Raw genomic sequence first — 114,132 nt, forward strand, 5'->3', positions numbered from 1 at the left:
TTCGGTCCAAAAAGCAGAGTCAGCCGACCATTTGCCGTCATTTTTTTCAAATCTGATGCGCCGCCTTCACCATAATAGGCGATCACTTTAGGCGAATACAGCGTGAAGTCCGCTTGTTTCACCACCACATCGCCAGTGAAGATGGCTTGGCGCCGATCCTCGAAAACCTCAAACACGTCACCGGTGATGTTTACGGGGCCTTTGGATTGCGCCAAAGCCTGTCCGGTGATCGCGGCGCAAGCCAACATTGCCACCAGGGAAACGAGGCGCGCAAAAATTTTAAATCTAGTTTTCATCAGATAGCTCGCTTTGTGGCGGTATGGTTAAGTTGGCCCGTTCAAATTTCCAATATTGTTTGGCCCCGTCATAATGCATATTGATGGCACGCAAGATGGTGCCATTGGCAAAATCGAAGGCAACCCCGTCGTCTCCGTCGAAAATTTGGTCATTCAATTGCGCCACGCCGCTACCGATCGTGCCTAGATCGCCCTTGCTGGATTGCAAATCAATCTGAGTGGGCAAGGTTAAAATATCGGTTATCAGCGAGTAGGCGCCATTGGCGGACTGCCCAACGAGATTTTCCCCATCGGTAAATTCTATCCGGGCCGTCAAATCTATCAGGTCGATGATGTCCTGATTGACAATTTTGGTTGAGGCACTTTTGGCGGTAATTTCGTAGGTGCTGCCGTCGCTGAGTGTGCCGGTTGCACGAGGAGCGTCTACGACCAGATTGTCCTCCTCCAGCCGAATGCCTTCAAATTGGGCAGTGGGCAGAAAATTGCCAATAACAAGTGGCACCATTAAGGCGAGAAAGATCATTCCGCCAAATCCTGGGATCGCCAAGCGCAATAGCTTGACCACACGTCGCCGCCGTTGAACACGCGCAAATTGCTGTTCAAATGAAGGGGCGGCGGCAAGGTTGGTCATCGGCAGCCTCTAGCTATGGGCAAAAATGTCAGTTTCGGCCCAGCCTTTCAGGTCAAGTTCTGCCCGATGCGGTAAAAAGTCCAAGCAGGCCTGGGCCATCTCCATTCGACCTTCACGCTTGAGCATGCGGTCCAGATGGCGTTTCAAATCGTGTAGGTAAAGCACATCACTGGCCGCATATTCCAACTGCGCACTGCTCAAATCATCTGCTCCCCAGTCCGAGCTTTGCTGCTGCTTGGACAGGTCCACACCCAGCAATTCGCGGCACAGATCTTTCAAGCCGTGGCGGTCTGTGTATGTGCGCACCAGCTTGGAGGCGATTTTGCTGCAGTAAACCGGCTTGGTCACGGTGCCGAAAGCGTTTTGCAGGGCGGCAATGTCAAAGCGGGCAAAATGAAACAGCTTGGTCACGTTTTCGTCGCCCAAAAGCTTCTGCAGATTGGGCGCCTCGGTCTGTCCCTGCTCAATTTGCACCACGTCAGCGGTGCCATCACCAGGGGAAAGCTGCACCACACACAACCGGTCTCGCATGGGGTTCAGCCCCATGGTTTCGGTATCGATCGCAACAGATTTTCCATAATCTTTCAGGTGGGGCAGATCGCCCTTATGCAAACGGATGGTCATGCAAATAGCCTATTCTTTCGAGTATTTTATCCCTTTTGCCACAGCAGCGGCGCAAGGCAAAGGCTGTTTGAGCAATTCTTTGCGACTTTTCCGTGATCCCGGGCACGAGAGTCCGACGATTAATTCACTTGCCTTTGGTTAATCTTCTCTTAAACTAAACCATATGCCGGGTGGGTGGATCAATGAGAACCTCCAAGACCGGATATTCAAGAAAGTAAGGGGGAGAATATGCTCAAGGAATTTAAGGCCTTTGCGATCAAAGGCAATATGGTTGAATTGGCCATCGGTGTGATCATTGGCGCGGCATTTGGCGCCATCGTCTCATCTTTGGTGGATGATGTTTTTATGCCGGTCATCGGCCTGCTTCTTGGCGGGCTCGACTTTTCGAACTGGTTTATCGTGTTGTCAGACACAGGCGGGGAGACTGTTGCTTCAGTTGCTCAGGCGAAAGAGCTTGGCATTGCAACATTGAATATCGGTCTGTTTGTGAATGCGGTGGTCAAGTTCTTCATTATTGCTGTGGTGCTTTTCTTCGTGGTCAAGGGCATCAATTCCTTGCGCCGCAAAGAGGAAGCAAAGCCCACTGCACCACCATCACCGACAAAAGAAGAAACCCTGTTGACCGAAATTCGCGATTTGTTGGCCAAAAAGTAATTCTAGGCGAAAGGGAGCCGATTGGCTCCCTTTTCATTCAGTCAGTTGGCGAGAACCTCTTCAACAAATTGATCCGCCACCTTGTGCGGCGAGGCATTGAGTGCCTTCGCTTTGGTCAATATTTTGTCGGTTGTTTCGGCCAATTGTTCAATCTTACGATCCACCCACTTCTCGTCGGTAATTTTCAAAATTTCGGTGGAGACGCTTATGATGCCGCCGCCATTCACAACATAGTCGGGGGCGTAAACAATTCCGCGCTCCATCAAGGCGTCGCCAGCGGCATCATCAGCCAATTGGTTGTTGGCGGCGCCACACACCAGCTTGACCTTCAGCCGCTTGATCGTATCAGCATTCAGAATGGCCCCCATGGCGCAGGGGGCAAAAATGTCGGCCTCCACGTCATAAATATCGTCAGGTGCAACCGATCGGGCGCTAAATCGCTGCCGTGCCTCGGCAACGGCGTGGGCGTCGATATCACTCACCAACAACTGCGCACCGGCTGCGTGCAAATGTTCGGCAAAATACATGCCCACATGGCCCAGACCCTGCAGGGCCACCGTCTTGCCCTCAATCTGATCGCGACCGAAAGCATGCTTGAGCGCAGCCAAGCAGGAGAGAAATACACCGCGGGCGGTGACCGGGGAAGGATCGCCAGATGCAAACGCCCCTTTGTTCAATCCCGCTGCATGGCTTGTAAACTTGGCGGCTTCTTCAATATCCTCAACGCTGATGCCCACATCCTCTGCCGTCGTATACATCCCCCCAAAACTTTCGACAAAGCGCCCAAAGGCCTGCATCAGTTCGGGGGATTTGTCGGTATTTGGATCAGCCATAATCACCGATTTGCCGCCCCCCAAAGGCAGTGATGCGGCCGCATTTTTATAGGTCATGCCTTTTGAAAGCCGAAGCGCGTCAATCTTGGCAGTCTCAAGGTCCGGATAATTAAACATGCGACAGCCGCCAGCCGCCGGACCCAATTTTGTGCTGTGAACAGCAATAATGGATTTCAGGCCGCTCTCCGCGTCCTCCGCATAAACCACCTTTTCATAACCCGGTGCGTCCAAGGGTGTGAGTTTCATTGATCTATCCCAGAGATGATTATTGTTGTCGTTTTATTGTTTTTAGCTGTTTTGGCCCCTCTTTTGGCTAAAGGTCAATGCTTGTCCGACAATTAATCGAACTCATTTGGGAAATATCGTCCAGTCGCGAGGGCGGCGCCGGTCTAAAATTGCACAGGCGGCCACAGCGTTGGTGAAAGTTCACACCATGCATGCTGAGCTCAAACATAACCGCTACATGGATTACCGGATCAAGTCCGGTAATGACGTTGTGGGTTGTGAAAAGCCCTGTACAGCTTTAAAGCGGAACACCCATCGGCGGGGGTGCCGGGGTAGCGAATGTAGTGAGCGACGGCGGCGAGAAAAAGAGCCGGGGGTGCCGGGGTAGCGAACGTAGTGAGCGACGGCGGCGCAAAAAAGAGCCGGGGGTGCCGGGGTAGCGAACGTAGTGAGCGACGGCGGCGCAAAAAAGAGCCGGGTCCGGTGGCGGCAAATTAAGAGCGCTCACCCCTCCTGCGAAATAGGCTTTTGCCTTATGCGGGTCATGCTCGAGGACGTGTGTGCCCGCCAGATATGGGCCAGCGCGTCCAGGTCGCCCAGACACACCGCATCGCGATAGTCGCGTACCTCGTCGCGCAGGCTTTTGCATTCGCGTTTCACATCCTGATCGGTCAGTGATTTCAGCCAGATACGGGCGGTTTGGTAGAAAAGCCGCTCCATCGTCTCGCGCAGCGGAATATTGGTGGTGAAATCCACCAGGGCGTGAAAGGTGGCGATATTCACTTCCGAATAGCCGCGCGCACTCGGATTTTCAGTCAGCTCCTGGCTTTTCTTGTGCAGCCATTTGAAGCGTTTGATATCATGTTGATTGACCGCGCGAGGGGAAAGCCGAGCCAACAGCGGCGATAGCTCCATGCGCAATTGATAAACCTGATAAAGCGCGCCAATATCGATATCGGTCACCAGCGTGCCAACACCCTGAACGGATTTCAAAAGTCCCTCGGCTTGCAATTGAAACAACACCCGGCGCAAGGGCGTGCGGCTCACGCCAAACTCTTCTGCCAACTCGCCCTCACTCAGGCGCATACCCGGCGGGTAATCGAGCAAGGAGATGCGTGTACGGATTTCGTCATGCAATTCGCGAAACCGACGGCCAGCCGCGCTTTCATTGTCTTCCGGTTCTGATGTGGGCAGCAGGGGGAGATCCTGATCCATCTTTGTCTCTCTAGGCCCGCATGGAATGGGCCAGCTTGTCCAACATGGTCAAACATTGCTGCATCTGGCCAATGTCCAAAAATTCGTCCGGCTTGTGGGCCTGCTCAATCGAGCCGGGGCCACACACAATCGTAGCAACACCCAAATCCTGAAACAGCCCGGCCTCAGTGCCAAACGCTACATAATGACGGTCATTTTGCCCCGTCAGCGCCGCGACAATCTCTCGCGCCTCATTGGACTGCACTGGGGTGAGCCCGATCACTTCGCCAATGGTGCGGGTGGTGATATTGGAGTCGGGCCAGACCTTGCGCATATCGGGCAGCAATTCATCGCTACAAAATGTGTGCAAAATATCCTTCACCCAATCCGCGTCTGCGGGGTCGATCGGGCGCATTTCCCAATCCACCTCCGTGTGATTGCAAATCACATTGTGCGCAGAGCCCCCTTCAATGCGGCCCACATTGATGGTGGTCCAGGGTGGATCGAACGGGCTGTTTTTCGGGGCCCGCTGCTTCAGCGCTTCGCGCAGCTCGAGTAATTTGCTCACATAGCGTGTGGCATATTCCGCTGCGTTCACGCCTGCTTCTGGGCGAGAGCCATGCCCAGCGCGGCCAGTGAAAAAAACACTATATTCGCAGCAGCCCTTATGGCCCTCGACAATTTTCATCATGGTGGGTTCCCCCACAATTGCGGCAGCCGGCAGATGGGGGCGATGTCTTAAAATCTCCACCAGATCGCGTGCCCCCAAACAGCCCACTTCCTCATCATAGGTGAAGATAAAATGAACCGGGCGCTTCAACTCGTGGGCGGCAAATTTGGGCGCCAGCGCAAGGGCTGCAGCGATAAAGCCCTTCATGTCACAGGTGCCCCGCCCAAAATAGCGTCCATCTTTTTCAACCAATTCAAATGGATCTGTCTGCCAGGTCTGGTCCGCCACTGGCACCACATCGCTATGGCCGGACAAAACAATGCCGCCACCAATATCCGGGCCAATGGTGGCCACCAGATTGGCCTTTTTGTGCGTGGCGTCATGGTGCAGCTCAATTTTTGCGCCCACATCTTCAAGCAAATTGGCCACATAATGGATCATGTCCAAATTACTGTCCGCCGACACGGTGGGAAAGGCGATCAGTTGGCGTAAAATTTCTTCGGTACGATCCAGCATTAGTCCTTCACATAGAGTTTGCGGGGCCGGTTGCACAATGTTTCGGCCGGTCCCTTGTCTTTAATCAGAATACTTTCGGTGATCTCGAGGCCCCAATCGTCCTCCCAGATGCCGGGCATAAAGTGGAACGTCATACCTGGTTGCAAAATGGTGCGGTCTTCCAGTCGAATAGACACAGTGCGCTCGCCCCAGTCTGGCGGATAGGAAATACCGATCGGATAACCCGCGCGGGAGGCCCGGTAAATCCCAGCCCGCTCCAGCGGAATCGCCAAAGCCCGAGCGATGTCCTTGGCGCGGGCACCCGGCACCGCCGCTTCAAGGCCCGCTTCCAAGCCTTCCACCAGCGCCTTTTCCGCATCCAGCAGATATTGTGGCGGTTTGCCCAAATGTACCGTGCGGCACAAAGGCGCGTGGTAACGGCGAAAACAGCCGGAAATTTCAAAGAATGTGGGGGTGTCCGCATCGAAAATGCGTCCATCCCACGTTAGGTGCGGGGCCGCCGCATCAGACCCGCTGGGCAACATTGGCACAATCGCAGGGTAATCGCCCCAATCATCATCAATGCCGGAAATGGCATCAGCATAAATCTGGCCAACAATATCACTTTTGCGCACTCCGGGTTCAACTCGCTCAACAATACCGTCGATTATCTTTTCCGAAATCCGTGCCGCCTTGCGCATGTAAGCGATCTCGTCCTCGCTCTTCACCAGGCGCTGCCAGTTCACCAAGCCAGTGGCATCTACAAAAACGGCGTCGGGTAACTCGTGGGTCATGGTCAAATAGGCTTTGGCCGAGAAATAATAGTTCTCCAACTCAACCCCGATGCGCTTGTTGCCCAAACCGCGATCACGGATCATCGCCGAAAGCATTTCCATCGGGTGACAAAGGGTGGATTGCACATAATGGTCCGGATAATAGGTAATTCGACTTTCATCCATCCAAACGGTGCGCAGCGCACCATTTGTATCCTGATAACGCCCCCACCAAATTGGATCTTCGTCCATAAACACCAGAACCCCCTGATGCACGTAGAAGGACCAGCCGTCATAGCCGGTCAGCCAGCCCATATTGGACGGGTCTTCAATAAACAGCACATCAATCTCAAAGTTTTCCATAGACCGACGGACTTTTTCCAAGCGACGGTCATATTCCTGCTGAGAAAAGGGTAGATTATTGTTCGTCATGCACAGTGCCCCTCAAATCACGAAGATGTATACATCAAGCTAATTTGAGCTTTTCGTCAATGAAAAATTGTAAGATTTATCAAGCTGGTTGCGTTGACAAGCCTCAAATGTTTCGCATGATGTACACAACAATCTACTCTAGCGGTGAATGGGGCCGAGCATGCTCAACTTGTCGGATATCTTTGCAGCGCAAAAAATCATTAAGGGGCAGGCAGACCAAACACCGTTGGTGCCGTCACCCTTTCTCAGTGATAAGTTTGGCACCGATATATGGCTTAAACTGGAAAATATGCAGCCCGTAGGCGCCTTTAAGTTGCGCGGCGCCATTAATGCTGTGATGAATTTGCCCGAAGGCATCCAGGGCGTCACCTGTTGTTCCACCGGCAATCATGGGCGCGGTGTGGCCTATGCCGCCCGATTGCGTGGTTTGCGTGCGGTGATCTGCATGTCCGAACTGGTGCCCAAAGCCAAAGTGGAGGGCATTCAGCAAGTGGGTGGCGAAGTTTGGGTCAAAGGCCGCAGTCAGGATGACGCCATGGCGGAAAGTCAGCGGCTTTGTCAGGACGAAGGGTTGGTCGAAATCTCACCCTTTGATGATCCAAATGTGATTGCCGGGCAGGGCACAATCGGGCTGGAAATATTGGCCGCGCGACCCGACATTGAAACCTTGCTTGTGCCGCTTTCCGGCGGCGGCTTGGCCGCAGGCATTGCCGTGGCCGCAAAAGCGATTAAACCGAACATCAAATTGGTGGGCATCTCCATGGACAGGGGTGCCGCCATGGCCGAATCCATCAAGGCGGGGAAACCAATGGATGTGGTGGAAGTGCCCAGCTTGGCCGACAGTCTGGGCGGTGGCATTGGCATGGCCAATAAATATTCATTCCCCATCTGCCGCGATTTGCTGGATGAAGTCCTGTTGGTCAGTGAAGAGGAAATTTATCGCGCCATGCAATGTCTTTATTATGAAGACCGCATCGTGGCCGAAGGCGCCTGCGTGGTGGGCATTGCCGCCATGTTGGCCGGCAAATTTGTGCCCAAGGGTTCCGTGGCCACCGTGATCACCGGCCGCAATCTCGACATGGAAATGTTCACCCAAATCATCAGTGGCCATGATGTGCAATTGGGCGATTATCGTATTCAGGGAGAGCCCTATGTCAGACCATAAGGGCGTTGTGATCCTGCGCGGCAGCCCGCGCGCCGGCGGCAATAGCGATCAAATGGCCGACCGGTTTGCCAATATCGTCAAGGGCGCAGGACGCCCTTTGCATGACGATGCGCTGCGGGATTTGAATTTTGTGCCCTTCGGCGAGTTGCCGACCGATCATCGGGACGACTTGAGTTCTGCGTTGGCGGCGATCTATGATGCCAATGTCGTGGTGCTGAGCACCCCGATTTACTTTTGCAATATTTCCGGGCTGCTCAAGGGGGCCTTTGATCGTTTTTTTGGCTATTTGAAAAGTGATTATCTGACCAACCCGCAGCCCACAAAACTACCTGCTGGCAAGCACTTGGTGCTGTTGCAAGTTCAAGGCGAACCGGCCGAACGCTATGGTGACCTGCTGGCTCAATATGGTCCGGCGCTGGATAAATTGGGCTTTAAGGGCCGCCATCTCGTGCGTGCCTGCGGGGTGCGTGACAGTGAAGATATTCAATCCCACCCCGACGTCTTGCAGGCGGTGGAGAAATTGGCCACGCGGCTGATCACATCATAAGGAGGCTTTTATGTCCCATGAGATTTTGATCGTTACAGAAAGTGAACTCAAACGTGTGTTGAATCTGGGGCGATCCATGAACGATTTGATGGAGAAAGCCTTCGCTTCTTTGGCCGCGGGCGAGGTGATCATGCCGCCGATCCTTTCCATGGATTTACCAAAAGTGAATGCGGAGGTGGACGTTAAAACCGCCTATATCCCGGGCTTCGACCATTTTGCCATCAAGGTTTCGCCCGGCTTTTTCGACAATCCAAAGTTGGGCCTGCCCAGCCTCAATGGCCTGATGATGCTGCTCAGCGCCAAAACCGGGTTGGCCAGCGCGGTCTTTTTGGACAATGGCTATCTCACCGACCTGCGCACCGCCGCCGCGGGCGGTGTGGTTGCCCGCCACATGGCTCCAAAAAAGGTGGGCACTGCCGGCGTGATCGGCACCGGGGTGCAGGCGCGTTTGCAAATCATCGCTGCCCATATTGAGCGCCCGTTTAAAAAGGTTTTGGTCTGGGGACGTAATCGCGACCATGCTGAAGCTTGCGCCCGCGATATTGCCTACGAAATTGGCGTGGAGGCCAAAGTGGCCGATAGCGCCGAACAGTTGGTAAAGGAAAGCCAATTGGTGGTGACCACCACCCCATCGCGCGAGCCCTTGATCGATGCAGACTGGATGCATCCGGACCTGCACATCACCGCCATGGGGGCGGACCAGGAAGGCAAGAATGAGCTTGACCCGGAAATGGTAGCGCAGGCCGATATTTTCGTCTGTGACCGGGTCAGCCAGTGCGAGAAATTGGGCGAATTGCGGGCGGCAATGGAAAGTGGCAATTGGCCATCAGACCAAACCCCGGCCGAGTTGGGCGAGATCATTGCCGGCACAAAACCAAATCGCACCCATGATGCCTCCATCACAATTTGCGATTTGACCGGCACTGGGGCGCAGGATACGGCTATTGCCAATCATGCATTTGAGCTGGCGCACAGCCTTGACTTTGGCACGATAATAAAAACAGATTAACCGCTGATCTATAGGACATATTATGATCAAACTTGACGCGCGCGATATTGAGATTTTGCGATTATTGTCGCAAGAGGGGCGCATCTCCAAATCCGACCTGGCCGCGCGCATCAATTTGTCGCCGACACCTTGTTGGGAACGGCTCAAACGGTTGGAAAAGTCAGGCGTGATCGAGTCCTATCGGGCTGAGATTGCGCTGCACAAGATCGCTCCCTGCGTCACCATTTTTGTGGCCGTCGAGCTGGAAAACCACCGGGCCTCAAGCTTTCAGCTGTTTGAGCAATCCATGAAAAATTATGACGAGGTCATCGCCTGCTGGGCCATCGGTGGCGGGCTGGATTATTTTATGCAGGTGGTCACCAAGGATATTGACGCCTATCAGCGCCTGATCGATGAGATGCTGGAAGCCAAAATCGGGCTGGCGCGCTATTTCACCTATTTTGTCACCAAACCGGTGAAACAGGGTGGCGTGCCCCCAATCGCGGAGCTGTTGGACTAGCGCAGAAAATTTCACTTCTATCAGCTATAATTTCAACAAACTTCTCTTTCAATTTCGCTTTTTTCAGTCACAAATTCTGGTCGATTGCCCCCATTCTGTTAGCCAACGGAAAAGGAGGGTTGATCCATGCCGACAAATCTTTTGAAAACACACGACGATCTTAAGGGCATCACGCCCCATCTGAAAGATAGCCGTCTGCTGCGCCAATTTTCCTATATTGGTGGCAAATGGGTCGGTGCCGAAAATGGCGACACCATTGCCGTGACCAACCCGGCCAATGGCGAATGGCTGGGCGAAGTGGCTGCGCTGACCGCCTCGCAAAGCGCAGAGGCTGTGAATGTGGCGCAGACCGCGTTTGAAAGTTGGTCCATGAGTCTGCCCCAACACCGCGCCGCTTGCCTGCGCCGCTGGTTCGATCTGATTATTGAACATAAAGAAGACCTGGCCCGCATCATGGTGCTGGAGCAGGGCAAGCCCCTGTCCGAAGCCATGGGCGAAATCGATTATGCCGCGTCATTCGTGGAATTCTATGCTGAAGAAACCAAGCGTCCCAATATTGAAGGCGTGACCTCGCACCTGCACGATGCGGAAGTGGAATTGTGGCGCGAGCCGATTGGCGTTGCCGCCATGATCACCCCGTGGAACTTCCCCGCCGCCATGTTGACCCGCAAGGCTGCTGCGGCGATTGCGGCCGGGTGCACCGTGGTGGCGCACCCGTCCCACGAAACGCCCTATTCCGCTCTGGCATTGGCCGAACTGGCTGAGCGCGCCGGGCTGGAGCCAGGTGTGTTCAACATCATCACCGGCCGCGCTTCTGTGGTGGTGGAGCCATGGACCAAAGATAGCCGCGTGCGGGCGCTCTCGTTCACCGGTTCAACTGAAATCGGTCGCTTGCTCTATCGCCAAAGCGCCGACACGGTGAAAAAGCTGGTGCTGGAACTGGGCGGCCATGCCCCCTTCATCGCCTTTGACGATTGCGATGTCGACTATGTCGTCGACGAGGCGATTAAGGCAAAATTCGCAACGTCCGGTCAGGATTGTCTGGGCGCTAACCGGTTCTATGTGCACGAAAAAATCTACGATGAATTCTGCAAGAAATTTGCCGCCGCCACTGCCAAGTTGAGCGTGGGCCATGGCCTTGATGACCCGATGATCGGGCCATTGATGAACCAGAAAGCCATCGACAAGCAGGTCGAACACGTCAGCGACGCCGTGGAAAAAGGCGCGAAGGTGCTGACCGGTGGTGAAGGCCATGAGATGGGCGAACTGTTCTATCAGCCAACCGTTTTGGCCGACGTGCCGGACAGTGCCAAAATCATGCAGGAAGAGACATTTGGCCCAGTGGCGGCGATCCAGAAATTCAGCGATGAAGAGGCGGTCACCCGAAAAGCCAATGACACGGAATATGGTCTGATTGCCTATTTGCATACTGCAGATCCGAAACGCATCTACCGTATGAGCCGGGCCTTGCAATTTGGCATGGTGGCGGTCAACCGTACCAAGGTGACCGGCGCGCCGATTCCTTTTGGCGGTTACAAACAGTCAGGTTTGGCCCGTGAGGGTGCGCGCCAGGGCTTAGAAGCCTTTACGGAAATCAAATATGTATGCCGCGATTGGGCATAAATTGGAGTTTTTATGAATATCCTGTTTGTTCTGGCGCATCCGGAACCAACATCGTTCAATGGTCAACTGGTCGCCGCAGGCAAAGAATATTTTGAAGCGGCGGGCCACAATGTGGAGGTGAGCGACCTATATAGTCTGGGTTTTGACCCGGTGGAAAAGGCAGAAAACTATGCCAACCGGGTCAATGAAAGCGAGTTTGCACCGCTGGCCGAGCAGCGCCATGCCTATAAATCAGGACAATTGGCACCGGAGATCAAACAGCAGATCGAGATGCTCGAGCGGGCGGATCTGGTGGTCTTCCAGTTCCCGATCTGGTGGCATTCGGTGCCAGCGATCCTGAAAGGCTGGTGCGACCGCGTTTTTGTCAGCGGCGGGCTCTATACCAGCAAGATGCGCTATGATGCGGGTTATTTCCGCGGTAAACGCGCCATCTGCTCGGTGACCTCCGGCGCGCCCGCGGAAGCCTTCGTGGCTGGCGGTCGTGGTGGAGAACTGGATCAGATCCTGTGGTCGATGCAGTTCTCGCTTTACTATATGGGCTTTGATGTGCTGCCGCCCCACGCCTCCTATGGGGTCTCGGGCCATGGATATTCCTATGTCTCTGACGATGCGTTTGAAAAACAATTCGCGACACTGAAACAAAACTGGATTGAGCGTTTGAGCACAATCCAATCTGACACGCCGATGGCCTATCCCGGTTGGGACGACTGGGACGACCTCGGACAACCAAAAACGGCAAAAGCCTAAAAAGGGAGCTATAAAATGCTTAAGAATGATCAGCTCGACCAATGGGACCGGGAAAATCTTTTCCACCCCTCAACTCACTTGGCGCAACATCGGCGCGGCGAAAGTGCCAACCGGATCGTCACTGGTGGTTCAGGCGCCCATATTGAAGACCGCGACGGCAACAAATTGCTCGACGCTTTTGCCGGGCTTTATTGCGTGAATGTGGGCTATGGCCGCCCTGAAATTGCTGATGCGATTGCAGCGCAGGCCAAGGAACTGGCCTATTACCACGCCTATGTCGGCCACGGGACCGAAGCGTCTATCACGCTGGCCAAAATGATTTTGGACCGGGCGCCGAAAAACATGTCCAAGGTCTATTTTGGTTTGGGCGGTTCTGACGCCAACGAAACCAATGTGAAGCTGATCTGGTACTACAACAATATTCTGGGCCGTCCGGAAAAGAAAAAGATCATCTCGCGCTGGCGCGGCTATCACGGCTCCGGCCTCATGACTGGCTCCTTGACCGGTCTTGAGCTGTTCCACAAAAAGTTCGACCTGCCGCTGACCCAGGTGCTGCACACAGAAGCGCCCTATTACTATCGTCGGGAAAATCTGGACCAGACCGAAGAGCAGTTTGTTGAGCATTGTGTCGCCAAGCTGGAAGAGCTGATCGAGCGCGAAGGCGCAGACACCATCGCCGCCTTTATCGGTGAGCCGATCCTGGGCACGGGCGGCATTGTGCCCCCACCAAAAGGCTATTGGGAAGCGATCCAAAAGGTGCTGAAAAAGCACGACATCCTGTTGGTGGCGGACGAAGTGGTGACCGGTTTTGGCCGTATGGGCACCATGATGGGGTCTGACCATTATGGCATCGAGCCAGACCTGATCACCATCGCCAAGGGCCTCACCTCAGCCTATGCTCCATTGTCCGGCTCCATTGTGGGCGACAAAATGTGGGACGTGTTTGAAAAAGGCACGGATGAGTTCGGCCCGATCGGCCATGGCTGGACCTATTCGGCTCACCCGATCGGCGCGGCGGCTGGCATCGCCAACCTTAAGCTGATTGATGAGCTGAACCTGGTGCAAAATGCAGGCGAAGTCGGCACCTATCTGAACGAGCAAATGCACGCGGCGCTCGATGACCATCCGCATGTGGGCAATATCCGCGGTGAAGGCATGATGTGCGCGGTGGAATTTGTGAAAGACAAGGACAGCCGCACCTTCTTCGACCCGAGCCAAAAAATCGGACCGCAGATTGCTGGGGCGTTGATGGAGAAAAAGGTGATTGGTCGCGCCATGCCACAAGGCGACATTCTGGGCTTTGCCCCGCCATTCTGCCTCACCAAGGCGGAAGCGGACGAAGTGGTGTCCAAAACCGCCGATGTGGTGAAGGCCATGGACTTCTCATAAGTCGTCTAAATGAACACACAATGCTCATCGCTTACCCACCGATGAGCGAAAAAAAGGGCGCCATAATGGCGCCCTTTCCAGTCTAGGAGGAGTTAGGGAGTTTCTTGCCTTATCCGCCTTCACCTGCGCGGTCGGCATTCTTACGCCACTTTTGATAAAGCGGCATCAACATCGGCACCACAAGCGTGAGCACCGCGATGGTGAGAATCGTCAGTGTCAGTCCGCGCTCCCACAGGAACGACCAGCTGTCATTATTGATCAGCAAGGCTCGCCGCAGATTTTCTTCCATCATGCCGCCCAGAATGAAGCCCAAAATCATCGGGGCGAGGGGGAAATCCAACAATCTCAATGTCACCGCCGCCACAGCAAAGATGATCATCAATTGAATGTCGAACGTGTTGAAGCTGACGAAATAAACCCCGATCAGCGAGAAAAACAGGATCAACGGCAAAAGGAAACGGGCCGGGATCGCGAGAATTTTCGCAATATAGGGAATAAGCGGCAGGTTCAAAATCAGCAAAATGATGTTGCCGATCCACATAGAGACGATCACAGACCAGAACACATCGGGCTGATCGATATAGAGCCGCGGACCAGGCTGGATACCGTAGCCGATCAGGGCCCCCAGCATAATCGCGGTGGTGCCGGAACCGGGAATGCCGAGTGTCAATAGGGGCACAAAGGAGCCGGTGGCCGCCGCATTGTTGGCCGTTTCGGGTGCAGAGAGCCCACGAATAGACCCTTTGCCGAACAACTTGCCCTTTGTGGGCCCGGCCAAACGCTGTTCAGTGCCATAGGCCAAAAAGCTGCCAATGGTCGCCCCGGCGCCCGGCAAAACGCCGACCAGAAAACCGAGGATCGACGAGCGTCCCACCACGGGCACAAGCTCTTTCACTTCCTCTTTGCTCACCTTCATGGAGCCAAGGTTGGAATGTGCTTCCTGTTCTTTACGCCGCTCCTCGTCGGTCATGGCTTTGGGGCGCAAAATGGCCATCAAAGCTTCTGAAAGCGCAAAGGTGGCCATCACAAGCAGCAGGAAGGAAATGCCATCCAGCAAATCGATCATGCCCAGCGTGAAGCGCTGGATGCCCTGAGTTTGGTCGGTCCCAACAGTAGACAGCATCAGGCCCAGAACCGTCATCATCATGGCTTTGAGCACATTGCCCTGCCCGGAAAAGGCCGCGACCGCTGTCAAGCCCAACACCATCAAGGCGAAATAATCTGTAGAGTGGAAGGACAAAGAGACTCTGGCCAATGAAGGCGCAGCGATCAGCAGCAGGATAGCCCCAATCACACCGCCTGAAAAAGAAGAATAGGCTGCAATGGCTAGTGCCTTGCCAGCCTTGCCCTGTTTGGCCATAGGATAGCCATCAAACGAGGTGGCCACCGTGCTGGCCACGCCGGGCGCGTTGATCAGAATGGACGAGGTGGAGCCCCCAAAGATGGCACCATAGTAAACCGCCGCCATCAAAATAATGCCCGCAGACGGGTCAAGGCTGGCGGCAATCGGGATCATCAGCGCGATGGCGGACATGGGCCCAAGGCCGGGCAACATGCCGATAAAGGTGCCCACCAGACAGCCGCAGACCACAAAAACCAGATTCATTGGATTTAGGGCTGTTGTCAGCCCGATCATAATACCCTCAAGCATACAACTACCCTCTCAAAAACCAGGGCATGGGTTCGATAAACACCCCAAGCCCGATGGACATTAGCGCCCAGAATGCAACGGCGACCGGTATGGATGTAACCGCAAGCAACCAGATTTTGCGCTCACCCAGCAGCCAATAGCCCACGCCCAACAGCATGGTGGATGCCAGAACAAAGCCAAAGGGGCGGATGGTCAGCCCATAGATTGACATCAGCACCAGAAAGGCCAGGGCGGTGAACCAGCTTTTACCTTTGAGTTCGACATACTCGGCCGGTGACGGCAGAACGATCATTGCAAGGCAAAGCCCGATACCAAGGATCGACAAGATCTCAGGCATAGTGCGGGCGTGAAAGGCAGAATCTGCCTGAAAGGGAAGTAGCGGAATGCGCTGGGCCAACATCGCGTAAGCGATACAGAAAGCCAACAGCAACATGGCGCCAATTCTGCGTTTGGTGAAAAACATAATACCCCTCCCACCTCTCAATTGAGAGACTTCGTGAAATACGCCCGCCAGTGTAGCGGGCGCATTTGCAATAATAGATGGGAAAAAGAGCGCAGGCAAAACGGCGCTCTCCCTTACATCAGCTTAAAGGAAACCAAGCTCGCGCATCAGGCCAGCGATCTCTTCTTCCTGCTTTTCAAGGAAGGCCACGAAATCATCGCCAGGGTTGTAAATGTCGACCCAGCCATTGCGATCCCGCACGGTTGCCCACTCTTCGGTGTCGTACATGGCTTCAAGCGCGCCGATATATTTGGCCTTGGTTTCAGCATCGAGGCCTGGTGCCGCAAAGAAACCGCGCCAGTTGACGAACTCTGTGCCAGGCGAACCGGCTTCACTACAAGTTGGGGTATCTGGTGCTGTGTCCAAACGCGCGGGCGCTGTCACACAAAGAATATTCACCTCACCCTGACGGGCCAGTTCAATCGCTTCGCCAAAACCAGTGGTCAGAGCTGCGATCTCGCCGGAAAGCAAGCCAGCCATGGCCTTACCGCCCGCATCATATGGAATATATTTCACATCCATTGGGTTGGCACCGGCATTTTTCATCACCAAGGCGGCGATCAAATGGTCCATTGAACCAGCAACTGAGCCACCGCCGATGGCCATAGCAGAAGGATCATCCGCATAGGCAGCCAACAAGGCTTCCATGCTTTCATATTTTGAATCCTTATGCACCACCATCGCGCCATAGTCACCAATCGTGCCGGCAATTGGGGTCAGATCGCGGAACGACTGTGGGAACACCCCTTGCAAAGACCGGATCACGATTGGTGTGGAGTTGACCATCAATGTGCCCGGATCACCTGTTTCGATCAGGTGCGCAATAGCTTTACCGCCACCGCCGCCGGACATGTTTTCATAGGTTGCTTGACCCAGAATACCTGATTTGGTCAGGGCCTCACCGGTGCCACGTGCGGTGCCATCCCAGCCGCCACCAGCGCCACCGGGAATCAAGAAGTGGATATCCTCAACCATTTGGTGGCCGTCCGCTGCGGCCATGCCCGCGGCACCAAAGGTCAATGCTGTTGCTGCAAGTGCAGCCTTGAATTGTTTGAACATTAATTTCCTCCCGAAAAGTTCAAAATGAGAACCAATACATAAGAAGAATTAGCAAAGCGCGCTGACACGAACCTGACCTGCAGCCAATTTGGTGCAGGGATATCGATTATTCTCAAATTATTTGCCGCGCGTGCGTTGCGAACGGCGGATTGGCTGGCAATTTGAGGGACAAAACAGTTTCAAAAGTTACAATATATGAATTTGTTTATGCTTAATTTACTGAACAGAGTCATGACTGGATGGAAACAGTCAGTCTTCGGACACCCTAACGAGACTATTTGCTGCCTTGGAGACAAATATGAACAAACTAAAGATTTCGGCTCGCATTTATGTGTTGGTCGCGCTCTCCCTGCTCACAGCAGGGGTGCTGGCGTTTGTCGGCATTTCATCAATTATTGAAACCCGGACCACACTGCGTTCACAAGAGCTAAAATCGATCACCGCGTCAGCAGTGGGCATTTTGCAAGGTGCCTATGATCGCGTACAGGCGGGCGAAATCAGCCAGCAAGACGCCCAGGCACAAGCCCTGCGCGCCATTGAAGACATCCGGTACCGCGGCAATGAATATATGTTTGTCATCGACAATCAGGGCGTGATGGTGATGCACCCCTTTGCCAAGGCCCTAGTGGGCAATAATCAGCTGCAAATGGCCGATGCGAATGGCAAATTGATCTTCAAGGAAATTGTGCAAATTGCGACCCAGCAGGGCGAAGGCTATCTCCGCTATGTCTGGCCGCGCGGAGAGGATAAAGTGCCGGTCGATAAAAACAGCTTTGTGTCTTACTTCGAGCCCTGGGGGCTGATTGTGGGCACCGGCGTTTATATTGACGACCTGCGCGCCGCGAACCAGCAGACGATGTTCACACAATTGGGCATCACCGCCCTGATTGCCGGCATTCTGTTCCTGGTGGCGTTCTTTATTGCGCGCTCTATCACCAAACCACTGTCCCGCTTGACGGGCATTATGGGCACCATTGCGTCAGGACAGCACGATGTGGATGTTGATGGAACCGAACGTGGCGACGAAATTGGTGAAATGGCCAGAGCCGTTGAGGTTTTCCGTGAGAACGGCGCCCGCGTTGCCAATCTCAGCCATGAAGAGTTGGAGCGTCAGGAAAGAGCCCAGCAAGAGCGTGCGCGTATGATGCAGGAGCTTCAGTTAGCTTTTGGCGAAGTGGTGGACGCGGCCAGCAAAGGTGACTTCTCAAACCGGGTGGATTTGCAGTTCCCGGACAAAGAGCTGAATATGCTTGGCGAGAGCGTGAACGGCCTTGTGGAAACGGTCGAACGCGGACTGGAAGAGACGGGTTCCGTGCTTGCTTCCCTGGCGCGCACTGATCTGACGCATAGGGTAACCGGTCACTATGAAGGGGCGTTCGAAAAGCTCAAGAACGACACGAACCAAGTTGCGGACCGTCTTACAGATATCGTTTCACAATTGCGTAAAACCTCTGGGGGGCTGAAATCGGCAACTGGCGAAATTCTGGAAGGTGCCAACGATTTGAGTGAGCGCACAACCAGACAAGCCGCAACCATTGAAGAAACCTCAGCGGCAATGGAACAGCTTTCCGGTACCGTTTCTGACAATGCGAAAAAGGCACAGTCCGCGACCGAGCGGACCAACCACGCCTCCAAATTGGCAACCGAAGGTGGCGCGGCCATGACCCAGGCGAACGAGGCGATGGAACGGATTACATCTTCATCCGCGAAAATTTCCAACATTATTGGCATGATCGACGATATCGCTTTCCAAACCAATTTGCTTGCACTGAATGCCTCTGTGGAAGCGGCCCGCGCCGGCGAAGCAGGCAAAGGCTTCGCCGTGGTGGCGGTGGAAGTGCGTCGACTGGCCCAAAATGCTGCAGACGCCTCCGGCGAAGTGAAACAATTGATCGATCAGAGCGCACACGAAGTCTCTGACGGCAGTAAATTGGTTTCTGACGCCTCGGCCAAGCTTGAAGAAATGCTGGTTGCTGTACGAGACAATGCTACCTTGATGGCAGAAATTGCCGAGGCCTCAAACGAGCAGGCTGCCGCCATTGTTGAGGTAAGCACTGCGGTCCACCAGATGGATGAAATGACCCAGCATAATGCCGCGCTTGTTGAAGAAACAAACGCCGCAATTGAGCAGACCGAGACCCAAGCCTCAGAACTTGATCGCATCGTAGAGGTGTTCAAATTGGACGGCCAACCAGGCGTCGGACAAAGTCGTCCCGCCCCTCGGGCCGTGCCCAAACGGGCCGTGCAAGGCAACGCCGCCATTCAAGAAGAATGGGCTGAGTTCTAGATCATTTAAAACCGAAGGGGACTGGGGCGCACATAAAGCTCTGGTCCCCTTTCTGATAAGATGCGGGCTTCTTCTTCGCCTTTGCTCCATCATTCTACAAAGTAGCACTTTTGAGAATCTTTCGAGAAAAAGACTATCGGCTGTCGCCGCGTTTTTTATCATCAATTTGGACTGCAACAGGCGAAATCCACACGATGATCCTCCCCCATCAAAGCTGCGCTCAATAAGCTACTTGCCAATGAATGGGCTGACGCCAGCATAGGCCGACCTCAAAGTTTTGCCGTAGCCACACCGATGTTCGCGCCTCCGAGGCGAAGTTTCTATCTCCCCAGCATTGGCCGTTTTGCAATTCGCGTTTACTTTGCGTCCCCTAGGGGTTTCCATCTCATGCCTTGGTGCAGCAAGAAAGGCCCAACAAAGATTGATGGAACTTAGCCAGCCTTTTTCTCGCTTGTACCGAGGCGGGGCATTTCGCCCCATCCCTCGACCTTGCGCAGGAACTGCCACCAGCCCACAATCCGCCACCAGCTATTGAGTTGTCGATAGCCGAAGTTCTCAATCAGGGCGACCAAGCCAAGTTTTAAAAGATCGCGGGCACGTGGGGATCGCGCCAGTTCTAATTCTTCAAGGATGAGAGTACTGACGCTTATGAAGGTGCCAAATATGAAAAAGATAGCCAAAAAGGCAAGGAGAAAGGCCTGATCCAACACCCCGAGAAAAAAGAGGAAGGGGAAGGCCAGATAGCCGATGAATTCTGCAATGGGCCCAATCACATCTACCAAGAGATTGTTGGGCATGGCCACCATGCCGAACCGACCATATCTCGGGTTGAAAAACATGTCTTTGTTTTTCGCGGCGACTTCCAGTGCGCCCCGCTGCCATCTGGTGCGTTGTGTGCGCAGGACTTTTAGGGATTCAGGAGCCTCTGTCCAACAAACCGGCTCCGGCACATATCGCATTTTGTAGTCGATATTCTGCTCTGAGAGATAGCGGTGAAGCTTGACGATAAAATCGTAATCTTCGCCAATCGTGTCGCTCGACCAGCCGCCCACCTTCATACTGAGATCGCGGCGAAAAATACCAAAAGCGCCCGAAACGATCGAGAGCATGCCCCAGTGGCTCCAGGCCAACCGCGCCATTAAAAAGGCACGTATATATTCCATGGTTTGCACCAGCGGCAAAAACTTCTTCGGCAGATCAATCTTGGTGATGCGACCGTTTTTCACCGTGCAGCCATTCAAAACCCTGATGGTCCCCCCAACAGCGACCATTTGCTCAGGCTCCTCCATAAAGGGGCGTACACAGCGCAATAAGGATTCTGGCTCTAACAACGAGTCGGCGTCCACAACGCAATAGAGGGGATGGCGCGAGAAATTGAGCGCCGCATTCACGGCATCGGCCTTGCAGCCCCCATTTTCCTTGTCGATGACCAAAAGCTGTGGATAGGCAGGGGAACCATAAACGCCGCGAACTGGGGCATGGGGTACCGTCAACTCATGCGCTCGAGCCACCGGCCTGAGGTCGAAGGCCTCAATCAACACGTTGAGCGTATCGTCAGTTGATCCATCATTGGCCACCAGAATTTCGATATTGGGAAACTGCAAGAACAACATCGAGCGCAGGTTTGCGACAATGGTCTCAGCTTCATTATAAGCGGGGACCAGAATCGAAATGGGCATCACTTCTTCCGAAATCAGCAATTGCCAGGTCGTCTCACTGTCCTCGGCTTGCGTGTGCCGACGCATTTCCGAATAGGCTGCGGGCAATTGCAGGGCGCTGATCAGGTTTTGCAATATACCAATGGCAAAAATGATGCCGAGAAAGACGTAGACCCAAATGATATGGGCGAGAAAAAAGTCACCAAGCGGTGATGTGAACTGTTCAAGCACTTTGCAGCTCTCCTTGTTCCTGCATCACCAGTTGGGCCATGTGTGCGTTGGGGCCATTGGTGTTGATATAGGCTTGCAAAAGCGCTCGCCCGCGCGCGCCGGTTTTAACAAGGGTCTGTGCGGCATGAAACCGTACCCACCATTCCGGGTCGTCCAGCGTTTCAAGCAAGGTGGCATAGGCGCGGTCAACCTGCACCAAACCAAGCGAGGTGATGGCAGGCAGGCGTACGCTGGTAAACGCATCCTGCGCAAGCATCAAAAGGCTGTCGATGGCTTGCCCATCCTGCAGTTCGCCCAGCGCAATCGCCACCGCACGACGCACCTGGGGTGATGAGTGGTTCGCATAGCCGGCGATCATCCGCCCCAATTGCAAATCGCCGACATTGCCCAAAGCCATCAGTACGGCAGCCAGCCAGTTCTCATCGCCCTGCTTGGGCAAAAGCTCCAGCAGATAGGGCACGCTGCGCGTGCCGAACTGGGTCAAAACATCCGCCATAAACGCCGCATTTGTGCGGGCGATGGCATGGAGGTGGTTAAACACTCTTTCGAGCTCTTCGCCATGGACCCGCCGCGCCAGACCGCGGAGGGCGGCGAGCTGTACATATGGATCGGCGTGGGTCAAATGTTCAAACAAACAATCTTTGCTTTGGGCATCATCCAAATGGGCCATCAAGGTTAGAATTTGGATTTTGCGCCCCCGCCCCCCGTTCTGCAACATGGCGAGTAAGTCGGCGCGCCCAATCCAACGTTCGGCAATCTTGGCCATTTTTTCGGTTTCCGCTCCAGATACCGAGCGCACCATATCGAGCGCCGCTGCCAGCACCATGCCATGGTCACGATGGCTTATGTCTGGTTTGAGTGCATCGCTCAAATCTATTGGGCTGTTCACTGCCAAAACCAAAAGCTGTTCGAGTTGCCTGCGCTGCTCCCCAAACCGTTGATCTACTTTGGGCATAAGGCCGCGTCGCACAACTAGAAAGATCAAGATCAACATCGCGCCAATTGCCAACAGGGCAGAGAGTGACCAGATGGCGGTAAGAATGCTTTCGCGCAAAAGTACTCTCCTCTATTGCGGCGCGGATCAGGCCTGTCGGGCCGTGTCTTGCTGACGGTTGAGCAGGGTGGAACGTTCCAAAAGCCGTTGGCAGCGAAGCACCAGTTCATCCAGATTGAAGGGTTTGACCACATAGTCGGCCGCCCCAAATTGAAGTCCCATCATGATGTCTTTATTGTCGCGTTTGGCGCTGAGCATCACCACGGGCGTGTCTTTGAAATTTTCTTTTTCCAGCGTTTTATGCAGAACGGCCATGCCTTCAAGTCCCGGCAGAATACGATCAAGAATGATAAGGTCGGGGTTGACTTTATCCATCTCGTCGAGGGCCACCAAACCATCGTCGAATGTAACGCACTTTACCCCGAGCGTGCGAAACTTCGCTGTCAGCAAATTCTGCACAGCCGGGTCGTCATCCACTAGCATAATAGTCTGTTGCAGGTGATTTAGCCGTGTTTTCAGTTTTCTGGCGACCACCTCTGCATCAAAAGGCTTAATCACATAGTCAGCCGCCCCGGCAGTGAGAGATTCCAGCACGGCGTGCGGCTCTCCGCTGGCTGTGATCATCACCACATCCATATGCCTTAAGTCCGGCGACGCCTTTATCTGTTTCAACAGATCAAGTCCGCTCTTTTCACCTGGCATCTTATTGTCCAACAGCACCAGATCAAAGGCTTGTTCAGCCATATAGTGCTCCGCGTGCGCTGAATCTTCAGCCAACGTGCAACGGGCATATTCAGAGATGAATTGTTTGAGCAGGTCGCGTGTTTGCGGGTCATCATCAATAATCAACACTGACGGTAAGGTCGGCGCGTCGACAGCCTCAATGGCGTCGAACTGATCGTGTTCAGCGTCAGCATCGATTTCGACATCTTCCTGCTCAAATTGTTCACGGGCCTGAGCGCAGCATTCGAGCAAGTGCAACAGCGCCGGGTGGAGCAGGGCCTTGTCAAATGACTGCCCATCGCGCACCAAGTCCTCAACAACACGCGCGGCCTCGCTGATTTGTGGAAATTGATAGGTGCGTCCGGTGCCGACCAGCTTATGCGCAGCAACCTCCAATGCGCTAAGATGACTGCCGACAAGTTGATCCGCATCCAGTTTTGCCAACGCGTCCAGAACCACATCCTCGCGCTGCCAGAGGTCTTTGATGTAAGTCCGGCGCAAAACATGCAAAGCTGCTGCGAATTTATCCATCTCATTTTGCATGTTGGTGCACCTGATCTTTATTCCGCATGCGGTTGTTGTTGATCTAAAATTGTTTGTACTTGCTCGGACAGCATCATTGGATCGAACGGCTTGGATATGACCTGTGACGCCCCTAGCGCCAGATAGGCTTCAACTTCTTGCGGTTGCACGCGTGCGGTCATGAAAACCACGGGCAGGTCTTTGCAATTCGGCAATTTCTGAATTTGTTTCAGCGTGGAAGGTCCACCCATATTCGGCATCATCACATCCAGCAGCACCAAATCGGGACGCCCTTTTTGCAGCCATTCAAGGGCTTCAACCCCGCTGTTGCAACAGCTTACTTGAAACCCTCCAATTGCCTCGAGCGAAGTTTTGGCAATGCTTAAGATATCCTGCTCGTCATCGACACACAGAATATGGCCTGTTGCTATCTCAGTTTGTTGTGCTGCACCCATCTTTTTTCCTATCCAGCTTTTTGCAGTGCTTTTGCGCTGTCTGTGTCATGACGTTGAAGTTTGAATTCGACCCAGAAAACGGTTTCTACACCGGGCTCTGAGGCATAACCGATTTCACCACCCATTTGCTCAACCAATTGTTTGGAAATCATCAGTCCAAGGCCGGTGCCGCTCTTTTCCCGGGTCGTGGAGGAGTCAGCTTGAGCGAATTTGGTGAAAATTCGGTTCCGAAACTCATTGGAAATGCCAATGCCGTTATCGATGACGCTGATCCGAGCGGTGTCGCTATACTGTTTGGCACAGACACGCACCGTGCCACCGGCTTTGGAGAATTTTACCGCATTGGAAATGAAATTGGACAGGACCTGATTGAGCCGCCATTCATCGACGTTAATTGTCAAGTCGTCTGAAACGGGTTCAAGTACCAGATCTGCCTCAAAAGTGGACGCATAGGATTTATTGTCTTCCACAATGTGCTGCAGGCTGTTGGCCAAGTTGACGTCGACCATCTTGTAATGCATGCCGCCATTGCCAAGTTTTTCCATATCCAGAATGTCGTTGACCAGCCCGATCAAGCGCGAACTGTTGCGTTGGGCGATGGTTAAAAGGCCATGCACGCGCGGCGAAATCTCATCTTTAAACGCGCCGATGATGAGCGAGAGGGAGCCGGAAATAGAGGTGATCGGTGTACGCAATTCGTGACTAACTGTAGCAATGAACTCGTTCTTGATACGCTCCATTTCCTTGCGCTCAGTCATATTGATGATCTGCGCAATAAAATAGTCAGGTTCATCGCTGGCCTTCGTTACAACCGACATATTCACTTCGGTAAATACCACCCGGCCCGACTTGGCGATCAGGCGTGTTTCAATTGAAGCTGTTTCGTCCTTATGGGCCAACAGCTCAGACATTTGCGACTTGTTCTGAGCTTGGTCGTCGGGATGTGCCAGGTCGAATAAATTGAGCTCGAGCAGTTCCTGTTCATTATATCCCAAGAGTTCCTGCACTGCCTGATTGACGCGCAGAAGTTGCCCTTCGGGTGAAAATGTAAATGCGCCGATAGGTGCTTGTTCCATGGTCTGACGGAATGTCTTCTCGCTCAGCTCCAATGCTCTTTGCGCTACGACCTGATCAGTAATATCGCGCACGCTGGCAACATAGCGGCGGGAATCCCCGATTTTAACGGTACTGGCGGCCAGTTCCATTGGAAAAATAGTGCCATCGCTCCGACGACCAGAAATGGTAATGCCGCCGGCCATCACCTTTTCGTCAAACTGGAAATCGGAAGCGGCAATATAGGCTTCATATTTTGCACGGTCATGTTTGGCCAACAGCGTTGCGAAGGGCTTGCCCAGCACATCCTCGCTCTTGTGGCCGAATATCCGTTCAGCAGAAGGGTTGAAGGCCAAAATGCGTCCACCGGATGACAGTTCAACAATACCGTCGACCACCGTATCCAACACCGCCTGTAGTCCACCGCGCGCCTTGTTGATTTCCTCGGTCTTGCGATCAACCTCTGTCTGAATGCTGGCAGCGCGATGAGCAATGGATACCAGCATCAGGCCGAGCAAGCCGCCAATCACAATGCCGGTAATCAGAATAAGTTCGGCTTGGAAGTCGATCGTAGTGGTCTCAAAGCTTTTTGTGCTGACCCATTCAATCGTCCAATCCTGTTGCATAATATTGAACGTCGCGGATTTTTTATAGATCGGCTGATTGTCCGGCGTTGCATCCAAACGGCCATCTTCTGTAAAGATCAGCTTGGTCACGTCTGCCGTGGCTCCATCATAGATGTTGATGCCAATGCGCTCGCCTTGGCTGGCGGTGAGATCTCCGAGGAGATTCTTGCCGATAAAGGGAGCGTAGACCCAACCGAGTAGATCGGTTTCAGGGTCCGTGTCTTGGTCAAACACGCCGGTGGAATAGATGGGAAATAGCAGCAGAAAGCCTGGCGTCTGTTCCGCATCTTGCACGAGCAAAATGCGTTGGGTAATGGCAGATTTACCGGTTCTTGCCGCCAGTTCGGCAGCTGTTTTTCGGTTGGTTTCAAACGCAATATTCAAACCAAGCGCGGGACCGTTGATGGCCAACGGTTCAATATAATTGATGATATAATAAGTATCGTGCGTAACTTCTGGATGTGACTTGAAGTCAGGGACCCCACTTTTGCGCTGTGCCGCAATAAAGGCGTCAACTTCGCGTGCAGGTACCCGATCAATATAGCCGATACCGTTGATGCCCGGATAACGATTGACCACATCAAGTGCGTTCACATATTCCCGCCATTCCTGGCGCGACACCTCGGTTGAGGCATAAAAAAGGCCTGCCCCGCCCAAAATAGCGTCTTCGTAGGACAAAAGGCGATTTTTGAGGGCCTTTTCGCTTTCTTCAGCCAACGCATCAAAGCGCTCATTGTTTTTATCCATCAGGCTGGTGCTGGTCGTGTACCAAGCGAAAATAGTGGTGCCAAAAATTGCTAGGATCAGCACCAATATAGCCAAATATTCGCGTCGGTTTCGCGTCTTGTTGGTGTCCTGAAAATACTTCAGCTGCACTTTGCCCACAATCAGCGGGATGAAGGCGATGATGCCTAAACAATTTGCTCCAAAAAGTCTGACAGCTGTTAGGGCCAAGCTTTCATCACCTTTGGCCCCAAACTGCTGAATTGCCCATGCGGGCAGCACTGCGAGGGCGGCGCAAACAAGCGTTGTGAGAAATATCTGTTGTGATTTGCTTTGCCCAAGTCGTTTGCTCATCTTCGCCATCAGGGTTTTTCGGATCAGACGAGACGCCAATCCCGCCGTGATGAGTGCGTAAATTGAAATTGCCAGGATGGTGATATTTGCAAAAATTGCCCCGCCAAGTGCGCCCGCCATGCCGATGTAAAGCAAAAATCCTGCCGCAGTGCCAATACCGAAGGGAATGGCGCATTTTTTGGAACAGGAAAGAAACATCCATGTCGCGATGCCAGTGGGCAGCCAGAGCAGCGGTAGGGTCGAATAGGGCGTGTTTAACGCCAAGCTGACAATGGTGCCGAACCCGACTAGCCCAGAATAAAGAACAAACTTGCGAAGATCAAAACGGGCGCTCATTTGCGCAATCCTTAACAATATTAAGTTGCGGCAACATGCGAGACGCCACCTGATTAATTATTTCGAGTTAAAACGTTTTCTTTAGAGTTAATCTCGCGTTCTCTGGATTTTATTATAGTTAATAATTTGTAAATATTTAAAAATGTCATTTTTGCTTAGAAATAAAAGTAAAAGGTCGCAACCAATATAAGCGTTTTCACCTCTATTCATGAAGGTGTGCAACAGTAGGTATGTGATGGCTACAATTCTAATTATTGATGATGATCCGCAAATAATCGAATTCTTGAGTAAATTGTTGACCGGCGAGGGGTATCGTGTTTTGGCGAAGCAAAGCGGCCAAGGCGGGTTGGATATTCTAAAGACCATCATCCCCGACGCAATCATCGTGGATGTGATGATGCCGATGATCGACGGCTACCAATTCCTATGGCATTTGCGGTCATCAGAGGCCACGGCAAGCATTCCAACGATGATGCTTACCTCACGCGCGAGCAAAAACGATATTCAATATGGAAAGTCGTTGGGTGCAGACATGTATTTGGCCAAACCGCCGCAACCCGAAGAATTGATTGGAGCGGTTAAATCCATGACCATGATGCTGGCAGAAACCCGCCGCCAGGCGGGCTAGCGTTTCAGTTGCATGGGCTCCGCGCGTTTGATCAAACTCGATCCGCAATGCCCTTTGACGAGCGCAGCATGACGCCGGTTGCCATAGGTTAACTGCAGAATGGCATATAGCGACCGGTTATCTGCGCGTGGCCGTTAGCAACCGTCAGGTGTGAACTTTGGCTGTAGGGCCAATGGGGCAGGTAATGGAAAAAAGCGTCTCGACTATTTCTTAATGAAAGAAGGCCATGCCGCCAGAAATGCAGTAGGCGCTTCCCTTGGTTGGTTCATAGACGAGGTGGTGGTGAAAAGATGTGCCGTTGTGATCTGGCAGCGACAATACGCGATGTCTTTTTGCCAGTTTCTTCGGTCACGTTGATATTTTTGTGATAGTACCTTCGTCATTTCGGGCCAGCTTTGCTGATTAAATGTCCTGAAATCCTAACGGTCAAAAATCAAAATATAATCGTTTATATTTTTGTTGAGGTGTGCCATATAGAGGATCAGATTTTGATTCCTATAGCGCTCAATTTTGCGTTTAGAGGCTGTGAGGTGAGTATATGCTTGAGTTGGGTGTGTGTTATTATCCGGAACAATGGCCGGAAAAAATGTGGCAACGCGATGCTCAGCGGATGGTTGATCTTGGCCTCACTTGGGTGCGGATTGGTGAGTTTGCTTGGTCGCTGATCGAGGAAGAAGAAGGCGTTTTTAACTGGGATTGGCTGGATCGCGCCGTCGATATTTTGGGGAAAGCTGGATTGAAAGTGGTCATGTGCACCCCGTCAGCTGCGCCGCCAAAATGGTTGGTCGATAAACATCCAGAAATTCTGCCGGTTGATGCGCAGGGTCGTGTGCGCAAATTTGGCGCCCGTCGGCACTATTGTTTTTCAAGCAACATTTATCGCGAGCATGCTGTGCGCATTGCTGCGGCCTACGCCAAACGCTATGGCGCTAACCCCATTGTTAAAGCGTGGCAAATTGACAATGAATATGGTGATCACGACACCATTCATAGCTATTCAGAAAATGCAAAAAAAGCCTTCCAAAGCTGGCTTGCCAACCGCTACCAGAATATTGATGCGCTGAATCAGGCGTGGGGTACGGTATTTTGGAGCATGAAATATAATCGTTTTGATCAGATTGAATTGCCCAATAGTTTGGTGGAAGAACCCAGCCCGACCCACCTGCTAGACTATCAGCGTTTTGCCTCAGACGAGGTGATCAAATTCAACCGAGCGCAAGTCGATATCGTGCGCAAATATGCGCCGGGTCGTCCGGTGACCCACAATTTCATGGGGCACAACTCAGATTTTGATCATTATAAAGTGGGGCAAGACTTGGACTTTGCGTCCTGGGACAGTTACCCGATGGGCGCACTCATTCACGGGAAAATGGATGAGGCTGAAAAAGCGCAAATGCTCCGCACCGGCATCATCGACCAGCCAGCGTTTAACAACGATCTATACCGACAGGCCGGGCAGGGGCGTGCTTGGATTATGGAGCAGCAACCAGGCCCCGTAAACTGGGCGGCACACAACCAGTCGCCCCACGATGGGATGGTGCGACTTTGGACGTGGTTGGCCTTTGCGCATGGCATTGACGTGGTCGTCTACTTTCGTTGGCGGCAATCGAAGTTCGCGCAGGAACAATTCCATGCTGGCCTGCTCTTGCCCAATGATGAGCCGGATCAAGCCTTTTTTGAAGTCGCGCAGGTGGCCAAAGAAGTGGCGCGCTTGCCCAACAATATCGCGGACCGCACAACCGCGAAGGTCGCGCTGATGCTCGATTATGCGTCCCGTTGGGCATCTCTAAGTCTGCCGCAAGGTGCGGATTATTCTAGCGCCCGCAATATGATGAATTGGTATCAGGCCTTGTCCGCCAGAGGCGTGGATGTCGACATTGTGGGCCCGCACAACGATTTAACGGCCTATGCGCTCGTGATCCTGCCGGACATGATTTTGGAAGACACGGACGTTGCGCAAAAGCTGGCAGCGAGCAAGGCAAAGGTCTATCTCGGCGCGCGCTCGGGCAGCAAAACTCAAAATATGCATATACCTGACAATTTGCCGCCCGGGGCATTTGCGCAATTGATTGATGTGAAAGTGAAGCGGGTTGAGTCTTTGCCGGCATATAATCTGGATCGTGTCGAAATAGATGGTGAAGATTTCTCTCTCGGAAATTGGCGTGAATGTGTTGAAAGCGATGAACCGGTGTTGGCGCGCTTTAAGTCAAATCATAGAGATCAGTCTCCAGCCCTGCTCGGAAATGAAAAGTGCTGGTATGGCGCCGCAAACTTTTCTGGAGGCGCGCTGGACCGGGTGGTCGAGAAGCTGCTGGCGTGGGCGGATGTGCCTAGCTCGGTTTTGAATGCGAATGTGCGGATCACACAAAGAGGTCCGCTAAGCTTCGCCTTCAATTTCGGCGAGGACGCTGTCGATATCAAAGTGCCAGCAGATGCTAAGATATTGCTGGGCGAGGCAAAAGTCGGGCCGCGCGACCTGGTCATTTGGCGCGAATAGCGACCAGAGCAATTGGCGCTCCTACATAACCTATTGTAATAAAATCATAAAAATTTGTGGTTCACATCAATTCTAAATTAATTGAATTAATACTTTACAACTTAAGTTAAACGTTTATATTTTTGACAAATGCCGGGAGAAGGATGGGACATGGCAGGCGTACAGATCGACGGATTGGAAAAGAAATTCGGCAATCTTCGAGTCCTGAAGGGGATTGATTTAGATATCCGTGATGGTGAGTTTGTGAGTTTTCTCGGCCCATCGGGCTGCGGAAAGACCACATTGCTGCGCTCGATCGCAGGTCTGGAGGACATAAATGGTGGACAGGTGGTGTTGGGCGGTCAGCCCATCAGCAAATTGCCACCCGCTAAACGCGATATCGCGATGGTGTTTCAAAACTATGCGCTCTATCCGCATATGAATGTTTATAAAAATCTCTCATTCGGCCTGTCGCTCAATGGGGTGCCAAAGGCGGAAATTGAGGAGCGCGTGCTAAACGCAGCCCGCATTTTGCAGATTACCGAACTATTGAAACGGCGGCCAAAGCAATTGTCCGGCGGGCAGCGTCAACGTGTGGCCATTGGCCGGGCGATTGTGCGCGACCCGAAACTGTTTTTGCTTGATGAACCTTTGTCCAATTTGGATGCGGGCCTGCGCGTGACCATGCGGGTGGAGCTGGCCAACTTGCATAAACGGCTAGGCGTGACCATGATTTATGTGACCCATGACCAGGTTGAAGCCATGACCTTGTCCGACCGTGTGGTGGTGCTCGATCAAGGCAAAGTGGCGCAATTCGGTACGCCATTAGAGCTGTTCTACGCACCGCAAAATCTGTTTGTTGCCAGCTTTATCGGCTCGCCCAAAATGAACTTCCTTGATGTCGCAGCCCAAGCCGCGGGCGATAAACAACTCAAGGTGAGTGCCGACGATTTATTCCGTGACATCACAATTGCGCTCGAGACATCTCCCGCAAATGTCGCTGGCCCACACAAGCTGGGCATTCGACCCGATAACATTGAATTGGTGACGCAGGACGAAGCCCATATGAGCGGCCAAGTGATGCTTGTTGAGCGCTTGGGCACCGAAAGCCAGGTTCATATTCGTCTCGACAATGGCGAGGACTTTGTCGCGATTGCCCGCGGCACACATCCGGCAGCGACGGGCGACCACGTTTTTCTGAAATTTCCTGCTCAGCATTGCCACATTTTCAATGGGGAGGGGCAGGCATATCCGCGTGAACTGGACGCGGAAACACGATCACTGATTGATCGGCAAAAGTCGTTGCATGGTGCAGCGCAAAAAGGAGAGGAAAAATGAAGCATTTGAAAAAACTGGCCCTAGCGACGGCATTGTCCGTTGCTGCGTTGTCAGGTACGGCCCTTGGGGAGGAAACCATTCGCTTTGCCACGTGGGATAGCGACGAGAGCCTTGAAATTCAGAAAGAAATTGCACGTCGATTTGAGGCGGCCAATCCCGGTGTAAAAGTACAGGTCGAGCCTTATGCGGATGGGTATGACCAAAAACTGATCGCCTCTTTCGGCGCAGGCAACCCGCCAGACGTCATGTATATGTGGAACTACCCAAAATATTATACATCGCTGATGCCGCTTGACGAGTTTATGGCGCGCGACGCAGAGGCCATGAATTTGGACGACATTCCGCCCGGCCTGATCAACACAACGCGGATCGACGGCAAAGCCTATGGCATGCCAGCGGGGTTCACCACCCATGTGGTGTTCTACAATAAGGATATGTTCGAAGCAGCTGGGGTTGAGATGCCCAGCGAAGATTGGACATGGGCAGAGTTGCGCGAGAAAGCGGCTCAATTCCGGGACAAAGAGAACAAAGTGTATGGCTTTGCTGTTGAAGCGAAGCCCGATCCTTTCGACTATGAGCAGTTTTTCTGGTCCAACGGCACACGCTTCATCGCAAAGGACGGTTCCGCTGTTGATGGCTATATGAACAGCCCAGAAGCGGTGGAAGTGTTGACCATGTTTGCCGATATGGCGGCGAATGAAGAAGCAGTGGTGCTCGGCATTGGCGACAATAGCTCAGGTTCCGCGCTGTTTAAGGGCGAAAAACTGGCCATGTATCAGTCCGCCATGTGGTCCAAGGGAGGCTTTGACGAAGCGGGCATCAATTATGGTGTGGCGAAGCTGCCATCCTTTGGCGACAAGCCTGTGCATTCGTCCATTGGCGCGTCAGCCATGTCTATGGCCAAGGACACCAAAAACCCAGATCTGGCTTGGGAATTCATCAAATTCTTCTCCTCTGCTGAAGCGGTGAAATTGCGCACAAATGATTTGCCGATCCGTACCAGCGTTGCTGAAGAAATGGAGATGACAAGTGACCCGATCTTCAAACCATTCTTTGACATGCTGGCGGTTTCCGACAGCGAGTCAAACGCATTCCTGAAGCATGAAAATTGGGGCAAAATCCAAGCGAACCTTGAGCGCGCGATTGAAGCCACAATGATCGAAAAAGGCAATGCGAAAAAGCATTTGGATGACGCTGTAGCCCGTTCTAAGCGTCACCTAAACTAACCCACGATAGGGGAGATGGATATTATGTCTGGAGTTTATGATCGGCAGTATCAACGACAAAAATTCGTTGAGAAACTCACGCCATATTTGTTCATCTCCCCTTGGATATTGGGCTTCTTCTTCTTCACCCTCGGTCCGTTGGTGTTCTCCTTTGTGATGAGCTTTTACGATTGGCCCGTGGTTGGCGACCGTGAATTTATCGGCACCCAGAATTATGAAGTGATGCTGACCCAAGACCCGCTTTTCTGGGACAGCTTGTGGGTTACCATCAAATTTGGCTTGTTCTTTGTGCCGTTCAACATTGTGCTCGGCTTGCTGCTGGCCGTTTTGCTCAATCAAAAGGTGATCGGTAGCGGAATTTTCCGCACCATCTTTTACTTGCCGAGTGTGATCTCGGGTGTGGCCTTGGTGACGATCTGGGCGTGGATCTACAGTCACGAATATGGCATTTTGAATTTCCTGTTGGGGTTGGCCGGTATTCAAGGACCAAACTGGTTGGGCGATCCGAACTGGGCACTTCTGGCCATTGTTGTGGCGTCCTTGTGGGGGCTGGGTGGCACGATGCTGATTTTGTTGACCGGCCTGCAATCTATTCCAAAAGAATTATATGAAGCCGCAAAGATGTCCGGCGTGCCGGGCTGGGCGCGTCTGATCTTTATTACCATTCCAATGCTTTCGCCCATGCTGCTTTTTACATTCATCACTTCAATCATTGCAGCGTTTCAACAATTGACCATCGCCTTGTTGCTCACGGGCGGCGGGCCTCTCGAAAGCACCTATTTCTTCGCCATGTATATTTATGACAATGCCTTTAAGCATTTCGAAATGGGCTATGCCGCCGCCAACAGCTGGGTGATGTTTTTGATCATTCTGGCGCTCTCCATGATGGTGATGAAATCCTCATCCGCCTGGGTTTATTATGAAGGCGAAATGAAAAAGGGAGGCAATAAAGATGCTTAGAGCCTTTACATATGGCGCGTTGATCTTTTTATCCGCCATGTTCATCCTGCCCTTTTACTGGACCTTTATCACCGCCGTGAAAAGCGTTTCGGAGCTTTATCAATACCCGCCAGTATTCTGGCCATCTGATGTGCAGTGGGAAAATTTCATCACGGCTTGGTTCAAACAGCCTTTCGATGTCTATTTTAAAAACTCCGCCATCGTGGTGGTCATGTCGACCATCGGCCAGCTTTTTTCATCTTCACTCGTGGCGTACGGTTTTGCCCGCTTCCACTTTAAAGGCCGGGATGTGATCTTCATCATTTTGCTCGCCACCATGATGATCCCGTGGGATGTGAAAATGATCCCGCTTTATATGGAATTTAACATGCTTGGGTGGATCAATACGCTCAAGCCATTGATCGTGCCGGCCTATTTTGCCGAAGCGTTCTTCGTCTTCTTGTTGCGGCAATATATTATGACCGTGCCCATTGAAATCGACGAAGCAGCGCGCATGGACGGCGCAAACAGCTGGCAAATTTATTGGCGCATCCATTTGCCGTTGATGATGCCGGCCTTGGTGTTGGTGGGGACGTTCCACTTTATGAATGCGTGGAACGATTATCTCGGGCCGCTGATTTTCCTCAACGACCAGTCGAAATATACACTTACCCTCGGGCTTTCCATGTTTAAAGGCCTGCACGAAACAGACATCACCTCTATCGCGGCGATCACGGTCCTGTTGTGCATCCCGCCCCTGATCCTATTCTTCTTTGCCCAACGCTACATCATGGATGGCGCAATCGGGTCGTCGGTGAAGGGCTAGGCAATGCTGTTTGATTTCGACAAGGTGCCGTTCTCTCGGCATCAAAGATTTACAACATTGTCGATGATGGGTGAGGGCGCAGATCGCGCCCTTTATCTGCGTTATGTTGCGGGTGGCGACGAGCGCCGGAGCCTTGGAAGATTGTGCCGCATTCGCTTTGAGGATGAGGCGGGTCTTGAATTGTCACCAAAATACGATCTTACACCTGCCGCGCTGGAGATCAGCTTGTTCGACGGAGCAGAGCAGGTAGGCACCGCCGCTTTTGCCGTCGGTGAAGGCGAGACTTTGCATTTCGAAGCGGAAAAAGTCGCGGTGGTCTTCGCCCTTGAAGGATCACGCTACGATTATGCGTATCGAACAGCGCATGGCGCGGATTGTGTGGTGGCTGCAGGTGAAAATTTACGCCTGACACCTTTTGCGCATCAGGGCCAAATCAAGGTGTCCGGCCAATGGCGGCGCGATCACGCGGACAATGTTGAGATACGCTTTGCTGGAGCGGCCATTGATGCCGGCCTGCTGTTGCACGAACGTTTGGCGCCCGATCTGCCTTCAACTGATTTTGATCAGGTGCGAACGGAAAGCGCCGCGGCGTTCAACAAGTGGCGGCTGGCACTTAAAGGCGAGGCGCCGCGCCTGGCCAGTTACCTCCTGTGGGCCAATTGTGTGCCCAAAACTGGCCAATTGACCGCGCCGGCAATCTATATGTCCAAAAACCACATGATCAACATTTGGAGCTGGGACAATGCTTTTTCCGCCATCGGTGTGGCGGATAATGATCCTCAACTGGCCTTTGATCAATTCGCCGCCATTTTTGATCATCAGGATCAAAGCGGCATGTTGCCGGATTTTGTACACGATCAAGGCGCGTCGTTCAGCTTTACCAAACCACCGGTACATGGTTGGGCGATCGGCTTGATGCGGCAGCGCAACCCGGAGATTTTCACCCCAGCGCAACTGGATTATTTGCGGCAAAAACTTGTGCGCCAATATAGATATTGGATGATCCATACCCGCGCGGATGAAAACGCGCTGCCCAGCTATGCCCACGGCAATGATAGTGGCTGGGACAATGCCAGCTTTTTTGCTGAAGGTGGCCCGGTGATTGGCCCGGATTTGCCAACATTTCTGGCGCTCACGGCCCGAACCATAGCGCAATTGGCCGAACGCGCTGGTGATGGGGCGCAAGCACAGGAATATAAACAGCAAGAAGCACAGCTGATTTCGCTATTGATGGATCAATTGTGGGACGGCACGACCTTCCAGGTGCGCTTGGTGCATGACACCGAAAAACAATTGCCCGATCAGAGCCTCATTCAGTTTATGCCCCTCTTGCTGGGCGATAAGTTGCCCCATCAAGTCACCGCTAAATTGCTCCAGAGACTTGATAAATTGGGTATGGTCACCGCCTGGGGGCTGGCAACAGAATCGCCAAGGAGTTCGTTTTACGAAGCTGATGGCTATTGGCGCGGCCCGATTTGGGCACCTACCACACTGCTGATTGTGGAGGGGTTACTGGCGCAAAATGAACGCGAACGCGCCCGTGAGATCATGCAAAAATACCAGCATTTGTGCGCAACATCCGGCATGGCTGAAAATTTTGATGCGCTGAGTGGTGCAGGCCTTCGGGACAAAGCTTTTGCTTGGACATCAGCGGTTTATTTGCGTTTTGCCCAACTTTTGGCTAACGATTTTGGGGAAGAGAATTGAGTAGGTATATGTCACCGCGCCCCACGATCAAAACAATCGCTAAAGAAACGGGCCTGTCCACGGCAACCGTTTCCAAGGCGCTCAACGGCTCGCCGCAAGTGCGCCCGAACACCCGCGACAAGATTTTGGATGTTGCCAAAAAGCTTGGCTATGAGATGAATTTGAGCGGCGTGCAGTTGCGCACTGGCAAAACGCATCAGATTGCGATGATCACAGTGATCTCATCACCTCATGATGATGAATGGGGCGGGGTAGGCTATGCCCAATTGGTCTATGGCGTGTCAGATGTGCTCGCTGATACGCCCTACCGCGTGGTTCAATATCAGGCCAGTTCATATGATGAAAGCCTCGAGATCATTCAACGCATTGTCGCCAATCGCAAAGCCGATGGCATCATTCTGCCAGGCACCCGCGCCCGGGATGCGCGCGTTGAGTATATGCAGCAGCAAGACTTTCCATTTGTCACCTATGGCATGACCGAGCTTGAGCGCCCGCACGCTTATGTGGATACGCATAACCAGCGGATTGTCTCGATATGCGTTGAGCGTTTGATCGCGAAGGGACACCGTCGGATTGCGATGCTGAACGCCGATTCGGTTCTGATGTATTCGCACGACCGGGAGCGCGCCTATCGCCACTCGCTCGATGCAGCTGGCCTGCCGTTTGACCCTAGTTTGATCGCAAATGGTGAGCTCACGCCTGGTTTTGGCCGTGAGCAATTTTTCGAAATGTCGATGTTCGACGACCCGCCAACCGCCTATTTTTGTGCCAATGAAGCAACCGCGATGGGCGTTTTGTCCGGCTTCCATGTTCGGGGCTACGAACATGGCCGCGATGCGGTGGTGATTGCGACCGACGATTTGAACGTTTCGCAATATTTCTCACCACCCATCACCACTTGCTATTTGCCGATTTCCAAGCCCAGCCAGGCGCTCGGTGAGTTCATGTTGAACTTGCTTAACGGTGAAGCACCGGAAAAACTGCAAAAGCTCTTCGTACCTGACCTGATTGAACGCTCATCGGATGAGTTACACAGTTAGCAGTGGTCAATCAGCCAGGGCGCAAAACGAGAATCGTTGGCCATGCGTTGGGCAATCTGAGTGACTTTGTCACTCAACGCGCATAATGGAGCCCGTGTGGGGCCCGCGTTCAGACCACGTGCTTGCAAAATGGCCTTAATGCCGGGCAGCACGCCCATTTCTAATAGCTCACCAACAAATTGCTGAGAAACATCTTGAAGTTGCTGGGCTCCAGCAAGATCACCGGCCGAAATTGCCCTGTTCAGCTCGGCATATAATTTGCCCATAACATTATAAGTTGAGCCGATGCCACCATGTGCGCCCAGAGCGCCTGCACTCAGATAAATTTCGTCAAATCCGAAGTAGAAAATCTTGTCGGGGTGTGCGGCCTTAAGTTGACTGAACTTAAAAAGATCTTGAGATGTAAATTTAATGCCCGCCACATTGGGTAACTGAAGGATGCTGCTCAGGACCTCAAAAGGTAAAGGCCGGTTGGTGCGCACTGGCACTTCATATACAATCATTGGGAGCGCGGTGGCGGCGCTCAACGCGCGATAATAGTTGATAATTTCGCCGTCTGTGAAGGGATAGGCGTGCGGGGGCAAAGCGGAAAGTCCATGAAATCCAAGTCGCTCGGCGTTTTGAGCCAGCGCAATCGAATCGCGGAGATTTGGTGCCCCCACATGCGCGATTAGCGTGCCTTGCCCTTGTGGCACAACTTCAGCCACCACCTGCTGCTGGTCTAACAATTCAGTCGTGCTCAACAGACCAGATTCACCGCTGCTGCCACCGACATATAAACCATCAAGACCTTGTCCGAGCACCGCTTCGGTCACTTTGGCCTGTCGTTCGGGGCTAAAGGACTGATCGTCCTCCATTGCGGTGATGAGGGCGGCAAACATGCCGCGCAATTGGGTCTTCATCCTATCCTCCAGTTTTTCCAGCCAATTTCACAGTTTCGCGATGGCTTAGCTCTGTTTAGCAACTCCAAACATCATTAAAACACAAATTTTTGTTTGACAATTATTTTGTTTGGTAATACCAAAAATAAAAAATGGTAAGGCAAATGCTTGCGGCCAGATAGGCAAACGGCGTATCTAAGAGAGCATCATTGCCAAATTAGGAGGATTAAATGGCCTTAAGGGACATTGACCATCAGCAAAAGGAACAGCGTCGAGCCGCCGACGTGATTGCTGATGCCTTGATCGATGAAATTCGAGACGGGACAATTGCGTTAGATACGGCGTTGCCCACCGAACGTGAGCTGTGCGAGCGCTTTTCAGCGTCGCGCCCCACCGTGCGTGAAGCGCTGGCGCAAATGCAAATGCGCGGCTATGTGGAAACCGGTTCGGGGCGCCGCCCGCGTGCTGCGCGCCCCTCTATTCAAACCGTGCTGCAAACCACGGGAATGCACCTGCGCGAGATTTTAGGGGATGCCGAAAGCGGCGCGCACCTCGAACAGATGCGGCAATTTATTGAGGCAGGGGCTGCCCGTGAAGCAGCCTTAAAAGCCGATAATGTTCAAATCACCAAGCTACAGTCCGCGTTGGAAGCGAACTACAAGGCGATTGGCTCGACACAGTTTGCTGAAACTGACATCGCGTTTCACCGGGCGATCGTCTCGGTGCTGGGCAATCCGATCATTCTCAAATTGCACGACATGTTTGTGAGCGCTTTGCTTGCCGGACGTGCCCCCACGGATGATCCGGAGCGGTACGACACCATGGCCTATGAAGAGCATCGGGCCATCTACCAAGCGATATTGGATGGCGATGTTGTTACCGCCACCAACATTACAGACCGGCATTTGGCGCGGTCTTATCGGGCACGTTTGAGTGTGCCCAAATCCACCCTAAGTGAAAATCAAACAGAATTGGCAGCCAAAGGGCTGACCTAAAATTGGCAAGCACCGTCTTTGCCAATCATCATAAATGGAGGAAATTGATGAACATCACGACCAAAACATTGAGCGGCCTGACCGCAATTTTGTTGGCAACGACGAGTGTGCAGGCAGCAGAGCTGACTTTTGGCATGCAGGACAACGAAGTCTCCAACGTCTATCAAGGCGCGGTTGCCTTCAAAGACAAGTTGGAAGAGGTTTCTGGCGGTGAAATGAGCGTAAAGCTCTTCCCCTCTGCGACATTGGGTGACTTTAAGGCCATGGTGGCCCAGGTGCAGGCCGGTGAGCTGGATATGGTGATGACCGGCTATCCGGACATGAGCTACATCATTCCAGAGCTGAAATTGATCGGCGCGCCTTATGTGGTGAAAGATTACGATCACCTGAAGGAAATCATTGCCGGGCCGTGGGGCCAGGAAATGGACGCCAAATTCCAGGATGAAGGCGTGAAGCTTTTGGATGTTTGGTATTACGGCACCCGCCAAACCACATCGAACAAGCAGATCAATTCCATTGAAGACATGGCCGGGTTGCGCATGCGCACACCGAATGTGCCTTTCCTGATCGCCTATGCCGAAAATGTGGGCGCAACTCCGGCGCCGGTGGCATTCCAGGAGGTGTATTTGGCGCTGCAGACCAATCAGGTTGATGCGCAAGAAAACCCATTGCCCACCATCGATGCGATGAAATTCTATGAAGTGCAGGACTATATCGCCATGACCAACCACTTTGTGGCGTCTGCCGCGATCCAGATATCTGCGGACAAATGGAACGGCATGAGCGACCAGGAAAAAGCGTGGGTTGAAGAAGCCGTGATGGCGGGTGGCAAAGTCTCCAACGATTTGACCTTTGAAGCCGAAGCCAATTTGATCGACAGCTTCAAGGAAAAAGGCCTGACCATTACCGAGCCGGATCTGGAGCCATTCCGCGCAGCAATGAAGCCTTATTATGATGAGCTGGAAGCTGAGTTTGGTGAAGGCGCCATTGCAAAAGTGATCGGGAATTAGTCAGTCCATCACAACTCCTTAAATGCCTTAACCGGGGGTGGAGGCAACTTCACCCCCAAACCCTAAAGCGAGATCACATGAACCTAGAGCGCAAATATAGTTTGGAAGGCACCATAGCGACCCTTTTGTTTGTCGCGTTGATATTGGTGATATTATTGCAAATTCTGGGGCGCACCAATTTGGTGACGGGGCCGGTATGGACCGAGGAGGTCGCCCGTTGGCTTTGGGTGTGGATGGCGTTCTTCGCGATCCCCGAAGTTGAGCGGCAAAATGCCCAGCTGAAAATGGGTTTTTTGGCTGAAATGCTCGCGGCTAAAGTGCAAGCGGCGCTCTATTTGCTGATCGATCTGATCTATTTCGGCATTATGGTTCATCTCAGCTTTATTGGCTACAAAACCATTTTGCGCACCTGGCGCAATGAAAGCGTGACCCTGCCGACAAGCGATGCCTTGCTTTACGCGTCCGCCTTTGTGGCGTCCTTCTTTGTGCTGTTCCGCATTGCCCAACGCATTTGGCAGCAGGTTCAAACCTTCAAGGCCAAGGGGGAAAACCAATGATTTTGAGTATTATTGGCCTTGCTTGGCTTTTGATGGTGCTGGTGGGTGTGCCCATTGGCATCGCGATGATTTTCGTCTCCATGGGCTATTTCTATTATACCGGCATGGGCCTCACTTTTGCCGTGCAGCGCATGGTGGACGGGTTGAACAGCTTTCCCATGCTCGCCGTGCCGCTGTTTATTCTGGCCGCCGCCATTCTCAACTCGTCGCGCATCACGCACCATTTGTTCGGTTTTGCCCGCGCCTTAGTTGGTCACATCACGGGCGGGCTGGGGCATGTGAATGTGCTGGCCTCACTGTTTTTCTCCGGCATGTCTGGTTCAGCCCTGGCGGATGCGGGCGGCCTGGGTAAAATGGAAATCGAAGCCATGCGCGACGCTGGCTATGATGAAGAGTTTGCCGGCTCAGTCACCGCCGCGTCTTCCATGATCGGTCCTCTGGTGCCGCCCTCCATCACCATGGTGCTTTATGGGGTCGTTTCCAACACCTCGATCGGCCAATTGTTTTTGGGCGGCATTGTGCCCGGTGTCATGTGCGCAATTGCGTTGATGGTTATGGTTTATTTTATGGCCAAACGCCGGGGCTATCCGACAGATGCGCGCAAAAGTTATGGCGAAATCGGCACCTTGTTCATCAAGTCGCTACCCGCCTTGCTCACCCCGGTGGTGATCGTGGGGGGCATCTTTTCCGGCTATTTCAGCCCCACCGAAGCCGCAGCCATCACCGTGGTCTATGCCATTTTGATCGACCTGTTGTTCTATCGTGAACTCACCCTGAAGCGACTTTGGACTGCGCTTTACGAAACCACCAGCACCTCTGCCGGCATCGCCACGATTATTGCCGGCGTCAGCCTGCTTGGCTATGTGCTGGCGCGGGAACAGGCACCGCAGCAAATCGCACAGCTCTTTCTGTCCATCGCCAACGATCCGATCAGCTTTCTGATTGCCGTCAATTTGATGATTTTTGTGCTGGGCTGTCTGGTGGAAAGCTTGGCCATCCTGCTGATTGTTGTGCCGATATTGGTGCCCATCGCCATCAGCTTTGGTATTGATCCTGTGCATTTCGGTATCATCATTGTGCTTAATCTGATGATCTCGATTTTGACCCCACCCATGGGCATGGCCCTGTTTGTGGTGGCGCAGGTCGGCAATATTCCTTATCTCAAATTGGCAAAATCAATCCTGCCCTGGCTCCTCCCGCCCATTATTGTGTTGATTTTGGTGTGCATCTTCCCAGTATTGGCCACGGGCTTGCCAAACTTGATGGGGTAAATATGTCAATTTTAGACCAAATGCGTGCTGGCGTGGTCGTATCCTGCCAGCCCGTTGATCATGGCCCCATGGACCAGCCGCACATTGTGGCCGCGATGGCACAAGCGGTTGTGGCCGGCGGCGCCAAAGCGGTGCGGATCGAAGGCGCGGAAAATGTACGCGCCACCCGCCCACATCTCACCGTGCCGATCATTGGCATCGTGAAGCGCGACCTGTCCGATAGCGATGTGCGCATCACGCCTTTTGTGGACGATGTTAGAGACTTGGCCAGCGCAGGGGCCGATATCATCGCCTATGATGCAACCGATCGCCCCAGGCCGGTGGCTACCCAAACGTTGGTTGCCGAAATCTTGGCACAAGGCAAAATGGCGATGGCGGATTGCAGTACGTTCGAAGATGGGCAGCGGGCGGCAAAAGAGGGCGCTCTAATTCTCGGCTCTACCTTATCTGGTTATGTCGGCGCGAATCCCGTTTCAGATCAGGACCAGCCGGATTACAAACTTTTGAAGCGGCTTAAAAAGCTGAATTTGTTCATCATGGCCGAGGGGCGCTACGCCAACCCCGAACGGGTGCGCGAGGGCTTTGCGCATGGTGCGGATGCAGTAACCGTGGGCACAGCGCTCACCCGATTGGAAATCATGACAAGCTGGTTTTGCGCAGAGGCTCCGAATGGTTGAAATGTTGAACGGATTTGCCCTCGATCTGGGCGGCACAAAGCTCGCCGCGGCGCGCTTTGCGAACGGCAAGCTGGCGCAAAAAGCGCAAATGCCGACGCAGGCGAACGCGGATTTTGAGCAGTTGACGGACAATATGGAAGAATTGTTGGCGGGACTTGGGTTTCAAAAAGGCGATCGCCTTGGTGTTGCACTCACCGGTCGCTTGGACCAACAAGGCTATTGGTCTGCCGTTAATGGCGGTACGCTGCCAAAGATCAATAATATTGACGTCCGCACAGCGCTTATTGATCGATTTGGCACGTACCTCACGATCCTCAACGATGCCGCCGCTGCCGCCTGCGGCGAGGCCCATTTCGGGGTCGGGCGCGGCGTTGACATCTTTGGCTACATCACCATTTCCACGGGTGTGGGCGGCGGTATTGTGCTGAAGGGCCAACCCCTTACCAGCCCGAACGGCTTAGCCGGACATATCGGGTTTATGCGCTCGCCAATCGGAGAGCAGCTTTGTGGATCTGGCCGTTTTGGTACGGTGGAAAGCGTTGCCGGTGGCCGTGCAATAGCCCTGCAAGCCCAAAGGGCGGGCCACGCTGATTGTGAAGCGCGGGATGTCTTTTTAGCCCATCAGCAAGGGCAGGCATGGGCCTCCATCATTGTCAGCCGTGCGGCGCAGGCCATTGCCATTCAAATTGCTGACCTCACGTCAATTTTCGGTCTTGGGCGGGTCGCTGTTGGGGGATCTATTGGCCTGGCACAGGGGTTTATTCCCCTGATCAAACAGTATTTGGTAGACGAACCTGAGCTCTTCAGGCCCGAGATTGCGCCTGCCGCCCTTGGGGGCGATAGTCCACTTTACGGCGTCTTAACGGGGTGACTTGATCGTCCGCCAAAGCCCAAATATCAGGCTGCATATGCCCACCAATGCACTCAGGGCGAAACCCAGAAATTTGAGCCCCGTGACCACACCTGCTGCAGCCAGCAACAATGTTGCAGGGGCAGGCGCCGTGGCAACGCAAAGCGTGAAGATCAAATTTTCCGCAAAATCTGCCAGCAGCAAAAACACCGGCGGCAGCAGCAAAAGAGTTGCGTGCGGGGGCAGACCCGGGCCGGCGGCGTTCAGGCCGAATCCGATCAAAGCGGCAAACGCCATGGCCAGAAGCGCAGCAGCAACCATATCCACGACGTAAAACAGATAGGCCAGAGGGCGCTGGCCGCTCTGGGCGATTTCGTCAAAATGAAGCTGCGCTGTATCCGGCGTGAAAAAGGGGTTTTCCTCAAGCGCCACGCCGCCTTGGGCATCTATATAATCGGGGTAAAGTCCGGTACTGAGCAGGGCCAGCTGGAACCAAACGATTGGCGCGATAATGATCAGCCAACGCCGCCAACCTCGAATTCTATAGATGAACAAACGCGCTAATACCGCCATGATATTCCTCCTTCACGGGCAAGGGCCGGCATGATGTTTTGTTGGATCAGTTCATAGAGACGTGCGGCACGGCGTGGGTGTGTGTCCCACCAGCCCGCGGCCCATTCCAGCGGCTCGGTCCCCACGACAATTACCGCATCCTCATTTGGCAGGATCACCAAAAGATGGCCGCCAAAGCCTTCGGCGATATAGGCGGGTTGTCCGCTTAAGTCTTTAAGCCACCATAAAAAGCCATAGCCCTTTTTGGCGGTGGAGCTGTTTGCTGGCCACGGCCCCTGATTCATTTGCCAGCTTTGACGGATCCAACTGCGGGGAATGAGCTGATGTTGATCCCAGCGACCCTCATCCAAATAGAGCTGTCCGAACTTGGCCAGCAGTTCGGGAGTGAGATAAAAGTCGGTGCCGCCAAACACAGTGCCTTCGGGCGAGCGGGTCACCGCATGTAGGGTGCCGCCCAGCGGGGTGAAAAGCTTGCGCTGCGCATATATGGCCAAATCTTCGCCGGTAGCGCGCGTCAGAATATCGGCCAGCACATAGGTGGATGCGGTGGCGTAATTGAACTTTTCGCCCGGTTGATGCGGTTGTGGCAAATCCAAAATGTTGCGGGTCCAGTTTTGCCCCTGATAAACGCGATTGCTGGCCGCGCTGTTTTCAGCAAACTCAAAACCCGCTGTCATGGTCAGCAAATGGCGAATGGTGATGTTGCGTTTGGCGGCGGGAAGGTCAGGATAGAAATGTGAAAGCGAGACATCGATTGAAGCAAGGTGTCCTTCGGTCACCGCAATGCCCACGAGCGCCGACAAGATCGACTTGGCCACCGATTTAACATTTGATGGCCGTTTCGCGGCACCGGGGACTTTCTCCGATTTCCCGATGAGATGTCCGTTCTTCAAGATCAGGACGCTGGTGATGAAATCATGCTGGTGCGCCAGATCAGAAAAGGCGGCAATCAAGCGCCCGCTGGGCAGCGTAGTTTGCACATGCTGGCGGGGCAGATGTTGCAGCTCTCCGCTATAGAGCAATGCATGTTCCACCCTCGAACACCCTGCCATTACTGCAACCATAAAAAAAAGACTGATCAACCGTTTCATATGATGGCGCCCCGACTATTTGACCAGCGCCTGTTCGACGCGCGCATAAATACGTTTGGCAATCAACTTTGGAATTCTGTTTTCGCGCGCGAATGCGGTGATAAAGGCCTCGCGCTTTTCGGGCGACGACATGCGGTCGCGCACCGTTTCCAAGGAGGAGGCCTCTTGCAAAAACTTAAAGAATTTCCGCACCCGCCACATCGCAATGAGCGGCAACACCACGGCATGATATCCGGTAATCCAAACGATGATAAAGGTGATTAGAAGCGGATATTGCGATCTCTCGGCAGCAAAAAGCAAATACCACAAAATGTAAGGGACTAGGGTCAGCAACTCCAAAAGCCAAAGGAAAAAAGCCAGTCTCATCTTCAGCCTTTCCAAAATCAACAGGTTGAATAAATAGCTTTGTAATGCAAAGTTATTAGCTTTGCAATGCAAAGTTTGGGGCTGCAGAGGTAGGAGCGGGCGTAGCGTCTATTGCGTAGACTAGTTCGTGGGTTTGGGGGCCAGGGGGCGCGATAGATGCTGTTCAGATGCCAAATCGGCTGTGGGCATGAGCACTTGCAGCTGTTTCACATAGTCGACAAGCGCTGCATGACCCTTTTTGCTCAACCGATATATCGATTGTGGGCGACCGTCTCCGCCCAATTGATGGGACTGAAGATAGGCGGCGTTTTCCAGCTTTTGCAAATGGGATTTCAGGTTGCCGTCTGACAGCTGCAAAACCCGCTTGAGTTCCGAGAAACTGGCCTCCTGCCGGGCAGCAAGATAAGCGACAATGCGCGTGCGGGTGGGCTGGTGCAACAGCTGGTCCAACTCGGGCGGAGTGAAGTCTGGCGTCATGCGTGGTCAGCCCTTGTGATGTGGCCAAGGCAAAATTCAATGGCTGGCAGGCCAATTCCCAAAAAAGCAGCAGCGGTGAAGCGCGCCGGGTCACTCGGCACGTTAAAGCAAATAAGCGAAAGGCCCGCACACACATAAACGCTACCCAGAGCTTCAAGACTCTTGTGGCCGAATAGTCCATGCGAAAACAAAACAACACCCGCTGTGATCAGCCAGACACCATAAATCAAATGCCCGGCGCCCAATTGATTGACGCCAATGGCAGCGCCCAGTCCTAAAATCAGGCTCAACTGCCAGATTTTGCGCAGCTGAATTTGCGCAAAGGAAAGGGGTTCACCGCAGTCTGCCCGCAGCTTGTTCAACCAACAGCGATCCAGCCAGAAGGCGGCGCCAAGCACACTGCCCAGCCAAATCAGCTGCAAAAAGGTGCGTAGGCCAGGGTCCGGAAAGCGGGTTAACGTGATGAGATTGTCCGTGACGAGCAACAACAAACCGCTAACACCGCCCCAAAGATAGAAGCTGTGTCTGGGCAAGCTGACATTGCGATGGCCCATGACCAGCATGGTTTGAATGTCGTCGATCGGATTGCGGTTCCACATGTGCAAGGTGCGCCTGATAGCCCAGAATGGTTGTCGCGCAATTGTACGCTTTGGAATACAAAGCGACAAGTCTCCAGGCTGAAATATTGCGAGCCAACTCATGGGCGAGTTGGGGCCTAATGGCTGGTCATGGGATGAGAACTCACCCACAACTCAACGCTCTCCTCGTCACTCACCACTTTGGAAAAATGTTTTTCGCTGGTGTCGTGGTGGATCGTGTCCCCAGGCTTCATCTCATAGACCTTGTCGCCCAAATGATATTCCAGTTCACCGGAGATCAGATAGCAAAACACTTCCCCCTTATGCTGCATCATTTCGGCCACATGTCCCGGCGGCCGGTGGATGATGCAGGGGTAAAAAAGCGCCCCGGAAAAGCCCGGCCCCAGTTTTTCATACCAACGGCCATTTTCGCCCAAACTGTAGCTTTGGCGATGTTCGGCCTTGGTCAGCGGCTCAAACGGCTCACTCACATTCAGCAATTGCTCGATTGAGGTGTTCAACACCTTGGCGATTCGCATGAAGGAGGAGAGGGAGGGCGCGCTGATTCCGCGCTCCACCTGCGAGATGAACCCCACCGTCAATTCAGTGGCCTCCGCCACATCCACCAGCGTTTTACCGAGCGCTTTGCGCCGCCTTCGGATGGCAAAGCCGATTTCTTCATTGCTGGGTTCAGGACGGGAGCTTTGCACGGGAAGGGCCTTTCGAACAACGACAATATTCAAACTGAAAACCCAATGTGCATGGCCGACGACGCAAACACAAGCCCTGAAGCCTTACTAAAATAAATTATAGCTTGACTAAATATAGATAGCTGTGCAGTTTGAATTGGATACAATCTGCAATAGTGCACAATTCATCTCTGAGGGAGGAAACCAGAATGAAAAAACTATTGATGGCGACTGTCGCGGCCGCCGCAATGTTTTCAGCAGTACCAAGCATGGCGATCGAACGCGGCGGGTCGTTGACCTTTGCCCGCTACGACGATTCTACGCTGATCGATCCAATTTATGCCGACCGCAATCCAGATATCTGGATGGTCACCAATCTTTATGACACATTGTTGCGCACCGAGGCCGATGGGAAAACCATTACATCTGGCCTTGCACAAAGCTATGATGTTGCCGAAGACGGGCAGAGCCTAACCCTGACCTTGCGCGATGACATCATGTTTTCGGATGGCACGCCGATTGAAGGCAAGGATGTTGTGTTCTCGTTGACCCGCGCGTCTGACCCGGATTTGAGCCCTTGGGCCGGATTGCTCAGTTCAATTGAAGAGGTGAGTGCAACGGGCAACCAAGTCACCATCAAGCTGAACCGTCCCGATCCGACCATCGTGTTGATGTTGGCGACCTTCAACACCGCCATTGTGTCGGCCGATGCCTTTGAAGCAGCCAGCGGTGAAACCGATCAGGAAAAAGCACAAAGCTTGTCGATTGACGGGTTTGTGGGCTCTGGTCCATTTATGATGAAATCCCACCAGCGCGGCACCTTGATGCAGTTTGGGGCCAACCCGCATTATTGGCGCGAAGGGGAAGATGGCGAGCCATTGCCTTATATGGACGGCATCAACTTCCTCGTGATCCCGGATGACGCGACCCGCATTCTGAAATTGCAGGCTGGCGAAGTCGATGGGGCCGAATTTATCCCGTTCGCCCGCGTGGCTGAGTTGGAAGCGGATGAGAACATCAATATGGAATTGTTCCCCTCCACCCGCATTATCTATTCACCTATGAATACGCGGGACACACGGGCCGATGGGTCAGACAATCCTTTGGCGGACATGAAGCTGCGTCAAGCACTCAACTACGCCACCGACAAGAATGCGCTGGTGCAGTTGGTGCTGCAGGGGGCTGGCAAGCCGGTGACGTCTGGTTTGATGGCATCTACCACCCAATTGGCCACCGATAATGGTCCGATCTATCAATATGACTTGGATAAAGCCAAAACGCTGATAGCAGAGGCTGGTGTGGCCGACGGCACTGAGTTGACGCTGACCATTTTGGCCGGCTCGGCTGACGACGCGATCATTTTGAGCGCGTTGCAGCAAATGTGGTCTCAGATCGGGATTGATTTGAAGGTCGAGCAGGTGGACGGGCCAACACGTGGCGCGAAAAACCGCTCCGGCGAGTTCGACATTCACACCTATGGCTGGGTGAATGATGTGAACGATCCGGCCCAAGTGGCTGGCTGGTTGGGCTATTACCCAACGGCCAAGGCTGTGGGCACCGGCTGGAACAATGAAGAGTTCAACAGCCTTTATGAAGCCTCAAATGTGGAAATGGACCCGGCAAAACGCGCAGAGCAATATGCGCGCATGCAGGAGATCTATAATGAAGAAGCACCCTTGCTCTTCATGTATGAGACGCCATTTGCCGTTGCCTTGTCAGATGATGTGAAGGGCTATGTGCAGACCCCATTGGGCAATAACGAGTTCGCATCGACCTGGATCGATCGCTAAGTCCTCCTCCTATGGGTCTTCATCTCACTGACCCTAACCTCGGCATGTGGGCGCTTTGGCGCTCACATGTCCTTTGAGAACAGCTATGTCGACCATATCCTATTTCTTTTCGCGGTTGCTGCAGATCATCCCGACCTTTTTGATCGTGATGGTGATCATCTTTTTGCTGGTGCGTGCGCTCCCGGGCGATCCGGCCATTGCCATGGCCGATGCAAAGGCCACAACTGAACAGTTGGAGCAAATCCGACAGCGTTTGGGACTTGATCAACCGCTCTGGATTCAGTTTGGCATTTTCGTCAAAAATGTCTTCACCGGCAATCTCGGCGACTCCATTCTGATGAAAGCGCCAGTCACTCAAGTGATTTTGGAGCGCTTGCCCGCATCCGGATTTCTCACCCTTTATGCGGTGTTGTTTTCTTTGCTGATTGCCGGCCCGTTGGCCTTTGTCGCTGCGCTCAATCGCAACACATGGCTCGACACCACCATTCGTTCCGCCTTTCAAGTGGGTCTTTCCACCCCGGTCTTTTACATCGGCTTGCTGTTGCTCACCTTTCTGGCTGCACGCATGCGCTGGTTTCCAGTGGGCGGATATGGCACGACATTCCTTGAACATATGTATCATTTGCTTTTGCCCGCGCTCACCGTGGCGCTTTACACCTCGGCGATCATCATGCGCAATTTGCGCTCATCGGTGATCGAAGTGGTGGATGCAGAATATGTGCAGTTCGCCCGCGCCAAAGGCTTGCCCGAACGCATCATTTTGGGTCGCCATGTGCTGCGCAACGCGTTGATCTCAACCGTCACCCTGTTGGGCCTGTCCATCGGCAATCTGATGAGCGGCACCTTGGTCACCGAAACTGTGTTTGCGGTGCCCGGCGTTGGTCGTTTGATGCTCGATGCGATCTTTGCCCGCGACTATCCGCTCATTCAGGGGCTCACGCTCACCTTCGCCGTGCTGGTGTCCATCATCTTTTTGCTCACCGATCTGATCCAGGCTTGGCTCGATCCCAGATTGCGGGTGGCGTAAATGGTCAAAAAACTCTTTTTCCGCTTGCCGCGTAAATCGCGCATGGTGGCGCTCAAGCGCCCCAGCTTTTTGCTCGGCCTTTTTATCTTGATCAGTTCCATCTCGCTGGCCCTGTTTCCAGATCTGTTCGCGCCTTATGATCCGAACGTGTTTGATTACACGGCGATCAAACAACCGCCTTCGGCGCTGCATTGGTTCGGCACCGACAATTTGGGGCGTGACACTTTTTCACGGGTGATCTGGGCCTATTCGGTCAATATGCAAATGGCGCTGTTCGCCACCATTTTTTGCTTGGCCATCGGCATCTTTGTCGGGGCGTTGGTGGGCTATTATGGCGGCGTTGCTGACATGATCTTTGGCCGCTGTGTTGATGCGATCATCACCTTCCCCTTTTTGGTGCTCGTGATCGCCGTGGTTGCCGTGTTGGGGCCGGGCCTCACCAACATGTATATCGCCATCACCCTTGTGGGCTGGGTTTATTATGCGCGACTGATGCGCGCCGAAATTATGGGCCAGATGGCCAATGATTATGCGGCGGCAGGCAAGGTGATGGGCTATTCTGATCGCCGCATCATTTTTCGCCATTTGCTGCCCAACGCCATCACCCCGGTGATTGTTTATTGGATGACCGATATGGCGTTGGCCATTTTGCTCGGCTCTTCCCTTGGCTATCTCGGCTTGGGCGCGCAACCGCCGCAAGCGGAATGGGGTGTGCTGATTGCTGAAGGGCGCAATTTCATCACCACCGCATGGTGGCTGAGCCTGATGCCGGGCATTGCCATCGTGTTGACGGGCTTGGGCTTTTCGCTGGTGGGCGATGGCATCACCGATTTAATGCGGCCACGGGGATAGGGGACAGATATGACACAATCAAATTCACCCCTTCTATCGGTCAAAAATCTCAGCACCTCCTTTCATGTAGGCGGACAAAAGCTCCGTGCGGTCGATGAGGTCAGCTTTGACCTTGCTGAGGGGGAAGTGCTCGGCATTGTGGGCGAAAGTGGCTCGGGCAAATCCATCACCCTGCGGTCCATTATGGGACTGGCGCGACGCTATGGCGAAGTGACCGGCGAAGTGATGTGGCAAGGCGAAAATCTGGTCACCAAGCCCGAAGCGCAAATGCGTAAAATTCGCGGCAAAGACATTGCGATGATTTTCCAAGAACCCATGTCTTCGCTTAACCCATTGCTGACCGTGGGCGTACAGATCAAAGAAAATCTGGTGACCCACACAGATTTGGACAAAAAAGCCCGTGTACAGCGCGCCATCGAATTGCTGGAGTTGGTGGGCATTCCCGATGCCTCGCGACGCTTGAATGATTATCCGCATCAATTTTCCGGCGGGATGCGCCAGCGGGTGATGATCGCCATTGCCTTGGCCTCGTCGCCAAAATTGCTGTTGGCGGATGAACCGACCACCGCGCTTGACGTAACCATTCAAAATCAAATTCTGAAATTGATTTTGGACTTGTCGCAAGAACTGGGCATGTCAGTCATTTTGGTGACCCACGATTTGGGCGTTGCGGCACAAACCTGTGATCGGTTGGCGGTGATGTATGGCGGCAAGCTGGTGGAAAAGGGCAGCACCCGCGATGTGTTGCGCAACCCGCTGCATCGTTACACCATGGGCTTGCTGCAATCGGTGCCCGAAAATGTCGAGCCGCGCACCCCGCTCTTTTCACTGCCGGGCACGCCACCTAGCCTGATGAGTTTGCCAAAAGGTTGCGCCTTTGCCCCGCGATGCGCCCATGCTGTGGACGCTTGCACGGCAACCAAGCCGCCACTTGAAGGCACACAGCACCAAGTCGCCTGTTTCAATCCCACCCAACCGCCCGTTGGGGCAGGGGGGCAATCATGACCGAAGTTCTCAAAACCGAAAATATTGTGCTGCACTTTGCCAAAAATCGCTCTCTCGCGGATTGGGTGATGCGGCGGCCGCAGCAAAAGGTGAAGGCGCTCAATGGCGTGTCGCTACGGCTGGAAAAAGGCGAGACCCTTGGCATTGTGGGCGAAAGCGGATGCGGTAAATCCACATTGGCGCGGGTGCTGGCCGGGCTTTATCAACCGCAGCAGGGCGAGATTGAGTTTTATGGCGAGACCATCCTCAACGCCAAAGGCAAAGCTCAGCGCGACTATAACCGCCGGGTGCAAATGATCTTTCAAGATCCCTATTCGTCTTTGAACCCCCGGGTGCGGGTGGGGGACATGTTGCGCGAGGCGTTGAGTGTGCACAAGATGCGCGCCGAACGTGACATCCCCGCCCGCATTGCCGAACTGCTGGAGCTGGTGCGCCTGCCGCAAGATGCGGCGGACAAATTCCCGCACGAATTTTCCGGTGGCCAGCGCCAGCGTATCGCCATCGCCCGTGCGCTGAGCGTCGAACCGGAAGTGCTGATCGCCGACGAACTGGTTTCCGCTCTCGATGTGTCGGTGCAGGCGCAAGTAGTGAACTTGCTGCTCGGGTTGCAGGAAGAATTGGGCCTGACCGTTTTGTTTGTGGCGCATGATTTGCGCCTGGTGCGGCATGTGTCCCATCGGGTGGCGGTGATTTATCTCGGGTCCGTTGTGGAAATCGGCCCGGCGAAAGAACTGTTTGCCGCGCCGCGCCATCCTTATTCCGAAGCTTTGTTGAGTGCGGCCCCATCGCTCGACCCAGACGATAAGGGCAACGCCATTCCCCTCAAAGGCGAATTGCCCAGCCCACTCAACATTCCCACCGGGTGCGCCTATCATGGGCGCTGCCCCCTCGCAACAGATGTGTGCAAAACCACGTTGCCGCTATTGAAGGGCAACCCGGCAAAAGGTCAAGTGGCGTGTCACCATCGTGATCCGATTGAATGAAAGTCTTCCCATGTTGAATAGCTCCCCACAAGCGAAGCGCCTGAGCGATATTCGCGTCGCGCTGAAACGTCAAGATTTGGATGCGCTGATTGTGCCGCGCTTTGATGCCCATATGGCTGAGTATGTTGCCGATTGCGACAAACGTTTGCTGTGGGCGACCGGCTTTTCCGGGTCCGCCGGGCTGGCGCTGATCACGCAGGATCAGGCGATCCTGTTTGTCGATGGGCGCTACACCGTGCAGGTGCGCGAGCAATGTCCGGAAGATTTGTTTTCTTATCGTCATTTGCATGACCAACCGTTGGCCGATTGGCTCAAAACCACAGAGCAGCGCGGTCTGCGCATCGGCTTTGATCCCATGCATATCCCTGCCAGCTGGCATAAGGACCTGAGTGACGCGGCAAGCCAATCGCACAATCATCTGATCGCCACAGAAGACAATATCATCGATCAACTCTGGACTGACCAGCCACCCCCCGTTGCCGACAAGGCCCGCCCGTTTGACGCACAAAAGAGCGGTGAACATTCTGCCATCAAGCGCAAACGCATTGCGGCGCATTTGGTGGCGCAGAACATTGATGTGCTGGTGGAGAACCAGCCGGACAATATTGCGTGGCTCTTGAACATTCGCGGCAATGACATCGCCTATAACCCCTTTATCAACTCATTCCTCACCCTTGATCGGAACGGGGCGGTGCAATGGTTTGTCGATCCGCAAAAGGTGCCGCAAGACCTGACCGATTTTGAGTTAGATGGCGTTGAAATCTGCGCGCCAGAACGGTTTCTGCCCGCCATTGCCGACCATGCGGCCAGCGATAAAGTTTTGGGATATGACCCCTTGTTCACCCCCGTTGCCGTTCAATTCGCGGCAGGGGAGGCCGGTCAAATCAAGCATGGCCGCAGTGCCATAACGTTGACCAAAGCGATCAAAAACGCCACCGAGTTGGGTGGCATGCGCGATTGTCACAGGCGTGATGGCATTGCCTGGACCGAGCTCGGCGCGTGGCTGCACGCCGAAGTTGGTCCGCGCTTTGAAGCGGGCAACCCGATCACCGAATTGGAGGTGGCGCAAAAGATCGAACAGCTGCGCGCGCAACTGCCAGGTTTCGAACAACTCAGCTTTGATGTGATTTCCGGCGCCGGGCCAAATGGCGCCATGTGCCACTATAAAGTCACCGAACACTCTAATCGGTCACTCGATCCCCAAGATATCTATTTGCACGATTCCGGCGGCCAGTTTACTGACGGCACCACCGACAGCACCCGCACCTATAGTTTTAGTAAAACTTCGCCTGAATTTCGCGAAAATTATACCGCCGTTTTGCGTGGATTTTTGGCGCTGGCGACGCTCAAATTTCCGCCAAAAACATTCGGCCATCATATCGATGCCATTGCCCGCGCCCCGCTCTGGTCGATCAAAAAAGATTATGACCATGGCACTGGCCATGGGGTTGGTCACAATCTTTCTGTCCACGAACAACCCCAGCGCATTGGCCGAGCGTTCAATGATGTAGAGTTGGTGCCCGGCATGGTGCTCAGCATTGAACCGGGCTATTACATCGCTGGAAAATATGGCATTCGTATCGAAAATCTTTTTGAAATCATTGACTTGGGCGACGGCTTCTACGGCTTTGAAACCTTGAGCTATATGCCCATCGAAACCAAAGCCGTTTTGCCAGAACGACTCACGCAAACAGAGCGCGAATGGCTAAATGCCTATCATCAAAAATGCTTTGAGCTTTTGAACGATCGTGTGAGTGCCAGAGCGCTTGACTATCTCAAGCGCACAACACGGCCAGTTTAAGAAGGTGTTATGGGGCGGCACCTGCCGTCCCAGCCGCGCAAAGGCCTCGTCCTCAAACCAATCCAAACACCAAGTCCAACTCGGCTTTCAGATGTCATGGGCCAGTGGAGCGCTCTGGACGTATTCTGATACTTGTTCTGATGCTTGGACAGGTTTACTGTTTTGAATTCAAAGGAACAATAAGGGAATTGGTGCCCTGGAGAAGACTCGAACTTCCACTTCCATACGGAAACTAGCACCTGAAGCTAGCGCGTCTACCAATTCCGCCACCAGGGCACGACAGCGATGAGAACTAAAAGGCAGATGCGCGTTTGTCAATTGCCTTGTTGCGCTTATCTGATTTTTCCTTTGAAAGCGGGCGTCATTCGGTCTCGACAATCGGCGATGTGCAGGTTAATGAAGGGGCCAAGATCGTTATTGCGCCCCGCAAAAAGGGCGCCAGCACCGAGGTTTTGAAAAGATGGGCACAAACGCACCAAAATTGGTCACCATTTTCGGCGGGTCAGGATTTGTTGGGCGGCAACTGGTTCAGCATCTGGCCAAAAAAGGCTATCGGATTCGCGTGGCGGTGCGGCGACCGGATTTGGCAGGCGATGTACGGCCTTTGGGTGCGGTCGGTCAAATCCATCCGATCCAGGCCAATGTGCGCGACAAGCCATCAGTGGAGCGGGCTGTGGCCGGGGCCGATATTGTGATCAACCTCACCGGCATTCTGTTTGAAAGCGGCAAGCAGCGTTTTCATGCGGTTCAAGCTGAGGGGGCAAAACATGTGGCGGAAGCCGCCGCAGCGGCTGGTGCCGAGCAGCTCGTGCATATGTCAGCACTAGGCGCAGATACCGAAAGCGAGAGCGCCTATGCCCGCTCAAAGGCGATGGGCGAGCAGGAAGTGTTCAAAGCCTTCCCAGAAGCCGTGATTATTCGCCCCTCAATCATCTTTGGCGCTGAGGACGGATTCTTTAACATGTTTGGCGCATTGGCGCGCTTGTCACCGGTGCTGCCGCTTGTGGGCGGTGATACGAAAATGCAGCCGATCTATGTTGGCGATGTGGCAGACGCGTTTGATGTGGCGGCAGAAGGCGGCGTAAAGGGCGGCAAGATTTATGAGATTGGTGGCCCGAAAGTGGAAACCATGAAGGAATTGTTGCAACGCCTGTTGCGCGAAATCGAGCGCAAAAATGTGCTGCTGCCAATTCCAACCCCGATCGCCAAAGCCATTGGCTGGGTGATGCAAATTTTACCGAACCCGATGCTGACTGTGGATCAGGTGAAATTGCTGCAGCACGACAATGTGGTGAGCGAAGAGGCGAAAAAGCAAAAGCGCACCATTAAGGCATTTGGCATTGAGCCCAAAACCATGGACGCGATTATGCCCACCTATGTATGGCGCTTTATGAAGCATGGTCAGTTCGACCGTCGCACTGAACCTTTGAAGCGCGACTAGGGTTACCTCAATTTATTGAGCAATCGGGCAAGGGTGGCGCGTTCATCCTTGCCCAATTTTTTTTGCACCAAATCATCAAGACATTGCGCATAGATGGTCCACATCCGCGCCCGCATCTCTTTACCCTTTTGGGTGATCACCGCACGACATCCTCGTCGGTCTTCATCGCACACCACCCGATCAATCAGCCTGGCATTCACCAAACGGTCCAACAGCCGCGACGTCTGATATTGCGGCAGCAGCAATTGCGGGATCAGGGCGTTAGGGCGAATGCCGCCATCGCCTGCCTTTTCAATTTCCCATAAGGCGTCATACCAGCTTAAGCTTGGCAGATCAGCCTTTTTGAAGGCGGCCTCCACCTGCTCAATCAAGGTGCGACTTGTAATATGTAGGCTTTGCCACGCTTTTGTGGTTTCAAGATCAATGCTCATGCGAGTTTCTACCAGATATATGCAATTGCATCAATATTGACTTCCGTCGAAAAACCAATTTACATGCATTTGCATATAAATTGAAAGGAACAGCCATGTCTTTGAAACTGGTCAGTCACTATTTGTGTCCCTACGTGCAGCGGGCCATGATCACATTGAGCGAAAAACAAGTGTCATTTGAAAAGGAATATATCGACCTCGGCAATAAGCCCGATTGGTTCTTGCAAAAGTCGCCACTGGGCAAAACACCTCTCCTGCTGGCCGACGATGCGGCAATTTTTGAATCGGCGGTGATCGTTGAATATCTAGAGGATACACAACAAAACCCGCTTCATCCGGCTGACCCTTTAGAGCGGGCGCAGCATCGGGCTTGGGTAGAATTTGGCTCCTCAATCCTCAATGATATTGCCGGGCTTTATAGCGCCAAGGACAAAGCGGGCTTTAATCAGCAGATCGATAAAATCAAGGATAAGTTTGCTTGGCTGGAAAAAGTGGTCGGCGAGGGCCCGTTTTTTGCGGGTGAAAAGTTCAGCGTCGTCGATGCCACCTTCGGCCCGATTTTTCGCTATTTCGATGTGTTTGAAGAGGTCGAAGATTTTGGCTTTTTTGTCGATGTCCCCAAAGTGGCGGCATGGCGCAGGGCGCTGGCTGCGCGGCCTTCGGTGATCAATGCCGTGGCGCCGGAATATGATCAGCAATTGCTGGCCTTTTTAAAAAAGCGCGACAGCTTTCTCGCCAGCAAAATTCACTGATATTGTACGCAAAATAAGAGGCGGCAGCGCCGCCTCTTATTAGAATTGCACCACAAAAATGAGGCCGAGAATGCCGGCAATAATCCGCCACCAGCCAAAAATGGAAAAGCCGAATCGCGAGACAAAGTCCAGCAGATAGCGCACAACCAATGCGCCCACCACGAAGGCGGCAGCAAAACCAACGGCAATTGCAATCCCCGCATCAAAGGTGATCACGTCAATATTTTTATAAAGATCATAGCCAAACGCCCCGGTCATAATCGGCAGGGCGATGAAAAAGGTGAACTCGGCGGCGGAGCGCTTATCTGTGCCCATCAGCATGGAGCCCACAATGGTGGCGCCTGAACGCGACACGCCGGGCACCAATGCCAGCATCTGGAAGATGCCAATGCCAAAGCACAGCTTAAGCGGATAGTGATAAATATCATCATATTTCGGCTCCAGCTTCAGCCGGTCGACAATGATCAGAATGATGCCCCCCGTGATCAGCATGATGCAGATAATCAGTGGCGCGTTGTAGAGCACCGATTTGATATAGCCGTGCAGCAGCACCCCGGCCAAAGCAGCAGGCACCGACGCCAGCAAGACCCCGGCCGCGAATCGCAGCGCATATTTTTCGCCCTTGAAGAAATCACGCACCAATTGCAGCAGCCGCGTGAAATAAATCGTGACAATCGCCAGAATGGCCCCCAACTGAATCAGCACCTCAAACGTGCGGCCCGGATTGGTGAAACCCAGCCATTCGCCCAGCAACAGGATGTGCGCGGTGGAGGAAACGGGCAAAAATTCGGTCAAACCTTCAACAATGCCCAAAATAAGGGGCACAAAAATGCCTTGATCCGGGTTCATGAAAACTCCTAAATGCGATGCTTTGGGGGACAAATTAAGCGTGTTGTCCTTATCTTGCCTTAACGCATTTCAATTCATTGGCCAATCGCATAAAATTGGCGCATTCTTGGCCGCGTGCGAAACTAAAGAGGTTTGTTTGTGTCTGCACCAACATTGCTGCATTATGTTCTGGATCCTTATTCAAGGCTCATTCGCTTAATGTGCGCGGAATATGGCTTTGATGTGGAGTTGAAAGACGTCAAACCCTGGCGGCGCGAAGAAGAGTTCCTGGCCATCAACCCGGCAGCGGAAACCCCGGTGCTGCAGGCCGAGGGCAAACTGGCCATTGTCGGCATCTCCGCGGTGATGATGTTTATTGAAGAAAACACCGAAACCGCTTTGCCATTGCTGCCACATAATATTGTCGACCGTGCCGAAACCCGCCGTCTGCTGGATTGGGCCCTGTTCAAATTTTCCGATGATGTCTCCCGTTATATTTTGGAAGAAAAATTCATCAAGAATGATATGAAGGGCCAAACGCCGGACACCAATGTGTTGCGCGTGGCGCGCCTCAACCGCACCGAGCATCTGGCCTATTTTGATTATCTCCTGTCTGCCCGCAAATGGCTGGCGGGGGAAGAGCTGACCATGGCGGATTTTGCCTTGGCTGCGCAAATCTCCAGCCTTGATTATCTCTCCGAAATGCCGTGGGACGATGTGCCTGAAGTCAAAGAATGGTACCAACGCCTGAAATCGCGCCCGGCCTTCCGCACGCTGCTGAATGATCGCGTGTTGGGCATGCCCGCTTCCAAAACCTATGCGGATCTAGATTTTTAGCCGTGACCCTGTCGCCGGAAAAACTGCGCCAGAAAATTGAAAGCCGCGCCCGCGATCTCGGCTTTGTGGCCTTCGGCATTGGCGATGCGTCTGGCCATCCGGAAGCGCCTGAGCGTTTGCAAGAAGCGCTGGCACAAGATTTTCATGGCGATATGCACTGGCTGAAGGACACCATCGACCGCCGCGCGACACCGCAACATATGTGGCCTGAGGCCAAATCGGCGATTGTGCTGGGCTATAATTATGGCCCGGACCAAAACCCGCTCGAACAATTGGACGACACGGAAAACGGGCTGATCTCCGTTTATGCCCGCCATCGCGATTATCACGACATCATCAAAGGCAAGCTGAAAGAAATTGCAGGCCTGTTGGCGCGCCAGGGCAATTGCGAGGTCAAAGTGTTTGTCGATACCGCGCCGCTGATGGAAAAGCCTTTGGGAGAGCAGGCGGGCATTGGCTGGCAGGGCAAGCACACCGTGCTGGTGAGCCGCGATCATGGCTGCTGGCTGTTTTTGGGCACGATTCTGACAGATTATGCCTTTGTGCCGGATGCTCCCGGCAAAGACCGGTGCGGCAATTGCCGCCGTTGCCTCGATATCTGCCCCACCAATGCGTTCCCCGCGCCCTATCAATTGGATGCGCGGCGCTGCATTGCCTATCTCACCAATGAATATAAGGGCGTGATTCCGGTGGAATTCCGCAAACCCATCGGCAACCGCATTTATGGCTGCGATGATTGCCTCGCCGTCTGCCCCTGGAACAAATTCGCCTCCGTCGCGCGGGATGAAAAATTGCGCAGTCGGGAGGAATTGCGCTCACCTGACCTGGTGGACCTTGCCACGTTCGACGACGCGGCGTTCCGCGCCTTTTTTAAAGGCTCGCCGATCAAGCGGTTGGGGCGCAATGCCTTTATCCGCAACGTGCTGATTGCTTTGGGCAATGCCCCAAACAAGCCTGAAATTAGGGCGGCAATCGAACCGCATTTGACCGATGACAGTGCGCTGGTACGGTCGGCGGCCGTGTGGGCCATGGATCAACATTGTGATCAGGCGGCATTTGACCAACTGCGCCAAGCGCATTATGCCGCAGAGCAAGACGAACGTGTACGCGCAGAATGGGACCGGACCGCAAAATGAAGATGTTAATTTTTGGCTTAGGCTATTCCGGGCAATATATCGCCAAGAGCTTTGCGGGCGATGTGGTCGGCACCACGCGATCGGCGGACAAACGCAACGCGTTGAAATCCAAAGGCTTCAAAGTGGAACTGTTTGACGGCACCATGACTGACGCGGTGGCGCTCCAACTCAAGGACACCACCCATCTGGTGATATCCGCCAGTCCGTCCGAAGCTGGCGATCCAGTGTTGCCCGCGCTGGGTGAGTTGAAGAAGACCTGCCCCAATTTGCAGTGGGTAGGCTATCTCTCCACCGTTGGCGTTTATGGCAATTTTGATGGTGCGTGGATATCGGAAAAGACGCCGCCTGACCCGGTTTCAAAACGTGGTCAATGGCGGGTTGCTGCGGAAAACGCCTGGGCGGCGGCGTGCCGCAATGCCAAAGTGGATTTTGCCATTTTCCGACTGGCAGGCATCTACGGACCGGGTCGCTCCACTTTTGATAAATTGCGTAAGGGCAAATCCCGCCGGATCATCAAGCCCGGCCAGGTGTTTAACCGCATCCACGTGGTGGACATTGCCCAGATCGTCAACGCCGCGGCGCGTCAGCAAGCCACTGGCGTGTTTAACGGCGCGGATCATGAGCCGGCACCGCCGCAAACCGTGATTGAATATGCCGCAAAGCTGGCCAATATGCCGCTGCCGCCAGAAGAGCCGTTTGAAACCGCTGAAATGACGCCCATGGCGCGCTCTTTTTATGGCGACAATAAACGCTGCGGCAATGCGCGCCTGTCAAAGGATTTGGGCATCACGCTGAAATTCCCGACCTATCGCGAGGGGCTGGAAGCTATTCTGACGCAAATGAGCGGATAATCTTTTGCATCAAGGCAAGGTCCTGCGGGCGGCTTAAGCGATGGTCGCCATCGGGCACCAGCGTGAACCGTGCCTCATCATGCAAAAAATGCCGATAGGTCTCCTGTGCGTGGGCGAGGGGCACATCCGGGTCCTGCCCGCCATGGATGATGTGCACCGGCGCGCCGGTTTTTAGCGGTGTATCCAGCAGCGCATGGGCGTTGCCATCTTCCACCAGATCTTTGGTGTAGATATAGGGCCCGTCGCCATAGCGGCTTTCGCGCAAAAGTTCGCCTTCACTCGCTAACTTCGCCAGTTCGTCCGGCGCAAAGCGCTGTGGCAGCAAACGCTTGGTAAAATCCACCCCCGGCGCAATCAGCACCAGCGCTTTGGCAGGCGGGTGCCCCTGTTCAAGCAGATATCTATTGAGCAACAGCGCAAGCCACGCGCCCATGGAGGAGCCGATGAGAATCTGCGGCCCATGCGCAAAGCGTTCATAAACGGCGATGGCATCAGAAAGCCAACCGGAAATGGTTTGGTCGCGAAAGTCCCCACTCGACTGGCCATGTGCAGCATAATCAAATCGGGTGGTGGCAAGACCCATTTCCTGCCCCAACGCCTCCACCGCTTCAGCCTTGCCACCGCACATGTTGGACATAAACCCGCCCAACCAGAACAGGCCCGGCCCACCCCTTGGCTTGTGGATAGCGGCGAGTTGGTGTTTGGAGCGGTGATTTTGATGGTCAATCCAGTGGGTTGGCTGCTGCATTTGCTTTTCTTTTGGAACCGGGCGCACTATTTTGTCGTTTCGTAGCGAATCTTTTGGTCAAGGTGTTGACTTTGAGCGCATTTGACCAGATTTTATGCCACGCAACCTAATATCTTTTGTCAAAAGAAGGAATTGACACCATTCGTCGTCCACAAAGACCTGTACAACCCCAAAAAGGCGGCCCCCGCGCAAATAATGACATCAATGTGCCAGAAGTTCAGCTGATCGATGCTGAAGGGGATAACCGCGGCGTGGTAAACACACGCGAAGCGCTCACAATGGCACAGGATGCCGGTTTGGACCTTGTTGAGGTTTCACCAAACGCCAAACCACCCGTATGCAAAATTCTGGACTTGGGCAAATATAAATACCAAGCGCAGAAAAAAGCGGCCGAAGCGCGCAAAAAGCAAAAGGTTATCGACGTCAAAGAAATCAAGATGCGTCCCAATACGGATACGCATGACTTTGAGGTCAAGATGCGCAACATCGTCAAGTTCCTGGAAGGCGGTGATAAGGTTAAGGTCACCATGCGCTTCCGTGGACGGGAGATGGCGCACCAAGAATTGGGCCTGCAGCTTTTGAACCAAGTGCGCGAGCGCGTCGAGGAGATCTCAAAGGTTGAAGCCAAGCCAAAAACCGAAGGCCGTCAGATGATCATGATCCTGGCGCCGACAGCGTCGAAATAAAGACCTGTATAAAGAATGCAAAAGGCTCCTTCGGGAGCCTTTATTTTTCCGGCAAAAACCAGGCAGTGGGACACCAGTCGCGCCGGTAGGGCGAAGGCTCGTGGGGGTTCCCATTAAATTGCAAATAGACATAGAAGAGGTTTGACCCTATCCCACTCGCTTGACCATTTGAATTCTCGGCTGTAACGCCTGAAAGCTCTGTCTTTTTTTTATCCCAGTAATATTGGTATTGTTCGGGCTGCTCCGATTCAATAAATAGCCCGACATTTTTGGTATAAATAAAAGCATTGCCTGACGGCCCATAATTGCCGGGATAGCTGCCGCCGATAGACTCTGAATCGAAAAAATGGACGTTGCTATCGCCGCGTCGTAAAATGCGCCCATCCGGAAATTTGAGTGCGATATCTGCGTCGGAGCCACCTCCGGCATGCATCTTTGAAAAAACCGTTGCCCGCCCGATCAGCAATCCATTGGGCATTTCAATGCAATCAAAGCGGGCCGCAAAATGCGCCAAAAGATAGAGCACGACAAACACACCGATAAACAGCACGGATAAAACCAGGCAACCAATAGCATCATAGGAACCTGGTGGATCGCTATGGGCAAGGGGCATGATAAACTCTTTGTTCACTCAAGGCAAAGTCCATGCGGTTGGACACCATTTGCGATGGGTATTGCGGTTTTTTTGTAGCGTTAGATAAATGTGAAACAAGTTGGAGTTCACGCTACTCGCTCGACCATTAGAATTGGTGGGGGACATGCCCGCCAATTCTGCCATTTTTTTATCCCGATAAAATTGGAATTGTTCAGGCTGTTCAGATTCAATAAACACCCCAACGTCTTTGATATACACAAAATTATCGCTCCGCCGCTGCTTATCGTTCGGATAAATGCCCCCAATCGATTCAGAATCATAAAATCTGATATTGCCATCCCCGCGCCGTAAAATGCGCCCATCGGGAAACTTCAGGGCAATATCTGGTTCGGCGCCGCCCCTGCCGTGCATTTTAGAAAAAACGGTTGCTTGCCCGATCAGCAACCCATTGGGCATCTCAACGCAAGAAAAGCGCCCGGCAATATTCGCATATAACAGCAACAGACCGAGCAAACCGGCAAATAGCCCGCTCAAAACGAGGCAGCCAATCTTATCGTATGAGTCTGTGGCGGTATTATGCGTTGCTGTCATAGCCGCTTATTCCCTTGTCGGCATAGACAGTGGCTTTAACAGTGGCGCCCCAGCTATCCGCAATTGTATAGTATTTGCTGTGAGGGATTTCCCGCAAATCTTTCCGTCTGAGACGATGCCACAAAACATCGCCATCTATCTTGGGCAAATGAAGGCGCAAACGGTGCCGCAGCTTCTCCAATGCATCATGCATAATGATTTCATCAGAATGTGGATCAATATTGTTGTCTCTGAGGTAGGCACCGATATTGAGCGGGTCGCGAAATTCATCCCACAACTCAAAGTCGATGGTGCCACCAATATATAGTTGGGAACCGAACTTCTTAAAGTTACCACGGAACATCCCTTTTATTGTGGTCCAGCCCAGGGAAAATACAACATCTGTCATGTCGTAAGAAGCGGAAAATTCCTCGGTGAATACACCGCCGTTGGGCTCTGACATCATGACTTCACGCGCCTTTTTGGCAATTTGACAAGGCAGTCTTGCGGGGTCATCAATGGCTTCTCTGCGATATTCCCGCACCACTTTGACGAGATTGCCCGTATTGCGCAGTCTAATCGCTCGGCCTTTGCCATAGAAATAATGCAGTAGATAATCAATGTCGCTCCAGGCGCGTCCATTGTCAGAAACATCATGCAACTTAATCTCAAACTGTTCGGCACTGCTGGGCACATAGGGCACCGCGCGGCAGCGGCAACCAAAATCCTCGCCGGGATGGCCTGTGGGTGGCGGGTTATCCCATGCAAAAATTTTGCCGTGATTGGCTGCATGTGAGGCGCGGACTTTTTGATCCTGCCGCGTCGTCCAGATATAAAAGCCGGTCTGGCGCTGTGCTTTCGGCTTAAGGCTACGCTCAATCGGCGTGCCATAGCGCAAATAATCATTGAACGCGTTTTTATAGCCAGGAGTATGGCGGTCTAGAAATGGAGAGGGCATCAATAAAATTCTCAAAAACTTGCTATAAATATAACCCTAGGTTAACAAAAGCTTTGCAGATTGCAAAGGAATTTATTCCTATCGCAGATCGGGTGTATAATTGATGAGGCAAAGCCAAAAAGCTTCGGCAGCAAATGAGGTTGGCGTGATGAGTGGCGTAATAATCAGATATGGCAGTTTGCTGGCGCTGTTTCTGATCTTGCTGGAGTTTTTGCGGCGCACATCTTACGCCTATTTTTGGCCCAGTGCGCTTTACCCGACTTTGATTGCCTTGGTCTTTCTGGTGCTTGGTGGCGTTGGCGTGTGGCTTTGGGCGCGGCCCAAATTCGGCACGACGCATCCTGAGGTCCCAGTGCGCGACGCGCAGCGCATCGCCGAAATTGGTCTCACAGAGCGCGAGACCGATGTGTTGATTTTTCTGATGCATGGCTACACCAACAAGCAGATCGCAGCGCAATTAAAGGTGGCGCCATCCACCATCAAAACCCATGTGAAGAACATTTTTGCAAAGCTCGATGTGGCCAACCGCACAGAGGCGGCCAGCGAAGCGCGCGTCCTTGGTTTGATTGAATAAACACCCGCATCCTCCTTTTGGGGGAGGACAAGTGCGCTTTGATCGGTCAAGATAAAGCGATCAAATGCAGGTGGGGGACATTATGCAATCTATCATCAAATGGGGCGTCATTGTCGGCGCGGTGATGACGCTTTTTATGCTCGGGTCATATATAGTGGTGGCGGGCAATCAGGCGGAAAATATGGGCATGGCCGAGATGGCGGGCTATGTGGGTATGATTGCCGCCCTCGCCATCATTCTTTTTGCAATGCATCAACAATTTAACGCGCGGGCCGACAAGCAAAGCCTTTGGCAGCGCATTATATTTGGCATGGGCATCGCCTTTGTTGCAGGCGTCATCTTTGCCATTTGCGATGTGATCTACACCTTCATGATCAATCCCGACTTTATGGATGCCTATTTCCAATATTATCTCAGCACCCTGCCGGTGCAGGAAGGGCCGGAATATGAGCGCATGGTAGAAGACGCCATGGCGCAGCGCGAAATGTTTGCCCAACCGGTCATGGTGTTTCTGGTGATGGCCGCCACCGTCTGGGTCATTGGCCTGGTGGTCTCCGTGCTCGGGGGGCTGGGGCACTATTTCTGGACAAAAACAAGACAAAATAAGCAAGCCGTGTGAGGACAATATGGAATTAGGACGATTTTCGATCAGCCTGAATGTGAAGGACATTGAGGTGTCAAAACAGTTTTATCAAAATTTGGGCTTTGACATTGTCGCTGGCGATCAAGCGCAGAATTGGCTGATCATGCAAAATGGGGAAGCCAAGATCGGGCTGTTTCAGGGCATGTTTGAGCAAAACATCATCACCTTCAATCCCAAAGACATTGCGCCGGTCCACCAAAAGCTGGATGAAATGGGCGTCGATTATTCCCGTCAAATGGGTGGCCAGGATTTTCCGAAAATGGCCATGTTCAAAGACCCGGATGGTAATAACATTCTTGTGGACCAGCATGACAACTAAAAACCATTGAAAGATAAGCCAGCAGGGGCTTGCATTTTCTTGTCCTTGCTCTTATAACCCACGAGTTCAAGCGGATCGTCCGGCCTGAAAAGGGTATGCCGTGTCGATCCAAAATGCTTAAAACCCGCCGCTTTCTACCGGGGAAGGGGCAACAAGAAGGAAAAGCAAAATGCCCAAGCTTAAGACAAAGTCTGGCGCTAAAAAGCGCTTTAAAGTGACTGGCACCGGCAAAGTCATGGCCGCAGCAGCAGGCAAACGCCACCGTTTGATCAGCCACAACGGTAAATATATCCGTCAAAACCGTGGCACCAGCGCAATGTGCGATCAAGATGCGCGTACGATCAAAAAATTCCTGCCATACGCCTAATTCTGACTTAAAGGACACCACACCATGTCACGTGTAAAAAGAGGCGTAACGAGCCACGCCCGTCATAAAAAAGTGCTCAAATCAGCCAAAGGTTATTATGGCCGTCGCAAAAATACCATCCGCGTTGCTAAGCAGGCGGTTGAAAAAGCGGGTCAGTATGCATATCGCGACCGGAAGGCGAAAAAACGTAATTTCCGTGCGTTGTGGATCCAGCGGATTAACGCTGCGGTGCGCGAACACGGCTTGACTTATGGTCGATTTATCGACGGCCTCAGCAAAGCTGAGGTTGCGGTTGACCGTAAAGTGTTGGCTGACCTGGCTGTACGTGAGCCAGAAAGCTTCAAAGCGCTGGTTGAAACAGCCAAAAACGCGCTCGGTTACCTTAAGGATGTTGACGCAACAACCCACGCTCGGGTTGCCAGCTAAACACTCCTCGCCTTATCTTTTCTGAGGCCGAATTTAAAGCCTTGCGCCACCCTCCATTTTGGGGCTGGTGCAAGGCTTTCTGCGTTTGTATGGTGCGCAAAACTTTTGCTGGGTAAAAAGAATAAACGGGACAAGGGGTCCGAAAAAATGGTTGATACCAAGGCGCTGGATGCGCTCAAATCTGAAATCCTCTCCGCGGTGGAAAAGGCGGCTGACCTGAAAGAGCTGGACGCGGTGCGCGTGGGCGCTTTGGGTAAAAAGGGTTCCATTTCTGAACAGCTAAAAGGCTTGGGCAAAATGACCCCTGAGGAGCGCAAAGTGGCTGGCCCCGCGCTCAATGGGTTGAAAACCGAAGTCGCGGCACAAATCGACGCCAAGTCTGAAGAGCTGGAAAATGCAGCGCTGAACGCCAAATTGGCCTCAGAGAAAGTCGACATTACCTTGCCGCTGCAAAAAGGACCGATGCAGCGCGGTTCCATCCACCCGATCAGCCAGACCATTGATGAAATCACCGCGATCTTTTCCGACATGGGCTTTGCTATTGCAGAAGGGCCGGACATTGAAAGCGATTATTACAATTTTACAGCACTGAACTTCCCCGAGGGGCACCCCGCCCGGGAAATGCACGACACCTTCTTCATGAAGCAAAAAGAAGGCGAGGGCAGCAATCAGGGCAAGATGGTGCTGCGTACGCACACATCACCTGTGCAAATCCGCACCATGGAAACCCAGGAGCCGCCGATCCGCATCGTGATTCCCGGCCGCACCTATCGTTGCGATAGCGACCAGACCCACACGCCCATGTTCCATCAGCTGGAAGGTTTGGTGATCGATAAATCATCTCATATCGGCCAGTTGCGCTGGGTGCTGGAAGAGTTTTTGACCGCCTTTTTCGAAGTGGATCACGTCAAAACCCGTTTCCGCCCCTCCTTCTTCCCATTCACGGAACCGTCCATGGAAGTGGATGTGCAGTGCGACCGCACTGGCAATGAAGTGAAGATTGGCGAAGGCAGCGACTGGATGGAAATTCTGGGCTGCGGCATGGTGCACCCCAATGTGATCCGCAATTGTGGCCTCGACCCCGATGTTTATCAGGGCTTCGCCTGGGGCATGGGCATCGACCGGATCGCCATGCTGAAATATGGCATGCCTGACCTGCGCGACTTCTTTGGCGCTGACCAGCGCTGGCTCGACCATTATGGCTTCCGCCCACTGGATCTGCCGACCCTGTTTGGAGGATTGTCTTCGTGACCATGCCCGTCAGCGATATGGATGAAATCTATATCGTGACCGACATTGAAAGCGATGGCCCGAGCCCGTTGCGCAATTCCATGCTGAGCTTTGCCAGCGTGGCAATGACGCGCCGTGGCCGGTTTCTGGGTGAGTTTGAAGCGGTACTTGAGCGACGCAAAGATCGGGTACCTGATCCAAAAACCATGGAATGGTGGAAGACCGAGCCCGAAGCTTATAAGGCCGCGACGGAAAATGCCCAATCACCGGAAAAGGTGATGAAGGACTATGCCACTTGGGTGAAGAGCTTTGAGGGACGAAAGGTGTTTGCCGCGGCCCCGCTGATCTTTGACGGGATTTTTATCGATCATTATCTCGATCTTTATACAAGGTCGCGAGTTTTCTCCGGCCCGACACATAGCCAAGTGATCTTCAGCGGCGGAGCTGCGGATATTTACACGATGGCAGGCATCCTGTCAGGCCATGGACATGCAGACTGGACGACACGGCAGGTGCCCGATAGCTGGATCGGTTTTCAGCCGCACAGCCATTACGCGATTGATGATGCACGCGGCTATGCGCACATGCTGAAGCGCTTTTTCATAATTGCCAGCCTGCCGCAGCATTTGCGTCGGCTCGAAATCTCCGAATTTGGCGATAGCGAGGCGCTCTGCAACGAGTTGGTGGGCCTGATTGTTGCGGGTAAAAAGACCGCAACATGTGGTGCGCTGGCCGATTATGAATCCGGCGCTGAACCTTTGCCGCAAGTGGGGCAACGCTATATCGTGCCCAATTGGGACGGGGTGCCCCAGTGCATCATTGAAACCACATCTGTTGAAGTGAAACGCTTTGACGAAGTGGACGAAGTGTTTGCCCGCGCTGAAGGCGAGGGCGATTTGAGCTATCAAAATTGGCACGATGGCCACAAAGATTATTTCACCCGCAATGGCGGGTTTGCGCCTGAAATGAAACTTGTTTGCGAACGCTTCAAGCTGATTGATGTGTTGGCGGATCAAACGACGACAAAAGAGTAAAACCGATGAAATTCACAATTGACTGGCTAAAAGATCATTTGGAGACCAAGGCGTCGAATGATGAGATCATTGAAACCCTCACCCAGATCGGCCTTGAGGTGGAAGAGGTTGAAGATCAGGCAAAAACCCTTGCGGATTTTACGGTTTGCGAAGTGATCTCAGCGGAAAAACACCCCAACGCCGATAAGCTTAAGGTGTGCATGGTCAATACCGGTAAAGGCGAACCGGTGAAGGTGGTGTGCGGCGCGCCCAATGCCCGCACCGGCATGAAGGGCGTGTTTGCGGCCTCCGGCACCTACATTCCGGGGACAGATTTTGTGCTTTCCAAAGGCGTGATCCGCGGTGAGGAAAGCAATGGCATGTTGTGCTCTGAACGTGAATTGCTGATCTCTGACGATCATGACGGCATTATCGACTTGCCCGCAGATGCACCTGTTGGCGAACGTTATGTGGATTATGCCAAGCTCGATGATGTGGTCATCGACATCGCCATCACTCCCAACCGCGGCGATTGCACGGGCATTTACGGCGTGGCGCGCGATTTGGCCGCTGCTGGTATCGGCGAATTGAAGGACGGCACCGTGAAGCCTGTGCCCGCCACACTGGACGGCAAAGGTGACATATCGGTTGAGTTCCGCTTTGGCGAAGGTGAGCCGCAAGCCTGTCAGCAATTTGCCGGGCGTTTGTTCAAAAATGTGAAAAACGGCCCATCGCCGGAATGGCTGCAACAGCGCTTGATCGCCATCGGCCTACGCCCGATTAACGCCTTGGCCGACATCACCAACTATGTGTCTTACGATCGTGGTCGCCCGCTGCATGCTTATGACGCGGACAAGATCAATGGCCAGTTCCACGCCCGAAACGCCAAGAAGGGCGAAGAAATTCTGGCCCTTGATGGCAAGACCTATGCGCTGGACGAAACCATGTGCATTTTGGCCGACGATAATGGCCCCCTTTGTATTGGCGGCATTATGGGCGGCGAGGAAAGCGGCTGTACCGAAGAAACCACCAGCCTGTTCCTCGAAAGCGCGTGGTGGGAGCCAATCGAAATTGCCCAAACCGGCCGCAAGACCGGCATCAATTCTGATGCGCGCTACCGTCTCGAGCGGCACGTTGATCCTGAATTGACCCTGCCGGGGCTTGAGCTGGCCACAAAACTGATTTTGGAGATTTGCGGCGGCGACGTGCACGAAGTCACGGTCACTGGCGATGTTCAGCCGGAAGAAAAAGTGATTGACTTCCCGTTAGCCGAAATCACCCGTTTGACCGGCCTCAAAGTGCCTTTCGCTGAAGTGAAAGCTGTGTTGACACGTCTGGGCTTTTGGATGGCCGGCACCGGCGATGTGGTGAAAGTCGCAGTGCCCTCCTACCGTCCAGACATTGAAGGCAAAGCGGATCTGGTGGAAGAAGTCATGCGCATTGTGGGCGTAGACAATGTGCCAGTGGACCCATTGCCGCGCTTGACCAGTGTTGCGCCCAAAATGCTCACCAGCATCCAAAACCGTCGCCGCATCGCGCGGCGTGCCTTGGCCGCCCGTGGCTATAATGAAGCGGTGACGTGGTCCTTTATTTCGGAGAAAGAAGCTGTCGCTTTCGGCGGTGGCCAAGATGAGCTGAAGCTGGAAAATCCGATCAGCGCAGATTTGAGTGACATGCGTCCCTCCTTGCTGCCGGGCTTGTTGGCCGCCGTGAACCGCAACACCAACCGTGGCATTGCTGATCTTTCCTTGTTTGAGGTCGGCCAGGTGTTTAAAACCGCCGATCCGGACGGGCAAAATAATTATGCTGCTGGCGTGCGGGCCGGACTGGACACGCACGCGCAAGTGGGACGCCATTGGCAAGGCAAGGTCGAGAAGCCTGATGTATTTGAAGCCAAGGCCGATCTGTTTGAAACATTGGCGCAACTGGGCGTCGATCCAAACAATCTGCAAATTGTTGCTGAGCCCGCCGAATGGGCGCATCCGGGTCGTGGCGGCCGTGTGCAATTGGGGCCGAAAAACATCATTGGCTGGTTCGGTGAGCTGCACCCTAAATTAATCAAGGAACTGGATTTGCCAAAATCCATCGCTGCCTTTGAACTGAATCTGGATGCCATCCCCGAGCCGCGCAAAAAAGCAACCCGCGCCAAACCCGCATTGACCCTGTCTGACCTGCAAACGGTGAAACGCGATTTCGCCTTTGTCGCCGACAGCAATGTGGAGGCAGGCAAATTGCTCAAGGCGGCCGGTTCTGCTGACAAGAAACTGATCACCAATGTGAATCTGTTTGACGTGTTTGAAGGCGGCAATCTGGGCGAAGGTAAAAAATCTCTGGCGATTGAGGTGACCATTCAACCCAAGGACAAAACGCTCACTGATGAAGAAATCGACACCATCAGCCAAAAAGTGGTGGCCGCAGTGCAAAAGGCTACCAAAGCCGAATTGCGGGGATGAAGGTGATAAAGTCGTCGGCGTTCTTCAGCGCAATCATTTTGGCGTCGGGCATGTTGATTTTGCCCGTCCTGTTTGGTTCCGCTGCCGGCGCCGCTGCGCTTATTATGGCGCTGATCTGGCTGTTGGCCCTAGGTTGGCAACGCGAGACTTGGCGCGCATTGCCCCGCTTTCAACAGGTGTGGTTGGCCTCCGGTCTTGGTTTCTTCGCGCTGTTTGCAATAACCGCCCGCACCCCACACGATCTGATCTATGGCTTTAACACCTTTGCGTTTGTGCTGGCGATTGGCGTATTCGCGTTCGCCCGACGCTGGCTTACCCCACGCCATCTGATTTTTCTGTCTAGCGCAACCTTTTTAGGGCTACTCATAGGAGCGGGCTGGGCATTTTATCAGCATCATCAGTTGGGGGTGCCGCGCACCACAGCCTATGTCGGCGGTGGGTCAAACTTGGTGGCTCGCGTCGCGTTGATGCTTTATTTCTTTTCACTGTTGCCACTGTTCATGGCCAAGCCCTTGCGCTGGTGGTGGGGCGTTGCGGCCCTTTCATTCCCGGCAGCAATGCTGATAGTGATCTATTCTGGGTCTCGCGGCACGCTGTTGGTCACGCCCCTAATGGTGATGGTCCCATTAATTTTTACGCTGCCCGCTTCAGCGTTCAAGTCGGCCCGAGCCTATCTTGTCCTGAGCATCGTCTTGGCCCTCGCCTGTAGCGCTGCTTATTATCTTGACCCCAATAACTTGGTGTCACAGGCGCTAAGCCGCATTCAAACCGTTTTGGATGGGGAGGGGATGGACAGCTCGACGCGTTTACGATTCGAAATGTGGCAGGTCGCATTCGCCCATCTCACAGAACACCCCATTGTCGGCACCGGTTGGCATAGTTTTGTCACTGCGACAGAGGGTCATGAACTTTATACCTACGCGGAGCGTGCGGGCTTTTTTAATTTCCACTCGGACCTCGGCAATTTCGCCGTAGCCGGCGGAATGATTGGTTTATTGCTATATCTGTTTCTGCTGCTTGCGCCCTTGCTGTTCTGGCAAACGCCACATGCACACCCATATTTTCGTGTCCGACTTGCCTGGGCGTTGTCGATGCCGGTTTTGTTCCTTGGTCTTGGCCTCACCGATATGGTGATCGGTTTTGATTACCCAACCATGTTTTATGCCTTCAGCTTTGCGTTGGTGTGGGGCTGCACCAACCGAGCAAAAGCAGTATCCCTGACCAAGGCTGAAATGCAAATCGATCAGGGTGTGACGGGAAAAAAATAGTATGGCCGAAGCCAAAAACACAGTTTTTTTGCCTGAGAATTGCAAGTTGCGGCGTGTGCCGATGTTCCCCGATGTCCAGCGATCCGAACAATTTATGTCTCAATTTGATCAGCGTGGCATTTTTTACAGCGTGTTTAGATCCGCTGATGGCAAAGGTATTTGGTTTATTGGTCCAGAACTGATGAGCCTCGCATCTCATATACAAGAGATGCACGTTGTTGGCAGACGTTCTCGAATCCAAAAAAAGATGTGTTTTGTAAAGAGTCGCGCTGCACTAATCGGATATGTCTCGATGCCCGCTGACGAAACTGAAGTCGATATTTCTCTTGGTGGAATAGTGATAACTGCCGCTGTCGGTGATAACTACAGCGAGAAGATGGATGCTTCTCGTATCGTATATGCAATCAATAAGGACAATGATCTGGACTGGATTGCTGACTGGGCCAAATTTTATTCACGTGAGCACGGGGCTGACAGCATTGTTATCTTTGATAACGGTTCAAAAACCTACGAAACTGCTGACCTTCGCAGACTTCTGGCAAGCATAGACGGTCTGACCAATGCTCATGTCGTCAACTGGGAATTCGTTTTTGGTGCCCTAGATCCTGTTGCCCAATCCAGAAAGACACATTTTTCCATTATGTTTGCCCAGCCTGTGATGCACTTGGAATTGTACTTGCGGTATGGCTTTCATGCGCGTTCAATCCTAAATGTAGACATCGACGAGCTGGTTGTGTCCAAGCGTTCCCGTTCTATCTTTGAAGTGACCGAAAAAAGATTGTTTGGATGCGTAAAGTTTGAACGCTTTTTGGTTGAAAATGTGATTGATGGTGACGTCGCGTTTCCAAGTTTCTTGGACTTTGTCTTTCGAAATAAAGAAAATCTGGGTCGTCAAGACCGCTACAAAAAATGGGCATTTTCACCAAAGCGCGTGAAGAGAACCTCGAAGGTTGCACTGCCCAATACCCATTGGGTGGACGGAGTAGTGAACCCCTATCCAACGTCGCAGGAGTTTGTTTGCTACCATTTTGCTGGTATCACGTCGGGTTGGCGTGTGAGGGATGATGTTGATGTCAGCCGAGAATGGCAGCATAAGCGCCACATCGCGGAGCCTTATGATCCGAACAAGCACGTGAAAGACGAGTTTTTGGCCAGTAAGTTGCAAGAGATATTTGGACGGGATGATGAATAAATCTTCCAAAGGTTATCTATGGAACTTGAGAAGCGGATTGAAGGAAGAGTTGGCACTTTCCACTCTACGCCTTGATCAGGACAGTCCAGTGAAGCGTTTGCCGAAACATCCCAACCGCGCACGGCCACAGCAGTTTCTCGACAGCTTCGATTTCACAACGCTTTATTACGATTGTTTTTGGGATCAGGAGCAGCGCGATATTTTGTGCGTTGGTCCCACGCCAACCAATCTGAGGGCGCACTATAAGAAGGCGATTTATAGGGCCTTGCCATCTGGTAAAATACTGAAAGTGAAGCACTTCTTCTCGCTTTCGGTAATGACCTCTCAATTGAAAGATGTGCCATCCGACACGGTTCAAGTTGAAATGGAATTTGCTGGCCAAGTATTTGTGATGGACGTGCAACCCAATGGATGTGAGCATTTTAAGCGTGAAAATCTGATGTTCACCCTGTCCAAAAACAATGATTTGAAGTGGATCAGGTTCTGGGCGGACTACCATGTGCGCCACCAAAACGTCACCAGCATCGTGTTTTTTGACAATGGTTCGGATCAATATGAGTTGAACGACCTAATTGACACCTTGCGCAGCGTGAAAGGATTAAAGAAGGTCCTTGTGGCCACCATGCCCTATCCATATTGCGCCAAAGATGAGATCCTAAAAGTAAATCCTTATTGGGCACACTTCTTACAGATTGCGTTGATGACCATTGTGTTACGTCGTTTTGGCATGAGGGCCAATGCAATCCTCAATCTTGACGTCGACGAACTTGCCAACAGCAATGGCGCTGGTGATGTGTTTGCACTTGCCGAAAGGTCCAGTCTTGGCATTTTGGCCATGAAAGGTATCTGGGTGGAGCCGATTGCGGAGAGTAATTCCGGTGATCATCGCGATTTCTGTACCGTCGCAAAGGATGAAAAGATAAGCCATTGCTATGCAGGAAAATGGGCAATCGACCCGAAACGGAAATGGTTCAAAAAGCTAAAAGTATTTCCCTATATGCACTGGATTGAAAATCGGGCGCAATTGGGCCGTCGTTATGTCGAGGGCGTGCATTTTTGGCACTTTAAGGGCATCAACACCAATTGGAAGCTCAAACGGGCGAAACCAATGGAATACGATCCTGAAATCCATGAGAAGCGAGATATTACCTTTTAGTATCGAGAAAGCCTTTTAACCCTTGGTCTAGTTGCAATATTGACCAACTCATGGGAAAAGCTTTTCAGTCATCCAACCTTTGTCGCGAGGGACATATGCCTGCCATTAAAAAAGAAGACTTCATCCAGTCGATTGCTGACGCGTTTCAGTTTATCTCTTATTACCACCCGCTCGATTATGTCGAGGCGGTGGCCAAGGCATATGAGAAGGAAGAAAACCCGGCGGCAAAAGATGCCATTGCGCAGATTTTGACCAATTCGCGCATGTGCGCGGAAGGACATCGTCCGATCTGCCAGGACACCGGCATCGCCGTTGTGTTCCTTAAAATCGGCATGGATGTGCGCTGGGATAGCGACATGTCGGTTGAAGATATGGTCAATCAGGGCGTGCGTCAGGCCTATGCCGAAACCGACAGCAATTTGCTGCGCGCCTCGCTTTTGATGGACCCGGCAGGCACCCGGAAAAACTCAGGCGACAACACGCCGGCTGTCATCCATTATGAAATGGTGGCAGGCGACAAGGTGGATGTGACAGTTGCGGCGAAGGGCGGCGGTTCTGAAAATAAAGCCAAGCTCGCCATGTTGAACCCCAGCGACGATATTGTGGAATGGGTACTTAAAACCGTGCCGACCCTTGGCGCGGGCTGGTGCCCGCCGGGCGTTTTAGGCCTGGGCATTGGTGGCACGCCAGAAAAGGCGATGTATCTGGCCAAAAAGTCGTTGATGGCCCCAGTGGACATTCAAGAGCTGATCGAGCGCGGCCCAAACTCCACGGCAGAAGAATTGCGGCTGGAGCTTTATGAAAAGGTCAATGCCCTTGGCATCGGCGCGCAGGGCCTTGGTGGCCTGACCACAGTGGTGGATGTGAAAGTGCTGGATATGCCCACCCATGCGGCGTCCAAGCCTGTGGGCCTGGCACCAAACTGCGCCGCCAACCGCCACGTACATTTTGAACTGGATGGTACCGGCCCTGCAAACCTAACACCGCCGCCGCTCAGCGCCTGGCCAGATATTGGCTGGAAACCATCGACAGGCGCAAAGCGCGTTGATTTGGACAAGCTGACACCGGAAGAAGTAGCCACCTGGAAGCAGGGCGATCGCCTGTTGCTGAATGGCAAAATTCTGACTGGTCGCGATGCCGCGCACAAAAAGATTCAATGGCTTTTTGAAAGTGGTGAGGGTCTGCCTGAGGGCGTCGATTTCACCAATCGCGTCATCTATTATGTGGGCCCTGTCGACCCCGTTGAAGGCGAAGCGGTTGGTCCCGCTGGCCCGACCACGGCCACCCGCATGGATAAGTTCACCGAAATGATGCTGGACAAAACCGGGCTTGTGGCGATGATCGGCAAGGCCGAGCGCGGTCCGGCTGGCTTGGAGGCCATTGCCAAGCACAAGGCGGCCTATTTGATGGCCACCGGCGGTGCCGCCTATCTGATCTCCAAAGCCATTCGCTCTTCCCGCGTTGTCGCGTTTGAAGAGTTGGGCATGGAAGCCATTTACGAGTTTGAGGTGGAGAATATGCCGGTGACGGTCGCGGTGGATTCCACGGGGGAGAGCGTGCACAAAATAGCCCCGGCCATCTGGCGCAAAAAGATCGGCAAACTGCCCGAGCCAGCATAATGGATCTGCCCAAAGGCTATCGGCTGCGCGCGGTGCGCGAGAGCGATCTTGATATCGTTTGCGCGCATCGCGAATTGATGTTCTCAGACGAGGGCAAGCGCACCCGCGATAGCCTTGAAAAAATGACCGCCTATTTCCGCCCCTGGCTGCAAGAGCGGTTGGGCGATGGCCGCTATTTCGGCTTTATCATTGAACGCGAAGGCGAGGCCGTGGCAGGCATCGGCCAATGGATTATCGACTGGGCGCCGCACTTCCACCATGAAGAAGAAGCGCATCGCGGCTATATTGCCAATGTTTATGTCGACCCTAACCATCGCGGGAAGGGCCTTGCCAAATTTCTGGTGAGCTGCGCTGAGCAGGAGTTTAAAGCGCGCGGCGTTTCCACCATGGTGCTCCACGCGTCCCGCGCTGGCGAACGGCTCTATGAAGCGCTTGGGTGGGACCAGACCAGCGAGATGATGAAAATCATCGACTAGAAATATGGGCGGCCAGAAGCCGCCCAATCATACCTTAACGCAACCAACCTTCCGGTTGCGGATGCAGGTTCATCAACCCGCCTTCAGAAGCCTTGTCGATTGCGGCGATTTCATCGTCGCTTAGCTCGAGATTGTCGAGCGCGCCCAGATTGTCTTTGAGCTGTTCCAGCGTGCGCACGCCGATCAGCGCCGAGGTCATTTCTTTGCGCCGCAAGGCCCAGGCCAAGGCCAATTGCACCAAAGTTTGGCCGCGGGATTTCGCGATCTCGTTCAACCGATCCGCGGCGTCAATCACGCCCATTTCCAGATGCGAAGCGGCGACGGAAGATGATTTCTCCGCGGCGCGGGTGTTTTCGCCTTTGCCTTTGGAATATTTGCCGCTCAACACGCCTTGGGCCAGCGGGGAGAAGGCAATGCAGCCCACGCCCAGTTCGCCCAGCGCATCCAATGTGCCATCGTCCTCAATCCAGCGATTGAGAATGGAATAGGACGGTTGGTGAATAGTGAGTGGCACACCCATCTCTTTCAGAATGCGGTGGGCTTCAATGGTCTGTTCGCGCGGATAAGAAGAAACGCCGACATAGAGCGCCTTGCCCTGGTGATAAAGCGAAGCGAGCGCGCCCATGGTTTCTTCCAAAGGGGTCTCCGGGTCAAACCGGTGCGAATAGAAAATATCGAAATAATCGACATTGCAGCGCTTCAGGCTCTGGTCGCAGCTGGCGATCAGATATTTGCGCGACCCGAATTCACCATAGGGGCCAGGCCACATGAGATAGCCGGCTTTGGATGAAATGATCATCTCATCGCGGTAGGGTTTGAAGTCATGTTGCATTATTTGGCCAAAAAGTTCTTCGGAAGAACCGGGAGGCGGACCATAATTGTTGGCCAAATCGAAATGAGTTACGCCTTGGTCAAAAGCATAGGCCAAAATCTCAAGTGCGCTTGGATAGTCGCGCGTGCCGCCGAAATTTTGCCAAAGCCCAAGGCTGATGGCGGGAAGCTTTAGTCCGGAACGACCGGAGCGGCGATATTCCATTTTGTCATAGCGAGAAGCTGATGCGCTATAGGGCATAGGGACCTCGTGATGTTGATATTGCTGTAATTTAGTGTCGGCAGGACGGATAGGATGACATAGATCAAGGGCAATATGCAATCGTTTGCGCTACAAAGATCAAAGCTTGGCGGCGCGGCGCTTTTTTGCTAAACCGCCCCATTGAAATTTGCAGCCTCAATTGATGAGGCGATGGATCATCCAAGGAAGCTGAAAATGAGCGAATATAAGGTCGTTGCGCTTTATAAATTTGTGTCTCTGCCAGACTATAAAGAGCTGCAAGAACCCATTCTCCATTTTTGCAAAGAACGCGGCATCAAAGGCTCGTTGCTTTTGGCCGAAGAAGGCATCAACGGCACAGTGGCTGGCACGCCAACCGCTATTGACGAGCTGGTGGATTATCTCGAGCGCGGCAACCAGTTTAAGGGCCGGTTCAAAAACAGCGAGATCAAATTTTCTGACGCGAGCGACATGCCGTTTTTGCGCATGAAGGTGAAGCTGAAAAAAGAGATCGTGACCCTGCGCGCGCCCGAGGCTGACCCCAGCAAGCAAGTGGGTACCTATGTTTCGCCTGAGGATTGGAACGACATTATTTCTGATGAAGAGATGGTCGTTCTCGACACCCGCAATGATTATGAAGTGGCCATCGGCACCTTTAAAAATGCGATTGATCCGAAAACCGATAGCTTCACCGAGTTCAAGGATTATGTGGCGAAAAACCTTGACCCGGAAAAGAACAAGAAGGTCGCTATGTTCTGTACCGGTGGCATCCGCTGTGAGAAAGCGTCATCCTATATGCACTCTCAAGGATTCGAAGAGGTCTATCACCTCAAGGGCGGTATTTTGAAATATCTGGAAGAAATGCCGGAAGAAAAAAGCCTTTGGGACGGTGAGTGCTTTGTGTTCGACGAACGCGTCTCGGTCGGTCATGGCCTCAAAGAAGGCAATTTGACCCTTTGCCGCGCCTGCCGCTATCCGCTCACCGAGGAAGATCAGCAGCATCCGAAATTCATCGAGGGCCAGCAATGTCACCATTGTGCCGACAAGATTTCAGAGCGCAGTCGTGCCCGGGCCGCCGAGCGGGAAAAGCAAATCCGTTTGGCTGCTGAACGGGGCCAGGCCCACATTGGCGATGAGGCCGAAGAGTTTGCCCGCAAAAACAAAGAGCGCATGAAGCAATTGCGCAAAGAGCAGCGCGAGTTGAACCGCAAAATGGAAGAGAAGCAAAAACAGGCCTAAGCTGAATCAGGCCGGTGCGATCGGCAACAGGCCGGCGGCGCGTGCCGCCTCCGTTTGCCCGCGGCTGATCGGCAGTTCCGCACCGTCCTTCATCACGGCGACCATGCCGCTGCCTTTCCTGCGGGTTTCGGCAACCGCATCAAGCGCAACCCAATGGGAGCGGTGGATTTTCACCCCCCGCACCCCGTCCGTCTCTTTGATCGCATCCGCCAGCCGCAGCAAGATCAGCTCCGCCCCATTGCTGGTGACAATGTTCACATAGTGGTCCTGCATCGACAAATAATAGAGCTGTCCCCTATTTTTCACGTTCAGCCGCGCCATTAAAGGCACTTGTTTTGGCGGGTTGATCACCTCGCTCTTGGGGCGATCAAACAAATAGTGCAGGGTGGAGATGCAAATGGAAATGGCGACGCAATAGACCCAGACCATAAAGGATTGGAAGCCGGGAATCTCCCAATCGCCCAGCGCGATACCATTGATCAGGACAATCAAGATCGCCACTGCAGTGCCCGCCCCAAGGCCCGCCACCATCACATGCAACACCGCATTCGTGGTTTTGAAATAATATTCGAAAGCGTTGATCACCAAACTGCCCGCGAAGACTCCGCCGGTATAGGTGATCGCCACCGTTGTCAGCCAATAGCCAAGGCGGGGCCCCGTGGAAAAATGTGAGAAGGTCTGAAATGGCCCGATCAGTCCCACAATGACAGCCACTGTGACGATGCCAGCCCAGACGCGGCCGGAGCCAAACATCTCGCGCATTTCGCGAAGCGTCAATTGCAAAGGACCTTCGTTCACGAAGCACTCTCCCATTTTTGCGAAATCCGCATTGTGACTGAACTTAGTGTTCTCCTTTATCGCACACAAGACAGCGGCGCAATCGGCCGCACCATTGCAATTGGATACTGAGGCATTCGATGAACACTGAAATTTTGGCAACGGCACCCTTGCCGGTAATCATCCATATCATTGCCGCGCTTTATTGCATCGGGTTGGGTGGCTATATGCTCTATGCAAAAAAAGGCTCACGTGCCCACAAGATTATGGGCTGGAGCTGGGTCAGCAGTATGTCGATTGTGATCTTCAGTGCCTTCTTCATCCACGGGTTTGAGTGGATTGGCCCGTTTAGCCCGATCCATTTGATTATATCCTTCGCGATTATGGGCCTTTGGACCGGCATCCGCGATATCCGCGCGAAAAAGGTGCAGGCCCATCGCGAGGCAATGTTGTCCATGTATTGGGGCGCGCTTGGCGTACCGTTCATGCTTGCGTTGCTGCCCGGCCGCCGTTTGAACATGCTGTTGTTTGAAGACGGAACGTTATTCCCCTCTGTTTTGTTGGCCCTTCTGCTTGTCATTGTTGGGGCCTATTTGCGGTGGGAAAAACAGTTAAAGCACTTTTTGTCCCCCCATAGATAAGCATCTTGACCAGCGGCCAATGGCCAACATCACCTTTAACAAAAACATTCATATTAAATCGCCAGTTATGCGGGCAGATACCCGTCTAAGATTGGCGCTTGTCCTGCCCACCTATTGCTGTGACAATCGGTGCGCAACTTACCAAGAAAGGCCATTATAGATGACCCGACCTGACCGTGCCTTAATGCCAGACTATCTGCGGCTTTTCGCCTTGTTCGGAATTGTGATTGTCAATGTCCAGTTCATTGCATTTTCGGTGTTGGACGGTTTTGCCCTGCCCGAGGATATTGCGACAACCGATGCCGTAACACTTTGGCTGGTCAATGGGCTGGCGCTATTGAAATCCTATAGTCTTTTTTCCTTTATGTTCGGGGTGGGGCTAGGATTTTTATTGCAGTCAGCGGCTCGTCGCCATCTGTCATTTGGCCATATTTATCGAAACCGCATGCTCGGATTGCTCTTGCTCGGCGTGCTGCATGGTTGCCTGTTATTCCCCGGAGATATTCTAGTGGTGTATGCCATCACTGGCTCTATTCTTTATCTTTTTAAAGACTGGTCGGTGCGTCGCTTGGTGAAGACCGGCGTGATCCTTTTGGTGCTTCAACTGTTCTTGGCAGTTCCCGCATTTTTGGCCACCCCTGAAACGCCTGCCGATATTGTGCTGTTGGAACGCCAAATCATGACCGAAGGTGGTTTTATCGACGCTGTTATCTTTCGTGTCATTGGTTTTGCCATCACTCTGCCTATTGTGCTCGTGGCACAAGGCACGTCGGCCCTGGGCTGGTTCTGCCTTGGTTTGGCGGCAGTTAAGTCTGGCATGATCGACAAGGCTGACCATCCGCTATGGCAACGCGCCCGCCGTTTTTGCCTGATCCCTGGTGTGGGGCTTAGTCTTCTTGGGGCTGGCCTATGGCAATGGGGCCCGGAAGATATTGGTATGATCCTCACTATTTTCGCGGCACCAATCTCCACCATTGGTTATCTCGGACTGATTGCAGCGCTATCCACACGACCGGGCCCGATCATGACGCGGTTATTGACTGCCGGTAGCTCCAGCCTGAGTGTCTATCTGGGGCAGTCCATAGTCTTGTCGACGATCTTTTCGAGTTATGGTTTGGGCCTCTGGTCACAAGTCGATCCACTCACCGCCACACTCATCGCGATTGCGGTCACGCTTGTATTGATCATTGCGCTTACCCTTTGGCGGGCTAGATTTAAACTGGGGCCGTTCGAGTGGGTTCTACGAGGCATCACCTATGCCGGGACACAGAAAAACATCGCCGAAGAACAAAAGTCCTAGCGGCGTTCCTGTGCCAAAAGCGCTATTTCGCAGCCATATTCATGGTCGCAGTGAGATGGTCGAGCACGGCTTGCCGTGCGGAATCAGCTGTGTCCGGGGCATAGCTGGCCCTGGCAAAAAAACCGAGCAGCAGCAAATAAAGCTGCTCGGCACCCCGGTGCGCCTCAGCCGCATTCAGTCCAGCCGCTTGCAACAGCGTGGAGACATATTGAATGCGCGTTTGCTCGGTCTGGCTGACAATTTCACGGATATGCGGATCAATCATGGCCCACCCGCGGATGGCCATTTCCCCTTGCGCCGAGCTTAAGGTGCCCACCGGCTCATCAAGCGCAACTTGAAGCAGGCTGTGCAACTTGGCTTGCGGGCTGTTGCCTGCAGCTTCATTGGCGGCCATCACAGCGTTGGTGCCCTGTTCAACCCAATAGCGGATCAATTGATCCAGCAAATCCTTGCGGTCTTTAAAATGCCAATAGAATGACCCTTTGCTGGTGCCCAATTGTTTGGCCAGCCGTTCTACCTTGACATTGTCCACCCCGCCCTGCGCCATGGCCACGATAGCGGCCAACAGCCAATCCTGAGCGGAGAGTTGCTTGCGTTTTGGTTTTTCCTGGTTTGCCATATCTAATCCTTACACGGTCAGCTTGTCGCAAATCTGCGACAAATGCGCCCGAACATACGCATCCGTATGGCGTTTGATGAATAAATGCAATACATACGGCGCCGTATGGAAAGGGATAATTATGAAAAATGAACTCAATATCTGGTGGACCGCGGCGGGCCTTATGTCGCTTGCGGTGGCCGCAATCCACATCTTTGCAGGTACGCCGGAGATCATGTTGCCTTTGTCAAAAATCGAAATGCCTGATGTGCTTTTTGCAATTTTGGATGTGATCTGGAACCAGGTGAGCCTGTTGTTGATCGTGGTCGGTCTGGCGTTGCTTCTGGCAGCGAAGCGGGGCGAGCGCGCCAGGGATATGGTGCTGTTTATCAATGTCGTTTATGCCGGCATCGCTTTGATCTTTATCGTCGCGGGCATCTATTACCTGCAATCCTTGCGGCCCATGCCCCAATGGGTTCTGTTCATCGCCATGGCGGTGGTAGCGCAAATTGGCTGGCACAAACAAAAAGGTCGGGTGCACTAGCACCCGACCCCGCATGACGGTCAAGGGAGGAACCACACATGCAAAACGACGGCGACACTTCCTGTATGCTTGACGCATAAAGGCCTATCGACGTGCGCAAGCGGCGCTTTTCCCGGCCACCACTTATGGGGCTAAAAGCGCATATTTGTGACAGTTGGACGAAACAATTATGACCGTGCTGCCAATGGTGTTCGATCGTGTTCCACACGTTGCCAGAAATTGAGCAAATGCTGCCGCACCTCATCCGTGGCATCCAGATTGGCACAATGGCCGCCATTCGGTACGTCAATGAGTGTAAAATTTTCGCGCGGTTGCATTTGGGCTAGGGTGGCAGACAGGGCTGCATTCACTGATTTATCCTGGCCACATTTTAGCATCAGAATGGGACCGTCATACTTCACAGCGCGATCAATCAGGTCGTAGTCCCCCACATGACCGACAATTTTGGTGACGACGTCAACATCGATCGACCGCAGCATCGCTTCAACCAACGGCCGGGCTTGTTTGTTTTTGGTGGTGCCAATGGCACCAATTTTGCCAATCAAATTGGGCCCCATGACTTTATAAATCCACTTCAATACCCCAACACCGGCTTTGGGTGTGGTCAGCGAATAAGTGGTGCCAAAGCTGGCAAAGCTGCGGAAGCGTGGGCCATGATCAGCCAGCGCCCAAAGCGCAATGATGCCGCCGAGGGAGTTGCCCACATAATGGAAGTGTTGGGCGCCGACATGATCAGCAACGGCCAGAATGTCATTTGACAGCTCCGCAATGGAAAAAGCGTCAAGATCCGTCTGCGCCGGTTTGCCGGAACGACCGTGCCCGCGCAAATCGGGCACAATCACGCGATAGCCGAGATCGGCAAAATAGTGGGCATCAGCGGTAAACTGCATGCCCGAAGCCGCAAGCCCGTGCACCAGAAAGACCCCCGGTCCGTCCTTTGGTCCCACATCACCATAAGCGAGGCGCACATGGTCCCGCTCAACGAATGTTGCGGGTAAAAATTCGGGTCTATAGATCATATCGACCTTTTTCGTGCCTGCCATTTACGCGTTGCCAATCAAGATGCCAGCTGCAAAGACCAATGAGCCACCAAACACCACCTGCATCACGGCGCGCCAGAATGGCGTATCCATATAACGGTTTTGAATGTAGGCGATGGCCCACAATTCCACAAACACCACGCAAATGGCGGTAACGGTGGCTGTCCAGAAATCCGGGATCAGATAGGGCAGGGCGTGTCCCAGCCCGCCTAGGGTGGTCATGATGCCGGAGGCAAAACCGCGCTTGATGGGCGAACCTCGCCCGGTCAGCTTACCATCGTCAGAAGCGGCCTCGGTGAACCCCATGGAGATGCCCGCACCGATAGAGGCGGCAAGGCCCACCAGAAAGGTCTCCCAGGTCGAATGGGTGGCAAAGGCCGCCGCAAAGATCGGCGCCAGCGTGGAAACCGAGCCATCCATCAGCCCCGCCAGACCGGGCTGTACATAGGTCAGCACAAATTTGCGGTGCTTTTGCTTGTCCTCTTCTTCAAGCGCCGCTTCGCCTAAATGTTCATCGCTCAGATCATTGGCGGCATTCTTATGGTGCTGCTCGGCCAGCGCCAGATCGCCCAGCAATTTGCGGATATTAGCGTCTTTGGTGCGCTTTAGGGCTTCGAGATAAAAGTTCTGCGCCGCCTCTTCCATTTCCCAAGCTTGTTGGCGGATGGTTTCCAGCGGCAAATTCTTCATCAGCCAAAGAGGCTTGCGCTCCAAAAACCCTTTCACATGCTCTCGACGCACCAGCGGGATGTTGTCGCCAAATTTTTTCTTGAACATGTCGATCAGCATGCCGCGATGCTCATTTTCTTCGTCAACCATGCCGTCAAACACTTTGGCCGATGCGGGAAACTCATTCCGCAGCATCTCGGCATAGGCGGCATAGATGCGCGCATCATCTTCTTCCGCGGAGATCGCCAGCGCCAGAATTTCAGCTTCAGAAAGGTCGTCAAAACGGCGACGATTGCCGCCCAGAACGCGATTTAACATGACTTAAATCCCAAATTAAAACAGCCAGATGATATCAATCTAGACCTGATATTTGGCAAGAACAACACACGGCTGAAATAAATCCGGCGTGGCGACAATCAATCGCAAATTTTGTATCGGCAGCGGGCACCGTGGCAGCCCAGATCCAGATGTAAATGATCCTTATGCGCTGCATTGGCTTCGGGGCCGAGCACGGTCGTAAAAATGTCGCAACCAAGCTTATGGCTTTGTCGGATAAGCTTTTGGTCTTCATCCTCAGCCGTCCATGCATCAGGCAATTTCACCGTCGCGCCATTTGTTAGAACAAATCCGGTCAAGTCGATCGCATTGGCAAATCCATGTTCTGAAATTTTGCCTGTGTCGGCATTGTTGCGACGACGGCAAACATAGCTGGTGCCCGTATTCAGCTGTTTTAGTCCAGCACCATGGATGGTGCGGCTGAGATGATCAACGCGCTTAACCCAGCCAATGAACGCGGTGCCCATGGCGCAATTGATAGTCACAGGCGTCGCCAAGCGAATATTGCGTCCGTCAATCTCGATGGCGTTGAGTTGATAGGGAGATTGGGTGCCGCATCCCGCATCCTCAATGGGCGGCAGGATTTCAGCGTCAATCCGATCACTCAATAGTGCCGGACAAGCAACTTGATAAAGAGGGCTGCCGGGCTGCAGCCCTTGACTTTGCGCAGTCACGAGCTCTTGCGGTCGCTTGGGCGGTTCAGGTTGAGCAAGTGCTGCGGTCGCAATGGCAAACAACAGAAGCGTAAAGAGGAGGGATTTTTTGAAAATTATCTTCCCTCCTATTCAATGCCTCAAGGTTATTCTGATTTTTTGTTTCGGCGAAAATCGTCATGGCACGAGCCGCAACCCGCCGCCACCGTGCGCAGCACTTGAGCGGGGTCCTCATCCAGTTGGGCGCGCGCTTCTTCCAGTTTCTGACTAAAGAAACGGATTTCATCTTCAAATTGTTCCGGCTGGTCCCAGATTTTAGCCCGCGCTTCGCTTACATCTGGCAAGTGTCGCTCGTCGAAAAGGGCTGGCAACTCTTCAGCAAAGGCGTTGAGTTCGTCCAACGCTTTTTGCGCCGCCGCCGCATCAACCTCGTTGCCGGTTGTGGCCGCGCGTAGCGATTTGAGGTGTGCTTTGGTTTCGCCCATTGCATCCATGCGCTCCTTTGTCGGGCCCATAGCCCCGCTATGGGCAAACACCAAAGGCACTGAGGCGACAAGGGCAAGCATTAGGAAAAACGCGCGGGGAAAGGGTGATTTAGCATTCATACAGGGAGGCTCCGTAGGCTAAAAGATATTATTCGCTTTTTGCAACGCGCGAACATAGGTCACAATATTGGCGACTTCTTGTTCGGACAGGCCGTCAATGGACGGCATGTTGCCATAAGTCCAATGATGAGCCTGCACACCATTGCGCACCGCCATCAAGAAAGCAATGTCACCATGATGATTTGGTTCATAAATTCTGTGCACCAGGGGTGGACCATTCTCGGTGCCTAGCCCATAAGCGCCGTGACACGCAATGCAATTCTCGTCAAAAGACCGTTCACCTAGTTCTGCCGTTACACTAAGCGTGGGCAACACAAAGCCTTCGGGTGGTGCTGGCTTTTCTGCAGGTGTCGATGGAAGCGGGGCAGGTTGCATATTTAGGTATATCTGCCAGCCACCGGCTGCTGCTAAAGCGACCAAAATAAACCCCAAAACCACCTTGCGCATGCGACACCTTTAGATTGTACTCCGTGAGGGTTATCTACCCCTTCCAGCAGGGGGAAGGTCAAGTATTCAGACGCGGACCGGATGGGCGGACCAATTCGCCGCCTGCCGGGCGTTTTGGCTTTTTTTAGATGTGCGCCAATTTCTCTTTTCTTGTGAAAAGAAAGCTGGTAATCACCTGCACCATGACAGAGCTTAAAAACATTCGCAATTTCTCCATCGTTGCCCATATCGACCACGGTAAATCCACCTTGGCGGACCGCCTGATTCAACTCACAGGCGGCTTGACCGAGCGTGAAATGCAGCAGCAAGTGCTGGACAGCATGGATATTGAGCGTGAGCGCGGGATCACCATTAAAGCTCAGACCGTGCGGTTGAAATATGAAGGTAAGGATGGCGAGACCTACATTTTGAACCTGATTGACACGCCAGGCCACGTTGACTTTGCCTATGAGGTGAACCGCTCGCTGGCCGCGTGTGAAGGCTCCTTGCTGGTTGTAGACGCATCGCAGGGCGTTGAGGCGCAAACCCTGGCCAATGTCTATCAGGCCATCGAGGTGGACCACGAAATTGTACCGGTGCTCAACAAGGTTGATTTGCCAGCGGCCGATGTGGAGCGGGTCAAACAACAGATCGAAGATGTCATTGGTCTGGACGCTTCTGATGCGCTGGAAATTTCTGCCAAAACCGGCCTCGGGGTGGAAACGGTACTGGATGCGATTGTGGATCGCCTGCCGCCACCGGTAGGCAATGTGGATGCCCCACTCAAGGCCATGTTGGTGGATAGCTGGTATGACTCCTATTTGGGCGTTGTCGTGCTGATCCGCGTGATCGATGGAAAAATCAAAAAGGGCCAAAAGGTCAAGATGATGAATACCGGCGCGATCTACGATCTTGACCGGGTGGGCGTGTTCACGCCCAAGCTGATCGAAACGGGCGAGCTGGGTCCGGGTGAAATCGGCTTCATCACCGCCTCGATCAAAGAAGTGGCCGACACCAATGTGGGTGACACCATCACAGACGCGAAAAAGCCATGTGAAAAAGCTCTGAGCGGGTTCCGCCCGGCGCAGCCTGTGGTGTTCTGTGGTCTGTTCCCTGTCGACGCCAACGACTTTGAAGATCTGCGCGCTGCCATGGGCAAGCTGCGCTTGAACGATGCCAGCTTCTCTTATGAAATGGAAACCTCTGCCGCGCTCGGCTTTGGTTTCCGCTGCGGTTTTTTGGGGCTGTTGCACCTGGAAATCATTCAGGAGCGGTTGAGCCGCGAATTTGACCTTGATCTGATCGCCACCGCGCCGAGCGTGGTCTATGAGCTGGAAATGTCCAATGGCGAGATGGAGCAATTGCACAACCCGGCGGATATGCCCGATGTGATGAAAATCAAGGAAGTGCGCGAACCGTGGATCCGCGCCAATATTCTGACGCCGGATGAATATCTGGGGGGCATTTTGAAGCTCTGTCAGGATCGCCGTGGCATTCAGGTTGATCTCTCCTATGTGGGCAGCCGCGCCATGGTGCAATATGATCTGCCGCTCAACGAGGTGGTGTTTGACTTTTATGATCGCCTCAAATCCATTTCCAAAGGCTATGCCAGCTTTGACTATCAGTTGTCCGACTATCGCGCCGGCGATCTGGTCAAAATGTCCATCATGGTCAATGGGGAGCCGGTGGATGCGCTTTCTATGTTGGTGCACCGTTCTGCCGCTGAAGCTCGTGGACGTGTCATGTGCGAAAAGCTCAAGGAGCTGATCCCGCAGCATTTGTTTAAAATCCCGATTCAGGCCGCAATTGGCGGTAAGGTGATCGCCCGCGAAACCATTTCGGCGCTACGCAAGGACGTGACGGCAAAATGTTATGGTGGCGATGCTAGCCGGAAGCGGAAGCTGTTGGACAAGCAAAAGGCCGGTAAGAAGAAAATGCGCCAGTTTGGCAAAGTCGAGATTCCGCAAGAGGCCTTCATCAAGGCCCTCAAAATGGGAGACGGCTAGTGAATTTGAATGATCCCGGCATGGGCAAAATTGTCGGCGCGGTCCTCGTCGCGCTGATTGCGCTGACCTTTGTGATTGGCCCCGACGCAGCCGAACAGGGCAGCGTGACCTACTATTCGGTCTTGCTCGGGTTCGCTGTGGCGCTGTATTATTTTGTCACCGGCCTGCGCGAATATCTGGCGTTTCGGCGCAAAGACTGACATTGCCCTTTTGCCAATAATCGGCAGCCTCGTGCGAAATATCGGCGAGAACGGCATCAAGCTGTTGGTCGTCCAAATAGCGGCGCAGGACACGCGTGACGCCGATGATCGCATGCTCATCAGCAAAATTATGGGCCCGGCGCAAATCCTTGACCTCCTCGATCAAGTCGTCGCCGGTGCTGAATAAAGGTACATATTCTGCCTCATGCCAGCCGGCCACAAAAATGGCCCGAACCATCGGCGGTAAGACTGCTGCAAACAGCAACACCTGCGGTGCGGTGAGACGACGGCGAAACACCAGCAGCACCGATTGAAGCAACGTATAGGCCTGATTACGGGTTGCCAGATGCAACTCCTCGCAAAGCTCGGTCAGAAGCTGATCGTAAATGATGGTGGCCCGTTGATATTCTTGCGGCATCGGCATCGGGATAAACTCCGCTTCAAACTAAACACTAGAGTGCAAATATTTGCCCGCTATTGCAATTACGCACTTTGTCCACATCGGCGCCATTCCAGTGCAGGTCGAAATGATCGGCCTGATGCGGAATAGGCAACAGGTCCGGCCAGAAAACCCCGACACAACGACCCACCGGCGACCTCACGCTGGGATAGGTCACTCCATTGCTGCCCGCCGCACGCAATTTCGCACCAATTTTCTGGCTATGCGTCCAATCATGCGGCCGCAGCGCTTCTTCAACTTCGCTAAGATCGTGCAGCAGTTGATCAAGGCCGCCCACCAGCATCCTGAATTGTGAGGTCCAACCGGGCGCTTCATCGGTGGCGGCCATAAAGCGCCCATGGTGATAAGCCACTTCATAGAGGGCAACCTCTTCTCTATCGCCAGCGCTATAAACACCATAGCTGCCATCGGTAAACCGCCCCGGACGGTCTTTCGAAACATGGGTGAAGGGGGCCATCAGATAGCTGGCGCCAACACCATTGACGCGGCGCTCGGGCGGCACCAGCGCAAGATTGCCGATTTGGTCTACCACGCGCGGATTACTTTTGGCTTCCGCCGAGGCCAGCGCCTCCCAATCGGCCGGATCGGCAATATCTTCAAACAAATCAATCGGCGGATAGATGGAACGGATTAGACGAAAGGTGCGGGCCCAAGTGATCTGCCGGGTTGGAATGTCATCAATCTTCACGCGCCACCGCGCTCCGCGTCCAGATAATCGCGCACGCGGGCCAGATCAAAAATAGAGCCGCCGAGCATCACATCCAGCGCCGATTGTCCGGCAAAGGCGGTGTTGGGCTTTTTGACCCATTGATAGCCACGATGCGGATCAGAGAACATATAGCGCAGCCCTTTATGCACCCCCATCAAAATGGACATGCGCATGGCCAAATCCCGATCAATGCGCCCCATATCACCCTTTTTCCAGCGCGCCCAGGTCCGCGGTGCCATGCCGCCCAAAAGCTGGCGCGCTTGCGTATCGCTTAACCCCCAACGCCGAAACAAATTCACCGTAGCCCGCGCCATCGCCGCGGCCTCATCTTGGCTGATCTCTTTATGGTCCGGTCGCGCCGGTGTGCGCGGCACTTCATTGAGCATACTATATCTCCTTATGGCAAATATAGTGCAAAATTTGCCAATTGGCAATATGGCGGGGATGCCGGGGTAGTGAGCACCGCGAACGACGGCGGCGAGAAAAGCGGTGGGGATGCCGGGGTAGTGAGCACCGCGAACGACGGCGGCGAGAAAAGCGGCGGGGGTGCCGGGGTAGTGAGCCCAGCGAACGACGGCGGCGGGAAAAGCGGCGGGGATGCTGGGGTAGTGAGCGCAGCGAGCGACGGCGGCGCGTAAGATGCTGGGGGTGCCGGTCCAGCCCCGTGGCGCGAGCACAAAGGGGTGAGCGCAGCAAACGATGGCGGCGCTTAAAGAAATGGGACCGAGACGACGACACCGCCGCATGACCAGCCTGAAGGCTATTCTCAGCTCAACCCAGCCCCACCGTCATTGCAAGACTTGATCTTGCAATCCATTTGCGGGCCGCGGCGCAGCACCTATATTTTTATCACCCTACAGCTTTGCCAACGTGAAATGGACCCCAAGATCAAGTCTTGGGGTGACGACGGTGGGGGATAACAGGGCACGTCAAACACTGGCGTCTGGTACCAATTGGCGGGGGTGCCGGGGTAGTGAGCGCAGTGAGCGACGGCGGCGAGAAAGATGGCGGAGTGCCGGGGTAGCGAACGCAGTGAGCGACGGCCGCGAGAAAGATGGCGGGGGTGCCGGGCCAACCGCGCGGCGTGAGCGCAAGGAGCGACACCGCAGCAGACGACGGGGTGCCGAGATGACAAGGGGCGGTGAGGACGCAGGTTTAGCTCCACCACCTACCGTCATTACCGGGCTTGACCCGGTAATCCATGTAGCGGCTATGTGAGGCACAAAGCAGCGGCATTTTCCGTAACGTCACCAACGCTGCATGGACCCCGGATCAAGTCCGGGGTGTACCGGGTGTGTGGGGGGCAATAGCTCTAAGTGACCACCACAGCCCTGCGATGGATCAGCCCCTAAACCAATGCCATCAATCGATAGGCAATCTGCGCCGCAGTGAAGTCCCAGGCCTGACTGCGGTCATCGGGGGCCAGCTCCACAATATCCATGCCGACAATTTTGCGCCCTCGCAAAAGGGACGCGATGATGGAGAGTGATTGATAATAGCCCAACCCGCCGGGCACCGGGGTGCCGGTGGCGGGCATGATGGAGGGGTCCAACCCATCCACATCAAAGCTGATATAAAGCTCCTCTGGGAAATCATTTGGAAGCACGGCGCTGGTGATATTCTCCATCACCAATTCTTCGGCATCAATGAACGTCACGCCATATTTTTCGCGCGACTCAATTTCTTGCTGGCACAGTGCCCGCACGCCATACTGCGCGAGCTGATGGCCATCTTCGCATAAAAGATGCATTACAGAGGCGTGCGAGTGTTTCTCGCTCTGATAGGCGATGCGTAAATCGGCATGGGCATCAATTTGTACAATCCCAACCTTGCGCCCAAGCGCGCGTGACACGCCGGTCACCGCGCCATAAGTGAGTGAGTGTTCGCCACCCAAGGTCACCGGGATTTTGCCTTCTTCCACCGCCAAGGCCGTGCGCGCTGCCAACCGTTCCATGACCTCTGGCAATGGCCCATCGCAAGCAACGGCAGGTTCAGTGCATATGCCATCTAGCGCCGGTTCACGGTCAATGCAAATGCGCTCCAACTCGTTGGACGCTTCAATGATCGCGCCCGGGCCAGCCTCTGTGCCCGCGCCATAAGAAACGGTGCGTTCAAGCGGCATGGGGATCACCACAAATTTGGCCGCTTCCCGCTGGCGCTCCTGCGCGCTCAATTCACTGTCCAGAAAAATGCTCATACCGCCTCAGCTCAACCGGTTTTTAAAATCATCATAGGAAAATTCGCGCACCATCTTCAGCTCATTGGTTTCGCTGTCCCAAAGCGCAATCGAAGGCAGGGGCACGCCGTTAAACGTGTTGGTTTTGACCATAGAATAATGCGCCTGATCCAAAAAGGCGAAGCGATCGCCCACCTGCAAAGGTGCGCTCCAAGTGTAATCGCCAATCACATCGCCGGCGAGGCAGGAGGGGCCGCCAAGTCTATAAGTGTGGCCACTTTCCGCTTCGCCCATCAGGGCAGGGCGATAGGGTGCCTCGATCACATCCGGCATGTGGCAGGTGGCGGAAATGTCGGTGATCGCCAAATCCATCACATTTTGCGGCAGATCCAGAATCTCGCCCACCAAAATGCCCGCATCCAGTGCCACAGCCTCGCCGGGCTCCAAATAAACATCCACTTGATATTTCTCGCGGATGTTTTTGATAAACGCGATAAGACCTTCGCGGTCATAATCGGCACGGGTAATGTGATGCCCGCCGCCGAAATTCAGCCATTTCAAATTGGGCAGATAGGGGGCAAGCTTTTGCTCAATCGCCGCCCAGGTGCGGGCCAATGGCTCAAAGCCTTGCTCACATAGCGTATGCATATGCAATCCATCAACGCCATCCAGCACGTCATCGTCCAACTGATTGATGGGGGTGCCCAGCCGAGAGCAGGGAGCACACGGATCATATTTGGGAATTTCGCCTTCAGAATGAAGGGGGTTGATGCGTAGCCCCACGCTCACCTTGGCGGCCTGGCATTTGGCCAGAAAACGCGCCTTCTGGCTAGGGCTATTGAAAATCATATGATCTGAAAGGGCGATGATCTCGTCAATCTCATGGTCCTTATAGCCTGCGCAGAACGTGGCGACATCGCCCTGATATTCTTCCCGCCCGAGCTTCGCCTCGTACAAGCCGGAGGCGCACACGCCATCGAGATAGCGCGATATCAAAGGCGCCACTTCAAACATGGAAAAGGCCTTGAGCGCAGAAAGCACATGCGCGCCAGATCGCGCCTTCACATCTGCAAGCACTTTGAGATTGCGTTCAATGGCTTGCGCATCGACCACAAAACAGGGCGTCGGCACGCGGTTTAGATCAAAGGACTTAAAGGCCCCGGCATCCCCGGCTTGGGTTTGCATCATTTCAGCCATTGATCAAAGCTCCGCAATAGACAAGTCAGTATTTAGATATAGGGGGCGCGTCGCCATAAATGATATGGCGGCGACCCGATTACTGTTAGATGTTTTCGACGGCTTTCGCCAGCATGTCCCTGACTTGCCCGGCAACATCCTTCAATTCGCTATTGTCGATGGCCTGCATGGAGGCCACTGGATCGATGGCACTCACTTCAATGCCGCCTTCAACTTCGCGCAAGATCACATTGCAGGGCAACATCGCCCCCACACGGGGTTCGAGCCCGATCGCTTCATATGCCATTTGGGGATTGCACGCCCCCAGGATGCGATAGGATGGCATGTCCTTATCGAGCTTTTTCTTCATGGTCGCCTTGACGTCAATCTCGGTCAATACGCCAAAGCCCAGATCTGCGAGGGCGTCTCTGGCGCGCGCATCAACATCATCAATATTCGTGTCGGCGATAAGGCGGTTGATTGTATAAGTCATCTTTAGAGCCTTTCTGTTAATTCCGCAGATATTTGATAAGTGCCGCGATGGCGAGCACCACAAGAACAAGGATCAGTAGGCCGAACAGCCAGCCAAATCCCATACCGAAACCCATGCCTGAGCCCATGTCATTCCAATTCATCATGCCGATCTCCTGACATTATCAACCTAATGCGCCAACTCCTGACGCTGGAGAATAACCACATCAACAATGCGGTATATTACGTATGTCTTATATAGGTATCAACGCCGGCAAATTAAAGGGGCGGTCACCCGCCCCTCAAAAAACTAGAAATTGGCAGGTGCGTCCAGCTCATGCACTTCCCAGGGCAGGCCGTTCAGATTGAGCATGTCCATGAAATCATCTGGATCAAGCTGCTCCATATTCCAAACACCAGGCTCGGCCCAATTGCCTTTGAGCACTTGCGCTGCACCAATCATCGCGGGCACACCTGTTGTATAGGCCACCGCCTGCGACCCGACTTCGTCATAACATTCTTCATGGTCGCAAATATTATAGATGTAATAGGTCTTTTGGCCCGCGCTATCCTTAGATTCCCCGGTAGCAATGTCACCAATGCAGGTTTTGCCCTTGGTCAATTCGCCTAGATCGCTCGGGTCAGGCAAGACGGATTTCAGGAACTGCAGCGGAATGATCTCTTTGCCCTCATGCATCACTGGCTCAATGCTGGTCATGCCCACATTTTGCAGCACGGTGACGTGGTTGATATAGGCATCGCCAAAGGTCATCCAGAAGCGGGCACGCTTAATTTCAGGGAAGTGCGTCTTCAGGCTTTCCAGCTCCTCATGATACATCAAATACATGTTCTTTTCGCCTACGGCAGGGAAGTCGAACTTATATTTGGTGGTCATGGCCGGGCTTTCCACCCAGTCGCCATTTTCCCAGTGCCGCGCCGGTGCGGTCACTTCACGAATATTGATTTCCGGGTTGAAGTTGGTGGCAAACGGCTTGCCATTGTCGCCGCCATTACAATCCAGAATGTCGATATAGTCGATCGTGTTAAGCTTATGCTTCTTGAGCCATGTGGCATAAGCAGAGGTGACGCCGGGGTCAAAACCAGAGCCCAAAATCGCAGTCAGGCCAGCTTCTTTGAACTTGTCCTGATAGGCCCACTGCCACTTATATTCAAATTTGGCCTCATCTTCGGGCTCATAGTTGGCGGTGTCGAGATAGTTGACGCCGGCCTTCAAACACGCATCCATAATGGCCAAATCCTGATACGGCAGGGCCAGATTGACCACCAGCTCTGCGCCGGTCTCTTTGATCAGCGCAGCCGTGGCGTCCACATCCATGGCGTCTAGCTCGGCGGTGGCAATTTCCACCCCGGTACGCTCTTTCACGGACTTGGCGATCTCATCGCACTTAAATTTACGACGGCTGGCCAGCGTGATTTTGCTGAAAATGTCGGCGTTCATCGCCATTTTGTGCACACCGACGGATCCGACGCCCCCGGCGCCAATGACAAGTACATTCCCCATCAATTTAATCCTTTGTTTTAACGCCTAAGATTCAAAATAGGTATAGCCCGCAAGGCTATCCTTGTAAGCGGCAATCAGTTCGCGCCGCTCTGAAATTGTCATTTCTTTCTGGCTCACCGCCTCATCTGCCCGCTGCCGGAACGCGGCCAAACAGGCCGACGCTTCATATTCCACGGCATTCAGCACTTCGGCAATGGTGTCCCCTTCCACCTCATGCAGCAAGTCAAAATCGCCATTCTCTTTCAGCGAAATCGTGACCACATTGGTATCGCCAAACAGATTGTGCAAATCGCCTAGCGTTTCCTGATAGGCCCCCACAAAGAAAACCCCGATATAGTAATCTTCCTCATCGGTGATCTCATGCACGGGCAATGTGTTGGACACCCCGTCGGCCAGCACAAATTTGTCCACCTTGCCGTCAGAATCGCACGTAATATCGGACAATACGGCCCGCCTTTCGGGCACTTCATTCAGGCGTTGCACGGGCATCACGGGATGCAATTGGTCGATGGCCCACACATCTGGCAAGCTTTGAAACAGCGAGAAATTGCCGTGATAAATATCAGCAAATCCGTCCAACTGCTCTTCCAATTGCGGCGGAATCTCGATTTCGGCCGCATATTGCTTAAATTTGGAGACCAAATAACGAAACACGCTTTCCGCCCGCGCCATCGCGCGAATATTGAGATTGCCCCGGCGAAAATAAGCGCGGATTTCATCGCGATAATAGATCGCGTCATTCACCGATTCCTGAAGCCGCTTGGAGGACAGATAAGAGGTGATGCCCAACAAATCTCTGATCAGATGGTGATCGTCCTCGCGCACTTCCGGCTCAACCTTACTGTCATATAAGGTGACATCCAAAATATCGAAAAGCAACATGGACGATAGCGCAACAACGCCGCGGCCACTTTCGGTCACAATGTTTGGATGAGCAACGCCAGCATCATCCATGGCATATTTTACCGTTTCGACGATCGCTTCGCAATATTCCGCGAGGCCATAGTTTATCGAGTTTTCGTTTGCTTGCTTTTCGCCCGTATAATCAATACCCAGGCCGCCACCCAGATCAAGATATTGCAGCGGCAGGCCGAGCGATTTCAACTCGGTGTAAAAGCGGCAGGCCTCGTTCACGGTGCGGCGAACATCGTTGATGTCGGGGATTTGCGAGCCCAGGTGGGAATGTTGCAACACCAAGCAATCTTCCATCCCCTCGGCTTTCAGCCGATCTACCACGTCAACCACATTATCAACAGTAATGCCAAAGCTAGAGCGGTCCCCCGAAGAGGTCGCCCAATAGCCCTTGATCTGGTGGGTCAGTTTGATCCGCACGCCCAATGCCGGCTTTTCATTCAAATCCTTTGCGACCTTGAACACATGGTCCAGCTCTTTCGGGCTTTCCAGCACGATGATGGTGTTGAAGCCCATTTTGCGCGACATGATGGCAAGCCGGATAAACTCTTCATCTTTTACGCCATTGCAAATCAGCAGCGCTTCGCGCGACAGATTTTGCGCCAAGGCAATCAACAATTCCGGCTTGGACCCCACCTCTAGGCCATAGTGATATTGCCCACCGGTTTCCACAATCCGGCGCACCACTTCGGCCTGCTGATTGACCTTAACCGGAAACACCCCGCGATAATCGCCTTGATAGTCATAGTCGCGGATGGCGGCCTTAAACCCTTCATTCAGTTCAACAAGACTGGACTGCAGAAAAGAATTGACCCGCAACAACACCGGTGTGGTGATCCCGCGTACCCGCAAATCCTGCAAAATTGAGGGAATGCTTACCGGTGTGGCGTCGCGGTTTAAAACATCAATCAGGCCAGCGTCGCCGTTGGGCAAAACGCTCAAAATTTCATGTCCCCAGCGATCGATGCCGTAGATCTCGGCGCCCAGATTCTTTTCCAATTTCGGTGTCTCCAGATTGGTTGGCGTAAGCGGAGAATACAGTTTTCGTCTCAATTAAAGGCGAAATGCCAATGAGCTTGACCGGGCCACTTTGTCAATTCATTTTTGCCCCGGCGGTCGATTTTCGCGCATATCCCCTTGTCGTAGCGACAGAATATGACACACGCACCATCCCAACATAGTTTGGCTTTTTAACGCAAGCCCCTCTTTTCAACCCTCAACAACCCGCATAAGCTGCCCTTGATGATAACCAGCACGATATTGGGGGAGGCCCAACACTATGTCGATCAAATCAACCTTTTTCGGACTAATTGCAGCCGGTTTGGCATCTGTTGCCCCGGTGCTGGCTGACGATTTGCCTGATTTGCAGGGGCGCACCATCGTAGCGGTGACGGAAAATGCCTACACACCGCTCAATTTTGTGGACCCCAAAACAGGGCAGGGCATCGGCTGGGAATATGATGCGTTTAACGAAATCGCGTCGCGGTTGAATGCTGAGGTGGACTGGCAGCTCTCAAGCTGGGACACGATGATCCAGGCCGTGCGGGATGGTCAGTTTGATGTGGGCATGGATGGCATCACCATCACCGAAGAGCGCGCCACCCAGGTCGACTTTTCAGATCCTTATATGACGTCTGAGCAGTTTATGTTGGTGCGGGCAGACGAAGACCGCTTCTCCAGCGCTGCCGAATTTGCTGCCAACCCAAATCTGTTGTTTGGCGCTCAGGCTGGCACAACAAACTTCTATGTCGCGGTTTATGATGTGTTGGACGGGGATGAAGCAAATCCGCGCATTAAGCTGTTCGAGACTTTCGGGGCAAGCGTTCAGGCGCTGAAGAGCGGCGATGTCGATTCCGTGCTGATGGATAACACCTCCGCGCAAGGATATATCGGGGCCAATCCTGGGGCCTTTAAGGTGGTCGGCGATGCGCTGGGCACCGAACAGTTTGGCTTTATCTTCACGCCGGGCTCTGACCTCGTTGAACCAATCAATGCTGCGCTCAAATCCATGCGCGAAGACGGCACGCTTGAAGCGTTGAACCAAAAATGGTTCTACGAATACAAAGCCAACCAATAATCTGACGGGCGGGGTCATCCCCGCCTGCAAATCCCCTCGGAATTTTATATGCACGCCCCTCATCGCCGCGCTCAAGGCGGCTTTCAAATGCCCTATTGGCTGTTGGCCGCCATTTTGATCTCCGTTTTGATCATGTGGAACATTATCGCGGACCAAGGCTATCAGACCATTTTTTGGGCGCTGATGCGCGGGGTGACCACCACCATTTATGTGACCACAGTGGCGTTCACGCTCGCGGTCATTTTGGGGTTGGTGATGGCCGTGTTGCGGCTATCCCCTTTGCGCTGGGTGCGGGAGTGCGCCACCTTTTATATCGAGATCGTTCGCGGCATCCCGATGCTGGTGTTGCTGTTCTATATCGCGTTTGTTGGTGCACCCTGGTTTGTGGACGCGTTCAACTGGGCCACCGGCCCGTTGCAGGCAAACGGGCTGATGGGTGAGTTGACCGTGCGCATGTTTGACTTTACCTGGCGCGCGATTATTGCCTTGACCATCTCTTATTCGGCCTTTTTGGCCGAAATATTTCGGGCGGGGATCGAAGCAGTTGATCGCGGGCAAATCGAGGCTGCCCGGGCATTGGGGCTGAAGCGCAAACACATTTTTCGCTTTATCGTCGCCCCCCAGGCCCTGCGCATGATTCTGCCGCCTTTGGGCAATGAACTGGTCGCCATGATCAAGGACAGCGCGCTTGTTTCCGCACTCGGAGTGCAGGACATCACACAATTGGGCAAAGTCTATTCTGCATCAACGTTCAAATTCTTTGAAACATACAATGTTGTGGCCTTCCTTTATCTGGTGATGACCATTTCTCTGACACTGGTGGTGCGCTGGCTTGAGCGCATTTTAGGGCAGGCGGATCGACAATCCTCAACGAATTGAGCCAGCAAAACTCACCAATTGGGCGCGGCCACCCACAAGATCACGACAGGTTTGACCGATATATTGGCTCGAATGCGTTTCAAATACCAACAGTGATCTTGATTGGAAATTCACAAAAGACGCGAACAGTGAAATAAGTTAATTCACGTTGGAGTGAAATAATGCTGGCGCGTGTGATGAACTTTGTCGAAATGAACAGCGTAACCGTTCTGGTGCTTTCCGCTGTCGTGCTGGTGCTTTACGTGGTTGCGCGCACGCTTTCGGCCCGATGGCCGGTGGCGCTCACCTTCTCCACACTTCCCATAATTGTATTTATATTTTACACCCAAAATGGCGGGCCTTTTGGCGCCGGAATGTTTTAGCCAACATTAGGCCGCTTTGCGCAATCCGATTTTCACCCCTCGCCAAAAATCGCAAAAACATTCGGTGTTTGCCTATTTCAAACCGGGTGCTAAAAGCCCATATTGTACTTAAAGATTTTGGCAAACCGAAAGGAATATGACATGGGATTGCTGATCGGCGATGAAGCCCCGAATTTTGAAGCGGACACAACTGAAGGCCGCATTAACTTCCATGACTATATTAATGGGTCTTGGGCGGTCTTGTTCTCGCACCCAAAGAACTTTACGCCAGTTTGCACAACAGAATTGGGCTTTACTTCGAAATTGAAGCCGGAATTTGAAAAGCGCGGCGTGAAGGTGTTGGGCCTTTCCGTGGACCCGATTGAAGATCATAAAGCCTGGGCTGGCGATATTGAGGAAACTCAGGGAACAGCGCTGAACTTCCCGCTGATTGCAGACCCGGATGGTGAAGTCGCCAAAAAATATGCGATGATCCACCCCAATGCGGACAACACTTTGACGGTGCGTTCCGTCTTCGTGATCGGGCCGGACAAAAAAATCAAACTGAAGATTGAATATCCTGCCTCGACAGGCCGAAACTTCAACGAAGTGCTGCGCGTGATCGATTCACTGCAACTCACAGCCAACCACCAGGTGGCAACGCCGGTGAACTGGCAAGATGGTGAGGATGTGATCATCGTGCCTGCGCTCTCGAATGAAGAGGCGAAGAAAAAGTTTCCTGATGGCTGGAACGAGGTTAAGCCCTATCTGCGCATTGTGAAGCAGCCTGGCGCGTAACGGGCAACAGCATCGAAATGATAAAGGGCGACCCACCGGGTCGCCCTTTTTTAGTGGGTTAGAGACGCGCCAGCCGCGCTTCTTCTTGCGCTTGTATATCGCGCAACTCACGCTCCTCGCGGCTGCGTATCTTGAACGCATCGTTCAAATCCGAGTTTAGCCAGGTCAGGCGGCGGGCCAGCTGATCCCGCTCTGGCTGCGGTGTTGCGGAATCGGCGATCTGTTTGGTGATTTGCTCAATTTCTTGCTGGATTCGCTTAATTTCCGTGTCAGCGGCGTAAACATCCTTGGCCGCCACATAAACTCTCAAAAACGAAACCCCTTTTTCCCCCTGGCAAACATTGCGGTAAGTGCGGCCGGCCACACCAACCTCAGCCGCTTTCGAGGGGGTGCAATATCGTTGCAGCCCTTGCTGATATCCTTGCATATATTGCGCGCGGTCAACACTGATGCCATGTTCTGAGCAGGCTTTCTGATGTTCGGCAAATTGAGATGAAGTTTGCCCCAGCGCCCCATCCATAAAGCCTACCTGCACCCAGTCACCGGTTTCACATTGCGCTTTGCTCAGGCTGGCACACCCTGCCAAAAGTGCGATGGCGAAGAACAAGCCGACGGATAAAAGAATACGCATGAAAATCCCCATTTTTGCCTATCAAGGCAGATAAAGCCTGCTTGATCAATATGAGATTCCACAAAGGCGGCAAACTAAAGGCTGTCGCGCACCTTTTTGGGCAGTTTGGCAAAAACGATTTTATAGGCGTTCTCAATATAGGCGTGAAAAGTCTCTGTGTCCCAGCCCGCATCTTCATTCACCTGCACCCATTTGGCGCGCGCCAAATATTTTGCGGGCTCAATGCCCTCTTGCTCGGGCAGAATGCGGTAACTGTCATCGCTGGCTTTAAAGCTGACAACATCCTTGTCCAGATTGTCCCATCGGCTGTAAATGGCAAAGATTTTCCCCCCAACCTTAAACACCGAGGCGTCCCCCCATTGCACCACATGGGTGGTGTGCGGCAGGGCAAAGCAAAAATCCTCAAATTGATCGCGCGTCAGCACATTACGCCCCCGCGCAAGTGACGCCGGTGCCCTTCAGGCCGCAATAGCCGCCAGGGTTTTTCGCCAGATATTGCTGGTGATAATCCTCGGCAAAATAAAAAGGGGCCGCTGGTGCAATCTCGGTCGTGATCCGCCCCATATTCGCTTTGTCGAGTTGGGCTTGGAACTGATCGCGGGACCGTTCAACCGCGGCCAGCTGTTCCGGGCTGGTGGTGTAAATGGCGGAGCGATATTGTGTGCCCCGATCATTTCCCTGGCGCATACCCTGCGTCGGATCATGTTCTTCCCAGAACTTGCGCAGGATCTCTTCAAGCGTAATCACCTTGGGGTCAAAATTGATCAACACGGCTTCTGTGTGACCCGTCTTGCCGGTGCAGGTCTCATGATAGGTGGGGTTTGGCGTATGTCCGCCCTGATAGCCAACTGCCGTCACCCAAACGCCGTCCAGCTGCCAGAACAGCCGTTCCGCCCCCCAAAAACAGCCCATCCCCACATAGAGCATCTCATTGCCCGCCGGGTAGGGGCCTTTCAGCGGATTGCCATTAACAAAATGATGGCTGGCGGTGGGCAATTCGTCCTCGCGCCCGGGCAGCGCTTCACTCTGGCTCACCACATGGCTTGGTTTGGTCATAAACATGTCTACAATCCTTCCACATTCATAAAGCGCTTGTGAGACCGGGTGCGGCCCAAATAGAGCAATAAAGCGCCGATTATGCCGAACACCAGCCAGCCCGGGGCACCTAAAATGGTCACGAAAATCGGATCCCAGATCACGGGATGAACATAGCGCTGGATCACCGCCTGCAAAGTATTCAGCGTGAGTGTGCCCAAAGCTTGGTCGATCTTGAACCATGTCTCCCCCAGCGGGGTAAACACAAAACTGGAACTGGCAAACATGCGCGCGCCATCCATCACCACCAGCAACAGCGTGATGGCGAGAAAAAACGTACCGATAAATCTAATGGTCAATCGCATTTTGGCCGCCTTGCACCTGGGCCAACTGGCCGCAATTTGTCTTTGTCCCCAAGATAAACATAAATTAATTCAATTCAACGGCAGAAACATGTTCGTGAACACTTGCGATCTTGATTGTGATCAGTATATTGCAGCCCAATCTGTTCGGCATAATCGCCACGGCGACGAAAGCCCGTTCAGCACATTCCGGCAGTGAGAACTGTCGCGTCGGAGAGGTGGCCGAGTGGTCGAAGGCGCCAAGAACCAGCTTGCCTGGTTCGCTCCAAAAAAGCAGCGTGCGTCGCTTGCTTTGGACCAAATGTTCTGGCAGTGAAAACTGCCGCGTCGGAGAGGTGGCCGAGTGGTCGAAGGCGCACGCCTGGAACGCGTGTAGGCGGGTAACCGTCTCGAGGGTTCGAATCCCTCTCTCTCCGCCATTTCCTTTTTTAACCGTCGAAATGCTCCGACACCTTGAATGGTGAGGGGCGAAGTCTTTTCGTCCGCGAATTAGTCGTTCTCTCCGCAATATCAGCCGTTTGCGATCCATCGTGTCCGCGTGAGGCTCACGAAACAGTCTGGGATGCAGTGCCTGCCATGTGGTCGGGTCAAGTCAGGGGACGCTGCGTCTTCGCATCGGTCGAGGAAAGGACAAATGTCGCTTCAACTGCTCAGTCAGTGCGGCGTTGAGCGATCGTGCCACGGCGCCTTCTTTCCATAGATCGGGGCTGATTTGTAAGATAGCGCACGTCGAAAAGCTTCTATATGCAGCAGCCTTTATGTTGGTTTCGTTAAATTATACAGGGCTTTATTTGCAAAGAAACGCAAACGCTGTACTCTATCTATATGAGCCCACAAAAAAAGCACTTCAGTGAAATGATGTCCGATGATGGCATCAGATCCACATACCGCTCCTATCATGAGTGGTTTTCTGAGCAGGACAATCGTCGTCTCGCAAAAAAATCAGCACAGGCAGAGGCGCTGTTTAAGCGCACCGGCATAACCTTCAATGTATATGGTCAAGCCGATGCTGAAGAACGTCTGATCCCATTTGATTTGGTGCCCAGGATCGTCTCCAATTCAGAATGGACGAAGCTCGCAAAGGGCATCGATCAGCGGGTGCGCGCCATCAATGCGTTTTTGCACGATATCTATAATCGGCAGGAAATATTGCGGGCCGGGGTTCTACCGAAAAAGCTGATTGCGGAAAATGATGCATTTTTGCCGCAAATGATTGATTTTAGCCCACCTGGGGATGTTTACACCCACATTGTGGGCACAGACATTGTGCGAACCGGCGAAGACGATTTTTATGTGCTGGAGGATAACGCCCGCACCCCGTCAGGCGTCAGCTACATGCTGGAAAACCGCGAAACCATGTTGCAAATGTTTCCTGAATTGTTCAGCAAAATCAGGGTTCAGAATGTGAGCAACTACCCTAAAAATTTGCGGCGCTCCCTGGAGGCCTGTGCGCCTGCATCTTGCGATGGCCGCCCCACCGTAGCGATCCTGACGCCAGGTATTTATAATTCGGCCTATTACGAACACAGCTTTTTGGCTGACCAGATGGGCGTTGAACTGGTTGAAGGCCATGATTTGCGGATTGTCGATGGGCATGTCGCGATGCGCACCACTCAAGGATACAGGACCATTGATGTGCTCTATAGGCGGGTGGATGACGCCTATCTTGACCCGCTCACATTCAACCCAAACTCCGCTTTGGGCGTGCCCGGCATTATGGATGTCTATCGCGCCGGCAACATCACCATTGCAAATGCCCCGGGCACCGGCGTTGCAGATGATAAGGCGGTTTATAGCTACATTCCCGACATTATCGAATTCTATACCGGCGAAAAGGCCATCTTGAAAAATGTGGAGACCTATCGCTGTTCTGAACCGGACGCATTGAAATACACGTTGAGCAACCTTTCCGAATTGGTCGTAAAAGAAGTGCACGGTTCTGGCGGATATGGCATGTTGGTCGGCCCGGCGGCCAGCAAGCGCGAGCTTTCTGAATTTGCTGAAAAACTCAAAGCGCATCCAGATAATTATATCGCGCAGCCGACGCTGTCGCTCTCGACGGTGCCCATCTTCACAAAAAAGGGCTTGGCACCGCGCCACGTGGACCTGCGCCCCTTCGCGCTGGTGTCGCCGGACGGCGTGGACATTACGCCAGGTGGCTTGACCCGAGTTGCGCTCAAAGCCGGAAGCCTTGTTGTCAATTCCAGTCAGGGCGGCGGCACAAAAGACACATGGGTATTGGAAGACTGATATGCTGGGAAAAACTGCAGGTGGTCTCTATTGGATGTTTAGGTTTCTCGAGCGGGCAGAAAACACCGCCCGCTTGCTCGAAGCCGGGTTTCGAATTGCGCTGACCAGATCAACAGACGCCGAAAGCGAATGGAGATCGGTGATCATCACATTGGCGGCGCAACAAGGGTTCGAAGCGAAATACGACACCTATGACAGCACCCATGTCATCAATTATTTGCTGCGCGACGCGGACAATCCCAGCTCAATTCTTTCAGTGGTCAACGCCGCGCGAGACAATGCGCGTCTAGTGCGCACCGCGCTCACATCGGAAGTTTGGATGTCGGTCAACGAAACATGGATGCAGCTTACCCAAATCCTCAAGCACCAGGTGCGCGAGGTGGATCTGCCCGACGTGCTGGCCACCATTCGTCAGCAAGCGGCCCTCGTGCGCGGGGCGCTGAATGGCACCATGCTTCGAACCGATGTCTATCGTTTCTGTCAAGTTGGCATTCACATCGAGCGCATCGACAATACAGCGCGGATCATTGATGTAAAATATTACTCCTTGCTGCCGGCCACCTCAATTGTGGGTGGAAGGCTGGATAATGTGCAGTGGGAAACATTGCTTCGTTCTGTTTCGGCCCACCGTTCCTTTCGCTGGGCTGTCGAAGATGGATATACCGGGCCTGCGATCGCCAATTTTCTCATATTGGACAGCCGTCTGCCGCGTTCGCTCATCTTTTGCAGCAAGGAAATCGTCTCGAACCTTGCGTTTATCGAGCAAGCTTATGGGGAAAGAGCTACATGCCATGACATGGCGGACAAACTACTGCAGCGGTTCAGCAATCGCGAAATTTCTACAATTTTTGAAGAAGGTCTTCACGAGTTTATCAGCTCAGTGCTGGGCGATACGGCAAATCTTGGATACCAGATCGAAAAAGATTACAGGTTCAATATTTAGATGCAGCTTCAGATATCACACACCACCCATTACCAGTACGACAAGCCGGTGGACTATGCTTTGCAAAGGGTCCATCTGCGTCCCATGAATATGGATATTCAAGAGGTCAACTCTTGGGCGCTGGAGATTGATGGAGGACGGATTGAAGCCAGTTATAAAGATCACTACGGCAACCACAGCGATCTGATCAGCACCGACCCCGGTGTGCGAACGCTCGCCATTACGGCGACCGGGATTGTGACAACCCGTGATACGAGTGGCATCGTGGGCAAGATATATGGCCGCGCCCCATTATGGCATTTTCTACAAACTACGTCTTTCACGGTTGCTGGACCAAAAATCCGTGCGCTATCAAAAATCGTCAAGCAAAGTGACGATCATTTAAGCGGGCTTCATGCCCTTTCATCAGCGATATTGGAATCTGTTCCCTATAAGCTCGGCGAAACGGACACCAAATCAAAGGCAGAGGAGGTTATGGGCATTGGCAGCGGCGTTTGTCAGGACCATGCGCATATCTTTATCGCCGCGGCGCGAGCTGCAGGCCTGCCTGCGCGATATGTAAGTGGCTACTTGATGATGAATGACCGGATCGATCAGGACGCCAGCCATGCCTGGGCGGAAGTTCATCTGGAAGAGTTGGGCTGGGTCGGTTTCGATGTATCCAACGCTATTTCCCCGGACGAAAAATATGTTCGCATTGCTGTGGGCCGAGACACGCGCGATGCAGCGCCAATAAAAGGCATGCGGCTTGGAGATTCTGATGAAACTATGATTGTATCTTTGCAGGTTCAGCAGTAAATAGAGGTACAGTAACCTCATTGGAAATTTAAGATGACATATTGCGTTGGCATGCGATTGAATCGCGGACTGGTGTTGATGTCTGACACCCGCACAAGCGCTGGCGTTGACAATTTTTCGGTCAGCAAAAAAATGTTCACTTGGGCCAGCCCAAACGAATATGCAATCACCATCATGACAGCTGGCAATCTGGCCACCACTCAAGCAATGATCAGCTTGCTGGAAGAGCGCTCGAAAACCGCAGAAGAGCGTGACCCGAGCATTCTGCGGCAGCCAACCATGTTTCAGGTTGCCCGCCTCGTCGGCGCGACCCTCAAAGAAGTGATCGCAGGGAGCAGCCCCAACGGGCAAACTTCAGATGATCAGTTCCGGGCCTCCGTGATCCTGGCGGGGCAGATCGCTGGCGGTCGCCCGACCGTGTTTTTGATCTATCCCGAAGGCAATTTTATTGAAATAACTGATGACACGCCGTTCTTTCAGATCGGTGAAACTAAATATGGCAAACCCATTCTCGTTCGGGCATATGATGCGGATATGACTTTTGATGATGCTGTGAAGCTGTTGCTCGTTTCGTTTGATTCAACCATCAAATCCAACCTTTCTGTCGGCATGCCCATCGATGTGCTCGTTTATGAGAATGACGCATTCGATGTTGGGCGCCAAAAGCGTGTCGAGGCAACCGATGAGGTCTTTCAAAAGATTTCAACGGGCTGGAGCAAAGCACTTAAAGACGCATTTCAAGAACTCCCGCGATACACGGTTTAGCGTTATTCAATATTCGGCGGTTGGTCCAAGCTCATATTCTGTTCAAATTTCTGCTCAACGTAATAGTCTTTCTTCTCCAGTCTTTTCCAATTTGACTTTGGCGTTTAAGCTGCGGCACAAAGATTGAAGTGAAATCAATCAGGTGTGCCAAGGGCATGACTCTCAAGCAACCCACATTGAAGATGATTGCCGAGCGAACGGGTTATGCGGTGACCACCGTGTCTAAAGCCCTTCACGATGCGCCGAACATTGGGGCGAAGACGAAGAAGTATATTCAGGATGTGGCGAAAGAGGTGGGGTATCAGCCGGACCGGGCAGGACTGTCTTTGCGCACGGGCAACACCCACAAGATTATTTTGCTGATGCAGCTTTCTGACGATATTTCTGACTTTTCGCGTCGGTTGATTTTGGGCATGGCCCGTACCTTGGAAACGACACCCTATGAATTAGTGTTTCACCCGGTTTTGCCAGGACGTGATGAGTTGAGCCAGATGCAATCAATTGTGCGCAATCGGGCGGCTGATGGGTTGGTGCTTGCGCAAACTGCGCCGGACGATGCGCGCGTGGCCTTTGCGCAATCTTATGATTTCCCCGTGGTGACCCATGGGCGCACTCAACTGAGCTTGCCCCACGCCTTTTACGATTTTGACAATGAGGCATTTGCGTTTGAAGCAGGCAGCCGGCTAGCTGCGCTCGGATGTGAGACCGTTGGTTTGTTGACGCCGGAATGTGAATTTACCTTTTTCACGCACCTTCAAAAGGGGCTGCGTCATGCGGCTGAATTGAACAAATTGGCCATTCAAGAGAAATGGAATGTTTCGATCCCCGGCGACAATTATCTGCAGTGGCTGCGTGATGAGAGTTTCAGGGCTGTTCAATCTGGTACCATGCCCGACGGGGTGATCTGTTCGAACGAACTGGCTGTCTTGGCGGTAATGGATGGGGTGAATGCGGCAGGCGGCAAGCTGGGCAAAGATGTGAAAATCATCTCCCGGAAAACCTCGCGCCTGCTGGACTATTTGCATCCCGACATTGAATGGGTGGAAGAAGATCTGATACTGGCGGGCGAACATTTGGCGCAATTGCTGCTCAAACGCATTCAGGGGACTGACCCCAAGCAATTGCAAATTGTCGGTTCGCCCGCCATTAGCTGGTGAAATTTAGACTAAAGCTGCAGCTAAGGTCAGAATTTCAAACGGTTTCAATTCCAGTTCAATTTCACAAGTTTGGCTGCGCACGCAGGGCGCTGATTTTTGCTCCAGTAGATTGGTGACGTGCACCTCGCCCAAACGGTCGTCCAGCTTTGCGATGAGGCGCGTGCGTTTGCCGCTTTCTTCACAAAGGCGGAAGACGACATGCTGCCCATCTTCGCTGATTTTTGCGGCATGAACCACCACATTCTCTTGCTCGAATTGGATGGGCGCTGATGGGCTAGTTTGCGGCGTTGTTGCAAAGCTCCCGCCAGATAGTTGCAGGGGGACGGCAAAATCCAAGGCGCGTTGATTGATGGTTTCAAGCCTGTCCAACCCTTCGCTCACGGTGAGGGCATAGCGGCAAATATGTTGCTCCTGATCTGCCCTCGGGTGCGGATAAATGCCGGATTTGATCAGTGTGAGACCGAACTGCGTGTCTTTGGCGCTATAGCCATATTTGCAATCGTTCAGAACGCCAATGGCGAAATCCGCTTCTTCAAAAGCGACCCAGCGGTGCATGCTGGCTTCAAACCGCGCCTGATCCCAACTCGTGTTGCGATGGGTGGGGCGGGTGACGTGGCCGAACTGAATTTGCGATTTGATCTGATCGCTTAGGACATCAAAATCAAATTCCGCTTTCAGCAGGGATTGGCTTTCTTGCCAATCGGCAAAGAAATCAAATTCAAGCTGACGCGCATCTGCTTGCAAGGAAATGATCTGCACAAGGCGCGATTGCCTATAGGTCCGCTCCAGGCGGATGGCGGCACGGTGCGGGCCGGTTTCAATCACTTCAATTTTGGTCGGCGAATCCACCAGCCAGCACTTTTCTTCATGGAACCAGTCAATATCCCACGCATCCCAATTGAGCGGCTTATCCTCATAGACACGCAGCTGGTTGCCCAGCGTGCCGTCGCGCAGCAATTGGCGCTGGCTTTGCTTATCGAATATGCTGGTGATGTCACCTTGCGGATTTAGATCGATACGGACGAACGCGTTTTCCAAATGAGTTTCGCTGACGGAAAGCTCTGTGATGTCGTCGGTGGCTTGCTGTGCTTTGACAGGCTGTAGTGATTGAAAGGGCGCTAGTTTTTCCACAGGCGCCGCGGCGTAAGTGGTGCCGTCAGCACGATGAATTTTTTGGAATGCACATGGACCTGCGCCAAAATCGATCGCCGGAACATCTCCCTCAAGCTGTGCCAAGCGATTGCGGCGTGTGACGCCCACACTGTTGAGCAGATGCGCCTCATCGCCAAACACCAGTGTGCTCAGGTGCGCGCGCAATTTTTCGCCACGCGCAAACAGTTCGGCATAATCGCGATCACTTTCTTCATAGACTTCTGGAATGGACGTGCCGGGCAGAATGTCATGGAACTGATTAAGCATCAAAATCTTCCACAGCGCATCAATTTCGGCCGAGGCGTCGTCAATCGTCTCGCCATTCAGCTTTGCCAAAACACTCAGCAATTCCAGCTCGCGCAGCAAATGCTCGCCATTGGCGTTGTTGCGTTTGTTTTTGGCCAAGGAGGTGAGGGTGCCGCGGTGATATTCGAGATAAAGCTCGCCCACCCAACGGGGGAAATCTGTGTCGCTTTCCGCCATGGTTTGCCGCAGCCGATCAAAATAGGGGCGAATGCCTTCGAGCTTGAGCTTCGGCAAACCGGGTACGCCCTTTTCCAAACGTTTGGCGTTTTCCAGCATCACTTTGCAGGGACCACCGCCGCCATCACCATGGCCAAAAGGCACCAGCACATTCTGGTTCAGCGCTTTTGGCTCATAGCGGTTCCACGCACCTACGGTTGAGCTAACGTCGAGATGCGGGCCATAATCAGTACGATGGTCGCCGCGATGACCTTTGTCGTCGGTTTGCGCTGTGATCAAATAGGCTGTGACATTGGTGCCGTCGATGCCCTGCCACTCAAACGTGTCATAGGGCATGCGGTTGGTGTCGTTCCATGAACATTTTGAGGTGACAAAAATGTCGAGACCAGTTTGCGCCATTAATTGGGGAATGGTGGCGGTGTAACCAAAAGTGTCTGGCAGCCAGAGTACGCGCGGCGTGATGCCAAATTCTTGCTGCTGGAACTTAACGCCACGCAAAATCTGCCGCACCAAAGATTCGCCTGAGATGATGTTCACATCCGGCTCAAGCCACATGGCGCCTTCAATTTCAAATTGGCCGGATTTGACGTGTTTTTTGATCCGCTCAAACAGCGCTGGCGCATCCTCTTTCAGCCATTCAAAAAGAATGCACTGATTATACATGAACACAAAGTCCGGATATTCATCCATCAGCTTGCACGCAGTTGACATGGACCGAACCATCTTTTCCCGCGTTTGGGAGATCGGCCAAAGCCAAGCCACATCAATGTGGGTGTGGCCCACGGCCGATATGATGGGCGCATGTGGATCGGCGCCAAACAGGTCCTTGGCAATGGCGCGTGCACTGCGAACCGAGTCGGAAAACGACGCATCACGCTCGCGTAAATCAAGGCATGCAAAAGCGCGATCAATAATGTTGAACAGGTGGTGGCGACGCGCGTCATTCTCGTCTAACCGGCGGGCGGCTTCAAAGGAAATAGCGAGATCATAATAAAGGTCGGCCGCATCATCATATTGTTCACACCACACAAGCCCAACGCCAAGTTGCCGTTCAATTTCGGCTGTATAGGCATTGATGTGGATGGTGGCGGTGCCTGCGGATTGTTGAGCTTTTGGCAGATAGAGTTCGCGGTGGAAGCCATCAAAAGCCTGACAGATTTCACCATCTAAATAGACTTGGCATTGCGGGTCAGTGCGGCCCAGCAAAATCTCATTTTTGGCGATCAGTTTAAGATAGGGCGTAATACCAGCATCTGTTTGCGGCACGATCAGTTGTCCGGCAAACCAATGATGGCCTGCGGGTGTGCCCCAAGCAAAATCGCCTTCCACTTGTGGCCAGCTTTGCCAATCCATGCCAAGCACATCGCTTGTACCCGCTTCGCCTTGCCATTCATGCAGCGGCACATGGGCCACCGCTTCACGCCACGCCATTTGCTTGAGCAAGTTGAGATAATGATTGAGTTTTTGTTCTTGTTTTTGATTATGCATAGATTTTGGCTTGCTCAGTATGGGATGAATTAGAGGTGAGATAGGCGGCGCCGCGCGCGGCTTGCAGGGCGCTGTCGCCAGCAATCTCGAATTTGGTTTTAATCTGCTTAGAAAAGCAGAGTGGTTCAACTTGCACAAATATCTCTTGCCAGAGCGTGGTTTGCGCCGCCATGCCGCCGCCAATCACAAGGCGATGAGGGTCAAGCAGCTGGATGATGGTGGCGAGATAATGGGCGAAGCTGCACTTGAATTGCTCAAGGCTGGCTTGTGCTGCAGGCTCTCCTCGGGCGGCATCGCCCAATATGTCGATGGCAGATTGCTCCTGCGCATGCTGCCGCGCATGATATTGGGAAAGGCCAGTGCCGGATAAGAGTTGCTCGGTGCAGCCGCGCTGGCCGCAATAACAAAGGGGCCAATCGGCCGTGGCCTCTGGCAACAGGCTCAAAGGCACATGACCCGCTTCGGCGGCTAGGCCGCCAGCGCCTTTGATCAATTGACCATTATACACAAGGCCGCCACCCAGACCCGTGCCGACGGTGAGGGCATAAACCATCTCCGGTGCTGCGCCGTTTTCATCGTACGCACAGGACAGGGCAAAGCAGTTGGCATCATTTTCGATGACCACTTGCTGCGCCAGCGCTTGGGCAAAGTGGGCCGCAAGGTCATGACCGTTTAGCGTTAAAATATTGGCGTTGCGCCACAAGCCTGTGTCCGGATGGGCGCTGCCCGGGGCACACATGCCAATAAAGCCAATCTGACCAAAATAGGCACGGAAATGGGCGGCGCCGTCCACCAGAACTTGTGTGATGTCGGTCAATGACTTTGGCGTGTTGACCCGACGCTCGGCCACCAGCTCGCCATCGCGCAGCAGCACAAATTGGATTTTTGTGCCGCCAAGATCGATGCCGAGCCGGGGAGGAGAGGCTGCGCTATCGGCCATAAATATCCTCATAGCGCACAATATCGTCTTCGCCTAAATAGCTGCCATACTGCACTTCAATGATGTCCACCGGCGCATCGGAAAAGTTCTCGATGCGGTGAATGGCACCTTTAGGGATGTCGATGGACTGACCCGCCTGAAGGTCAAACTTCTCTTCACCCAATGTCACTGTGGCAGTGCCGCGGGCAACCACCCAATGTTCAGCGCGGTGCTTATGGCTTTGAAGCGATAATTGGCCTTCGGGTTTTACCTGAATAATCTTGCTTTTGAAGCCCTCGCCCTCGGCCAAAACCGTAAAGCTACCCCAAGGACGTTCTTCAAATTGCGGGTGGGTTGAATTATCCATTTTTATGCTCCGAAATGGCTTGGCCGTCTTGATCAAAAAGGTGCAGATCTTCTGGCTGGAACTGGCAGCCAATCTTTTCGCCGATCGCGGTGCGATCAATGCCGGGCACGCGCACCACAAAGGGTTTGTCCGCCCCGTGATTGATGTAGAAAATCGTGTCAGACCCGAGGCGTTCGACCACATCGATCGTGCCCACCAGATGGGCATTCTTATCGGGCGCAGTCACTTTGATATGCTCGGGGCGAATGCCATAGGTTTGTGCCGATGGGTTGGTGAGCGCACTGGGCAGGTTGAGCGCGGGATCGTCATAGGCCACAAAGTTCATTTTGGGCGACCCCAAAAAGCCAGCAACAAACAGATTTGCCGGGTTGCTGTAGAGATCAAGCGGCGTGCCGACTTGCTCAACTTGGCCGGCATTCATCACCACAATACGGTCGGCCAGGGTCATAGCTTCCACTTGATCGTGGGTCACATAGACCATGGTAGTGCCTAGGCGGCGGTGCAGCTTGGCAATCTCAATCCGCATTTCAATGCGCAAGGCGGCATCAAGGTTGGACAAAGGTTCGTCAAACAGAAAGATTTGCGGGTCGCGTACTATCGCTCGCCCCATGGCCACGCGCTGACGTTGGCCACCCGAGAGCGCTCTTGGAAAACGATCCAGCAATTTATCCAACCCCAAAATGCCTGCGGCGTGGGATGTGCGTTCCTTCTTTTCCGCTGCGGCGCGTTTGCGCAATTCAAGGCTGAAGCCCAGATTGCGCTCTACATCCATATGCGGATAAAGCGCGTAGGATTGGAACACCATGGCGATATCGCGGTCGCGCGGCTCCAAATCATTGACGCGGGTGTCGCCAAAAATCATGTCGCCAGCGCTCACGGGTTCAAGTCCGGCAATCATGCGCAGTAAAGTGGATTTGCCGCAGCCGGAGGGACCAACCAGAACGACGAACTCGCCTTTGTTGAACTCAAGTGAA

Annotated in this window: 116 protein-coding genes and 2 tRNA genes (2 of these 118 only partly in view); 64 read left to right on the plus strand and 54 right to left on the minus strand. The window is 53.3% G+C overall.

Annotated features, from left to right (window positions below):
- The 3 genes in view from L1I42_RS01925 to L1I42_RS01935 are tightly spaced (at most 9 nt apart) and all read right to left on the minus strand, a layout consistent with a single transcriptional unit that may run on beyond the window.
- Positions 1-296, minus strand: partial view of an LptA/OstA family protein gene (locus L1I42_RS01925; RefSeq protein ID WP_236112815.1) — the 5' portion only. 199 nt of this gene lie to the left of the window's left edge; only the first 296 of its 495 coding nucleotides appear in the window; its start codon is at positions 294-296; its stop codon lies beyond the left edge, outside the window.
- Entirely contained in the window at positions 286-927 is a 642-nt protein-coding gene (locus L1I42_RS01930) for a hypothetical protein (RefSeq protein ID WP_236112816.1), read from the minus strand. The genes L1I42_RS01925 and L1I42_RS01930 overlap by 11 nt, the downstream gene beginning before the upstream one ends.
- Before the next feature lie 9 nt (positions 928-936).
- Entirely contained in the window at positions 937-1,551 is a 615-nt protein-coding gene (locus L1I42_RS01935; RefSeq protein WP_236112817.1) for a ribonuclease D, read from the minus strand.
- A gap of 228 nt (positions 1,552-1,779) precedes the next feature.
- Here L1I42_RS01935 and mscL point away from each other — a divergent pair, with 228 nt between their 5' ends.
- Complete coding sequence (gene mscL, locus L1I42_RS01940) at positions 1,780-2,205, plus strand: large conductance mechanosensitive channel protein MscL (RefSeq protein ID WP_236112818.1); 426 nt, start codon at positions 1,780-1,782, stop codon at positions 2,203-2,205.
- 41 nt (positions 2,206-2,246) lie between these two features.
- On the opposite strand, the gene L1I42_RS01945 is transcribed toward mscL, so the two are convergent.
- From L1I42_RS01945 to L1I42_RS01960, 4 genes are all read right to left on the minus strand, one after another.
- The gene (locus L1I42_RS01945; RefSeq protein ID WP_236112819.1) at positions 2,247-3,284 is read right to left on the minus strand and encodes a Leu/Phe/Val dehydrogenase; all 1,038 of its coding nucleotides are present in this window, start codon (positions 3,282-3,284) and stop codon (positions 2,247-2,249) included.
- 483 nt (positions 3,285-3,767) lie between these two features.
- Complete coding sequence (locus L1I42_RS01950; protein ID WP_236112820.1) at positions 3,768-4,478, minus strand: GntR family transcriptional regulator; 711 nt, start codon at positions 4,476-4,478, stop codon at positions 3,768-3,770.
- 10 nt (positions 4,479-4,488) lie between these two features.
- A complete protein-coding gene (gene argE / locus L1I42_RS01955) occupies positions 4,489-5,643 on the minus strand; it encodes an acetylornithine deacetylase (RefSeq protein ID WP_236112821.1) in 1,155 nt (384 codons plus the stop codon).
- A complete protein-coding gene (locus L1I42_RS01960; RefSeq protein ID WP_236112822.1) occupies positions 5,643-6,827 on the minus strand; it encodes a M24 family metallopeptidase in 1,185 nt (394 codons plus the stop codon). Before L1I42_RS01960 ends, argE begins: the two co-directional genes overlap by 1 nt.
- 160 nt (positions 6,828-6,987) lie before the next feature.
- Between L1I42_RS01960 and eutB the strand changes: the two genes are divergently transcribed.
- The 7 genes from eutB to L1I42_RS01995 all read left to right on the plus strand — a co-directional run bounded on the left by eutB (position 6,988) and on the right by L1I42_RS01995 (position 13,806).
- Positions 6,988-7,992: a hydroxyectoine utilization dehydratase EutB gene (eutB, locus tag L1I42_RS01965; protein WP_236112823.1), complete on the plus strand. Its 1,005-nt coding sequence runs from the start codon at positions 6,988-6,990 to the stop codon at positions 7,990-7,992.
- Positions 7,979-8,539 (plus strand): flavodoxin family protein, encoded by a 561-nt coding sequence (locus tag L1I42_RS01970; protein ID WP_236112824.1) that lies wholly within the window; start codon positions 7,979-7,981, stop codon positions 8,537-8,539. The genes eutB and L1I42_RS01970 overlap by 14 nt, the downstream gene beginning before the upstream one ends.
- Before the next feature lie 10 nt (positions 8,540-8,549).
- Positions 8,550-9,548, plus strand: coding sequence for a cyclodeaminase (locus tag L1I42_RS01975; protein ID WP_236112825.1), 999 nt, complete (start codon positions 8,550-8,552; stop codon positions 9,546-9,548).
- 22 nt (positions 9,549-9,570) lie between these two features.
- Complete coding sequence (locus tag L1I42_RS01980; protein ID WP_236112826.1) at positions 9,571-10,047, plus strand: Lrp/AsnC family transcriptional regulator; 477 nt, start codon at positions 9,571-9,573, stop codon at positions 10,045-10,047.
- A 126-nt stretch (positions 10,048-10,173) separates the two neighbouring features.
- Positions 10,174-11,670 (plus strand): NAD-dependent succinate-semialdehyde dehydrogenase, encoded by a 1,497-nt coding sequence (locus L1I42_RS01985; RefSeq protein WP_236112827.1) that lies wholly within the window; start codon positions 10,174-10,176, stop codon positions 11,668-11,670.
- Positions 11,671-11,682: 12 nt separating this feature from the next.
- The gene (locus L1I42_RS01990; protein WP_236112828.1) at positions 11,683-12,417 is read left to right on the plus strand and encodes an NAD(P)H-dependent oxidoreductase; all 735 of its coding nucleotides are present in this window, start codon (positions 11,683-11,685) and stop codon (positions 12,415-12,417) included.
- 15 nt (positions 12,418-12,432) lie between these two features.
- Positions 12,433-13,806, plus strand: coding sequence for an aspartate aminotransferase family protein (locus L1I42_RS01995; protein ID WP_236112829.1), 1,374 nt, complete (start codon positions 12,433-12,435; stop codon positions 13,804-13,806).
- Positions 13,807-13,915: 109 nt separating this feature from the next.
- Here the strand turns inward: L1I42_RS01995 and L1I42_RS02000 are convergent, their stop codons facing one another.
- The 3 genes from L1I42_RS02000 to L1I42_RS02010 form a co-directional block, all read right to left on the minus strand.
- Positions 13,916-15,457 carry a tripartite tricarboxylate transporter permease gene (locus L1I42_RS02000; protein WP_236112830.1) on the minus strand — a complete coding sequence of 514 codons (1,542 nt, stop codon included), beginning with the start codon at positions 15,455-15,457 and terminating at the stop codon, positions 13,916-13,918.
- A 4-nt stretch (positions 15,458-15,461) separates the two neighbouring features.
- On the minus strand, positions 15,462-15,920 hold the full coding sequence (locus L1I42_RS02005; protein WP_236112831.1) for a tripartite tricarboxylate transporter TctB family protein: 459 nt from the start codon (positions 15,918-15,920) through the stop codon (positions 15,462-15,464).
- A 123-nt stretch (positions 15,921-16,043) separates the two neighbouring features.
- A complete protein-coding gene (locus L1I42_RS02010) occupies positions 16,044-17,018 on the minus strand; it encodes a tripartite tricarboxylate transporter substrate binding protein (protein ID WP_236112832.1) in 975 nt (324 codons plus the stop codon).
- A 298-nt stretch (positions 17,019-17,316) separates the two neighbouring features.
- Between L1I42_RS02010 and L1I42_RS02015 the strand changes: the two genes are divergently transcribed.
- A complete protein-coding gene (locus tag L1I42_RS02015) occupies positions 17,317-19,305 on the plus strand; it encodes a methyl-accepting chemotaxis protein (RefSeq protein ID WP_236112833.1) in 1,989 nt (662 codons plus the stop codon).
- 431 nt (positions 19,306-19,736) lie between these two features.
- Here the strand turns inward: L1I42_RS02015 and L1I42_RS02020 are convergent, their stop codons facing one another.
- Genes L1I42_RS02020 through L1I42_RS02040 form a run of 5 tightly spaced genes read right to left on the minus strand, consistent with a single transcriptional unit; the run spans position 19,737 to position 26,980 of the window.
- Positions 19,737-21,194, minus strand: a complete 1,458-nt coding sequence (locus tag L1I42_RS02020) for a glycosyltransferase (protein ID WP_236112834.1) — start codon at positions 21,192-21,194, stop codon at positions 19,737-19,739.
- Positions 21,187-22,248 carry a HEAT repeat domain-containing protein gene (locus tag L1I42_RS02025; RefSeq protein ID WP_236112835.1) on the minus strand — a complete coding sequence of 354 codons (1,062 nt, stop codon included), beginning with the start codon at positions 22,246-22,248 and terminating at the stop codon, positions 21,187-21,189. Before L1I42_RS02025 ends, L1I42_RS02020 begins: the two co-directional genes overlap by 8 nt.
- Positions 22,249-22,275: 27 nt before the next feature.
- Positions 22,276-23,454: a response regulator transcription factor gene (locus tag L1I42_RS02030; protein ID WP_236112836.1), complete on the minus strand. Its 1,179-nt coding sequence runs from the start codon at positions 23,452-23,454 to the stop codon at positions 22,276-22,278.
- Positions 23,455-23,471: 17 nt separating this feature from the next.
- Positions 23,472-23,888 (minus strand): response regulator, encoded by a 417-nt coding sequence (locus L1I42_RS02035; protein ID WP_236112837.1) that lies wholly within the window; start codon positions 23,886-23,888, stop codon positions 23,472-23,474.
- Between the two features lie 8 nt (positions 23,889-23,896).
- Complete coding sequence (locus L1I42_RS02040) at positions 23,897-26,980, minus strand: CHASE domain-containing protein (RefSeq protein WP_236112838.1); 3,084 nt, start codon at positions 26,978-26,980, stop codon at positions 23,897-23,899.
- 235 nt (positions 26,981-27,215) lie between these two features.
- Here L1I42_RS02040 and L1I42_RS02045 point away from each other — a divergent pair, with 235 nt between their 5' ends.
- From L1I42_RS02045 to L1I42_RS02080, 8 genes are all read left to right on the plus strand, one after another.
- Complete coding sequence (locus L1I42_RS02045) at positions 27,216-27,608, plus strand: response regulator (protein ID WP_236112839.1); 393 nt, start codon at positions 27,216-27,218, stop codon at positions 27,606-27,608.
- A gap of 538 nt (positions 27,609-28,146) precedes the next feature.
- Entirely contained in the window at positions 28,147-30,105 is a 1,959-nt protein-coding gene (locus L1I42_RS02050) for a beta-galactosidase (RefSeq protein WP_236112840.1), read from the plus strand.
- Between the two features lie 150 nt (positions 30,106-30,255).
- Entirely contained in the window at positions 30,256-31,422 is a 1,167-nt protein-coding gene (locus tag L1I42_RS02055; RefSeq protein ID WP_236112841.1) for an ABC transporter ATP-binding protein, read from the plus strand.
- The gene (locus L1I42_RS02060; RefSeq protein ID WP_236112842.1) at positions 31,419-32,648 is read left to right on the plus strand and encodes an ABC transporter substrate-binding protein; all 1,230 of its coding nucleotides are present in this window, start codon (positions 31,419-31,421) and stop codon (positions 32,646-32,648) included. The genes L1I42_RS02055 and L1I42_RS02060 overlap by 4 nt, the downstream gene beginning before the upstream one ends.
- A gap of 24 nt (positions 32,649-32,672) precedes the next feature.
- Entirely contained in the window at positions 32,673-33,608 is a 936-nt protein-coding gene (locus L1I42_RS02065) for a carbohydrate ABC transporter permease (protein WP_236112843.1), read from the plus strand.
- The gene (locus L1I42_RS02070) at positions 33,601-34,413 is read left to right on the plus strand and encodes a carbohydrate ABC transporter permease (protein ID WP_236112844.1); all 813 of its coding nucleotides are present in this window, start codon (positions 33,601-33,603) and stop codon (positions 34,411-34,413) included. The genes L1I42_RS02065 and L1I42_RS02070 overlap by 8 nt, the downstream gene beginning before the upstream one ends.
- 3 nt (positions 34,414-34,416) lie before the next feature.
- Positions 34,417-36,120, plus strand: a complete 1,704-nt coding sequence (locus L1I42_RS02075; RefSeq protein WP_236112845.1) for an amylo-alpha-1,6-glucosidase — start codon at positions 34,417-34,419, stop codon at positions 36,118-36,120.
- 8 nt (positions 36,121-36,128) lie between these two features.
- The gene (locus L1I42_RS02080; RefSeq protein ID WP_236112846.1) at positions 36,129-37,160 is read left to right on the plus strand and encodes a LacI family DNA-binding transcriptional regulator; all 1,032 of its coding nucleotides are present in this window, start codon (positions 36,129-36,131) and stop codon (positions 37,158-37,160) included.
- On the opposite strand, the gene L1I42_RS02085 is transcribed toward L1I42_RS02080, so the two are convergent.
- Positions 37,157-38,062 carry a dihydrodipicolinate synthase family protein gene (locus tag L1I42_RS02085; RefSeq protein ID WP_236112847.1) on the minus strand — a complete coding sequence of 302 codons (906 nt, stop codon included), beginning with the start codon at positions 38,060-38,062 and terminating at the stop codon, positions 37,157-37,159. The genes L1I42_RS02080 and L1I42_RS02085 overlap by 4 nt on opposite strands.
- A 209-nt stretch (positions 38,063-38,271) precedes the next feature.
- On the opposite strand from L1I42_RS02085, the gene L1I42_RS02090 reads away from it, so the two are divergent.
- From L1I42_RS02090 to L1I42_RS02115, 6 genes are all read left to right on the plus strand, one after another.
- Positions 38,272-39,036: a FadR/GntR family transcriptional regulator gene (locus L1I42_RS02090; RefSeq protein WP_236112848.1), complete on the plus strand. Its 765-nt coding sequence runs from the start codon at positions 38,272-38,274 to the stop codon at positions 39,034-39,036.
- A 47-nt stretch (positions 39,037-39,083) separates the two neighbouring features.
- Positions 39,084-40,046, plus strand: a complete 963-nt coding sequence (locus tag L1I42_RS02095) for a sialic acid TRAP transporter substrate-binding protein SiaP (protein ID WP_236112849.1) — start codon at positions 39,084-39,086, stop codon at positions 40,044-40,046.
- Positions 40,047-40,123: 77 nt separating this feature from the next.
- The gene (locus tag L1I42_RS02100; RefSeq protein ID WP_236112850.1) at positions 40,124-40,603 is read left to right on the plus strand and encodes a TRAP transporter small permease; all 480 of its coding nucleotides are present in this window, start codon (positions 40,124-40,126) and stop codon (positions 40,601-40,603) included.
- On the plus strand, positions 40,600-41,874 hold the full coding sequence (locus L1I42_RS02105; protein WP_236112851.1) for a TRAP transporter large permease: 1,275 nt from the start codon (positions 40,600-40,602) through the stop codon (positions 41,872-41,874). The genes L1I42_RS02100 and L1I42_RS02105 overlap by 4 nt, the downstream gene beginning before the upstream one ends.
- A 2-nt stretch (positions 41,875-41,876) precedes the next feature.
- Positions 41,877-42,551, plus strand: coding sequence for an N-acetylmannosamine-6-phosphate 2-epimerase (locus L1I42_RS02110; protein WP_236112852.1), 675 nt, complete (start codon positions 41,877-41,879; stop codon positions 42,549-42,551).
- The gene (locus L1I42_RS02115; protein ID WP_236112853.1) at positions 42,544-43,422 is read left to right on the plus strand and encodes an ROK family protein; all 879 of its coding nucleotides are present in this window, start codon (positions 42,544-42,546) and stop codon (positions 43,420-43,422) included. Before L1I42_RS02110 ends, L1I42_RS02115 begins: the two co-directional genes overlap by 8 nt.
- Here L1I42_RS02115 and L1I42_RS02120 read toward each other — a convergent pair.
- The 6 genes from L1I42_RS02120 to L1I42_RS02145 form a co-directional block, all read right to left on the minus strand.
- Positions 43,411-43,974 carry a hypothetical protein gene (locus L1I42_RS02120; RefSeq protein ID WP_236112854.1) on the minus strand — a complete coding sequence of 188 codons (564 nt, stop codon included), beginning with the start codon at positions 43,972-43,974 and terminating at the stop codon, positions 43,411-43,413. The two genes, L1I42_RS02115 and L1I42_RS02120, sit on opposite strands and share 12 nt — an antisense overlap.
- Complete coding sequence (locus L1I42_RS02125; protein ID WP_236112855.1) at positions 43,962-45,008, minus strand: serine hydrolase domain-containing protein; 1,047 nt, start codon at positions 45,006-45,008, stop codon at positions 43,962-43,964. Before L1I42_RS02125 ends, L1I42_RS02120 begins: the two co-directional genes overlap by 13 nt.
- A 72-nt stretch (positions 45,009-45,080) precedes the next feature.
- The gene (locus L1I42_RS02130) at positions 45,081-45,431 is read right to left on the minus strand and encodes a hypothetical protein (RefSeq protein ID WP_236112856.1); all 351 of its coding nucleotides are present in this window, start codon (positions 45,429-45,431) and stop codon (positions 45,081-45,083) included.
- Positions 45,432-45,551: 120 nt separating this feature from the next.
- Complete coding sequence (locus L1I42_RS02135) at positions 45,552-45,908, minus strand: transcriptional regulator (protein WP_236112857.1); 357 nt, start codon at positions 45,906-45,908, stop codon at positions 45,552-45,554.
- Positions 45,905-46,507, minus strand: a complete 603-nt coding sequence (locus L1I42_RS02140) for a hypothetical protein (RefSeq protein WP_236112858.1) — start codon at positions 46,505-46,507, stop codon at positions 45,905-45,907. Before L1I42_RS02140 ends, L1I42_RS02135 begins: the two co-directional genes overlap by 4 nt.
- A 116-nt stretch (positions 46,508-46,623) precedes the next feature.
- Positions 46,624-47,196 carry a helix-turn-helix domain-containing protein gene (locus tag L1I42_RS02145; protein WP_236112859.1) on the minus strand — a complete coding sequence of 191 codons (573 nt, stop codon included), beginning with the start codon at positions 47,194-47,196 and terminating at the stop codon, positions 46,624-46,626.
- A 188-nt stretch (positions 47,197-47,384) separates the two neighbouring features.
- On the opposite strand from L1I42_RS02145, the gene L1I42_RS02150 reads away from it, so the two are divergent.
- From L1I42_RS02150 to L1I42_RS02175, 6 genes are all read left to right on the plus strand, one after another.
- Positions 47,385-48,965, plus strand: coding sequence for an ABC transporter substrate-binding protein (locus L1I42_RS02150; protein WP_236112860.1), 1,581 nt, complete (start codon positions 47,385-47,387; stop codon positions 48,963-48,965).
- Between the two features lie 85 nt (positions 48,966-49,050).
- The gene (locus tag L1I42_RS02155) at positions 49,051-49,992 is read left to right on the plus strand and encodes an ABC transporter permease (RefSeq protein ID WP_236112861.1); all 942 of its coding nucleotides are present in this window, start codon (positions 49,051-49,053) and stop codon (positions 49,990-49,992) included.
- Positions 49,993-50,844, plus strand: a complete 852-nt coding sequence (locus L1I42_RS02160) for an ABC transporter permease (protein ID WP_236112862.1) — start codon at positions 49,993-49,995, stop codon at positions 50,842-50,844.
- 9 nt (positions 50,845-50,853) lie between these two features.
- Positions 50,854-51,849, plus strand: a complete 996-nt coding sequence (locus L1I42_RS02165) for an ABC transporter ATP-binding protein (RefSeq protein ID WP_236112863.1) — start codon at positions 50,854-50,856, stop codon at positions 51,847-51,849.
- Positions 51,846-52,832 (plus strand): ABC transporter ATP-binding protein, encoded by a 987-nt coding sequence (locus tag L1I42_RS02170; RefSeq protein ID WP_236112864.1) that lies wholly within the window; start codon positions 51,846-51,848, stop codon positions 52,830-52,832. The genes L1I42_RS02165 and L1I42_RS02170 overlap by 4 nt, the downstream gene beginning before the upstream one ends.
- 10 nt (positions 52,833-52,842) lie before the next feature.
- On the plus strand, positions 52,843-54,633 hold the full coding sequence (locus tag L1I42_RS02175; protein WP_236112865.1) for an aminopeptidase P family protein: 1,791 nt from the start codon (positions 52,843-52,845) through the stop codon (positions 54,631-54,633).
- 189 nt (positions 54,634-54,822) lie between these two features.
- Here L1I42_RS02175 and L1I42_RS02180 read toward each other — a convergent pair.
- A tRNA-Leu gene (locus L1I42_RS02180) sits at positions 54,823-54,909 on the minus strand.
- 184 nt (positions 54,910-55,093) lie between these two features.
- Here L1I42_RS02180 and L1I42_RS02185 point away from each other — a divergent pair.
- Entirely contained in the window at positions 55,094-56,074 is a 981-nt protein-coding gene (locus tag L1I42_RS02185) for a complex I NDUFA9 subunit family protein (protein ID WP_236112866.1), read from the plus strand.
- Positions 56,075-56,076: 2 nt separating this feature from the next.
- On the opposite strand, the gene L1I42_RS02190 is transcribed toward L1I42_RS02185, so the two are convergent.
- Positions 56,077-56,505 carry a MarR family winged helix-turn-helix transcriptional regulator gene (locus tag L1I42_RS02190; RefSeq protein ID WP_236112867.1) on the minus strand — a complete coding sequence of 143 codons (429 nt, stop codon included), beginning with the start codon at positions 56,503-56,505 and terminating at the stop codon, positions 56,077-56,079.
- A 95-nt stretch (positions 56,506-56,600) separates the two neighbouring features.
- Between L1I42_RS02190 and L1I42_RS02195 the strand changes: the two genes are divergently transcribed.
- Positions 56,601-57,257, plus strand: coding sequence for a glutathione S-transferase family protein (locus tag L1I42_RS02195; protein ID WP_236112868.1), 657 nt, complete (start codon positions 56,601-56,603; stop codon positions 57,255-57,257).
- Positions 57,258-57,296: 39 nt separating this feature from the next.
- Here the strand turns inward: L1I42_RS02195 and L1I42_RS02200 are convergent, their stop codons facing one another.
- Positions 57,297-58,106 (minus strand): undecaprenyl-diphosphate phosphatase, encoded by an 810-nt coding sequence (locus L1I42_RS02200; protein WP_236112869.1) that lies wholly within the window; start codon positions 58,104-58,106, stop codon positions 57,297-57,299.
- A gap of 138 nt (positions 58,107-58,244) precedes the next feature.
- Here L1I42_RS02200 and L1I42_RS02205 point away from each other — a divergent pair, with 138 nt between their 5' ends.
- Genes L1I42_RS02205 through L1I42_RS02215 form a run of 3 tightly spaced genes read left to right on the plus strand, consistent with a single transcriptional unit; the run spans position 58,245 to position 60,909 of the window.
- A complete protein-coding gene (locus L1I42_RS02205) occupies positions 58,245-58,922 on the plus strand; it encodes a glutathione S-transferase family protein (RefSeq protein ID WP_236112870.1) in 678 nt (225 codons plus the stop codon).
- Positions 58,923-58,924: 2 nt separating this feature from the next.
- Positions 58,925-60,058 carry a tRNA epoxyqueuosine(34) reductase QueG gene (queG, locus tag L1I42_RS02210; RefSeq protein WP_236112871.1) on the plus strand — a complete coding sequence of 378 codons (1,134 nt, stop codon included), beginning with the start codon at positions 58,925-58,927 and terminating at the stop codon, positions 60,056-60,058.
- Entirely contained in the window at positions 60,055-60,909 is an 855-nt protein-coding gene (locus L1I42_RS02215; RefSeq protein WP_236112872.1) for an SDR family oxidoreductase, read from the plus strand. Before queG ends, L1I42_RS02215 begins: the two co-directional genes overlap by 4 nt.
- Here L1I42_RS02215 and L1I42_RS02220 read toward each other — a convergent pair.
- The gene (locus L1I42_RS02220; protein WP_236112873.1) at positions 60,884-61,657 is read right to left on the minus strand and encodes an alpha/beta hydrolase; all 774 of its coding nucleotides are present in this window, start codon (positions 61,655-61,657) and stop codon (positions 60,884-60,886) included. The two genes, L1I42_RS02215 and L1I42_RS02220, sit on opposite strands and share 26 nt — an antisense overlap.
- Before the next feature lie 140 nt (positions 61,658-61,797).
- Between L1I42_RS02220 and infC the strand changes: the two genes are divergently transcribed.
- The gene (gene infC, locus L1I42_RS02225) at positions 61,798-62,343 is read left to right on the plus strand and encodes a translation initiation factor IF-3 (protein ID WP_236114150.1); all 546 of its coding nucleotides are present in this window, start codon (positions 61,798-61,800) and stop codon (positions 62,341-62,343) included.
- Between the two features lie 40 nt (positions 62,344-62,383).
- On the opposite strand, the gene L1I42_RS02230 is transcribed toward infC, so the two are convergent.
- From L1I42_RS02230 to L1I42_RS02240, 3 genes are read right to left on the minus strand one after another with little or no spacing between them, the layout of a single operon-like run.
- On the minus strand, positions 62,384-62,974 hold the full coding sequence (locus L1I42_RS02230; protein ID WP_236112874.1) for a hypothetical protein: 591 nt from the start codon (positions 62,972-62,974) through the stop codon (positions 62,384-62,386).
- Positions 62,975-63,529: a ubiquitin family protein gene (locus L1I42_RS02235; RefSeq protein ID WP_236112875.1), complete on the minus strand. Its 555-nt coding sequence runs from the start codon at positions 63,527-63,529 to the stop codon at positions 62,975-62,977.
- On the minus strand, positions 63,513-64,466 hold the full coding sequence (locus tag L1I42_RS02240) for a phage minor head protein (protein WP_236112876.1): 954 nt from the start codon (positions 64,464-64,466) through the stop codon (positions 63,513-63,515). Before L1I42_RS02240 ends, L1I42_RS02235 begins: the two co-directional genes overlap by 17 nt.
- Positions 64,467-64,614: 148 nt before the next feature.
- On the opposite strand from L1I42_RS02240, the gene L1I42_RS02245 reads away from it, so the two are divergent.
- From L1I42_RS02245 to L1I42_RS02310, 13 genes are all read left to right on the plus strand, one after another.
- Positions 64,615-65,040, plus strand: coding sequence for a response regulator transcription factor (locus L1I42_RS02245; RefSeq protein ID WP_236112877.1), 426 nt, complete (start codon positions 64,615-64,617; stop codon positions 65,038-65,040).
- A gap of 82 nt (positions 65,041-65,122) precedes the next feature.
- A complete protein-coding gene (locus L1I42_RS02250) occupies positions 65,123-65,659 on the plus strand; it encodes a DUF4199 domain-containing protein (RefSeq protein WP_236112878.1) in 537 nt (178 codons plus the stop codon).
- 7 nt (positions 65,660-65,666) lie between these two features.
- Positions 65,667-66,002 carry a VOC family protein gene (locus L1I42_RS02255; protein ID WP_236112879.1) on the plus strand — a complete coding sequence of 112 codons (336 nt, stop codon included), beginning with the start codon at positions 65,667-65,669 and terminating at the stop codon, positions 66,000-66,002.
- A 169-nt stretch (positions 66,003-66,171) separates the two neighbouring features.
- A complete protein-coding gene (gene rpmI / locus L1I42_RS02260) occupies positions 66,172-66,369 on the plus strand; it encodes a 50S ribosomal protein L35 (RefSeq protein ID WP_236112880.1) in 198 nt (65 codons plus the stop codon).
- A gap of 24 nt (positions 66,370-66,393) precedes the next feature.
- A complete protein-coding gene (gene rplT / locus L1I42_RS02265; protein ID WP_133573117.1) occupies positions 66,394-66,795 on the plus strand; it encodes a 50S ribosomal protein L20 in 402 nt (133 codons plus the stop codon).
- Between the two features lie 147 nt (positions 66,796-66,942).
- A complete protein-coding gene (gene pheS / locus L1I42_RS02270) occupies positions 66,943-68,046 on the plus strand; it encodes a phenylalanine--tRNA ligase subunit alpha (protein WP_236112881.1) in 1,104 nt (367 codons plus the stop codon).
- A 2-nt stretch (positions 68,047-68,048) separates the two neighbouring features.
- Positions 68,049-69,059: an ASCH domain-containing protein gene (locus tag L1I42_RS16325; protein WP_369413084.1), complete on the plus strand. Its 1,011-nt coding sequence runs from the start codon at positions 68,049-68,051 to the stop codon at positions 69,057-69,059.
- A gap of 5 nt (positions 69,060-69,064) precedes the next feature.
- Positions 69,065-71,491, plus strand: a complete 2,427-nt coding sequence (pheT, locus tag L1I42_RS02285) for a phenylalanine--tRNA ligase subunit beta (RefSeq protein WP_236112882.1) — start codon at positions 69,065-69,067, stop codon at positions 71,489-71,491.
- A 50-nt stretch (positions 71,492-71,541) separates the two neighbouring features.
- On the plus strand, positions 71,542-72,759 hold the full coding sequence (locus L1I42_RS02290) for an O-antigen ligase family protein (protein ID WP_236112883.1): 1,218 nt from the start codon (positions 71,542-71,544) through the stop codon (positions 72,757-72,759).
- A 1-nt stretch (position 72,760) separates the two neighbouring features.
- Positions 72,761-73,951, plus strand: coding sequence for a hypothetical protein (locus tag L1I42_RS02295; RefSeq protein WP_236112884.1), 1,191 nt, complete (start codon positions 72,761-72,763; stop codon positions 73,949-73,951).
- The gene (locus L1I42_RS02300; protein WP_236112885.1) at positions 73,944-75,107 is read left to right on the plus strand and encodes a hypothetical protein; all 1,164 of its coding nucleotides are present in this window, start codon (positions 73,944-73,946) and stop codon (positions 75,105-75,107) included. The genes L1I42_RS02295 and L1I42_RS02300 overlap by 8 nt, the downstream gene beginning before the upstream one ends.
- A 95-nt stretch (positions 75,108-75,202) precedes the next feature.
- On the plus strand, positions 75,203-76,726 hold the full coding sequence (locus tag L1I42_RS02305) for a fumarate hydratase (protein WP_236112886.1): 1,524 nt from the start codon (positions 75,203-75,205) through the stop codon (positions 76,724-76,726).
- The gene (locus L1I42_RS02310) at positions 76,726-77,202 is read left to right on the plus strand and encodes a GNAT family N-acetyltransferase (RefSeq protein ID WP_236112887.1); all 477 of its coding nucleotides are present in this window, start codon (positions 76,726-76,728) and stop codon (positions 77,200-77,202) included. Before L1I42_RS02305 ends, L1I42_RS02310 begins: the two co-directional genes overlap by 1 nt.
- Positions 77,203-77,236: 34 nt before the next feature.
- Here the strand turns inward: L1I42_RS02310 and L1I42_RS02315 are convergent, their stop codons facing one another.
- Positions 77,237-78,274, minus strand: coding sequence for an aldo/keto reductase (locus L1I42_RS02315; RefSeq protein ID WP_236112888.1), 1,038 nt, complete (start codon positions 78,272-78,274; stop codon positions 77,237-77,239).
- A 195-nt stretch (positions 78,275-78,469) separates the two neighbouring features.
- Between L1I42_RS02315 and trhO the strand changes: the two genes are divergently transcribed.
- Positions 78,470-79,492 carry an oxygen-dependent tRNA uridine(34) hydroxylase TrhO gene (gene trhO / locus L1I42_RS02320; protein WP_236112889.1) on the plus strand — a complete coding sequence of 341 codons (1,023 nt, stop codon included), beginning with the start codon at positions 78,470-78,472 and terminating at the stop codon, positions 79,490-79,492.
- A 6-nt stretch (positions 79,493-79,498) separates the two neighbouring features.
- Here the strand turns inward: trhO and L1I42_RS16330 are convergent, their stop codons facing one another.
- Positions 79,499-80,290, minus strand: a complete 792-nt coding sequence (locus L1I42_RS16330; protein WP_236112890.1) for a LytTR family DNA-binding domain-containing protein — start codon at positions 80,288-80,290, stop codon at positions 79,499-79,501.
- A gap of 119 nt (positions 80,291-80,409) precedes the next feature.
- Here L1I42_RS16330 and L1I42_RS02330 point away from each other — a divergent pair, with 119 nt between their 5' ends.
- Together L1I42_RS02330 and L1I42_RS02335 are read left to right on the plus strand one after the other, a co-directional pair.
- Positions 80,410-80,910: a DUF2306 domain-containing protein gene (locus L1I42_RS02330; RefSeq protein WP_236112891.1), complete on the plus strand. Its 501-nt coding sequence runs from the start codon at positions 80,410-80,412 to the stop codon at positions 80,908-80,910.
- A 160-nt stretch (positions 80,911-81,070) separates the two neighbouring features.
- Positions 81,071-82,210: a DUF418 domain-containing protein gene (locus tag L1I42_RS02335; RefSeq protein ID WP_236112892.1), complete on the plus strand. Its 1,140-nt coding sequence runs from the start codon at positions 81,071-81,073 to the stop codon at positions 82,208-82,210.
- A 22-nt stretch (positions 82,211-82,232) separates the two neighbouring features.
- Here the strand turns inward: L1I42_RS02335 and L1I42_RS02340 are convergent, their stop codons facing one another.
- The gene (locus tag L1I42_RS02340) at positions 82,233-82,829 is read right to left on the minus strand and encodes a TetR/AcrR family transcriptional regulator (RefSeq protein ID WP_236112893.1); all 597 of its coding nucleotides are present in this window, start codon (positions 82,827-82,829) and stop codon (positions 82,233-82,235) included.
- Positions 82,830-82,950: 121 nt separating this feature from the next.
- Between L1I42_RS02340 and L1I42_RS02345 the strand changes: the two genes are divergently transcribed.
- Complete coding sequence (locus tag L1I42_RS02345) at positions 82,951-83,352, plus strand: hypothetical protein (protein WP_236112894.1); 402 nt, start codon at positions 82,951-82,953, stop codon at positions 83,350-83,352.
- Positions 83,353-83,519: 167 nt separating this feature from the next.
- Here L1I42_RS02345 and L1I42_RS02350 read toward each other — a convergent pair whose 3' ends face one another.
- The 5 genes from L1I42_RS02350 to L1I42_RS02370 form a co-directional block, all read right to left on the minus strand.
- Positions 83,520-84,395: an alpha/beta fold hydrolase gene (locus tag L1I42_RS02350; protein ID WP_236112895.1), complete on the minus strand. Its 876-nt coding sequence runs from the start codon at positions 84,393-84,395 to the stop codon at positions 83,520-83,522.
- Positions 84,396-85,379 (minus strand): iron exporter MbfA, encoded by a 984-nt coding sequence (mbfA, locus tag L1I42_RS02355; RefSeq protein WP_236112896.1) that lies wholly within the window; start codon positions 85,377-85,379, stop codon positions 84,396-84,398.
- 98 nt (positions 85,380-85,477) lie between these two features.
- Positions 85,478-86,071, minus strand: coding sequence for an extensin-like domain-containing protein (locus tag L1I42_RS02360; RefSeq protein ID WP_236112897.1), 594 nt, complete (start codon positions 86,069-86,071; stop codon positions 85,478-85,480).
- Positions 86,072-86,196: 125 nt separating this feature from the next.
- Complete coding sequence (locus L1I42_RS02365) at positions 86,197-86,655, minus strand: c-type cytochrome (RefSeq protein WP_236112898.1); 459 nt, start codon at positions 86,653-86,655, stop codon at positions 86,197-86,199.
- An 18-nt stretch (positions 86,656-86,673) separates the two neighbouring features.
- Positions 86,674-87,102 (minus strand): c-type cytochrome, encoded by a 429-nt coding sequence (locus L1I42_RS02370; protein ID WP_236112899.1) that lies wholly within the window; start codon positions 87,100-87,102, stop codon positions 86,674-86,676.
- A 182-nt stretch (positions 87,103-87,284) separates the two neighbouring features.
- Between L1I42_RS02370 and lepA the strand changes: the two genes are divergently transcribed.
- Positions 87,285-89,087: a translation elongation factor 4 gene (gene lepA / locus L1I42_RS02375; protein WP_236112900.1), complete on the plus strand. Its 1,803-nt coding sequence runs from the start codon at positions 87,285-87,287 to the stop codon at positions 89,085-89,087.
- A complete protein-coding gene (locus L1I42_RS02380) occupies positions 89,087-89,287 on the plus strand; it encodes a hypothetical protein (protein WP_236112901.1) in 201 nt (66 codons plus the stop codon). Before lepA ends, L1I42_RS02380 begins: the two co-directional genes overlap by 1 nt.
- Here L1I42_RS02380 and L1I42_RS02385 read toward each other — a convergent pair.
- The 9 genes from L1I42_RS02385 to speA form a co-directional block, all read right to left on the minus strand.
- Complete coding sequence (locus L1I42_RS02385) at positions 89,244-89,711, minus strand: DUF2267 domain-containing protein (protein ID WP_236112902.1); 468 nt, start codon at positions 89,709-89,711, stop codon at positions 89,244-89,246. The genes L1I42_RS02380 and L1I42_RS02385 overlap by 44 nt on opposite strands.
- A 28-nt stretch (positions 89,712-89,739) precedes the next feature.
- On the minus strand, positions 89,740-90,435 hold the full coding sequence (locus L1I42_RS02390; protein WP_236112903.1) for an RES family NAD+ phosphorylase: 696 nt from the start codon (positions 90,433-90,435) through the stop codon (positions 89,740-89,742).
- Entirely contained in the window at positions 90,432-90,842 is a 411-nt protein-coding gene (locus L1I42_RS02395) for an MbcA/ParS/Xre antitoxin family protein (RefSeq protein WP_236112904.1), read from the minus strand. Before L1I42_RS02395 ends, L1I42_RS02390 begins: the two co-directional genes overlap by 4 nt.
- A 962-nt stretch (positions 90,843-91,804) precedes the next feature.
- On the minus strand, positions 91,805-92,653 hold the full coding sequence (gene speB / locus L1I42_RS02400; RefSeq protein WP_236112905.1) for an agmatinase: 849 nt from the start codon (positions 92,651-92,653) through the stop codon (positions 91,805-91,807).
- 6 nt (positions 92,654-92,659) lie between these two features.
- Positions 92,660-93,829 carry a carboxynorspermidine decarboxylase gene (gene nspC / locus L1I42_RS02405; RefSeq protein ID WP_236112906.1) on the minus strand — a complete coding sequence of 390 codons (1,170 nt, stop codon included), beginning with the start codon at positions 93,827-93,829 and terminating at the stop codon, positions 92,660-92,662.
- An 85-nt stretch (positions 93,830-93,914) separates the two neighbouring features.
- Complete coding sequence (locus L1I42_RS02410; RefSeq protein ID WP_236112907.1) at positions 93,915-94,301, minus strand: DUF302 domain-containing protein; 387 nt, start codon at positions 94,299-94,301, stop codon at positions 93,915-93,917.
- Between the two features lie 16 nt (positions 94,302-94,317).
- Positions 94,318-94,446, minus strand: a complete 129-nt coding sequence (locus L1I42_RS16215) for a hypothetical protein (RefSeq protein WP_255768208.1) — start codon at positions 94,444-94,446, stop codon at positions 94,318-94,320.
- Between the two features lie 143 nt (positions 94,447-94,589).
- Positions 94,590-95,801 (minus strand): saccharopine dehydrogenase family protein, encoded by a 1,212-nt coding sequence (locus L1I42_RS02415; RefSeq protein ID WP_236112908.1) that lies wholly within the window; start codon positions 95,799-95,801, stop codon positions 94,590-94,592.
- Positions 95,802-95,825: 24 nt separating this feature from the next.
- Positions 95,826-97,712 carry a biosynthetic arginine decarboxylase gene (speA, locus tag L1I42_RS02420; protein WP_236112909.1) on the minus strand — a complete coding sequence of 629 codons (1,887 nt, stop codon included), beginning with the start codon at positions 97,710-97,712 and terminating at the stop codon, positions 95,826-95,828.
- A gap of 280 nt (positions 97,713-97,992) precedes the next feature.
- Here speA and L1I42_RS02425 point away from each other — a divergent pair, with 280 nt between their 5' ends.
- The 4 genes from L1I42_RS02425 to L1I42_RS02440 all read left to right on the plus strand — a co-directional run bounded on the left by L1I42_RS02425 (position 97,993) and on the right by L1I42_RS02440 (position 100,808).
- Positions 97,993-98,790: a transporter substrate-binding domain-containing protein gene (locus L1I42_RS02425; RefSeq protein WP_236112910.1), complete on the plus strand. Its 798-nt coding sequence runs from the start codon at positions 97,993-97,995 to the stop codon at positions 98,788-98,790.
- A gap of 87 nt (positions 98,791-98,877) precedes the next feature.
- The gene (locus tag L1I42_RS02430) at positions 98,878-99,669 is read left to right on the plus strand and encodes an amino acid ABC transporter permease (protein ID WP_369413056.1); all 792 of its coding nucleotides are present in this window, start codon (positions 98,878-98,880) and stop codon (positions 99,667-99,669) included.
- A gap of 161 nt (positions 99,670-99,830) precedes the next feature.
- Positions 99,831-100,031: a hypothetical protein gene (locus L1I42_RS02435; protein WP_236112912.1), complete on the plus strand. Its 201-nt coding sequence runs from the start codon at positions 99,831-99,833 to the stop codon at positions 100,029-100,031.
- A gap of 141 nt (positions 100,032-100,172) precedes the next feature.
- Positions 100,173-100,808: a peroxiredoxin gene (locus L1I42_RS02440; protein ID WP_236112913.1), complete on the plus strand. Its 636-nt coding sequence runs from the start codon at positions 100,173-100,175 to the stop codon at positions 100,806-100,808.
- A 58-nt stretch (positions 100,809-100,866) separates the two neighbouring features.
- Here the strand turns inward: L1I42_RS02440 and L1I42_RS02445 are convergent, their stop codons facing one another.
- The 4 genes from L1I42_RS02445 to L1I42_RS02460 all read right to left on the minus strand — a co-directional run bounded on the left by L1I42_RS02445 (position 100,867) and on the right by L1I42_RS02460 (position 102,839).
- On the minus strand, positions 100,867-101,439 hold the full coding sequence (locus tag L1I42_RS02445) for a DUF2799 domain-containing protein (RefSeq protein WP_236112914.1): 573 nt from the start codon (positions 101,437-101,439) through the stop codon (positions 100,867-100,869).
- 74 nt (positions 101,440-101,513) lie between these two features.
- A complete protein-coding gene (locus tag L1I42_RS02450) occupies positions 101,514-101,864 on the minus strand; it encodes an MmcQ/YjbR family DNA-binding protein (RefSeq protein ID WP_236112915.1) in 351 nt (116 codons plus the stop codon).
- Between the two features lies 1 nt (position 101,865).
- Positions 101,866-102,501 (minus strand): peptide-methionine (S)-S-oxide reductase MsrA, encoded by a 636-nt coding sequence (msrA, locus tag L1I42_RS02455; RefSeq protein WP_236112916.1) that lies wholly within the window; start codon positions 102,499-102,501, stop codon positions 101,866-101,868.
- Positions 102,502-102,503: 2 nt separating this feature from the next.
- On the minus strand, positions 102,504-102,839 hold the full coding sequence (locus L1I42_RS02460; protein WP_236112917.1) for a hypothetical protein: 336 nt from the start codon (positions 102,837-102,839) through the stop codon (positions 102,504-102,506).
- Positions 102,840-103,165: 326 nt separating this feature from the next.
- On the opposite strand from L1I42_RS02460, the gene L1I42_RS02465 reads away from it, so the two are divergent.
- The 6 genes from L1I42_RS02465 to L1I42_RS02490 all read left to right on the plus strand — a co-directional run bounded on the left by L1I42_RS02465 (position 103,166) and on the right by L1I42_RS02490 (position 108,749).
- A tRNA-Ser gene (locus L1I42_RS02465) sits at positions 103,166-103,255 on the plus strand.
- Positions 103,256-103,661: 406 nt separating this feature from the next.
- A complete protein-coding gene (locus tag L1I42_RS02470; protein ID WP_439651461.1) occupies positions 103,662-105,086 on the plus strand; it encodes a circularly permuted type 2 ATP-grasp protein in 1,425 nt (474 codons plus the stop codon).
- A 1-nt stretch (position 105,087) separates the two neighbouring features.
- Entirely contained in the window at positions 105,088-106,029 is a 942-nt protein-coding gene (locus L1I42_RS02475; RefSeq protein ID WP_236112918.1) for an alpha-E domain-containing protein, read from the plus strand.
- Positions 106,030-106,827: a transglutaminase family protein gene (locus L1I42_RS02480; protein ID WP_236112919.1), complete on the plus strand. Its 798-nt coding sequence runs from the start codon at positions 106,030-106,032 to the stop codon at positions 106,825-106,827.
- A gap of 33 nt (positions 106,828-106,860) precedes the next feature.
- A complete protein-coding gene (locus L1I42_RS02485; protein ID WP_236112920.1) occupies positions 106,861-107,592 on the plus strand; it encodes a proteasome-type protease in 732 nt (243 codons plus the stop codon).
- 155 nt (positions 107,593-107,747) lie between these two features.
- Complete coding sequence (locus L1I42_RS02490; protein WP_236112921.1) at positions 107,748-108,749, plus strand: LacI family DNA-binding transcriptional regulator; 1,002 nt, start codon at positions 107,748-107,750, stop codon at positions 108,747-108,749.
- Positions 108,750-108,752: 3 nt separating this feature from the next.
- Here L1I42_RS02490 and L1I42_RS02495 read toward each other — a convergent pair whose 3' ends face one another.
- The 4 genes in view from L1I42_RS02495 to L1I42_RS02510 are tightly spaced (each overlapping or abutting the next) and all read right to left on the minus strand, a layout consistent with a single transcriptional unit that may run on beyond the window.
- Positions 108,753-111,872 (minus strand): alpha-mannosidase, encoded by a 3,120-nt coding sequence (locus L1I42_RS02495; RefSeq protein WP_236112922.1) that lies wholly within the window; start codon positions 111,870-111,872, stop codon positions 108,753-108,755.
- Positions 111,865-112,812 (minus strand): ROK family protein, encoded by a 948-nt coding sequence (locus L1I42_RS02500; RefSeq protein ID WP_236112923.1) that lies wholly within the window; start codon positions 112,810-112,812, stop codon positions 111,865-111,867. Before L1I42_RS02500 ends, L1I42_RS02495 begins: the two co-directional genes overlap by 8 nt.
- A complete protein-coding gene (locus L1I42_RS02505) occupies positions 112,802-113,158 on the minus strand; it encodes a phosphomannose isomerase type II C-terminal cupin domain (RefSeq protein ID WP_236112924.1) in 357 nt (118 codons plus the stop codon). Before L1I42_RS02505 ends, L1I42_RS02500 begins: the two co-directional genes overlap by 11 nt.
- Positions 113,151-114,132, minus strand: partial view of an ABC transporter ATP-binding protein gene (locus L1I42_RS02510; protein ID WP_236112925.1) — the 3' portion only. It continues 65 nt past the right edge of the window; only the last 982 of its 1,047 coding nucleotides appear in the window; its start codon lies off the right edge, out of view — the gene reads right to left on this strand; the stop codon is at positions 113,151-113,153. Before L1I42_RS02510 ends, L1I42_RS02505 begins: the two co-directional genes overlap by 8 nt.

The sequence above is a fragment of the Maritalea mediterranea genome (assembly GCF_021568695.1).
Taxonomy (GTDB): domain Bacteria; phylum Pseudomonadota; class Alphaproteobacteria; order Rhizobiales; family Devosiaceae; genus Maritalea; species Maritalea mediterranea.

Coding starts and splice junctions, on each gene's coding strand:
- L1I42_RS01930 (WP_236112816.1), bottom strand. CDS start 927: ATGACCAACCTTGCCGCCGCCCCTTCATTTGAACAGCAATTTGCGCGT.
- L1I42_RS01935 (WP_236112817.1), bottom strand. CDS start 1,551: ATGACCATCCGTTTGCATAAGGGCGATCTGCCCCACCTGAAAGATTAT.
- mscL (WP_236112818.1), top strand. CDS start 1,780: ATGCTCAAGGAATTTAAGGCCTTTGCGATCAAAGGCAATATGGTTGAA.
- L1I42_RS01945 (WP_236112819.1), bottom strand. CDS start 3,284: ATGAAACTCACACCCTTGGACGCACCGGGTTATGAAAAGGTGGTTTAT.
- L1I42_RS01950 (WP_236112820.1), bottom strand. CDS start 4,478: ATGGATCAGGATCTCCCCCTGCTGCCCACATCAGAACCGGAAGACAAT.
- argE (WP_236112821.1), bottom strand. CDS start 5,643: ATGCTGGATCGTACCGAAGAAATTTTACGCCAACTGATCGCCTTTCCC.
- L1I42_RS01960 (WP_236112822.1), bottom strand. CDS start 6,827: ATGACGAACAATAATCTACCCTTTTCTCAGCAGGAATATGACCGTCGC.
- eutB (WP_236112823.1), top strand. CDS start 6,988: ATGCTCAACTTGTCGGATATCTTTGCAGCGCAAAAAATCATTAAGGGG.
- L1I42_RS01970 (WP_236112824.1), top strand. CDS start 7,979: ATGTCAGACCATAAGGGCGTTGTGATCCTGCGCGGCAGCCCGCGCGCC.
- L1I42_RS01975 (WP_236112825.1), top strand. CDS start 8,550: ATGTCCCATGAGATTTTGATCGTTACAGAAAGTGAACTCAAACGTGTG.
- L1I42_RS01980 (WP_236112826.1), top strand. CDS start 9,571: ATGATCAAACTTGACGCGCGCGATATTGAGATTTTGCGATTATTGTCG.
- L1I42_RS01985 (WP_236112827.1), top strand. CDS start 10,174: ATGCCGACAAATCTTTTGAAAACACACGACGATCTTAAGGGCATCACG.
- L1I42_RS01990 (WP_236112828.1), top strand. CDS start 11,683: ATGAATATCCTGTTTGTTCTGGCGCATCCGGAACCAACATCGTTCAAT.
- L1I42_RS01995 (WP_236112829.1), top strand. CDS start 12,433: ATGCTTAAGAATGATCAGCTCGACCAATGGGACCGGGAAAATCTTTTC.
- L1I42_RS02000 (WP_236112830.1), bottom strand. CDS start 15,457: ATGCTTGAGGGTATTATGATCGGGCTGACAACAGCCCTAAATCCAATG.
- L1I42_RS02005 (WP_236112831.1), bottom strand. CDS start 15,920: ATGTTTTTCACCAAACGCAGAATTGGCGCCATGTTGCTGTTGGCTTTC.
- L1I42_RS02010 (WP_236112832.1), bottom strand. CDS start 17,018: ATGTTCAAACAATTCAAGGCTGCACTTGCAGCAACAGCATTGACCTTT.
- L1I42_RS02015 (WP_236112833.1), top strand. CDS start 17,317: ATGAACAAACTAAAGATTTCGGCTCGCATTTATGTGTTGGTCGCGCTC.
- L1I42_RS02030 (WP_236112836.1), bottom strand. CDS start 23,454: ATGCAAAATGAGATGGATAAATTCGCAGCAGCTTTGCATGTTTTGCGC.
- L1I42_RS02035 (WP_236112837.1), bottom strand. CDS start 23,888: ATGGGTGCAGCACAACAAACTGAGATAGCAACAGGCCATATTCTGTGT.
- L1I42_RS02040 (WP_236112838.1), bottom strand. CDS start 26,980: ATGAGCGCCCGTTTTGATCTTCGCAAGTTTGTTCTTTATTCTGGGCTA.
- L1I42_RS02045 (WP_236112839.1), top strand. CDS start 27,216: ATGGCTACAATTCTAATTATTGATGATGATCCGCAAATAATCGAATTC.
- L1I42_RS02050 (WP_236112840.1), top strand. CDS start 28,147: ATGCTTGAGTTGGGTGTGTGTTATTATCCGGAACAATGGCCGGAAAAA.
- L1I42_RS02055 (WP_236112841.1), top strand. CDS start 30,256: ATGGCAGGCGTACAGATCGACGGATTGGAAAAGAAATTCGGCAATCTT.
- L1I42_RS02060 (WP_236112842.1), top strand. CDS start 31,419: ATGAAGCATTTGAAAAAACTGGCCCTAGCGACGGCATTGTCCGTTGCT.
- L1I42_RS02065 (WP_236112843.1), top strand. CDS start 32,673: ATGTCTGGAGTTTATGATCGGCAGTATCAACGACAAAAATTCGTTGAG.
- L1I42_RS02070 (WP_236112844.1), top strand. CDS start 33,601: ATGCTTAGAGCCTTTACATATGGCGCGTTGATCTTTTTATCCGCCATG.
- L1I42_RS02075 (WP_236112845.1), top strand. CDS start 34,417: ATGCTGTTTGATTTCGACAAGGTGCCGTTCTCTCGGCATCAAAGATTT.
- L1I42_RS02080 (WP_236112846.1), top strand. CDS start 36,129: ATGTCACCGCGCCCCACGATCAAAACAATCGCTAAAGAAACGGGCCTG.
- L1I42_RS02085 (WP_236112847.1), bottom strand. CDS start 38,062: ATGAAGACCCAATTGCGCGGCATGTTTGCCGCCCTCATCACCGCAATG.
- L1I42_RS02090 (WP_236112848.1), top strand. CDS start 38,272: ATGGCCTTAAGGGACATTGACCATCAGCAAAAGGAACAGCGTCGAGCC.
- L1I42_RS02095 (WP_236112849.1), top strand. CDS start 39,084: ATGAACATCACGACCAAAACATTGAGCGGCCTGACCGCAATTTTGTTG.
- L1I42_RS02100 (WP_236112850.1), top strand. CDS start 40,124: ATGAACCTAGAGCGCAAATATAGTTTGGAAGGCACCATAGCGACCCTT.
- L1I42_RS02105 (WP_236112851.1), top strand. CDS start 40,600: ATGATTTTGAGTATTATTGGCCTTGCTTGGCTTTTGATGGTGCTGGTG.
- L1I42_RS02110 (WP_236112852.1), top strand. CDS start 41,877: ATGTCAATTTTAGACCAAATGCGTGCTGGCGTGGTCGTATCCTGCCAG.
- L1I42_RS02115 (WP_236112853.1), top strand. CDS start 42,544: ATGGTTGAAATGTTGAACGGATTTGCCCTCGATCTGGGCGGCACAAAG.
- L1I42_RS02120 (WP_236112854.1), bottom strand. CDS start 43,974: ATGGCGGTATTAGCGCGTTTGTTCATCTATAGAATTCGAGGTTGGCGG.
- L1I42_RS02130 (WP_236112856.1), bottom strand. CDS start 45,431: ATGAGACTGGCTTTTTTCCTTTGGCTTTTGGAGTTGCTGACCCTAGTC.
- L1I42_RS02135 (WP_236112857.1), bottom strand. CDS start 45,908: ATGACGCCAGACTTCACTCCGCCCGAGTTGGACCAGCTGTTGCACCAG.
- L1I42_RS02140 (WP_236112858.1), bottom strand. CDS start 46,507: ATGTGGAACCGCAATCCGATCGACGACATTCAAACCATGCTGGTCATG.
- L1I42_RS02150 (WP_236112860.1), top strand. CDS start 47,385: ATGAAAAAACTATTGATGGCGACTGTCGCGGCCGCCGCAATGTTTTCA.
- L1I42_RS02155 (WP_236112861.1), top strand. CDS start 49,051: ATGTCGACCATATCCTATTTCTTTTCGCGGTTGCTGCAGATCATCCCG.
- L1I42_RS02160 (WP_236112862.1), top strand. CDS start 49,993: ATGGTCAAAAAACTCTTTTTCCGCTTGCCGCGTAAATCGCGCATGGTG.
- L1I42_RS02165 (WP_236112863.1), top strand. CDS start 50,854: ATGACACAATCAAATTCACCCCTTCTATCGGTCAAAAATCTCAGCACC.
- L1I42_RS02170 (WP_236112864.1), top strand. CDS start 51,846: ATGACCGAAGTTCTCAAAACCGAAAATATTGTGCTGCACTTTGCCAAA.
- L1I42_RS02175 (WP_236112865.1), top strand. CDS start 52,843: ATGTTGAATAGCTCCCCACAAGCGAAGCGCCTGAGCGATATTCGCGTC.
- L1I42_RS02185 (WP_236112866.1), top strand. CDS start 55,094: ATGGGCACAAACGCACCAAAATTGGTCACCATTTTCGGCGGGTCAGGA.
- L1I42_RS02190 (WP_236112867.1), bottom strand. CDS start 56,505: ATGAGCATTGATCTTGAAACCACAAAAGCGTGGCAAAGCCTACATATT.
- L1I42_RS02195 (WP_236112868.1), top strand. CDS start 56,601: ATGTCTTTGAAACTGGTCAGTCACTATTTGTGTCCCTACGTGCAGCGG.
- L1I42_RS02200 (WP_236112869.1), bottom strand. CDS start 58,106: ATGAACCCGGATCAAGGCATTTTTGTGCCCCTTATTTTGGGCATTGTT.
- L1I42_RS02215 (WP_236112872.1), top strand. CDS start 60,055: ATGAAGATGTTAATTTTTGGCTTAGGCTATTCCGGGCAATATATCGCC.
- L1I42_RS02220 (WP_236112873.1), bottom strand. CDS start 61,657: ATGCAGCAGCCAACCCACTGGATTGACCATCAAAATCACCGCTCCAAA.
- L1I42_RS02235 (WP_236112875.1), bottom strand. CDS start 63,529: ATGACAGCAACGCATAATACCGCCACAGACTCATACGATAAGATTGGC.
- L1I42_RS02240 (WP_236112876.1), bottom strand. CDS start 64,466: ATGCCCTCTCCATTTCTAGACCGCCATACTCCTGGCTATAAAAACGCG.
- L1I42_RS02245 (WP_236112877.1), top strand. CDS start 64,615: ATGAGTGGCGTAATAATCAGATATGGCAGTTTGCTGGCGCTGTTTCTG.
- L1I42_RS02250 (WP_236112878.1), top strand. CDS start 65,123: ATGCAATCTATCATCAAATGGGGCGTCATTGTCGGCGCGGTGATGACG.
- L1I42_RS02255 (WP_236112879.1), top strand. CDS start 65,667: ATGGAATTAGGACGATTTTCGATCAGCCTGAATGTGAAGGACATTGAG.
- rpmI (WP_236112880.1), top strand. CDS start 66,172: ATGCCCAAGCTTAAGACAAAGTCTGGCGCTAAAAAGCGCTTTAAAGTG.
- rplT (WP_133573117.1), top strand. CDS start 66,394: ATGTCACGTGTAAAAAGAGGCGTAACGAGCCACGCCCGTCATAAAAAA.
- pheS (WP_236112881.1), top strand. CDS start 66,943: ATGGTTGATACCAAGGCGCTGGATGCGCTCAAATCTGAAATCCTCTCC.
- L1I42_RS16325 (WP_369413084.1), top strand. CDS start 68,049: ATGCCCGTCAGCGATATGGATGAAATCTATATCGTGACCGACATTGAA.
- pheT (WP_236112882.1), top strand. CDS start 69,065: ATGAAATTCACAATTGACTGGCTAAAAGATCATTTGGAGACCAAGGCG.
- L1I42_RS02290 (WP_236112883.1), top strand. CDS start 71,542: ATGTTGATTTTGCCCGTCCTGTTTGGTTCCGCTGCCGGCGCCGCTGCG.
- L1I42_RS02295 (WP_236112884.1), top strand. CDS start 72,761: ATGGCCGAAGCCAAAAACACAGTTTTTTTGCCTGAGAATTGCAAGTTG.
- L1I42_RS02300 (WP_236112885.1), top strand. CDS start 73,944: ATGAATAAATCTTCCAAAGGTTATCTATGGAACTTGAGAAGCGGATTG.
- L1I42_RS02305 (WP_236112886.1), top strand. CDS start 75,203: ATGCCTGCCATTAAAAAAGAAGACTTCATCCAGTCGATTGCTGACGCG.
- L1I42_RS02310 (WP_236112887.1), top strand. CDS start 76,726: ATGGATCTGCCCAAAGGCTATCGGCTGCGCGCGGTGCGCGAGAGCGAT.
- L1I42_RS02315 (WP_236112888.1), bottom strand. CDS start 78,274: ATGCCCTATAGCGCATCAGCTTCTCGCTATGACAAAATGGAATATCGC.
- trhO (WP_236112889.1), top strand. CDS start 78,470: ATGAGCGAATATAAGGTCGTTGCGCTTTATAAATTTGTGTCTCTGCCA.
- L1I42_RS02330 (WP_236112891.1), top strand. CDS start 80,410: ATGAACACTGAAATTTTGGCAACGGCACCCTTGCCGGTAATCATCCAT.
- L1I42_RS02335 (WP_236112892.1), top strand. CDS start 81,071: ATGACCCGACCTGACCGTGCCTTAATGCCAGACTATCTGCGGCTTTTC.
- L1I42_RS02340 (WP_236112893.1), bottom strand. CDS start 82,829: ATGGCAAACCAGGAAAAACCAAAACGCAAGCAACTCTCCGCTCAGGAT.
- L1I42_RS02345 (WP_236112894.1), top strand. CDS start 82,951: ATGAAAAATGAACTCAATATCTGGTGGACCGCGGCGGGCCTTATGTCG.
- L1I42_RS02350 (WP_236112895.1), bottom strand. CDS start 84,395: ATGGCAGGCACGAAAAAGGTCGATATGATCTATAGACCCGAATTTTTA.
- mbfA (WP_236112896.1), bottom strand. CDS start 85,379: ATGTTAAATCGCGTTCTGGGCGGCAATCGTCGCCGTTTTGACGACCTT.
- L1I42_RS02365 (WP_236112898.1), bottom strand. CDS start 86,655: ATGAATGCTAAATCACCCTTTCCCCGCGCGTTTTTCCTAATGCTTGCC.
- L1I42_RS02370 (WP_236112899.1), bottom strand. CDS start 87,102: ATGCGCAAGGTGGTTTTGGGGTTTATTTTGGTCGCTTTAGCAGCAGCC.
- lepA (WP_236112900.1), top strand. CDS start 87,285: ATGACAGAGCTTAAAAACATTCGCAATTTCTCCATCGTTGCCCATATC.
- L1I42_RS02385 (WP_236112902.1), bottom strand. CDS start 89,711: ATGCCGATGCCGCAAGAATATCAACGGGCCACCATCATTTACGATCAG.
- L1I42_RS02395 (WP_236112904.1), bottom strand. CDS start 90,842: ATGCTCAATGAAGTGCCGCGCACACCGGCGCGACCGGACCATAAAGAG.
- speB (WP_236112905.1), bottom strand. CDS start 92,653: ATGAGCATTTTTCTGGACAGTGAATTGAGCGCGCAGGAGCGCCAGCGG.
- nspC (WP_236112906.1), bottom strand. CDS start 93,829: ATGGCTGAAATGATGCAAACCCAAGCCGGGGATGCCGGGGCCTTTAAG.
- L1I42_RS02410 (WP_236112907.1), bottom strand. CDS start 94,301: ATGACTTATACAATCAACCGCCTTATCGCCGACACGAATATTGATGAT.
- L1I42_RS16215 (WP_255768208.1), bottom strand. CDS start 94,446: ATGATGAATTGGAATGACATGGGCTCAGGCATGGGTTTCGGTATGGGA.
- L1I42_RS02415 (WP_236112908.1), bottom strand. CDS start 95,801: ATGGGGAATGTACTTGTCATTGGCGCCGGGGGCGTCGGATCCGTCGGT.
- L1I42_RS02425 (WP_236112910.1), top strand. CDS start 97,993: ATGTCGATCAAATCAACCTTTTTCGGACTAATTGCAGCCGGTTTGGCA.
- L1I42_RS02430 (WP_369413056.1), top strand. CDS start 98,878: ATGCCCTATTGGCTGTTGGCCGCCATTTTGATCTCCGTTTTGATCATG.
- L1I42_RS02435 (WP_236112912.1), top strand. CDS start 99,831: ATGCTGGCGCGTGTGATGAACTTTGTCGAAATGAACAGCGTAACCGTT.
- L1I42_RS02440 (WP_236112913.1), top strand. CDS start 100,173: ATGGGATTGCTGATCGGCGATGAAGCCCCGAATTTTGAAGCGGACACA.
- L1I42_RS02445 (WP_236112914.1), bottom strand. CDS start 101,439: ATGCGTATTCTTTTATCCGTCGGCTTGTTCTTCGCCATCGCACTTTTG.
- msrA (WP_236112916.1), bottom strand. CDS start 102,501: ATGTTTATGACCAAACCAAGCCATGTGGTGAGCCAGAGTGAAGCGCTG.
- L1I42_RS02460 (WP_236112917.1), bottom strand. CDS start 102,839: ATGCGATTGACCATTAGATTTATCGGTACGTTTTTTCTCGCCATCACG.
- L1I42_RS02470 (WP_439651461.1), top strand. CDS start 103,662: ATGAGCCCACAAAAAAAGCACTTCAGTGAAATGATGTCCGATGATGGC.
- L1I42_RS02475 (WP_236112918.1), top strand. CDS start 105,088: ATGCTGGGAAAAACTGCAGGTGGTCTCTATTGGATGTTTAGGTTTCTC.
- L1I42_RS02480 (WP_236112919.1), top strand. CDS start 106,030: ATGCAGCTTCAGATATCACACACCACCCATTACCAGTACGACAAGCCG.
- L1I42_RS02485 (WP_236112920.1), top strand. CDS start 106,861: ATGACATATTGCGTTGGCATGCGATTGAATCGCGGACTGGTGTTGATG.
- L1I42_RS02490 (WP_236112921.1), top strand. CDS start 107,748: ATGACTCTCAAGCAACCCACATTGAAGATGATTGCCGAGCGAACGGGT.
- L1I42_RS02495 (WP_236112922.1), bottom strand. CDS start 111,872: ATGCATAATCAAAAACAAGAACAAAAACTCAATCATTATCTCAACTTG.
- L1I42_RS02500 (WP_236112923.1), bottom strand. CDS start 112,812: ATGGCCGATAGCGCAGCCTCTCCTCCCCGGCTCGGCATCGATCTTGGC.
- L1I42_RS02505 (WP_236112924.1), bottom strand. CDS start 113,158: ATGGATAATTCAACCCACCCGCAATTTGAAGAACGTCCTTGGGGTAGC.